The sequence below is a fragment of the Halocatena salina genome (assembly GCF_023115355.1).
GTDB lineage: Archaea > Halobacteriota > Halobacteria > Halobacteriales > Haloarculaceae > Halocatena > Halocatena salina.
Genome location: NZ_CP096019.1, coordinates 1,144,076 through 1,256,321, shown reverse-complemented (window position 1 = coordinate 1,256,321; position 112,246 = coordinate 1,144,076). Strand labels below are relative to the sequence as shown.

At 59.2% G+C, this 112,246-nt stretch carries 115 protein-coding genes, 4 tRNA genes and 1 pseudogene (1 of these 120 only partly in view); 56 read left to right on the top strand and 64 right to left on the bottom strand.

All coding sequences use genetic code 11. The annotated features are described in order from the left end of the window. The first annotated feature begins 181 nt into the window (after nt 1-181). Nucleotides 182-1,150, top strand: a complete 969-nt coding sequence (locus MW046_RS06425) for a glucosamine inositolphosphorylceramide transferase family protein (protein WP_247994727.1) — start codon at nt 182-184, stop codon at nt 1,148-1,150. A 276-nt stretch (nt 1,151-1,426) separates the two neighbouring features. After that, nucleotides 1,427-2,911, top strand: a complete 1,485-nt coding sequence (locus tag MW046_RS06420; protein ID WP_247994726.1) for a polysaccharide deacetylase family protein — start codon at nt 1,427-1,429, stop codon at nt 2,909-2,911. A gap of 441 nt (nt 2,912-3,352) precedes the next feature. Here the strand turns inward: MW046_RS06420 and MW046_RS06415 are convergent. From MW046_RS06415 to MW046_RS06395, 5 genes are all read right to left on the bottom strand, one after another. Continuing rightward, nucleotides 3,353-3,424: transfer RNA gene (locus MW046_RS06415), tRNA-Ala, on the bottom strand. A gap of 97 nt (nt 3,425-3,521) precedes the next feature. Continuing rightward, the gene (gene rpsJ / locus MW046_RS06410) at nt 3,522-3,830 is read right to left on the bottom strand and encodes a 30S ribosomal protein S10 (RefSeq protein WP_124954006.1); all 309 of its coding nucleotides are present in this window, start codon (nt 3,828-3,830) and stop codon (nt 3,522-3,524) included. Nucleotides 3,831-3,835: 5 nt separating this feature from the next. Next, complete coding sequence (gene tuf / locus MW046_RS06405; protein WP_247994725.1) at nt 3,836-5,101, bottom strand: translation elongation factor EF-1 subunit alpha; 1,266 nt, start codon at nt 5,099-5,101, stop codon at nt 3,836-3,838. Between the two features lie 159 nt (nt 5,102-5,260). Beyond that, the gene (locus MW046_RS06400; RefSeq protein ID WP_247994724.1) at nt 5,261-6,202 is read right to left on the bottom strand and encodes a homoserine dehydrogenase; all 942 of its coding nucleotides are present in this window, start codon (nt 6,200-6,202) and stop codon (nt 5,261-5,263) included. Next, a complete protein-coding gene (locus MW046_RS06395; protein ID WP_438268182.1) occupies nt 6,199-6,780 on the bottom strand; it encodes an amino acid-binding protein in 582 nt (193 codons plus the stop codon). Before MW046_RS06395 ends, MW046_RS06400 begins: the two co-directional genes overlap by 4 nt. A gap of 358 nt (nt 6,781-7,138) precedes the next feature. On the opposite strand from MW046_RS06395, the gene MW046_RS19710 reads away from it, so the two are divergent. After that, entirely contained in the window at nt 7,139-7,666 is a 528-nt protein-coding gene (locus MW046_RS19710; protein WP_247994722.1) for an AAA family ATPase, read from the top strand. Here MW046_RS19710 and MW046_RS06385 read toward each other — a convergent pair. The 4 genes from MW046_RS06385 to MW046_RS06370 form a co-directional block, all read right to left on the bottom strand. Then, a complete protein-coding gene (locus MW046_RS06385; RefSeq protein WP_247994721.1) occupies nt 7,635-7,850 on the bottom strand; it encodes a hypothetical protein in 216 nt (71 codons plus the stop codon). The genes MW046_RS19710 and MW046_RS06385 overlap by 32 nt on opposite strands. Nucleotides 7,851-7,939: 89 nt before the next feature. Continuing rightward, entirely contained in the window at nt 7,940-10,132 is a 2,193-nt protein-coding gene (locus tag MW046_RS06380; RefSeq protein ID WP_247994720.1) for an elongation factor EF-2, read from the bottom strand. 109 nt (nt 10,133-10,241) lie between these two features. Beyond that, nucleotides 10,242-11,849 carry a hypothetical protein gene (locus MW046_RS06375; protein WP_247994719.1) on the bottom strand — a complete coding sequence of 536 codons (1,608 nt, stop codon included), beginning with the start codon at nt 11,847-11,849 and terminating at the stop codon, nt 10,242-10,244. Then, nucleotides 11,846-12,616 (bottom strand): ABC transporter ATP-binding protein, encoded by a 771-nt coding sequence (locus MW046_RS06370; RefSeq protein ID WP_247994718.1) that lies wholly within the window; start codon nt 12,614-12,616, stop codon nt 11,846-11,848. Before MW046_RS06370 ends, MW046_RS06375 begins: the two co-directional genes overlap by 4 nt. Nucleotides 12,617-12,782: 166 nt before the next feature. On the opposite strand from MW046_RS06370, the gene MW046_RS06365 reads away from it, so the two are divergent. Further along, nucleotides 12,783-13,691, top strand: a complete 909-nt coding sequence (locus MW046_RS06365) for a DUF5781 family protein (RefSeq protein ID WP_247994717.1) — start codon at nt 12,783-12,785, stop codon at nt 13,689-13,691. 37 nt (nt 13,692-13,728) lie between these two features. Here the strand turns inward: MW046_RS06365 and MW046_RS06360 are convergent, their stop codons facing one another. Both MW046_RS06360 and MW046_RS06355 read right to left on the bottom strand, forming a co-directional pair. Beyond that, complete coding sequence (locus tag MW046_RS06360) at nt 13,729-14,343, bottom strand: 30S ribosomal protein S7 (RefSeq protein ID WP_247994716.1); 615 nt, start codon at nt 14,341-14,343, stop codon at nt 13,729-13,731. A 1-nt stretch (nt 14,344) separates the two neighbouring features. Continuing rightward, a complete protein-coding gene (locus tag MW046_RS06355; RefSeq protein WP_124953917.1) occupies nt 14,345-14,773 on the bottom strand; it encodes a 30S ribosomal protein S12 in 429 nt (142 codons plus the stop codon). A gap of 126 nt (nt 14,774-14,899) precedes the next feature. On the opposite strand from MW046_RS06355, the gene MW046_RS06350 reads away from it, so the two are divergent. Beyond that, nucleotides 14,900-15,169, top strand: coding sequence for a hypothetical protein (locus tag MW046_RS06350; RefSeq protein WP_247994715.1), 270 nt, complete (start codon nt 14,900-14,902; stop codon nt 15,167-15,169). A 27-nt stretch (nt 15,170-15,196) separates the two neighbouring features. On the opposite strand, the gene MW046_RS06345 is transcribed toward MW046_RS06350, so the two are convergent. From MW046_RS06345 to MW046_RS06325, 5 genes are read right to left on the bottom strand one after another with little or no spacing between them, the layout of a single operon-like run. Further along, complete coding sequence (locus MW046_RS06345; RefSeq protein ID WP_247994714.1) at nt 15,197-17,869, bottom strand: DNA-directed RNA polymerase subunit A''; 2,673 nt, start codon at nt 17,867-17,869, stop codon at nt 15,197-15,199. Beyond that, nucleotides 17,869-20,805: a DNA-directed RNA polymerase subunit A' gene (locus MW046_RS06340; protein ID WP_368411389.1), complete on the bottom strand. Its 2,937-nt coding sequence runs from the start codon at nt 20,803-20,805 to the stop codon at nt 17,869-17,871. The genes MW046_RS06345 and MW046_RS06340 overlap by 1 nt, the downstream gene beginning before the upstream one ends. Next, nucleotides 20,805-22,631, bottom strand: a complete 1,827-nt coding sequence (gene rpoB, locus MW046_RS06335) for a DNA-directed RNA polymerase subunit B (protein ID WP_247994713.1) — start codon at nt 22,629-22,631, stop codon at nt 20,805-20,807. The genes MW046_RS06340 and rpoB overlap by 1 nt, the downstream gene beginning before the upstream one ends. Nucleotides 22,632-22,640: 9 nt before the next feature. Further along, nucleotides 22,641-24,203, bottom strand: a complete 1,563-nt coding sequence (locus MW046_RS06330; protein WP_247994712.1) for a DNA-directed RNA polymerase subunit B'' — start codon at nt 24,201-24,203, stop codon at nt 22,641-22,643. Beyond that, nucleotides 24,200-24,430 carry a DNA-directed RNA polymerase subunit H gene (locus MW046_RS06325; RefSeq protein ID WP_247994711.1) on the bottom strand — a complete coding sequence of 77 codons (231 nt, stop codon included), beginning with the start codon at nt 24,428-24,430 and terminating at the stop codon, nt 24,200-24,202. Before MW046_RS06325 ends, MW046_RS06330 begins: the two co-directional genes overlap by 4 nt. Before the next feature lie 191 nt (nt 24,431-24,621). Here MW046_RS06325 and MW046_RS06320 point away from each other — a divergent pair. The 3 genes from MW046_RS06320 to MW046_RS06310 all read left to right on the top strand — a co-directional run bounded on the left by MW046_RS06320 (nt 24,622) and on the right by MW046_RS06310 (nt 27,247). Further along, nucleotides 24,622-24,694, top strand: a tRNA-Asp gene (locus MW046_RS06320). 332 nt (nt 24,695-25,026) lie between these two features. Then, nucleotides 25,027-26,172, top strand: coding sequence for a DsbA family protein (locus MW046_RS06315; RefSeq protein WP_247994710.1), 1,146 nt, complete (start codon nt 25,027-25,029; stop codon nt 26,170-26,172). A gap of 139 nt (nt 26,173-26,311) precedes the next feature. Further along, the gene (locus MW046_RS06310) at nt 26,312-27,247 is read left to right on the top strand and encodes a DUF7544 domain-containing protein (RefSeq protein WP_247994709.1); all 936 of its coding nucleotides are present in this window, start codon (nt 26,312-26,314) and stop codon (nt 27,245-27,247) included. Here the strand turns inward: MW046_RS06310 and MW046_RS06305 are convergent, their stop codons facing one another. The 5 genes from MW046_RS06305 to MW046_RS06285 all read right to left on the bottom strand — a co-directional run bounded on the left by MW046_RS06305 (nt 27,248) and on the right by MW046_RS06285 (nt 30,615). Further along, nucleotides 27,248-27,517 carry a DUF7111 family protein gene (locus MW046_RS06305; RefSeq protein ID WP_247994708.1) on the bottom strand — a complete coding sequence of 90 codons (270 nt, stop codon included), beginning with the start codon at nt 27,515-27,517 and terminating at the stop codon, nt 27,248-27,250. After that, nucleotides 27,505-27,648: a hypothetical protein gene (locus MW046_RS06300; RefSeq protein WP_247994707.1), complete on the bottom strand. Its 144-nt coding sequence runs from the start codon at nt 27,646-27,648 to the stop codon at nt 27,505-27,507. The genes MW046_RS06305 and MW046_RS06300 overlap by 13 nt, the downstream gene beginning before the upstream one ends. A 328-nt stretch (nt 27,649-27,976) precedes the next feature. Next, entirely contained in the window at nt 27,977-29,119 is a 1,143-nt protein-coding gene (locus MW046_RS06295) for an acyl-CoA dehydrogenase (protein WP_247994706.1), read from the bottom strand. Between the two features lie 67 nt (nt 29,120-29,186). Further along, entirely contained in the window at nt 29,187-29,570 is a 384-nt protein-coding gene (locus MW046_RS06290; RefSeq protein ID WP_247994705.1) for a hypothetical protein, read from the bottom strand. Between the two features lie 184 nt (nt 29,571-29,754). Continuing rightward, on the bottom strand, nt 29,755-30,615 hold the full coding sequence (locus MW046_RS06285) for a 3-hydroxyacyl-CoA dehydrogenase family protein (protein ID WP_247994704.1): 861 nt from the start codon (nt 30,613-30,615) through the stop codon (nt 29,755-29,757). Nucleotides 30,616-30,762: 147 nt separating this feature from the next. Between MW046_RS06285 and MW046_RS06280 the strand changes: the two genes are divergently transcribed. The 4 genes from MW046_RS06280 (at nt 30,763) to MW046_RS06265 (ending at nt 35,216) form a co-directional block, all read left to right on the top strand. After that, a complete protein-coding gene (locus tag MW046_RS06280; protein ID WP_247994703.1) occupies nt 30,763-31,551 on the top strand; it encodes a class I fructose-bisphosphate aldolase in 789 nt (262 codons plus the stop codon). After that, nucleotides 31,548-32,393 carry a class 1 fructose-bisphosphatase gene (locus tag MW046_RS06275; RefSeq protein WP_247994702.1) on the top strand — a complete coding sequence of 282 codons (846 nt, stop codon included), beginning with the start codon at nt 31,548-31,550 and terminating at the stop codon, nt 32,391-32,393. Before MW046_RS06280 ends, MW046_RS06275 begins: the two co-directional genes overlap by 4 nt. Nucleotides 32,394-32,463: 70 nt before the next feature. Continuing rightward, nucleotides 32,464-33,438 (top strand): DUF2804 family protein, encoded by a 975-nt coding sequence (locus MW046_RS06270; protein WP_247994701.1) that lies wholly within the window; start codon nt 32,464-32,466, stop codon nt 33,436-33,438. Between the two features lie 71 nt (nt 33,439-33,509). Further along, complete coding sequence (locus tag MW046_RS06265; RefSeq protein WP_247994700.1) at nt 33,510-35,216, top strand: acyl-CoA carboxylase subunit beta; 1,707 nt, start codon at nt 33,510-33,512, stop codon at nt 35,214-35,216. A 7-nt stretch (nt 35,217-35,223) separates the two neighbouring features. Here MW046_RS06265 and MW046_RS06260 read toward each other — a convergent pair whose 3' ends face one another. Both MW046_RS06260 and MW046_RS06255 read right to left on the bottom strand, forming a co-directional pair. Further along, nucleotides 35,224-35,802 carry a PH domain-containing protein gene (locus MW046_RS06260; protein WP_247994699.1) on the bottom strand — a complete coding sequence of 193 codons (579 nt, stop codon included), beginning with the start codon at nt 35,800-35,802 and terminating at the stop codon, nt 35,224-35,226. Continuing rightward, complete coding sequence (locus MW046_RS06255; protein ID WP_247994698.1) at nt 35,799-36,395, bottom strand: PH domain-containing protein; 597 nt, start codon at nt 36,393-36,395, stop codon at nt 35,799-35,801. Before MW046_RS06255 ends, MW046_RS06260 begins: the two co-directional genes overlap by 4 nt. 93 nt (nt 36,396-36,488) lie before the next feature. On the opposite strand from MW046_RS06255, the gene MW046_RS06250 reads away from it, so the two are divergent. After that, a complete protein-coding gene (locus MW046_RS06250; protein ID WP_247994697.1) occupies nt 36,489-36,842 on the top strand; it encodes a M48 family metalloprotease in 354 nt (117 codons plus the stop codon). A 291-nt stretch (nt 36,843-37,133) separates the two neighbouring features. Here the strand turns inward: MW046_RS06250 and MW046_RS06245 are convergent, their stop codons facing one another. After that, nucleotides 37,134-37,592 (bottom strand): MaoC family dehydratase, encoded by a 459-nt coding sequence (locus MW046_RS06245; RefSeq protein ID WP_247994696.1) that lies wholly within the window; start codon nt 37,590-37,592, stop codon nt 37,134-37,136. Nucleotides 37,593-37,903: 311 nt separating this feature from the next. Here MW046_RS06245 and MW046_RS06240 point away from each other — a divergent pair, with 311 nt between their 5' ends. Further along, nucleotides 37,904-38,491 carry a 2Fe-2S iron-sulfur cluster-binding protein gene (locus tag MW046_RS06240; protein ID WP_247994695.1) on the top strand — a complete coding sequence of 196 codons (588 nt, stop codon included), beginning with the start codon at nt 37,904-37,906 and terminating at the stop codon, nt 38,489-38,491. A 62-nt stretch (nt 38,492-38,553) separates the two neighbouring features. Continuing rightward, nucleotides 38,554-38,626: transfer RNA gene (locus MW046_RS06235), tRNA-Arg, on the top strand. A 191-nt stretch (nt 38,627-38,817) separates the two neighbouring features. Here the strand turns inward: MW046_RS06235 and gnd are convergent. Further along, entirely contained in the window at nt 38,818-39,711 is an 894-nt protein-coding gene (gene gnd / locus MW046_RS06230; RefSeq protein ID WP_247994694.1) for a phosphogluconate dehydrogenase (NAD(+)-dependent, decarboxylating), read from the bottom strand. A 387-nt stretch (nt 39,712-40,098) separates the two neighbouring features. Between gnd and MW046_RS06225 the strand changes: the two genes are divergently transcribed. The 3 genes from MW046_RS06225 to MW046_RS06215 all read left to right on the top strand — a co-directional run bounded on the left by MW046_RS06225 (nt 40,099) and on the right by MW046_RS06215 (nt 43,399). After that, on the top strand, nt 40,099-40,326 hold the full coding sequence (locus MW046_RS06225; RefSeq protein ID WP_247994693.1) for a hypothetical protein: 228 nt from the start codon (nt 40,099-40,101) through the stop codon (nt 40,324-40,326). Beyond that, nucleotides 40,284-40,517, top strand: a complete 234-nt coding sequence (locus tag MW046_RS06220; RefSeq protein ID WP_247994692.1) for a PIN domain-containing protein — start codon at nt 40,284-40,286, stop codon at nt 40,515-40,517. The genes MW046_RS06225 and MW046_RS06220 overlap by 43 nt, the downstream gene beginning before the upstream one ends. A gap of 167 nt (nt 40,518-40,684) precedes the next feature. Then, a complete protein-coding gene (locus MW046_RS06215; protein WP_247994691.1) occupies nt 40,685-43,399 on the top strand; it encodes a valine--tRNA ligase in 2,715 nt (904 codons plus the stop codon). A 104-nt stretch (nt 43,400-43,503) separates the two neighbouring features. On the opposite strand, the gene MW046_RS06210 is transcribed toward MW046_RS06215, so the two are convergent. The 6 genes from MW046_RS06210 to MW046_RS06185 all read right to left on the bottom strand — a co-directional run bounded on the left by MW046_RS06210 (nt 43,504) and on the right by MW046_RS06185 (nt 49,900). Beyond that, the gene (locus MW046_RS06210; RefSeq protein WP_247994690.1) at nt 43,504-45,051 is read right to left on the bottom strand and encodes a winged helix-turn-helix transcriptional regulator; all 1,548 of its coding nucleotides are present in this window, start codon (nt 45,049-45,051) and stop codon (nt 43,504-43,506) included. Nucleotides 45,052-45,133: 82 nt separating this feature from the next. Continuing rightward, the gene (locus tag MW046_RS06205) at nt 45,134-45,622 is read right to left on the bottom strand and encodes a deoxyuridine 5'-triphosphate nucleotidohydrolase (protein WP_247994689.1); all 489 of its coding nucleotides are present in this window, start codon (nt 45,620-45,622) and stop codon (nt 45,134-45,136) included. A gap of 837 nt (nt 45,623-46,459) precedes the next feature. Then, nucleotides 46,460-46,894, bottom strand: a complete 435-nt coding sequence (locus MW046_RS06200; protein ID WP_247994688.1) for a hypothetical protein — start codon at nt 46,892-46,894, stop codon at nt 46,460-46,462. Between the two features lie 128 nt (nt 46,895-47,022). Further along, nucleotides 47,023-47,406, bottom strand: a complete 384-nt coding sequence (mce, locus tag MW046_RS06195; protein WP_247994687.1) for a methylmalonyl-CoA epimerase — start codon at nt 47,404-47,406, stop codon at nt 47,023-47,025. Between the two features lie 81 nt (nt 47,407-47,487). Beyond that, nucleotides 47,488-49,170: an acyl-CoA mutase large subunit family protein gene (locus tag MW046_RS06190; protein ID WP_247994686.1), complete on the bottom strand. Its 1,683-nt coding sequence runs from the start codon at nt 49,168-49,170 to the stop codon at nt 47,488-47,490. 118 nt (nt 49,171-49,288) lie between these two features. Continuing rightward, complete coding sequence (locus MW046_RS06185; RefSeq protein WP_247994685.1) at nt 49,289-49,900, bottom strand: GNAT family N-acetyltransferase; 612 nt, start codon at nt 49,898-49,900, stop codon at nt 49,289-49,291. Nucleotides 49,901-50,050: 150 nt separating this feature from the next. On the opposite strand from MW046_RS06185, the gene MW046_RS06180 reads away from it, so the two are divergent. After that, on the top strand, nt 50,051-52,018 hold the full coding sequence (locus MW046_RS06180) for an AMP-binding protein (protein ID WP_247994684.1): 1,968 nt from the start codon (nt 50,051-50,053) through the stop codon (nt 52,016-52,018). Nucleotides 52,019-52,031: 13 nt separating this feature from the next. Here MW046_RS06180 and MW046_RS06175 read toward each other — a convergent pair whose 3' ends face one another. Both MW046_RS06175 and dnaJ read right to left on the bottom strand, forming a co-directional pair. Further along, complete coding sequence (locus MW046_RS06175; RefSeq protein WP_247994683.1) at nt 52,032-52,736, bottom strand: AMP-binding protein; 705 nt, start codon at nt 52,734-52,736, stop codon at nt 52,032-52,034. Nucleotides 52,737-52,791: 55 nt separating this feature from the next. Beyond that, nucleotides 52,792-53,934, bottom strand: a complete 1,143-nt coding sequence (gene dnaJ, locus MW046_RS06170) for a molecular chaperone DnaJ (protein WP_247994682.1) — start codon at nt 53,932-53,934, stop codon at nt 52,792-52,794. Between the two features lie 118 nt (nt 53,935-54,052). Between dnaJ and MW046_RS06160 the strand changes: the two are divergent. The 6 genes and pseudogenes from MW046_RS06160 to MW046_RS06135 all read left to right on the top strand — a co-directional run bounded on the left by MW046_RS06160 (nt 54,053) and on the right by MW046_RS06135 (nt 59,907). Beyond that, a pseudogene (locus MW046_RS06160) lies at nt 54,053-55,798 on the top strand (Rieske (2Fe-2S) protein). A 45-nt stretch (nt 55,799-55,843) separates the two neighbouring features. Then, entirely contained in the window at nt 55,844-56,629 is a 786-nt protein-coding gene (locus MW046_RS06155) for an enoyl-CoA hydratase/isomerase family protein (RefSeq protein ID WP_247994679.1), read from the top strand. A gap of 208 nt (nt 56,630-56,837) precedes the next feature. Further along, a complete protein-coding gene (locus MW046_RS06150; protein ID WP_247994678.1) occupies nt 56,838-57,503 on the top strand; it encodes an HD domain-containing protein in 666 nt (221 codons plus the stop codon). A 342-nt stretch (nt 57,504-57,845) separates the two neighbouring features. Continuing rightward, nucleotides 57,846-58,397, top strand: a complete 552-nt coding sequence (locus MW046_RS06145) for a hypothetical protein (RefSeq protein ID WP_247994677.1) — start codon at nt 57,846-57,848, stop codon at nt 58,395-58,397. Nucleotides 58,398-58,634: 237 nt separating this feature from the next. Then, a complete protein-coding gene (locus MW046_RS06140; RefSeq protein WP_247994676.1) occupies nt 58,635-59,417 on the top strand; it encodes a proteasome assembly chaperone family protein in 783 nt (260 codons plus the stop codon). 256 nt (nt 59,418-59,673) lie between these two features. Further along, nucleotides 59,674-59,907 carry a hypothetical protein gene (locus tag MW046_RS06135; RefSeq protein WP_247994675.1) on the top strand — a complete coding sequence of 78 codons (234 nt, stop codon included), beginning with the start codon at nt 59,674-59,676 and terminating at the stop codon, nt 59,905-59,907. Between the two features lie 82 nt (nt 59,908-59,989). Here the strand turns inward: MW046_RS06135 and MW046_RS06130 are convergent, their stop codons facing one another. From MW046_RS06130 to dcd, 6 genes are all read right to left on the bottom strand, one after another. Further along, nucleotides 59,990-60,664, bottom strand: a complete 675-nt coding sequence (locus tag MW046_RS06130) for a type I 3-dehydroquinate dehydratase (RefSeq protein WP_247994674.1) — start codon at nt 60,662-60,664, stop codon at nt 59,990-59,992. 73 nt (nt 60,665-60,737) lie between these two features. Then, the gene (ilvA, locus tag MW046_RS06125) at nt 60,738-61,949 is read right to left on the bottom strand and encodes a threonine ammonia-lyase (protein ID WP_247994673.1); all 1,212 of its coding nucleotides are present in this window, start codon (nt 61,947-61,949) and stop codon (nt 60,738-60,740) included. Between the two features lie 312 nt (nt 61,950-62,261). Further along, nucleotides 62,262-63,398: a citrate synthase gene (gene citZ, locus MW046_RS06120; protein WP_247994672.1), complete on the bottom strand. Its 1,137-nt coding sequence runs from the start codon at nt 63,396-63,398 to the stop codon at nt 62,262-62,264. A gap of 177 nt (nt 63,399-63,575) precedes the next feature. After that, complete coding sequence (locus tag MW046_RS06115) at nt 63,576-64,265, bottom strand: class I SAM-dependent methyltransferase (RefSeq protein ID WP_247994671.1); 690 nt, start codon at nt 64,263-64,265, stop codon at nt 63,576-63,578. Next, nucleotides 64,262-65,176, bottom strand: coding sequence for a thiamine-phosphate synthase family protein (locus tag MW046_RS06110; RefSeq protein WP_247994734.1), 915 nt, complete (start codon nt 65,174-65,176; stop codon nt 64,262-64,264). Before MW046_RS06110 ends, MW046_RS06115 begins: the two co-directional genes overlap by 4 nt. Before the next feature lies 1 nt (nt 65,177). Next, on the bottom strand, nt 65,178-65,765 hold the full coding sequence (gene dcd / locus MW046_RS06105; protein WP_247994670.1) for a dCTP deaminase: 588 nt from the start codon (nt 65,763-65,765) through the stop codon (nt 65,178-65,180). Nucleotides 65,766-65,886: 121 nt separating this feature from the next. On the opposite strand from dcd, the gene pth2 reads away from it, so the two are divergent. Then, the gene (gene pth2, locus MW046_RS06100) at nt 65,887-66,225 is read left to right on the top strand and encodes a peptidyl-tRNA hydrolase Pth2 (RefSeq protein ID WP_247994669.1); all 339 of its coding nucleotides are present in this window, start codon (nt 65,887-65,889) and stop codon (nt 66,223-66,225) included. 37 nt (nt 66,226-66,262) lie between these two features. Here pth2 and MW046_RS06095 read toward each other — a convergent pair whose 3' ends face one another. Beyond that, entirely contained in the window at nt 66,263-67,276 is a 1,014-nt protein-coding gene (locus MW046_RS06095; RefSeq protein WP_247994668.1) for a DUF7282 domain-containing protein, read from the bottom strand. A 308-nt stretch (nt 67,277-67,584) separates the two neighbouring features. Between MW046_RS06095 and truD the strand changes: the two genes are divergently transcribed. The 3 genes from truD to MW046_RS06080 all read left to right on the top strand — a co-directional run bounded on the left by truD (nt 67,585) and on the right by MW046_RS06080 (nt 69,931). Further along, entirely contained in the window at nt 67,585-68,937 is a 1,353-nt protein-coding gene (gene truD, locus MW046_RS06090) for a tRNA pseudouridine(13) synthase TruD (protein ID WP_247994667.1), read from the top strand. A 41-nt stretch (nt 68,938-68,978) separates the two neighbouring features. Continuing rightward, nucleotides 68,979-69,605 carry a molybdenum cofactor guanylyltransferase gene (mobA, locus tag MW046_RS06085; RefSeq protein ID WP_247994666.1) on the top strand — a complete coding sequence of 209 codons (627 nt, stop codon included), beginning with the start codon at nt 68,979-68,981 and terminating at the stop codon, nt 69,603-69,605. Nucleotides 69,606-69,736: 131 nt separating this feature from the next. Beyond that, nucleotides 69,737-69,931, top strand: coding sequence for a DUF7981 family protein (locus MW046_RS06080; RefSeq protein ID WP_247994665.1), 195 nt, complete (start codon nt 69,737-69,739; stop codon nt 69,929-69,931). Here the strand turns inward: MW046_RS06080 and MW046_RS06075 are convergent. After that, the gene (locus tag MW046_RS06075) at nt 69,917-70,696 is read right to left on the bottom strand and encodes an acetoacetate decarboxylase family protein (protein WP_247994664.1); all 780 of its coding nucleotides are present in this window, start codon (nt 70,694-70,696) and stop codon (nt 69,917-69,919) included. The two genes, MW046_RS06080 and MW046_RS06075, sit on opposite strands and share 15 nt — an antisense overlap. Nucleotides 70,697-70,796: 100 nt before the next feature. Here MW046_RS06075 and MW046_RS06070 point away from each other — a divergent pair, with 100 nt between their 5' ends. Beyond that, nucleotides 70,797-71,558, top strand: a complete 762-nt coding sequence (locus MW046_RS06070; protein WP_247994663.1) for an ABC transporter ATP-binding protein — start codon at nt 70,797-70,799, stop codon at nt 71,556-71,558. Beyond that, entirely contained in the window at nt 71,551-73,302 is a 1,752-nt protein-coding gene (locus MW046_RS06065) for a hypothetical protein (RefSeq protein ID WP_247994662.1), read from the top strand. Before MW046_RS06070 ends, MW046_RS06065 begins: the two co-directional genes overlap by 8 nt. Before the next feature lie 67 nt (nt 73,303-73,369). Here MW046_RS06065 and MW046_RS06060 read toward each other — a convergent pair whose 3' ends face one another. The 5 genes from MW046_RS06060 to MW046_RS06040 all read right to left on the bottom strand — a co-directional run bounded on the left by MW046_RS06060 (nt 73,370) and on the right by MW046_RS06040 (nt 77,147). Further along, nucleotides 73,370-74,110 carry a beta-ketoacyl-ACP reductase gene (locus tag MW046_RS06060; protein WP_247994661.1) on the bottom strand — a complete coding sequence of 247 codons (741 nt, stop codon included), beginning with the start codon at nt 74,108-74,110 and terminating at the stop codon, nt 73,370-73,372. A gap of 112 nt (nt 74,111-74,222) precedes the next feature. After that, on the bottom strand, nt 74,223-75,650 hold the full coding sequence (gene phaC / locus MW046_RS06055) for a class III poly(R)-hydroxyalkanoic acid synthase subunit PhaC (protein WP_282190227.1): 1,428 nt from the start codon (nt 75,648-75,650) through the stop codon (nt 74,223-74,225). 4 nt (nt 75,651-75,654) lie between these two features. After that, nucleotides 75,655-76,134, bottom strand: coding sequence for a poly(R)-hydroxyalkanoic acid synthase subunit PhaE (locus MW046_RS06050; RefSeq protein ID WP_438268184.1), 480 nt, complete (start codon nt 76,132-76,134; stop codon nt 75,655-75,657). An 82-nt stretch (nt 76,135-76,216) separates the two neighbouring features. Continuing rightward, complete coding sequence (locus tag MW046_RS06045; protein WP_247994659.1) at nt 76,217-76,831, bottom strand: hypothetical protein; 615 nt, start codon at nt 76,829-76,831, stop codon at nt 76,217-76,219. Then, nucleotides 76,824-77,147 carry an AbrB/MazE/SpoVT family DNA-binding domain-containing protein gene (locus MW046_RS06040; protein ID WP_247994658.1) on the bottom strand — a complete coding sequence of 108 codons (324 nt, stop codon included), beginning with the start codon at nt 77,145-77,147 and terminating at the stop codon, nt 76,824-76,826. The genes MW046_RS06045 and MW046_RS06040 overlap by 8 nt, the downstream gene beginning before the upstream one ends. Nucleotides 77,148-77,296: 149 nt before the next feature. Between MW046_RS06040 and MW046_RS06035 the strand changes: the two genes are divergently transcribed. Continuing rightward, entirely contained in the window at nt 77,297-77,896 is a 600-nt protein-coding gene (locus tag MW046_RS06035; RefSeq protein WP_247994657.1) for a MaoC family dehydratase, read from the top strand. A gap of 9 nt (nt 77,897-77,905) precedes the next feature. Here the strand turns inward: MW046_RS06035 and cgi121 are convergent, their stop codons facing one another. Continuing rightward, the gene (gene cgi121, locus MW046_RS06030; protein WP_247994656.1) at nt 77,906-78,394 is read right to left on the bottom strand and encodes a KEOPS complex subunit Cgi121; all 489 of its coding nucleotides are present in this window, start codon (nt 78,392-78,394) and stop codon (nt 77,906-77,908) included. Continuing rightward, nucleotides 78,394-80,658 carry an ATP-dependent DNA helicase gene (locus MW046_RS06025; protein WP_247994655.1) on the bottom strand — a complete coding sequence of 755 codons (2,265 nt, stop codon included), beginning with the start codon at nt 80,656-80,658 and terminating at the stop codon, nt 78,394-78,396. Before MW046_RS06025 ends, cgi121 begins: the two co-directional genes overlap by 1 nt. A gap of 143 nt (nt 80,659-80,801) precedes the next feature. Between MW046_RS06025 and MW046_RS06020 the strand changes: the two genes are divergently transcribed. From MW046_RS06020 to MW046_RS05985, 8 genes are all read left to right on the top strand, one after another. Further along, a tRNA-Pro gene (locus MW046_RS06020) sits at nt 80,802-80,874 on the top strand. A gap of 81 nt (nt 80,875-80,955) precedes the next feature. Next, nucleotides 80,956-81,675 carry a DUF2103 domain-containing protein gene (locus tag MW046_RS06015; protein ID WP_247994654.1) on the top strand — a complete coding sequence of 240 codons (720 nt, stop codon included), beginning with the start codon at nt 80,956-80,958 and terminating at the stop codon, nt 81,673-81,675. 164 nt (nt 81,676-81,839) lie between these two features. Continuing rightward, nucleotides 81,840-82,241 (top strand): luciferase domain-containing protein, encoded by a 402-nt coding sequence (locus MW046_RS06010; RefSeq protein WP_247994653.1) that lies wholly within the window; start codon nt 81,840-81,842, stop codon nt 82,239-82,241. 49 nt (nt 82,242-82,290) lie between these two features. Then, nucleotides 82,291-82,557, top strand: coding sequence for an eL43 family ribosomal protein (locus MW046_RS06005; protein ID WP_247994652.1), 267 nt, complete (start codon nt 82,291-82,293; stop codon nt 82,555-82,557). Between the two features lie 30 nt (nt 82,558-82,587). Beyond that, on the top strand, nt 82,588-82,722 hold the full coding sequence (locus tag MW046_RS06000; RefSeq protein ID WP_124954603.1) for a DNA-directed RNA polymerase subunit P: 135 nt from the start codon (nt 82,588-82,590) through the stop codon (nt 82,720-82,722). A 12-nt stretch (nt 82,723-82,734) separates the two neighbouring features. After that, nucleotides 82,735-82,977: a KEOPS complex subunit Pcc1 gene (locus MW046_RS05995; RefSeq protein WP_247994651.1), complete on the top strand. Its 243-nt coding sequence runs from the start codon at nt 82,735-82,737 to the stop codon at nt 82,975-82,977. A 61-nt stretch (nt 82,978-83,038) separates the two neighbouring features. Continuing rightward, nucleotides 83,039-83,452: a prefoldin subunit beta gene (locus tag MW046_RS05990; protein ID WP_247994650.1), complete on the top strand. Its 414-nt coding sequence runs from the start codon at nt 83,039-83,041 to the stop codon at nt 83,450-83,452. Nucleotides 83,453-83,461: 9 nt separating this feature from the next. Beyond that, complete coding sequence (locus tag MW046_RS05985; protein WP_247994649.1) at nt 83,462-83,704, top strand: DUF3194 domain-containing protein; 243 nt, start codon at nt 83,462-83,464, stop codon at nt 83,702-83,704. A 33-nt stretch (nt 83,705-83,737) separates the two neighbouring features. Here MW046_RS05985 and MW046_RS05980 read toward each other — a convergent pair whose 3' ends face one another. The 3 genes from MW046_RS05980 to MW046_RS05970 are packed head-to-tail and all read right to left on the bottom strand — an operon-like array spanning nt 83,738 to nt 86,814. Beyond that, nucleotides 83,738-85,657, bottom strand: a complete 1,920-nt coding sequence (locus MW046_RS05980) for a DUF2070 family protein (RefSeq protein ID WP_247994648.1) — start codon at nt 85,655-85,657, stop codon at nt 83,738-83,740. A gap of 17 nt (nt 85,658-85,674) precedes the next feature. Further along, nucleotides 85,675-86,223, bottom strand: a complete 549-nt coding sequence (locus MW046_RS05975) for a GMP synthase subunit A (protein WP_247994647.1) — start codon at nt 86,221-86,223, stop codon at nt 85,675-85,677. 60 nt (nt 86,224-86,283) lie between these two features. Beyond that, nucleotides 86,284-86,814: a DUF7097 family protein gene (locus MW046_RS05970; RefSeq protein WP_247994646.1), complete on the bottom strand. Its 531-nt coding sequence runs from the start codon at nt 86,812-86,814 to the stop codon at nt 86,284-86,286. A gap of 86 nt (nt 86,815-86,900) precedes the next feature. On the opposite strand from MW046_RS05970, the gene MW046_RS05965 reads away from it, so the two are divergent. The 3 genes from MW046_RS05965 to MW046_RS05955 all read left to right on the top strand — a co-directional run bounded on the left by MW046_RS05965 (nt 86,901) and on the right by MW046_RS05955 (nt 89,361). Next, nucleotides 86,901-87,257: a DUF192 domain-containing protein gene (locus tag MW046_RS05965; protein ID WP_247994645.1), complete on the top strand. Its 357-nt coding sequence runs from the start codon at nt 86,901-86,903 to the stop codon at nt 87,255-87,257. A 218-nt stretch (nt 87,258-87,475) separates the two neighbouring features. Then, nucleotides 87,476-89,005, top strand: coding sequence for a (R)-citramalate synthase (locus tag MW046_RS05960; protein ID WP_247994644.1), 1,530 nt, complete (start codon nt 87,476-87,478; stop codon nt 89,003-89,005). Between the two features lie 68 nt (nt 89,006-89,073). Then, nucleotides 89,074-89,361, top strand: coding sequence for a hypothetical protein (locus MW046_RS05955; RefSeq protein WP_247994643.1), 288 nt, complete (start codon nt 89,074-89,076; stop codon nt 89,359-89,361). Between the two features lie 53 nt (nt 89,362-89,414). Here the strand turns inward: MW046_RS05955 and MW046_RS05950 are convergent, their stop codons facing one another. Further along, a complete protein-coding gene (locus tag MW046_RS05950) occupies nt 89,415-89,849 on the bottom strand; it encodes a GNAT family N-acetyltransferase (protein ID WP_247994642.1) in 435 nt (144 codons plus the stop codon). Between the two features lie 678 nt (nt 89,850-90,527). On the opposite strand from MW046_RS05950, the gene MW046_RS05945 reads away from it, so the two are divergent. Both MW046_RS05945 and MW046_RS05940 read left to right on the top strand, forming a co-directional pair. Next, nucleotides 90,528-91,433 (top strand): RsmB/NOP family class I SAM-dependent RNA methyltransferase, encoded by a 906-nt coding sequence (locus tag MW046_RS05945; protein WP_247994641.1) that lies wholly within the window; start codon nt 90,528-90,530, stop codon nt 91,431-91,433. Further along, nucleotides 91,433-91,939 (top strand): DUF7122 family protein, encoded by a 507-nt coding sequence (locus MW046_RS05940; protein WP_247994640.1) that lies wholly within the window; start codon nt 91,433-91,435, stop codon nt 91,937-91,939. Before MW046_RS05945 ends, MW046_RS05940 begins: the two co-directional genes overlap by 1 nt. On the opposite strand, the gene MW046_RS05935 is transcribed toward MW046_RS05940, so the two are convergent. From MW046_RS05935 to MW046_RS05925, 3 genes are all read right to left on the bottom strand, one after another. Next, complete coding sequence (locus MW046_RS05935; RefSeq protein ID WP_247994639.1) at nt 91,936-93,522, bottom strand: CocE/NonD family hydrolase; 1,587 nt, start codon at nt 93,520-93,522, stop codon at nt 91,936-91,938. The genes MW046_RS05940 and MW046_RS05935 overlap by 4 nt on opposite strands. An 80-nt stretch (nt 93,523-93,602) precedes the next feature. Next, a complete protein-coding gene (locus MW046_RS05930) occupies nt 93,603-95,123 on the bottom strand; it encodes a DUF790 family protein (RefSeq protein ID WP_247994638.1) in 1,521 nt (506 codons plus the stop codon). 3 nt (nt 95,124-95,126) lie between these two features. Further along, nucleotides 95,127-96,455 (bottom strand): DEAD/DEAH box helicase, encoded by a 1,329-nt coding sequence (locus MW046_RS05925; RefSeq protein WP_247994637.1) that lies wholly within the window; start codon nt 96,453-96,455, stop codon nt 95,127-95,129. Nucleotides 96,456-96,566: 111 nt separating this feature from the next. Between MW046_RS05925 and MW046_RS05920 the strand changes: the two genes are divergently transcribed. Beyond that, nucleotides 96,567-97,019 (top strand): DUF5814 domain-containing protein, encoded by a 453-nt coding sequence (locus tag MW046_RS05920; RefSeq protein WP_247994636.1) that lies wholly within the window; start codon nt 96,567-96,569, stop codon nt 97,017-97,019. Nucleotides 97,020-97,088: 69 nt separating this feature from the next. On the opposite strand, the gene MW046_RS19550 is transcribed toward MW046_RS05920, so the two are convergent. From MW046_RS19550 to MW046_RS05905, 4 genes are all read right to left on the bottom strand, one after another. Further along, complete coding sequence (locus MW046_RS19550) at nt 97,089-97,469, bottom strand: winged helix-turn-helix transcriptional regulator (RefSeq protein WP_368411395.1); 381 nt, start codon at nt 97,467-97,469, stop codon at nt 97,089-97,091. A gap of 167 nt (nt 97,470-97,636) precedes the next feature. Continuing rightward, a complete protein-coding gene (locus MW046_RS05915; protein WP_247994635.1) occupies nt 97,637-98,044 on the bottom strand; it encodes a DUF8146 domain-containing protein in 408 nt (135 codons plus the stop codon). 92 nt (nt 98,045-98,136) lie between these two features. After that, a complete protein-coding gene (locus tag MW046_RS05910) occupies nt 98,137-98,868 on the bottom strand; it encodes an RPA family protein (RefSeq protein ID WP_247994634.1) in 732 nt (243 codons plus the stop codon). A 1-nt stretch (nt 98,869) separates the two neighbouring features. Further along, nucleotides 98,870-99,796, bottom strand: coding sequence for a replication factor A (locus MW046_RS05905; RefSeq protein ID WP_247994633.1), 927 nt, complete (start codon nt 99,794-99,796; stop codon nt 98,870-98,872). 211 nt (nt 99,797-100,007) lie between these two features. On the opposite strand from MW046_RS05905, the gene MW046_RS05900 reads away from it, so the two are divergent. Together MW046_RS05900 and MW046_RS05895 are read left to right on the top strand one after the other, a co-directional pair. Beyond that, the gene (locus tag MW046_RS05900) at nt 100,008-100,292 is read left to right on the top strand and encodes a DUF7091 family protein (RefSeq protein ID WP_247994632.1); all 285 of its coding nucleotides are present in this window, start codon (nt 100,008-100,010) and stop codon (nt 100,290-100,292) included. 64 nt (nt 100,293-100,356) lie between these two features. Further along, nucleotides 100,357-101,349, top strand: coding sequence for a mannose-1-phosphate guanylyltransferase (locus MW046_RS05895; RefSeq protein ID WP_247994631.1), 993 nt, complete (start codon nt 100,357-100,359; stop codon nt 101,347-101,349). A gap of 60 nt (nt 101,350-101,409) precedes the next feature. Here the strand turns inward: MW046_RS05895 and MW046_RS05890 are convergent, their stop codons facing one another. Then, nucleotides 101,410-101,841 (bottom strand): TRAM domain-containing protein, encoded by a 432-nt coding sequence (locus MW046_RS05890; protein ID WP_247994630.1) that lies wholly within the window; start codon nt 101,839-101,841, stop codon nt 101,410-101,412. 159 nt (nt 101,842-102,000) lie between these two features. On the opposite strand from MW046_RS05890, the gene MW046_RS05885 reads away from it, so the two are divergent. Both MW046_RS05885 and MW046_RS05880 read left to right on the top strand, forming a co-directional pair. Further along, the gene (locus tag MW046_RS05885; RefSeq protein WP_247994629.1) at nt 102,001-102,915 is read left to right on the top strand and encodes an HhH-GPD family protein; all 915 of its coding nucleotides are present in this window, start codon (nt 102,001-102,003) and stop codon (nt 102,913-102,915) included. Nucleotides 102,916-103,060: 145 nt separating this feature from the next. Further along, entirely contained in the window at nt 103,061-103,822 is a 762-nt protein-coding gene (locus tag MW046_RS05880; protein ID WP_247994628.1) for a bacteriorhodopsin, read from the top strand. 29 nt (nt 103,823-103,851) lie between these two features. Here the strand turns inward: MW046_RS05880 and MW046_RS05875 are convergent, their stop codons facing one another. Continuing rightward, entirely contained in the window at nt 103,852-104,097 is a 246-nt protein-coding gene (locus tag MW046_RS05875; RefSeq protein ID WP_247994627.1) for a ferredoxin, read from the bottom strand. Nucleotides 104,098-104,196: 99 nt separating this feature from the next. On the opposite strand from MW046_RS05875, the gene MW046_RS05870 reads away from it, so the two are divergent. Together MW046_RS05870 and MW046_RS05865 are read left to right on the top strand one after the other, a co-directional pair. Further along, nucleotides 104,197-104,517 (top strand): ribbon-helix-helix protein, encoded by a 321-nt coding sequence (locus MW046_RS05870; RefSeq protein ID WP_247994626.1) that lies wholly within the window; start codon nt 104,197-104,199, stop codon nt 104,515-104,517. A gap of 153 nt (nt 104,518-104,670) precedes the next feature. Next, nucleotides 104,671-104,883, top strand: a complete 213-nt coding sequence (locus MW046_RS05865) for a hypothetical protein (RefSeq protein ID WP_247994625.1) — start codon at nt 104,671-104,673, stop codon at nt 104,881-104,883. Nucleotides 104,884-104,906: 23 nt separating this feature from the next. On the opposite strand, the gene MW046_RS05860 is transcribed toward MW046_RS05865, so the two are convergent. The 3 genes from MW046_RS05860 to MW046_RS05850 form a co-directional block, all read right to left on the bottom strand. Continuing rightward, a complete protein-coding gene (locus tag MW046_RS05860) occupies nt 104,907-106,244 on the bottom strand; it encodes an aminotransferase class III-fold pyridoxal phosphate-dependent enzyme (protein ID WP_247994624.1) in 1,338 nt (445 codons plus the stop codon). A 141-nt stretch (nt 106,245-106,385) separates the two neighbouring features. Beyond that, nucleotides 106,386-107,642 (bottom strand): MgtC/SapB family protein, encoded by a 1,257-nt coding sequence (locus MW046_RS05855; RefSeq protein ID WP_247994623.1) that lies wholly within the window; start codon nt 107,640-107,642, stop codon nt 106,386-106,388. Nucleotides 107,643-107,774: 132 nt separating this feature from the next. Beyond that, the gene (locus MW046_RS05850) at nt 107,775-108,929 is read right to left on the bottom strand and encodes an acyl-CoA dehydrogenase family protein (protein WP_247994622.1); all 1,155 of its coding nucleotides are present in this window, start codon (nt 108,927-108,929) and stop codon (nt 107,775-107,777) included. A 118-nt stretch (nt 108,930-109,047) separates the two neighbouring features. On the opposite strand from MW046_RS05850, the gene MW046_RS05845 reads away from it, so the two are divergent. The 4 genes from MW046_RS05845 to MW046_RS05830 all read left to right on the top strand — a co-directional run. After that, the gene (locus MW046_RS05845; RefSeq protein WP_247994621.1) at nt 109,048-111,018 is read left to right on the top strand and encodes a 3-hydroxyacyl-CoA dehydrogenase/enoyl-CoA hydratase family protein; all 1,971 of its coding nucleotides are present in this window, start codon (nt 109,048-109,050) and stop codon (nt 111,016-111,018) included. Between the two features lie 39 nt (nt 111,019-111,057). Further along, complete coding sequence (locus tag MW046_RS05840; protein ID WP_247994620.1) at nt 111,058-111,513, top strand: acyltransferase; 456 nt, start codon at nt 111,058-111,060, stop codon at nt 111,511-111,513. Between the two features lie 321 nt (nt 111,514-111,834). Further along, nucleotides 111,835-111,981, top strand: coding sequence for a hypothetical protein (locus MW046_RS05835; RefSeq protein WP_247994619.1), 147 nt, complete (start codon nt 111,835-111,837; stop codon nt 111,979-111,981). Then, on the top strand, nt 111,978-112,246 hold the 5' portion of the coding sequence (locus tag MW046_RS05830; RefSeq protein WP_247994618.1) for a hypothetical protein. 283 nt of this gene lie beyond the right edge of the window; the window shows 269 of its 552 coding nt (coding positions 1-269); the start codon lies at nt 111,978-111,980; its stop codon lies off the right edge, out of view. Before MW046_RS05835 ends, MW046_RS05830 begins: the two co-directional genes overlap by 4 nt.

Below are 112,246 nucleotides of genomic sequence, written 5' to 3'. Positions count from 1 at the left end.
CAAAATGAATTGGACTCGACGACGATTTCTCTGTAGCACCGCTCTCATCGCTGGCAGTGCTGGCTGTCAACAGCCAGGGACAGACTCCACTCCGACGCCATCGACCGACACAGTCGCCTCAACGGACGGATCGACACCGGGTAGTACCGATAGATTTGGAACCTCGACACAGACGGGGTCCGTGGTAAAGACAGCCGATTCCGGCACTAAAACCGCAGCCAACGCAGTGTCCCCGTACACGGGTCCGAGGATTCCGGAGTCGCCCCATGCGCCAGCCGATGTGGCCCCCCCGACGGGGAGCCACGTTCAGCCGTCGGCCGCCCAGCCGGTGTTGTCAGGGGACGATGTGACGGATTACGGCGACGTGGAGTACGTTGCCGATCCGTTTTTGTTCGTTGAGGAGGGTGAGTGGCACATGTTTTTCGAGATATTGAACAGCGATCGGGAGCCGGACGCGCCGATCGGCCACGCCACCAGTTCCGATGGGCTGGATTGGACGTACGATCAGGTGGTGTTGGAAAAGCGGTATCACACGTCGTTTCCGCTAGTGTGGAAACACGCCGGGAGCTACTACATGTGTCCGCCGACGGGCCAGAAGGTCGAGTTGTACAAAGCCGATCGGTTTCCGACCGAGTGGACTCACATCGGCAACGCGATCGACGTGGACTACTATCCCCACGATCCGACGTTCGTTCGGTACGACGGCCGGTGGTGGCTGTTCACCGACCGGGGTAACGAGCAGGTGATGGTGTATCACTCTCGAGACCTCGAACGGGAAGGCTGGACGCCCCACGAGCGGAATCCCGTCGTCACCGACCGCCGCGATGCTGCCCGACAGGGCGGGCGGCCGATCATCCACGACGGTCGCCTGTACCTGTATTTCCAAGATCTGGTCGACAACTACGGCGATGCGATCCGGTGTTGTGAGGTGACCCAGTTATCCCCGTCTACATACACGGATCAGGAAGTTTCGGGATCGCCGGTGCTCGAAGAGTTCGGCACCGGATGGGCGAACAACGGCATGCACACGTTCGATCCGTGGTGGCGCGGGCCCGATAAGGGGTGGCGCTGTGCCGTCGACGGCGTCCGCGATCAGGAGTCACTCGACGACCAGTGGACCATCGGAATACTCGATATTCCGCCTGTCTAACATCATCCGTCGCTTACAGCGATCGGTTCACCCGGCAGGAACGTCACATCTGTGGTATACCTTCCGTGCTTGATTGTCGTGGATTACAATATTCTATGCCAATATAGTATTTATTTATTGCTCTATCACGTCGGTTTTATCGCAGTTATGATTCCACCATCCATAAAAATAAGCAAACGAAATTTTTTGGGACTCCTTGCGACAGTCGCAGCAGCTGGAGGGTACTATCAATTAACTAGTGATGACTCTTCTCCACCGTCTGATGATAAACTCACGATGAGTTACAACGCATCTGCGATCTATGACACGATCATTCGTAAACGGACGAAAGATGAGCTACCAACTCCACCCGAGGAAACTCCAGCGTTTGCGATCACTGACGCCGGGGCCTACGAGTGGCCAGCGGAGGAGACCGAGTGGTACAAGCTGCCGCTCGGTACGAAAGCCGAGCCGCTGGCACCGATCCGCACGATTCACGAGCGCATCAAAGAGCGCTCAGTGTTCGGACACGCGCTCGATGATTTCGCTGCGGGACGTGTCTCCGATGCTCGCTGGGCGAGCTGGCCCATGCAGATGCCGAAACATCTCGCGTCGTATCCGGTAAACAAGTCGACGCCTGTTTTGATGTTTCACTCGGAAGGGAGCTATCCGGTAGAGTACACTGAAACGTACCCTCGAATGAAAGACCGGGGGATTCCGTGGATGATGGCAGCCACACCGGATCGGATCGGCACTGGATTGGAACGCTCTCAACTGGTCGAAATGATGATGCACGGATGTGAAGTCGGTCTCTACACGGCCGATGGTGGTCACTTGGATGAGCATGTTGATGATCTGGGTGATTTGGAACGAATTCTGCTCGATCAAAAGCGCGCGCTAGAGCAGATGGGGTTTCCGATCCAGCACATGATGCCGCGCAAGGGATCGGGGATCAACACTAGTCAGATCGACAGCGCGAAATCGTACATGACTCGAACGGCGTTCGCAGCGAGTGGTCACGGGTACGCCGCTCCAGCCTCGGATGGACCGCGTGCGGTCGGTAACGTCGCTCATCACGGTGCGGCGTCGATCAAGATCGAAGACGACGACATGACTGCGTCCGAAGCGAAACAGATCATCGACAGACTCACCAAAACGACCGATCGACTCCGATTTTTCTTTCATACACATAAAATAGAGGACTGGAACCGGATGGAAGAGATTCTCGATCACGCCGCGAAAAAGCGAGCCGCCGGAGCACTTGACTTAGCAACTTCGACAGGAGGCCTGTTGATCCCGTGGGATCTCCCTGATGGGAACATCGTCAACGACTCCGACGCTTCCTTTGCTTCTACGTGGGAGAACGGTGTGTGGGGTTCGTACGGCGCAGCCCCTGCCGTCCGTTCCGACGGCGGAAAAAAGGGAAGCAACTACTGGGCGATGGGATCGAAAATCAGTGGAGAACGGACAAACGGACTGTCCGAGCGCCGCATCACACTCGCCCCGGTATTTCCGGCTGGGATGCTTGACTTCTACGCGAAGGCACCAACAGGACAAATGGCAACCGTCCGAACGCGAGTGGACTCGTTTACGACTGACGATTTGGCCGGCAAGACGTTCGACACCTCCCGGTCAGTCGATGACACGTGGACGCGGATCTATGCTCCCTTTGGCTGTCCACGCGCCGATATCGGTACCGATCACAGTGGCGGCTGGCGATTGGCGATCTGGACTACCTCTAAGGAGGTTCATATCGACGACATCAAAATCTATCCCTGTTGATGGGGGTAAACCGGAGTCCACCCAGTTTGTCTGGGGTTTGAACTGGACGAGACGGTCACTCATTCCGTTTGAGCAGGCGCTCATTAGCTCATGATTCTATCCGAAGGTTTGAGCACAGGATCACGACATGTTTCATTCGCCGTGTATATATTGTACGTATCTACTGCCAGTAGGAGTGCCCTCGGCCGTCTACAGTATTGTACCTTCTCATCGTATACTTCAACACTTCCGATTCTGCTGTGGCTTATTGTAGCCTTCTACGGTAGCTTCAATATACTCTTTCCCTACAACTGGGCTTATCTCTCGACTATTTTCTTTCGTAATCAATCGAAACACGGTCTAACGAAGGTTCAATATAGAGGTGATCAAGCAATCTATATTGAGCCTATAGTCGATAGACTATATTACAAAAAACGCCAAAATACCTCACTTCGTTCGTCATGGACTCGCTGGGATTTGAACCCAGGGCCTCTTCCTTGCGAAGGAAGCGATCTGCCACTGATCTACGAGCCCACAGTACGACCAAGCCACCGATCACTTTTAACCGTTTCCGTTCACGCGCGAAGCCCGAGCGCGTGAGATGCCGGTGTGGACCCGTTTCGGTTCGTACTCAGTCTTCGAGGACGATCTCGATACTGACGTCGTTCGGAACCTGGATCCGCATCAGCTGTCGGAGCGCGCGTTCGTCGGCGTCGATGTCGATGAGCCGTTTGTGAACACGCATCTCCCAGTGCTCCCACGTCGCCGTGCCTTCACCGTCGGGTGATTTTCGACACGGAACACCGAGCGTTTTCGTCGGAAGTGGCACCGGACCCGAGAGACTGACGCCGGTTTTCTCGGCGATCTCCCGGACATCGTCACAGATGGTGTCGAGGTCGTTTGGGCTGGTCCCCGCCAGCCGAACGCGTGCTTGCTGCATCTATGTTAGCGCTCCTCGACGCTCAGGACCTTGCCAGCGGCGATGGTCTGACCCATGTCGCGGATGGCGAAGCTCCCGAGTTCGGGGATCTCCGACGACGGTTCGAGCGACAGCGGCTTCTGGGGACGGACCGTGACGACGGCCGCGTCTCCGCTTTTGATGAAGTCGGGATTTTCTTCCTCGACCTCGCCGCTGGCCGGATCGAGTTTCGTGTCGAGCGATTCGATGGTACACGCGACCTGTGCGGTGTGGGCGTGGAACACCGGTGTGTACCCAGCAGTGATCACGCTGGGGTGTTGCATGACGACGACCTGTGCTTGGAAGGTGTCGGCGACGGATGGAGGATCGTCGGCCGGGCCACAGACGTCGCCGCGTCGGATGTCGTCTTTGCCGATGCCCCGGACGTTGAACCCGACGTTGTCGCCGGGTTCGGCTTTGGGCACTTCCTCGTGGTGCATCTCGACGGTTTTCACCTCACCGCCCGCATCGCTGGGCTGGAACGTGACGTTCTCGCCGGGTTCGATGATGCCGGTTTCGACGCGGCCGACCGGCACTGTTCCGATCCCGTCGATCGTGTACACGTCCTGGATCGGGAGCCGAAGCGGGGCGTCCGTCGGCGGTTCGACCTCCGGCAGATCGTTGAGTGCGTCGAGAATCGTCTGCCCGTCGTACCACGGCGTGTTGTCCGACAGCTCCGCCACGTTGTCACCCTCGAACGCCGAGGTCGGAATGAACGTGGTGTTGTCCGCGTTGAACTGGACCTGTTTGAGGAGCTGTGTGACTTCCTCTTTGACCTGCTCGTAATCGTCCTCGCTGTAGTCGACGAGATCCATTTTGTTAACAGCGATGACGAGTTCGCCGATACCGAGGGTGCGCGAGAGGAAAACGTGTTCTTGGGTTTGTGGCTGGACGCCGTCGTCAGCGGCGACGACGAGCACGGCGTTGTCGGCTTGGCTCGCGCCCGTGATCATGTTCTTCACGAAGTCACGGTGGCCCGGTGTGTCCACGATCGTGAAGTAGTAATCGTCCGTGTCGAACTCCTGGTGGGCGATGTCGATGGTGACACCTCGCTCGCGCTCTTCGGCGAGGTTGTCCATCACGTACGCGAACTCGAAGCCGCCTTTGCCTTTCTCCTCTGCTTCTTCTCGATACTGCTCGATCACGTGCTCAGGAACGCTTCCCGTCTCGAACAGCAGTCGACCGACGAGCGTGCTTTTCCCGTGGTCGACGTGACCGATGATCGCTAAGTTTTGGTGCGGTTTGTCTGCCATTGATATCTCACGCGCAAAGCGCTGTAGGGGTTACTACCGTCTGAGCCTCATAAAACGATTTCGAAAGCATAGCCCGCCTGTTCCCTTCGCGTACAGCGGTTTGACAGGTCATACCACGATCGATCGGTAGCGTCGCCTCGTTCGAGTTTTGCTGTAGACTCACCCCAACCGGCTGATGTCTCCGAGTACGGCAGTTGCCGTCTCGTGTCCACCCGCACCGCGACCACTGATGTTCAATCGGCCTGCGTGTTCGGTGTGGAGCTGGACGATGTTTTGTGTGCCAGAAACGGCGAGCGTTCCGGTTTCTGGTACCAGCCGTGGTTCGACACAGATTTCGTCGTCGACGACTTCCCCGACGAGCCGGATCGTTCTGCCGTCCTCAGCAGCCAGTTGGAGGGCAGTGCCCGGGATGTTTCGAATTCCTGTGGTGGAGGCGTCGGACAGCGTGTATCCGCCGTCGAAGAGAACGTTTGCGAGGATGACGCATTTCAGCGCCGCGTCGGTTCCATCTACATCGAACGTCGGATCGGCTTCCGCCACGCCGAGATCCTGCGCCTCAGCGAGGACGTGCTCGTAATCGAGGGATTCGGCGGCCATCCGCGAAAGGATGAAGTTGGCCGTGCCGTTGAGAACGCCCCGGACGGCGGTGACATTCGATCGACCGATATCGTTGATCGTCGTGAGAACAGGGATCGCACCACCGACAGCAGCGTCGAAGAGCACGCGTCCGTCGCTGTTTCGTTCGCGTGTGCGGACCTCGTCGTAGCGCTCAGCGACCGGTCCCTTGTTCGCCAACACGACATGGCGGTCGCGTTCCAGTGCGCCGACAGTGTGGCTGTAGCCCGGCTCCGCATCACCGAGCGTCGTCGGTGTCGCCTCGACGAGCACGTCGTACGTGCCATCGAGCACGTCGTCGGGATCGTCGTTCCCGACGGCTCCCGACGTTCGTTTGCTCGTGAGTACGGCATCGGTGTCGAGTCCGTCCGGATCGATCGCCGCGCTGTTCGAATCGGCGATCGCCGTCACCTCGTGTCCGTACGTGCTTGCGAGCTCCGCGACCGAAGCACCGACAGCGCCCGCGCCCATGATCGCCAGTTTCATCCTGAATCACCCCTGGTGAGCGGAGAGATCACTGTGAGATCCTTCTCCGAAGCCACCTCACGGATCGCTGCCAGCGCGCGGTCGGTCTCTCCGGCGTGTGCTGCGAGCCGAACGCGGGCGCTGGAAACGTCCTCAGCGTCGTCTGCCACCGTAAGCGACACGTCCGCCACCGATGCGCTCGAACAGCGTTCAAACCGGGTGAGCGTGTCCGAGAGATCGGTCTCGACCAGATGCCCGATGAGAAGCACGGTCAGCTCCTCGCTGTAACGCTCCGCACCAGCTTGAACGACGTTCACCCCTGTTTCGCGCAGCGCGTCGACGATCCGATCGAAGCGTTCGGGCGTTGCTTCGACATCCACCTCGACGGGGATCTGTCCCCGCGGTGTCCGGTTCCCTCGCTCGTGGAAGATCGACAGGAGATTGCCGCCGTGTTCGGCGATCGGACCGAGCGCGTTCAACAGCTCGCCCGGCTCGTCGTTGAGCTCCAGCCGAACCGTGTGCGCTCTCACGTCCGTTCGTTCACTCATCGATCCACCTCCATCACGGCTAGGGCGGTTCGCATTGTGATGTGAAACCACGAGAACGTCTTAACCGACTCGCTCTGCACGCATGCTTGCCGGTGGTTGATCGTCGGGTAACACGACAGGAAGGACGACAGCTGAGTCGTCATCGTAATAATGTTCTACGATCGTGTCGAGGAACTCGAGGTGCTCTGGGCGGAATACGATCAGAACCAGTTCGGTACCACCTTGTTCCCAGGACGCTGCGAGAGTTCAACAGGAAAAGCTCACCGCAACCGACGAATTTCCGTATCTCGTTGCTTCGGACGAGTCGGTGCTTTCGGCGTTTCAGGGGATGGTTGATGATCAGCCAGCCGATTCTACGTCGACACTCATTCTCTGTGGATCGAGTATCAGACTCATAGAATCGGAGGTGATGAGTCACGAAAGCCCCTTATACGGCCATCGAACCACACAGATAGACCTTCAGCCCTTTTCATTCCCCACCACGTTCGAGCTCATCGACCACTCGTTTGCCGACAGCGTTCGGTCGTTCGCGGTGACCGGGGGGATGCCGATGGATCTCACCCTGTTCGATCACGATGTTTCCCTCGAAACGAACATTCTCAACCAGCATCTTTCGAAGACATCGATCCTCTACAATGAACCTGAGTTCCGTCTCCGGACGAAGCTTCGAGATCCGTTACGGTACATGAGCATCCTCGAAGCGATCGCAACGGGTGCTACGACGAACAGGAGATCGACCTCATTGCGCTCGACGACCAAACGCCCTCGGTGCTGTTTGGAGAGTGTAAATGGGCGACGACCCCTGTCGGAACGGGACTTGTCGAAAGCTGGTTTCGAAGACGTGCTTTCTGACCGGCTCGGTGACCGATGGAACCTGTTCGATCTTCCATCGTTGTCGTCAGTGCTCACTCGTCAATATCCGCATACAGCCGAGTGAGCGAACATTCCGGGCAGACGTATGGAACGATGTCGTATTTTTTGTTTGGACCGAGCCGCCCGAGTAGGTCGTCCTGTGGCTCGTCGGTAACGAGTGCTATCTTGCTGTTGTACCCGAGCGCTCGCAGTGTCAACGCCTCCATCTCGACGGAACAATCGGGACAGAGTGTTTCATCGTTGTCCATTAGTCACATTTCGATAGCAACTCATTTACCACTGGTGATAGATGAGGTGGTCGAACGATGGGAACGCGGCAGAACCGAACGCCAACGATTCAGAAGTAATCGACGGTCGCCGGCAGTTCCGTTTTCATACCTTTCCGTTCGCGGATTTCCGTGATGGTCTCCGTTTGGAGGTTGTCGGCCATCACCTGGAAGCCTGCGTTTTCGGTGTTCCACGACGCGCGGCCCTCCGTCGCTGAACGGATGTCGCTTGCAAAGCCGATCATCTCGGCCACCGGAGCAACCCCTTCGACGACCATCAGATCTCCTTCCTGGTACATGTCGTCGACGCGGCCACGACGACCCTGAATCTCACCGGAGGCCGATCCCATATGTTCGTTGGGGACGTCGATCCGAACGTCTTGGATCGGTTCGAGCAGCGAGATCCGTGCGTCGATGAGCGCGTTGTGCGCTGCCTCACGCACCGCAGGGATCACTTGGGCCGGTCCACGGTGGATGGCGTCCTCGTGGAGCCTGGCGTCTTTAAGGCGAATGAGCGCGCCCTGAACCGGCTCGGCAGCGAGCGGGCCGTCTTCGAGCGCCTCCTCGATCCCTTCGATAACGAGCTCCATCGTTTCGTTCAGGTGTTGGATCCCCTTCGTGTCGTCGATGAGGATGTTCGAGCTGTGGATGTGCTCGACGTTTTGGGCGGTGTCTTTGTCCATGCCGGCCTCCATGAGGGCCTCTCGCCGTTCCAGTTCCGGCATGTCGTTGGTCGCCTCGCCACGTTTTAACAGCTCGATGAGGTCTTCCGAAAGCGGCTCGATGCTGATGTAAAACCGGTTGTGACGGTTCGGGGAGATTCCCTCTACGACTTCACTATCTTCGCGGGGTGCTTCCCGGAAGACGACGATCGGCTCACCGGTCGTGACCGGAATGCCTTGCTCGCGCTCGATGCGTTGGGTGGTGACTTCGAGGTGGAGTTCGCCCTGTCCACTGATCAAGTGCTCACCGGTGTCCTCGTTGATCTCGATCTGGATCGTCGGATCCTCTTTGGACACCTGCCGGAGCGTCTCGATCAGCTTTGGCAGATCGTCCATGTGCTGTGCCTCGACGGATTTCGTGATAACCGGCTCGGAGATGTGTTCGATCGACTCGAACGGCGTCATCTCGACGCTGGAAGCGGTCGATCCAGCGATCGCATCGCGCATTCCAGTGACGCTGGCGATGTTCCCGGCGGGAACGCGTTCGACCTCCTCGCGCTCGCCGCCCATGAAGATCCCAACCGACTGAATCCGATTCGTTCCAGCGGTGCCCGACACGTGCAGATCCTGTCCGCGTTCGAGCGTCCCGGAGAACACTCGTCCCGTGGCGATCTCTCCGGCGTGGGGATCCATGCCGATGTCAGTGACCATGAACACGACGTCGCCATCCTTGTCGACTTCCTGCATCATCGTCGCGAGGTCACTCTCGCTGTCGCCCCGCCACACCGTTGGAATGCGCTCGGGCTGGGCTTCCAACGGATCTGGGAAGTGTTCCGCGACCATGTCCAACACGACGTCAGACAGCGGCGACTGCTCTTTGAGTTCGTTGATACCCTCTTCACCGCGTCGGTTGTAATCGATGATGTCACCGAAGTCGATACCGGTTGCCTGCATCGAGGGAAGAGAGACGGCCCAGTTGTACAGCGCCGATCCGAAGGCGACGGTGCCGTCCTCGACGGTGACTCGCCAGTTCTCCTCTTCGTATTTCTCTTCTGCCATCCCACGGATGAGTTCGTTGACGTCGCGGATGACACCCTGAAGGCGCTGTTGCATCTCCTCGGGACCTTCCTGTAGCTCGTTGATGAGCCGGTCGACCTTGTTGATGAACAGCGCCGGTTTAACGCCTTCCCGGAGCGCCTGGCGCAACACGGTTTCGGTCTGGGGCATCGTTCCCTCGACGGCGTCGACGACCACGAGTGCTCCGTCGACCGCGCGCATCGCACGGGTCACGTCACCACCGAAGTCGACGTGGCCCGGCGTGTCGATGAGGTTGATGAGGTGGTTCGTCCCCTCCCATTCGTGAGTCATCGACACGTTCGCCGCGTCGATGGTGATTCCACGCTCCTGTTCGTCTTCCTCGGTGTCCATCGCCAACTGCTCGCCAGCGAGATCCTCCGAGATCATCCCCGCACCTGCCAATAGATTGTCAGTTAGAGTCGTCTTTCCGTGATCGATGTGGGCAGCGATAGCGATGTTCCGGATGTTCTCCGGTCTGTCCATCAGCCGCTCACACTCCTGTACGATCTTCTTACGTCGGCCCATTACCGCGCTATATCAGAAGCGCAGTGAAAAGCATAGTGTTTCCGATGGACGCTACGAATAGATGTACAATGGCTACAAGAGCCTGTGTATTGGCGTTTCGACCGTTCGATCACTGCAAGGTGTACGTTCGGTAGCGCCGGACTGCGTACCGGTATGACCCGTAGGGAACACCGACTGTCATCAGGAGATACACGCCGACGCCGGCGACAACTAAAGGGCTGAACCCTCCCGATCCGGTAAGTACACTCCACGTGAGTAGCAGTCCGATCACCGTCCCTCCACTGACGACCCACAGATACACCATCATTATACCGGTCGATGGGACTACCGTCTCCGTGCCCCAGAACTCCCGCTCCTCGTAGATCGGATATGCCGCTCCGATTCCGACCGCGAACGTCGCTGCAGTGAGACACATCGCACAGCCGACGACCGTAAAGCCGACGGCAGGGAGCACGGGGGTTCCAACGACGATCGAGCCAAGTGGTACGAGCAGGGCGATCGGAACGCCGATCGCAAGCCCGGCGATCACTCGGCTCCACACCAGCGTTCGCGGTCCCACATCGGTGAGCAACAGCAAGGGAAACGCGGGCCGATCGTCGCCAAGGGGATTCAAGCCGAACGTCATGCCGGCGAGTTGGGTAGCGAGCACGATGCCCAGCCCGGCGACGATCGGGCCGATGATACCGGCAGACTGAATGAGCGGCGCAGCCCCCATACCGAGATAGATCAGCACCATCGTGAGATGGGCGAATTCCTGGGGCTGTCGAACGGCACGGACCAGGTGGCCCCACGCAATGGTTCTGGCACTGTTCGAGCCGAACGGTTGGGGTGCGTCAAATCCGCCGGAGGTACGTTCGGTCCGCTGTGGTTGCTCGGGTGTCGGGTCGTCAGTGAACCAGAACACTGCTGCCTGTTTCGTGGCCACAGCAAGTCCGAGCGGAGTGAGTAGTACCAGTCCTCCAAGGACCCCCACCCCACCGATCGATGGGGAGTGGGACAGCTCGGTGCCGATGAACACGAGTTCAGCGTACGATCGTAGCGGCTCGAACGTGAGCGTTTCGAGCAGTCCTTCCATCGAGAACGTTCCGTCGGCGATGGCGGTTCCGATGTACTGTGAACCGAACATGATCAGTAACATCGCGATCACCCAGCCGATCTTCAGAAGCCGCTCGAGTCCGGGCAACCATCGAAACAGCCGCAACATTCCGATCCCGCCCGCATACCCCCACACGGACACCCAACAGAACAACGGGAGGAGGACGAGGCCGGCGGTCACCGGCAACATGGGCGTTCCCATCCCCAGCGCGAACACGACGGCGATCAGCCCGCTCGGAACGCCGAGCCACACCGCCAAGTGAGCGATTTCCGCGCCGATCACCCCGAGCACGACCGCCCGCGGGTGGGCGGTCAGTAGGATGAGCTCCTCGCCTTCGATAGTGCCGATCTGTTGACCGGTTCGGAACATCGAGAGCAGCAGCAAGAGGAGTGGTAACACGGTTGCGATCCCACCCAAGTACGGTATCGAATTCACCGAGTCCACCGTCTGTCCGAGAACGTACACCCCCGGAAGCACAAACAGGAGGCCCCCACCGTAGAACAGTCCCATCATGAGAAGCCCGATCATTTGTCGTCTGTCTCCGGTCGCCTCTCGAAGTTCACGAACGAACTCCGCGCGGGCGATACGGACACCGTGACGGATGTCTTGGCGCGCGTTCATCGGTTGTCGGCTGCTGCCTCCTGACTGGTAACGGCGAGAAACGCGTCTTCGAGCGTTCCGTCCTCGCCGGTTTCGGCGAGCGATTGGACGCCTTCGGGCGTCCCTTCGGTGACCAACCGACCGTCGAACAGTACGCCGATCTCGTCGGCGACCGCTTCGACGACGGGAAGGATGTGCGTCGACAGGAAGACGGTCGTTCCCGCATCGGCAAACTCGGTGATCGATTCCCGGATGCGGCGGGCGGCCCGCGGATCGAGTCCGGAGGTCGGCTCGTCCAACAACAGCACGTCTGGATCGTGTAGTACGCTCTGGATGAAGGCGGTTTTCTGTTTCATCCCCTTGGAGTAGGTGCTGATTCGTTTGTCGGCGTCCTCGGCGAGCTCGAACCGATCGAGATACCGTTCGATCCGCTCCCTGGCAACTCCTGACGGGAGGTCCCGAAGCTCCGCGACGTAGTCGAGCTGTTCGCGGGCGCTGAACGCGTCGTACAAGGGCGGGGACTCCGGGAGATAGCCCACATGGTCGGCCAACTGTCGCCGGTCGTTCACGGGGACGTTACAGACGGTGACCGTTCCGGATGTTGGCCGTGTCAAACCCGTCAACAGCCTCATTGTTGTCGTCTTCCCTGCACCGTTCGGGCCGAGAAATCCATACACGACACCCCTCGGGATCGAAAGCGACACGTCATCGAGGGCTATCTCGGACCCATACGTCTTACGGAGGTTCGTCGCCTCGATGGCGACGACGTCCCTCTCTTCGGAGACCATCGAATTCGAGTATTCCAAGAGGAATTACCTAACAGTTGCGATCAATACGTGACAGGATTGACACCACCGACCGAACACGAAGCTTGAGAATATCTGGGTCGCTTTGCCGTGAGCTGTCGATGCCGACACAAGAGTCATACTCGTTCGAGTTGTGGTATGCATACGCATGGAGGTCCGAGTGCAGGGTGGTGGTCCGACGGCTCCGTTTTTGAGCGCGCGTGATGTATTCGAGACGGAGTACGATCTCGACAAACGGGTGTACGTTCGAGTTCGATCCGACCCGGACGAGCGGACGTGGACGGCCCATTACGACGATCACCACCTCCTCAATATGTCCCACACGACGGCAAGCTCGGCGATGGCGCGTGAACTGGCGTTACACGAGTTCTCACACATGCATCGCAACGAACAGAAACATCCCTCCCACACACAATCAACGGCCGAAGCGATCTACCTCGCGCTCGCCGGACAGTCCGTCGAGCGACGAACACTCACACACTGTTATCAGATCGCAAATCACATGAAGGATATCTACGCCGACGACATCACGCTTGATGTCACGCCGCCGAACAAGCTGGTCACGTTCCTCGAATCCGCACTGGCGAGTGCAGTCGTGGACCAGCCGGCGACTGCTCCGATCGTATGGCCACGGCTCACCCGAAACTCCGAGCACGACATCACCGGGCTTCGCTCGGCCAGCAGCCAGCAGCCAGCAGCTGCTGTCGACAGAGCGGAGCTTTACTCCGCAAGCAGCCGGGCGAAGCCCGGCGACACCGAGGAACGATGTCCCTTGGGCAACCAACAGCTCCGCTCTTCGGATAGCCGGACTGCGTCTAGTGACATCACTGCCGTGAACGCGGCGTTTGCGCTCGCGTTGTGTGAGCGCCACGATCTGGTCGAGACCGACCATCAGCTGTACGATCTCGCACACGCAGCTGCCAACGACGCCCCGAACGTCGATCTCGACGCGTTCAAATCACGGTTTCGGACGCTCACCACCGACCCGGACGAAGCCGAATACCGGAACGCACTCGTGGACGTGACACGGGCGTACACGGCCAGCACGAACGGATGAATCTCCCGACGACTCGGACGAAAACCGGAGCCGACAGTTATCGTGCTGCTGCGGCGACGCGCTCTTTCTCTTCTTTCTGGTTGATGGCGTAGGTTTGCACGTCGTAGTTGGACGACCCGATCAGCTGCTCGGCAAGTGCTTGTTCGACCGAGGTCGTCGATTTAAATGACGCCTCGTGTGCACCTTCGGCGAGGAACTTGAGCGCTTGGTCGACCCGGCGCTGGGGAGCGACGTCGACGGCCTGAGGAACGGAGATCCCGCCGTATTTGAGTCGAACTGTCTCTTCGCGGGGAGCAGCGTTTTCGACCGCCGTCACGAGCACCTGTACTGGGTTTTCCTCCGTGCGATCGTGGACGATGTCGAACGCCTCGCGGACGATCTTCGTCGTCATCCCTTTCTTGCCGGTGTTCTCCTCCGTTCGCATCAGACGGTTGATGAGCCGCTCAACGATGCTGATCTCGCTTTTCTTGAACTGTTTTGAGGCGTGTCGCCCCATCGTATGTGCGACCGGCGTGACCGTGATATAGCGCTCGGTCGAGGGATCAGAGTAGGCGATATCGGAGACGCTCCACCGAGCAAACAGTTGTGCGTTGACATCGACCTCGTCGCTTCCCGCCGGCTGATCGGGATCCGGTGTTTCTGAGCCGCTCATACTATCGCACCGGCTTTTCCGCGTTCCCGCGGACGAGTTCGATCAGGCTGACGCCGTTTACCTTTTCGACCTTGTAGTTCACGCCCGACAGGTCGCCCATCGCGCGACCCTTCGCACCACCGATCCCGGCGATGGTCACTTCGTCGTGTTCATCGATGAAGGAGATCGCGCCGTCGCCGGGACAGAACGCCGTTACCTGCTTTCCGTTTTTGATGAGCTGTACCCGGACACACTTCCGAATGGCCGAGTTGGGCTGTTTTGCCTCGACGCCAACTTTTTCGAGCACGATACCTCGTCCCTGAGGAGCACCCTCTAAGGGATCGGATTTCTCCCCGAGTCCGCGAGCGCGTCGCGCGTACTCCGAGTCGGACCACCGATGGTTCTGGCGGTCCTTCTTGAGTTTCCGCGCGGCGTACTTGCCGTTCGCCATAGTACGCCCCTGTACCCGATCGAGCTACTTAAGGCTCCCTTTTCGCCCTCGTTCGGGGGAAAGCCGTACGAGTTCCGGCCGAACCGATCACCATGCTCATTACGCCTGCTCTATTATTGGTAGGATATGTCCAACGTCTCCCGGACGGATCAGGCCGATTCCGATAGCTCCCTCGGTCACAAACTCAGCGAATTTTTCGCAAGCATTGGCGGAAAAATAACAGCATTCGTCGTTTTCCTGTTCGTGTTCGGTCGCCTGCTCGACTGGGTGGCCATCAACACGGGACTGATCGGTCACTCCACGATGATCAGCGTCCTCGTCGGTATGTCTTATTCGCTCGCAGCCGTCATCGTTCTGGTCGGACTGGTCGTGTTGCTCGTCATGTCCGTTCGGTAGGCCGGAGTTCGACTGGTGGTCGGACGTTTATTCGTCCGTTGCCGTCGATCCCATTCGGAGGGTGACATCTCCAGTACCGAGTTTGATCGGTTTGCCGACGATGACGTTTTCGGTCACACCGTCGAGTTCGTCGGATTCACCGTGAACAGCGGCGTCGAGCAGGTGGTTGACGGTCACCTCGAACGCAGCACGCGCGAGGACGCTCTCTTTGTTTCCGGAAATACCGTGTCGGCCGATCGATTCGATCGTTCCTCGGTTGGTCATGATGTCCGCGACCAACATCAGGTGCCGAATGTTCACGTCACCGAGACCCTGCTCTTCGAGGGTGTCCATCGTCTCCTCGATGATGCGTTCGCGGGCGGCCTCGACACCCAGCACGCGGTACACCTCGTGGATGTTGTTCGTCGTCGTTCGGCTCGCGTCGACGCCCTCGATTTCGAGCACCTTCTTGAAGGCTGCCCCTTCGGTGTACAACACGAACTCCTGACCATCCCTGTCATCGCGGTCCTCTTTCCGGATGACGACCCGGGAGATGTCTCCGATCCCTTTGAACACGATGTCACGAAGCTCTTCGACCAACTGGAGGAGATCGCGGTAGCTCGGTTCGTCCGGGCCGAACTCGATCATCGTTCCTTGATGGTAGGTCTCGACGCCCAGCTCGCTCTCGATCGTGTCGGCGATCTCGGTGACGATGATGTCCAAACTCTCGACCGTCGGCCACCGCTCGTGGAGGGTCTCCTCGTTGAGATCGATCCGCACCAGCATGTCAGCGACGTTGGTCGACACGTCACCCAACGCGAGAATGCGGGTCGCCTCGATCTTCCACACCACTTCGTGGGCCTTCTCGCGGTTGTCGGCGTACTCGTCTTCTAAATGCACCGTCATCGTCGGCGTGTCCGGTGTCTTCCGCGCGTCGACCAACTCGATGAGACGCGGCAACCCTTGAGTCACGTCGATCTCCGCGACCCCCGCGTAGTGGAAGGTGTTCATCGTGTTGTGCGTCACGACTCCTTGACCGGTCGTGAACGTCTCTAACCCTGCAACTGACACATCATAGACGTGTTCGTGTTCGCTTTCGATCCGCTCGATGGACTCGATACGGTCCCAGACGACATCCCCTTCGACAGCCTTCCGGAGTACATCGAGTTCCTCAGGTGTTGAGTCCACTTCATCCTCAATACGTGATACCAAACGCGCGAGACGATTACGACCGATTCGCTGGCGTTTTGTCGCGCTGTTAAACTGCCGTTGAGGAATGTTTCCGGCCTTCGCTACGGATTCTATGACATCACCAAAGTTGGGTATCTGATCCGTGGTATCCGGTCCAGCCGAATCTACCTCCGCTGCAAGCTCGGATAGTTGCTCGCCGCGTTCGCCGATCATTCCGCTTTGCTCGGCAAAGTGCGGTACGAATTTATTCGGAATGCGGAGTGTGTGTGACTTCTCCTGACTAGACCGTGTGGCATAGACACCAACACGTGCGAGCAACAGCGCTATCCCTTCTATGAGCTGTTCGGATGTGGAACTAGCCCGAATTGCTGAGGCGCTTACGTTGCCGTCTCCGCTGAAGTAACCGTTGAGGAGTCCCCCAACGAATTCCTCAGACGCGCCGAAAGCGAAGTCCGGGACGATTTTATTATCGTCCTCGAAACACGCCGACCTAATGAAGTCAGCAAGAACCTTTCCGTTCACCCGGATATCGTATCCGTCGGTGAATCCACTTTTGTTCTTATACTCGTTTACTGAGAGACCGAATCTGTGGGCGAACGACCGAATACGCTCTTGGAACGCTGGATCGACGTTCGAGACAGATACGTAGTAATCTGTGACGTTGCCCTCGGCCAGCAGCGCGCCAACGAAGAAACCCGTCTCTTCGTCGAGAGAGAACCGTTCGGGAAAGCCAACAGTCCCCTGAACGGGATATACGGCACGTTCTTCAATCTCCCCCGCTGTGAGTGCCTTCCGCTTATTACGAATCTGGTCAGGACCGGCTGGCACTGCTGTCTCGGTCCCACCGTCTGTGAGGGATGATGTGTACCAGTACTCATCTGGTGGGAGATATTCCCTGAGGTCTGTACTTTCGGTCCCATCCTCGACTGAGAATTCACCTACGACTGGAAGCCAGTCGCCAGCTTCGAGATCTGACCCGTTCACAGGTACGATCTCGTTGTCTTCTCGCGTCACGAACGAGTGGGCTTTCGTCGCCCGAACCGTTCGCCCAGATTCGAGCGTGAACCGAAGCAGTTCATCCGGCGTCTTGTGGCGACTGACTTCTTCGACGGGCTTCCATTGCACCTGCTCGTCCCGCCCGAGACTCAACACTTCGAGATCATCGGGAGCGAGCGCAACCTCGTGATCGTCGAACGCTCGCGTCTCCCGAGATTCCATGAGTGAGTCGACAAGTGGCCCGATTTCGGTCGCCTCTGTCTCTCCGTCACGGCGGAGAAGGATCCGCTCGTCATGTGGAACCGACATCTGCGTCCCCGGCTCCCCGATGGATTGGGCGCTGACAGTGCCCACGGGATCGAGCGGATCGACGCGCGTGTCGACGTACTCCCGTTCGACCCGACGGGCGATCTGATCGGCGGCCTCGATGTCGGTCACGCCTTTCTCGTTGATAACGCTGTACACCTTATCTTTGAGCCGTCGTGGGAGTTCCGTGTCCTCGACGACGAGTTCGATATCGTCACTTACTGCCATCAGTCATCACCTTGAACCATCGTCGCGTCCATGCGTTCGGAGAGGTTCGTTCGGGTGTCGGTCGCGTCACGCTCCTCGCCAAGGAACACGGCCCCTTCGTCTTCGAACTCGGCTTCGAGCACCGACTCGGTGATGCCCTCGATGTCGATCTCGTGATCTTTATCAGAGGAGACTTTCACCGGACTGGTGCCGTCCTCTCCAAATTCGAACTGAACGATCGTGTCCTTCGTGTTTCGCACCGTTCCGTCGTATTGGGTTTCTAGCTCCGACAGTGCGTTGATGAGCCGGCGCTGGAGATACCCGGATTTCGACGTTCGAACCGCCGTGTCGACCAACCCTTCGCGACCACTCACAGCGTGGAAGAAGAACTCTCGCGGAGAAAGACCGTTACGATACGACGACTCCACGAACCCGTGGGCGTCGGCACCGAGATCGTCCTCTTGATAGTGGCTCAGCGTACGGTTCTCATAGCCCCGATTGATCCGCTCGCCACGCACTGCCTGCTGGCCAACACAGCCAGCCATCTGTGTGAGATTCAGCATCGAACCACGGGCGCCGGATTGAGCCATCACGACCGCAGGGTTATCGCTTCCGAAGTGATCGCCGACGATGTCACCGGCGGTGTCACGCACCTTTCCGAGCGCCTGCATGATCTTCATTTCGAGGGTTTCGTGCACCGTTCGACCGGGTAGCGACTCCAGATCCCCGTTTTCGTACACCTCGATCAGCTCCTCGACGCGGTCGTACGCGTTGTCGATGGTCTCTTCGATCTCCGCTTGCGCGTTCTGTGGGATCGACTCGTCGTCGATCCCGATCGAGAACCCAAAGTGCATGATCGCACGCATCGCAAGCGCGGCCACTTCGTTGACGAACATCCGCGCTCGGGTCGTGCTGTACTGTTTGCAGATCGTGTCGACCACCTCGCCACCGAACGCACCGACTGCGTCCTCGTCGACGGTGCCCTCTGTGAGCTGTCCCTTCTCGACGACGACCGTATCGCCCGTCGAGCTTGTGAATTCGAGATTCAACTCAGCCGGAAGCAGTTCCGAAAAGAGCGTCCGACCGGTCCAGTACTCGGTCTGTCCCTCGACGTGATCGGGTTCGGGAAGCTCGTCAACCCGGGTCGCCCGGAGCAGATCGAGCGCTTGGGTCTCGTTGAAGGTGGGGTTCTCATGGGTGAGCAGATACGTCCCTGAGATGTGGTCCTGGATCGCGCCGATGATGTTCTCACCGAACCGAGGGCTGAGGATCTGCTCTTGGACACGCATGAGCACACGCGCTTCAGCCCGTGCCTCCTCGTTTTGGAGGGCATGCATGTTCATCTCGTCGCCGTCGAAGTCGGCGTTGTACGGCGGGCAGACGGTCGTGTTGAGTCGGAAGGTCTTGTACGGCATCACGACGACCTCGTGGGCCATGATCGACATCCGGTGTAGCGACGGCTGACGATTGAAGATCACGATGTCGCCGTCGACGAGATGTCGGTTCACTTCCCAACCAGCTTGGACCTTCTCTGCCAACTCCTCACAGTTCTTCTCGGTTACCTTCAGCCGCCGTCCATCCGGTCGTTTCACGTAGTTCGCGCCCGGATGACTGTTCGGTCCGTTGCGGACGTACTGGCGCGCTTGTTCGACGTTGCGCTCTGTGACGTTCATCGTCTGGGTCATTTCGCTTGCAACCCGTCTGGGAACGCCAACTTCATTCAGCGACAGCGTCGGATCGGGGCTGATTACCGTCCGGGCCGAGAAGTTCACCCGCTTGCCGGACAGGCTCCCCCGGAACCGACCTTCCTTGCCTTTCAACCGCTGAGACAACGTTTTCAGCGGTCGACCGGAACGGTGCCGGGCCGGTGGCGTTCCGGAGATCTCGTTGTCCATGAACGTCGTCACGTGGTATTGGAGCAACTCCCACAGATCCTCGATGATGAGCTGAGGTGCGCCTGCCTCGCGGTTCTCCATGAACCGCTGGTTGATCCGGATGATGTCCACCAGCTTGTGGGTAAGATCGTCTTCCGAGCGCTGGCCGTTGTCCAACGTGATCGACGGCCGGGCAGTCACCGGCGGCACCGGCAACACGGTGAGGATCATCCATTCCGGACGGGAGTTCTCGGGATCGATTCCCAACACCGAGAGGTCCTCGTCCGGGATGTCCTCGAACCAGTCCCGGATGTCCGAAGCCATCAGCTTGTTCATGTCCTCCTCGGTCAGATCGGCCGACAGCGCCGACTCGATCGATTTGCGATCCTCCGGACGAGGTCGGAACGTCCCCGAGAGGATCTCGTTGATACGCGACAGATCGATCCCCGTCTCGTTCGCGAGTTCGTCGGGTGACTTCGGTTCGCGGGACACCGACTCGGGATCCTCATCGCCGATCGCCTCCCCTTGCATCGCCGCCGCGATCAACTCGGGATACTCGTTCGTGAGAACGTCCTGCACTTCGTAGTACGTCGTCGGCTTCTCGTGTTTGATGTCGAACTGCTTTTCGCCACAGTGGGGACACTGGTCTTTCTTCCGGGCTTGACGGATCGCCGCCTTCATCACGTCGCTTTGATCGTCGCCCAACTCGATCGTCCGTTGGAGTCGATCCCTGAATTCACCCCGCTCTTCTGCGGTCAACAGCAGTTGTGAACACTCCCGACACGTTCCTCGAAGCAGCCGACGAACCCGCTTCGAAAAACCGACGTGGATGACCGGGGCTGCGAGTTCGATGTGACCGAAGTGTCCGGGACAAGAGCCCGATCGCTGCCCACACGTCGGACACTCCAACCCCGGATCGATCACGCCTAACCGCGGATCCATCAACCCCATGTCGATCGGGAACCCGTCGTCGTCGTAGGTGTCCGCCGTTATAACTTTCGTTATTGACATGTCACGATACGTCTCGGGATCCATCAGCCCGAAGTCGATCGAACTGATATCTTTTGGCGTTTGGATTGACATTATACTGCGTCCTCCAGGTTGAGTCGTGGTCGGATGCCGAGCGCCATCATTTCGTCCAGCAGGAGTTTGAACGCGTAGCTGATCTCCACCTCGTGGATGTCGCTTTCGTCACCGGTGAGCGGATCGTACACTCGTCGTTGGTTGACGTCGTTGACGGCGACCATTCCGGTGTCTGCGCTCACGTACACCTGTTCTCGATCGGATTCATCCAACAAGCGTTCTTTGAGCGCCATCGCCGCGCCGTGCCCGATGAGCACGTCGCGTTCCATTTCGCCGACGCGGAGACCACCTTCCCGAGCACGTCCTTCTGTCGGTTGGCGGGTAAGCACCTGCACAGGCCCCCGCGAGCGGGCGTGAATCTTGTTCGAGACCATGTGATAGAGCTTCTGGTAGAAGATGACACCGACGAAGATCTCCGCGTCGATCTTCTCACCGGTCACGCCCGAGTACATGATCTCCTTGCCGCTGGATTTGAAGCCGTGGTCTTCGAGTGCCGAACGCAGCGATTCCTCGCCTTCGCCTTGGAACGGTGTTCCGTCGACCCGTCGGCCTTCGAGCGCGCCGACCTTTCCACCGAGCATCTCTAAGATGTGGCCGACGGTCATCCGTGACGGAAGCGCATGGGGATTGAGAATCAGATCCGGAACGACGCCGTCCTGGGTGAACGGCATGTCTTCTTGGGGGGCGATGTGTCCGATAACGCCTTTTTGGCCGTGCCGGGACGCGAACTTATCGCCAAGTTCGGGAATCCGCTCGTCGCGGACGCTCACTTTCGAGAGCTTCGAACCGTCCTCACCCTCCATGAGCGTGACCGTGTCGACCACACCGTTCTCCCCCGAGCGCATCGTTACGCTTGTTTCGCGGCGTTTCTGTCGTCCCAGCCCGCCCATGTCGTCTGGCTCTTCAAGAAAGCGAGGTGGGCTGGTTTTACCCAACAGCACGTCGTTTTCGTCTACGTCGGTTTCGGGATTGACGAGACCGTCCTCGTCGAGGTGGTTGTACGATTCCTCGCCGCGTGCGCCACGAACCTCGTCGTCGGGGATCTCGAAGTGGTCTTCCTGCCCACCGGGGTACCGGCGTTCTTCTCCCTCGTACGTCCGGAAGAAGTGCGACCGCGCGAGGGCGCGATCGACGCTCCCCTTGTTCAACACGAGCGCGTCCTCGATGTTGAACCCCTCATAGGACATCACGGCGACGACGAAGTTCTGGGCAGCCGGACGATCGTCGTATCCGATCTGTTCTGTGGTCTGGGTAGAGACCATCGATAGCTGAGGGTAATGCAACAGGTGTTGGCGCGTATCCGGCCGAATCCGGTAGTTCGCTGATGGAAGCCCCAGCGACTGTTTGATCATCCCCGATCCCATCGTGATACGCGGTGAGGCGTTGTGTTCGGGGTAGGGGATCATCCCTGCACCGATCCCGAACATGAGTTGTGGATCGATTTCGAGGTGAGTGTGGTCCTCGGTGAGATCCGACTCATCGACCGCGACGTAGATGTCCTCTTCTTCTTCAGCGTCGATGAACTCGACTGCACCGCTGGCGATGAGATCTTCGAATTCGAGATTCCCGTTTCTGATCGCCTCGATGTCCTCGTCGTCTACCCGCGGCTCGCCGTTCTCGACGACGATGAGCGGCCGCCGTGCGCGTCCTGCATCAGCGTTGACGATGACCTCACTGGTGCGTTCTTTGACCGCGACGTTCACCATCTCGCTGACGTCCCCGCGCCGGCGTGCTTCTCGAATGTCGCTCGCAAGCTGCTCGGGTTCGGGATGCGTTCCGACCAAACTACCGTTAACGTAGACTTTCGCGTTTTGTCCCTGACTCATTGTTTGCTGTTAGTCGCCCGCTGTTCGTTCGAGTGTATCGATCCCCGCGATGCCACGCACTCCCATCGTCGATAGCTCTCGCTTTAAGGTCCGTTCGTCTTCGACGTTCTGTGAGAGCTCCATCGCCTGCGCAAAGTTTTTCACGAGTCCGCAGTTCGGTCCCTCCGGCGTTTCGGACGGACAGATACGTCCCCACTGGGTTGCGTGGAGATCCCGCGCCTCGAAATGGGGTTGGCTGCGAGACAGCGGACTCCGGAGCCGACGGAGGTGGGAAAGCACACCCATGTAGTCGGTCCGATCGACGAGTTGGGAGACGCCCGACCGACCGCCGACCCAGTTTCCGGTCGCGATCGGATGTTCGAGCCGCTCAGTCAGCACGTCCGATCGGACGACGGTGCTCACCGACAACTGCCGGTTTCGCATGTTGGCCCGTTCGAGCTGGTATTTCACGTCTCGGGCGAGCTTGTTCAACGCCGTTCGGAAGAGATCCCGCATCAGATCACCGGACACCTTTAGCCGCTTGTTGGCGTAGTGGTCTTTGTCGTCTTCTTCTCGACGGCCCAACGCGAGCTCGAAACACGCCTCGGCCATTCGGCAGAGATAAAACGCCTTGTTCAACCGAACTTCCTCCTCCGGGACCCCGTCCTCGTGGAGATGTGGCAGCAGATATCGGTCGATAACGTAGTTGGCTCGCTTGAGCTGGTAGTTTTTCCCTTGACCCTGAGCGACGCGTTGCCCGAGGGTTTCGATCGCTTCGGTCGTGGATTGGACCTCCGCCGCTTCTAAGTTCTCCAGCATGAACTTCACGACCTCTGGATCGTCGCTCACGCGGTGAACGATCTCCTCGTCCGACTCCAGCCCGAGCGCCCGAACGAGCGTCACGAAGTTGATACTGCCCGAAACGGACGGGAACGATACTTCGAGCAATCCCTCGCGGTTGCGCTCACACAACACGAGCGCGCGATACCCCCGGCGCTGGGAGAACGTCTTTGCGACCTGTATCGTCTCTCCGTATTTCGTATCCTCTTCTGCGAGGATCTTGTTCGGAGCGAGGTCTTCGGAGGTCATCAACACTCGCTCGGAACCGTTGACGATGAAATAACCGCCCGGATCTGCCGGGTCTTCCCCGATTTCGATGAGTTCTTCCTCTGAAAATCCTGTGATATTACATTTCTCCGAGCCGACCATGACGGGCATTCGGCCGACTTTCGTCTCGGCCTGGTCGACGATATGCTCTTCTTCGTCGGCCCCGCCACGGACGATGGTCATCTCCATGAATACCGGAGCTGCGTACGTGATGTTCCGAAGGCGGGCTTCCTGTGGATACTGAAGCTCCTCGCTTCCATCGGCTTCGCGCACACGCGGGGTAGTCACGCGGACGTTGCCCAGCTCCACCCATACCGGCTCTTGTCCTTCTTTATCACCGATGTCGGTGTCGATGGTTTCCTTTTCGTCGACTACCTCCTGCATTCCTCGGTTGAGGAACGCGTTGAACGATCTGAAGTGGTGCGCTGCAAGACGATCTCGTGAGAAATATTCCCGGGAAATGGCGCGTCTGCTTTCTCTGTTCATTCTATTACGAGTCGGTATATCACGGCCCTTTCTGCGGTTCGTGAATCACGAACGATACGAATCACGTCTCCAGCCTCGGCATCGATATCAGCGAGTGCTGGGTCGCGTCTCTTTATCTTTGGAAGGTCTGTTCGGTCAATGTTGTACTCGTCAAGCACTCCTTCAAGCGTCTCTTCGTCAACGAGTGAGTGCTCTGGGACGAGCTCGTGTTCGGTTGCGTCTACCATGTGTGTCTCTGGCCAGTGAGGGAGAAGGCTATCTCGAGATACTACAGATTGATACCGGGGCGACCGGCATAAGAGTTACTACCGACGGCTAGCAGCACGCTCGCCCGTGAATCCATGTTCGATATCCCACATCCAGCCAGCTACTTTAGAAAGGCTTAAATGAAAGACCGCAATACCAATGAATGCAGCGTGCCCGGGTGGTGTAGTGGCCCATCATACGACCCTGTCACGGTCGTGACGCGGGTTCAAATCCCGCCTCGGGCGCTTTTTCCCGTACCTTCGATTCATGAGGACTGCTGTTCACGATTGTACCGCTTGGTTTCCATCACCACTCCAGCAGCGTCTCACACACCCACCATATTTATTCAATATTTTAACAAAAAGTAATAATATCGTGGGGCATGTAGTAGACTCTGTACCGACTGAGACGACCATCTCGTCTCCACCCACCCAAAACCGCTGTTTAGGGGGTTCCAAACCGCCTTCGTACTGCGGTTAAACGATCCCTTGCAACAGTTGCAACAGTCAAAACTGTAGGTAAATGGTCATAAACGACCGCTTGCTTTTTTACCCCTGTTCGATGCAGGGGTAGACGGATGAAGCCATCACGTCGAAAGTTCCTGGCAGTTACAGGTAGCGCTGCGGTTACGAGCGTTGCTGGTGTCGGCTCTGCGAGTGCCGCTACTCCGATCAGTAACGTTCCAGTACCGGACAACACCTCGCAGATGTATCCCGTGATGGGAACGGATGCGGAGAATCCGACCGCGACGGTGTACGGAAACTTCAAATGCCCGTTCACGCAGGACTTCGTGAACAACGTTCTCCCTGACCTCGTCGATAAATACGTCATGAAGGGAAAACTGAACATCTGTTTCCGTACGATTTCCTTCGAGCCTTACGGGCGCGGTAAGACCCACGGCACGCAGTCCAACGCGTTCATCTCCGACAGCGACCCCAAGATCAGTGCGACCCATCTGGGCGTGTGGGAAGAAGATCCCGAGTCGTACTGGAAGTACTTCGAGTCGATGTTTGCGGGCTCGCTCGTCAGCGGGACCGTCACTCCGGAGAAGCTCAAACCCGTCATGGACAAAACGGGCGTCGATAATCCCGAGGAAATCGTCGCGCGAGTGAACAAAGGGAAATACGACAGTCTGGTGAAAGACTCCCACGAGTCCGCGCTCGACCTGAAGATAGAGCATACCCCGACGTTCGAGATCGCCGACTCGACGTTCGTCGGCCCGAAACCGGAAGATCTCAGCGATCTCGTGAGCTTTATCAAAGCCAACCTCTCGAAGGCAGACACTCTCCTGCCAAAGGAAGACTCCAATGATGTGAGCTCCGGAGAGAGTAGCGGTTCTGCAAGCGGCAACGCCACGAACACGATCACGTTCGACGGCAGCTCCGCGAAGGGCTGGGCGAAGTACGAAATCACCGTCTCGGGTGAGTTCAAGCAAGACCGGTCGATGGATTCCTCGATCGAGGATTCGGATGTCATCGACGGCTCGACCGCAAGCGGTGGTGTCGGACCGTGGAAGGACACCTTCGCCTACACCGGTGAGATCACCGATCTCACGCTCACACAGCCGATCGACGTCCTTCGAAACGACGAACCAGTCGATCTCGAAAAACTCGGCGCGAACATCAAGTCAGAGACGGAAAAGCTCAACGTCAAATCCGCCACCGACTCCGAGGAGACGACGCAGGTCAAAAACGCCATCTCCGGCGCGTGTAGCCGTCAGTAAAGCAACTGGCTCTGACTATCGTACCCTTTCGAGATCAGAGTTCAAACCTCGAGTTCGCTGTGTGGGTGTTGTACCCGCTCAGACGATTTTAATCAATATTTATCAATAACATTATTAGTATCTACTTCTTATTATATCTATGTCATGGCATGCAGCTGACGCGATCGACGAAGCAGTCGAGAAGACCCGCTCGTTTCTCTTTCCATTCAGCGTTGGGCGATGGTTCCGGCTTCTCATCATCGTCTTTTTGCTCGAAGGTGCCCCGGCGCGATCCGGGTCGACCGACTTTTCGTTATCCTCTTCAGCAAACGTTACTCCCGAACTGTTGATCGGTGGTGCGGTCTTCATGCTCGTGTTGTTCGTCTTCTTCGGTCTGATCGGTTCGGTCATGAGATTCGTTCTTCTCGAGTCCCTCCGAACCGATTCGATTCATCTCAGACAGTATTTCCGTCAGCAGTTTTGGAACGGCGTGCGGCTGTTTCTGTTCGAGACCGGAGTGATTCTCGTCGTGTTCCTCTTGTCTGTGTCCTTCGGTCTGGTGTTCGGTCCAGATCTGCTGGGCGAGGCGACGTCGATGGCGCTTGTGTTCCTGGGAATAGCGGTGATCGTGTTCTCAATAGGGGTACTGTTGGATTTCACGAGTAGCTTCGTCGCGCCAGTAATGCTACTTGAAGACCGGGGTGTCATCGACGGCTGGCAACAGTTTTGGCCGACGCTCAAAACCGAATGGAAGCAGTACGTGTTGTACGTCCTGTTGAATGGCCTTTTGACCATCATGGCTTCCATCATCGGCGCGGTAGCGATCATGGCTGTCGGATTACTGATCGTCGTCGGAATCGTGGTGATAGCGGCTCTCGGCTTCGTCGTTTCCGATACGATCGGGTTGATCCTGCTCATGGTGGTCGGGCTGTTGGGAGTGTTGCTCATACTAGGAAGCTTGTGTGCCCTTTTGATCCTGATCGGGATCTATTTCCGGTACTATTCGTTGCTGGTCCTGGGGAAGACGAACGTCGAGTTCGATCTCCTATCGGCGGCCGACGATCCGGCATCTGATGGAACTACCGTGATCGAGTAATCACATCCCCATGTCGGCCGCGCGTTCGGGTATCGGCAGCTCGTCCGTTCGAACGCCGAGTCGCTCGGCAGCGTGATCGAGCGCCATATCGAACCCGTAGTATCGTTGTAGCTCTTCGCCTGTCGGTGATGTTCGGACTGATACCATCGCGTAGCCATCGGTGTTCTGTGCGATCGTAGCCGTCTCGCCGGCGTGTTCGAACGAAAGCACGCGCTCGCCTTCGGTCTCATAGTAACGAGCCGTGATGTCGCCTGTCTCTACTTCGTCCATAACGTCGGTTCGACCGGAACCCTGTCGTAGCTGTCGGTCGTCTCTCGTCCCCAACAGCCGATCGGTGCGTAGCGGAGTATCATGTCCGCTTCCGCCGTGCTTGGCGCAGCTACATCGTCTACCGATCGCATCTTGGATCGAGAGGCCCAACACGATGACTCCAAACGTGGTTATCACTGATGACGCGGACTGGATGGAACGTTACACGGAGAGACGTTTGCCGCCGGGACGCAGTCAATGCCCTATCACTACCACACTGCGAACGATGGGTGTCCCTCTACGTGCTCGACGGAACGGGAACGCTCAGGAGCACGTCGGGCGAAACGGAGCTTTCAGAAGGTGATTACGTGGCGTTTTCCGTCGGCGAGGACGCACACCGGTTCACCAGAACAGAACGCCGTTCCGGGCGGACGCGGAGGTCGACTATTGGGACGGTGAAACGTAGCTGTCTGTTTGTACTCACTCCAGAAGCTGCCGGGCGATCGTGTTCCGGAGGATTTCGCTCGTTCCCTCGTAGATTTCGTTGAGTTTTGCGTCCCGATAGAACCGCTCGGCAGGGAAATCCTTCGTGTAGCCGTAGCCGCCGTGGATCTGGATGCCCTCGTTTGCGACCTCTCGGGACACTTCACTTGCGTACAGCTTTGCCTGTGCGGCCTCCTTGATGAACGACTCCCCCCTGATCTTCCGGTCTGCGGCCTTGTGCATCAGCATACGGGCCGCGCTCACTTTCGTGTCCATATCAGCGAGCTTGTGCTGGATGGATTGGAATTCGGAAATCGGCTGGTCGAACTGTTCGCGCTGCTCGGCATATTCTAAGGCGGCGTCCAAGGCGGCCTGTGCGATACCGACCCCTCGCGCGGCGATCGTGATCCGTCCGCCGTTGAGGGTTTTCAGCGCTTGGACGAACCCATCGCCTTCCGCACCGATCCGTCGGTCGGCGGGTATCCGGAGATCGGAAAACCGGAGTTCGGCGGTCGGACAGCCCTTGTCTCCGAGTTTGTGCTCGGTGCCTTCCACGTAGAAGCCGTCGTCTTCCTCCGGGCGGACGACGAACGACGAGATGCCGTCGGTGCCGGCGTCGGGATCGGTTTTGGCGAACAGCGTGACAGTGTCCGCGACCGACCCGTTCGAGATCCACAGCTTCCCCCCCTCAATGATGTATTCGTCGCCGTCTTTCGTTGCGGTCGTTTCCATGGCGGGGACGTCGCTACCGGCTCCCGCTTCCGACAGGGCGAATGCTCCGACATCGGTGCCCTCTGCGAGTGGCGTCAGATACGTCTCCTTTTGGTGTTCGTCACCGAACGCGTACAGCATGTTTCCCGCGAGCGAGGTGTGGGCGGCGACGACGGTTCCGAGTCCGCCGCTCCCGCGGCTAATCTCGGACAGCCCGATGGCGTACGAATGGTAGTCCAGTCCCGCGCCGCCGTACTCCTCGGGAAACGGCATTCCCATCAAGCCAAGCTCGCCCATCTCTTCGATCAGTTCGGATGGGAACTCGTCGGTCGCGTCGATCTCGTCCGCAACGGGTTTTATCTCCTCGTCGACGAACTCCGACACCATCTCTTTGATCTGCTTTTGCTCAGCCGTGAGGCTAAAGTCCATGAACGATCGTGAGTCCCACCGGCTCTTGATTGTTAGCATCCGCTGTCAGATGTACCATTGCGCTGTCTCACTCGGCCTGTGACTCGATCTGGCGTCTGTTGTGCACGAACCGTTGGATGAGAACGCCCAGAGCCGGGATAGTGAAACCGAGCACAAACCCCAGATAGTAGCTGTAAAATCGGACGTTTGTCGTGGGAAATCGCGTGAGAAGCACCACCCCTGGAACCACACTTATTGCCACGATCGCTACGATCCAGAAAATCGCTCGGCCGTACGTGCCGAGTCGGGACCACACGGAAGCGAGCCATCGCCACCGTCCGGAATACACACCGATATCAGGAGCAAACCGAACTAATAGGACACTCCCGGTCGTCAGAGTCCCCCCAACGATGTAGTTCCACGCCACGGAATTAGCTTCCACGAGGGTGTGACTGTATACGAATACGTTCATCACCCCTGTACTACCTGTGAGAAGAAGATTGGTTGTCGATACGCCCGGAAATAGCAGATCAGACTCGTTTCCCATGGGAAATTATTATAATAGAATCATATAACAGCAGGAGCTATTACGTATGTGTATCGTATTTTCTATTCAATATGTCCCATGAATGGGTTGGACTGGTTTCAACTGTCCGTTACTCGTACTCGTAGAACCCAACCCCGGTTTTCTTTCCAAGATCTCCGGCGTGGACCTTCCGCTTGAGTAGGTAGGCGGGTTTGTACCGGTCACCGAGTTCCTCATGGAGCGTCTCGGTCGCGTCGAGACAGATGTCTAGTCCAATGTGGTCGGCGAGTTCGAGCGGTCCCATCGGGACGTTCGTGCCGAGTTTCATGCCACGATCGATGTCTTCCATGGTGGCGACGCCCTCGTCGTAGGCGCGGATACCCTCGTTGATCCACGGCATCAAAATCCGATTGGAGACGAAGCCGGGTTTGTCGTCCGATCTCCACGTCTTTTTACCCAGTTCCTCTGCGAACCCGTCGGCGAGGTCGACGGTGTCTGATGCGGTTTTCTCCCCAACGACGATCTCGACGCCGTCCATCACGGGAACGGGGTTCATGAAGTGGAGTCCGACGACGCGCTCAGGCCGGTCGGTCGCGCTGGCGATGGTCGTGACCGACAGCGTACTCGTGTTCGTCGCCAACACTACGTCCTCATCCAGTGCCTCATCCAGCTCTGCGAAGATCTCTCGCTTGATTTCCATCGACTCTACGGCGGCCTCGATGGTGAGATCACAGTCCGACAACTCCGAAAGCGCCGTGGTTCCGGAGATCCGTTCACGGGCAGCCGTCGCCTCCGACTCCGTGAGCGTCCCGCTGTCCACGAGCCGTGAGAGGCTTTCCTCGATGGACCCGAACCCCGCATCGACGCGGTCCCGGTCGATGTCGCGCATCACCACGTTGTAGCCAGCCATCCCTGCTACTTGGGCGATACCGCTACCCATCGTCCCCGTCCCGACGACGGCGACGCGCTCGATCGCATCTAACTCGCGCATACTACCGGTGGATGGGGGCTGACCCTAAAGCTGCCGAGGTTCGATGACTTTCCTTGTATCACTTGAAATACTGAATTTCGAGACGAGTTAATATTTTGAAAATCGCAGGCCGGTACACTGATTACTCCGCTCTGCAAGATTCCATCTATGATCCCAATCACCGAATCGCCGCTCACACGGGATGGTAACGTACTCATTTTAGCGTACGATCACGGGCTTGAGCACGGTCCAACCGATTTCACGGACGTACCCGAAAGCGCCGATCCATCTCGGACGTTCGAGGCGGCCACCCATCCGGCGGTCACGTCGATCGCCGTACAGAAGGGGATCGCCGAGGCGTACTATCCGTCGTATTCGGACGACGTGGACCTGCTCATGAAACTCAACGGCACGTCCAACCTCTGGATGGGTGAACCCGACAGCGCCGTCAACTGTTCCGTCGAGTACGCCCGCGAGGTCGGGGCGAGTTCCGTCGGCTTCACGCTGTACGGCGGCGCAAACCACGAGATCGAGATGGCAGAAGAGTTCCGAGAGATCCAAGAGAACGCTCGGGCCCACGACATGCCGGTGGTGATGTGGTCGTATCCGCGCGGCCAAGGGCTGAAAAACGATACGAAGTCCAGCGTCATCGCATACGCGTCCCGTCTCGCGCTCGAACTCGGTGCCGACGTGGCGAAAGTGAAGTATCCCGGTTCGAAGGAAGGGATGGAGCAGGCAGTCAGAATGGCCGGAAAGACGAACGTCATCATGAGCGGTGGATCCAAACGATCCGATCGAGCGTTCTTGGAAAGCGTCAAAGCCGTCATGGACGCTGGTGGGAAGGGGCTTGCCGTCGGCCGGAACGTCTGGCAGCGGGAGAACCCCGAACGGATCCTCGATTCGCTCGAACGGATCATCTACGAGGGGGCCTCAGTTGACACCGCACTCGAAACATGACCGTTGAGGCGATCTTCGACGTCGTCGCGTCGAGTGCCGACGATATTCGAGGCAGCTTAACCGGACGGCGGACGTACGCAGAGGAGCAAAATCCAAGCGGCGAGCAACAGCTCGCGGCGGACGTGCACGCCGATCAACTGCTCGAAGAGCGACTCCTCGCGCTCGATTCTGTCGGTGCGTACGCCAGCGAAGAACGTGATGAGGTCATCACCGATGGTGACGGATGGTCCGTCGCCGTCGATCCGCTCGATGGCTCCTCGAACGTGAAGTCTAACAACGCCATGGGAACCGTACTCGGCGTGTACGACGCCGAGCTGCCGGCACCCGGTCGATCCCTCATTGCAGCCGCTTACGTGTTGTACGGTCCGCTGACGACGATGATGACCGCTCACGACGGAACCGTTACCGAGTACGTCGTGGAAGACGGTGAACGCCAACCGGTCCGAGAGAACGTTACGTTGCCCAATGATCCGGTGGTGTACGGCTTTGGTGGCCGCGTCCCGGAGTGGCCGGACGATTTCTCGGGTTTCGTCTCATCTGTCGAACAGGAATTGAAACTCAGATACGGCGGTGCGATGATCGCCGACGTCAATCAGATCATGACCTACGGGGGTGTCTTCGCCTATCCAGCGCTCGAATCGCATCCGGACGGAAAACTCCGGCTACTGTTCGAAGGCGCTCCGATCGGGTACATCGTGGAAACGGCAGGCGGCCGCTCTTCGGACGGCGCACGATCGTTACTCGACGTTACATCAAGTTCGCTTCACCAACGCGTCCCTGTCCACGTGGGCAACCCAGAATACATCACCCGATTGGAGGAAGCGCTGCATGATGACTCGTAGAGCCTTCGAACGGCTGAAAGATACATCATAACCATAACAAATACCTTAATAGGGTATGTGTTAATAACGTATGGATCTTGGGACCGCGCCGTCCGCTCCCGTATCCGACGGTGATATCGCGTTCGGCACGTATCGAGGCTCGTGCTCTTCGACGGCTATCGACCTCGACGTTCGGTTTCGGCTCGGTCGCTTCGTTCGACTGCGCCACGAGAAAAAACTCCAGCAGTTTTGGGCCGTCGACGATGCGCTTGCGTTGTACGGCTCGGTCGTCGACGCCGGGCCGATCGGGATGGCTTCGTTGTGGGTGTTCGACCGTGCCGACGGGACGGTGCTCGCCGACAGCACGTCGATACTCCCACCGCTTGTCGTTCGAATCGACGACGATCCCACGGCTGACCCCGTCGCAGTCGCACGATTTCTAGACCATCGCGTAACTCTCGATAATCGTGGTGATACGACCCGGGGATCGGGCCGGATGGAAACGACGAAGTTCACGGTTGGCTACGACACACCGGCAGCCGAGCCGGTAACTGCCGTCCGTCCGGCTACCGATGGTGAGGATTCTTCCCGACACGTCGTGATCTCCCAGCAGTCGGCTTCGCTTCCGGTGACTGGATGGCTCAACGCCGACGGTCATCGCCACCGGTTTTCCGAGAACGCTGTGGGGATGCTCGATTACACCCACGGGCTCGTACCTGCCACGATGACATGGCATGGAGCGATTGCCAGCGGACACGCGGCCGATGGCACGGCCGTGGGGTTTTCCATCGGGACGGACCCGGAGGGTGTGGGTAACGTCGTCTGGATCGACGGGGTGCCTCGGGGTATCGGCCCGACGACCATCGTTCCCGAGGAGTGGCGGATCGAGACCGAAGACGGCTATCTTTCCGTCTCTCTCGATGTCGAGTACCCCCACCGTCGAACCATCTCCTTCGGCCCGATCTCACACCGCATCGTCCAACCGTTCGGTCGATGGCGGGGAACGCTCGGCGATCGGACGATCGAACTCCCCGGCGTCGGTGAACTCCACGAAGCCAACTGGTGACCGAACGGCCGTCCGCCGAATCCGGCAGATAATTCGCAAAGCCCTATTAGGACCGTTTAGGAATATTATGTATGAAGGTGCGGATCGATACGGACGCGAGTGCGGAGGAAGCAAGCGCTACTGCTGCTGCGCTCGCCCGTCACGCCGTCGAGGAGGTCGAAGTGTACATCGGAGACGCAGCCGAGCCGGCCGTCGTTCACGGCGGCGATCAAGTGGGAGACGCGGTTCCAGACGACGATATCGGGCCGACAGAGCGGGAGATCGCGCTCATCGAGGAGATCGCTCGCATCGAACAGGGTGGGCCGGAGAAGTACAAAGAACGACTAGCAGAACAAGGCAAGCTGTTCGTCAGGGACCGGCTAGATCTCTGGTTTGATGACGTGCTGTTCGAAGACGGAAAATTCGCGGAGTTCGACGCTGACGATCGACTCCCGGCAGATGGTCTTCTCACTGGCGGCGCGGAGTTCGAAGGCCGAACGGTCCATTTCATGGCCAACGACTTCACTGTGAAAGCGGGGAGCATGGCCGAGAAAGGTGTCGAGAAGTTCCTCCGAATGCAACAGCGCGCGCTCGACACAGGCCGTCCGGTGTTGTATCTGATGGACTCCTCGGGCGGACGCATCGACCAGCAGACCGGCTTTTTCGCCAACCGGGAAGGGATCGGAAAGTACTACTACAACCACTCGATGCTCTCGGGACGAGTGCCCCAAATCTGTGTGCTGTACGGGCCCTGTATTGCCGGTGCTGCGTATACCCCCGTGTTCGCTGATTTCACAGTCATGGTTCGGGACGTGTCGGCGATGGCGATTGCTAGCCCGCGGATGGTGGAGATGGTCACTGGCGAGACGATCGACATGCAGGATCTCGGCGGTCCAGAAGTTCACACCACCCAATCCGGCAGTGCCGATCTCATCGCCGAAGACGAAGAACACGCCCGAGAGTTGGTCGCCAAACTGATCTCCTATCTCCCGGACAACTGCGAGGCGTCCCCGACGACGGCAGACACCGTCTCTCCGACCATCCCGCCGTCGACCACCGATCGCGTCATTCCCGACCACCCCAACAAGGGGTACGACATGCACGACCTCATCGACCGTGTCGTCGATGGCGATTCGGTTCTCGAACTTCAACCGTCGTTCGGACCGGAGATCATCACCGCGTTCGCGCGCATCGACGGACGACCGGTCGGCATCGTCGCCAATCAGCCAGCCCAGCGCGCCGGTGCCATCTTCCCCGATGCGGCCGAGAAGGCCGCCCGGTTCATCTGGAAGTGCGACGCGTTCGAGATCCCCCTGCTGTATCTGTGTGACACACCTGGCTTCATGGCTGGGTCCGGCGTCGAGAAAGAGGCAATCCTCGAAAAAGGCAAGAAAATGATCTATGCCACCTCTTCAGCGACGGTTCCCAAACAGTGTGTCGTTGTCCGGAAAGCCTACGGTGCGGGGATCTATGCCATGTCTGGACCGGCCTACGGTCCCGAATCCACGATCGGACTGCCGTCCGGTGAGATCGGAATTATGGGTCCGGAAGCAGCCATTAACGCCGTCTACGCCAACAAACTCGACGCGATCGACGACCCCGATGAACGCAAAGAACGCGAACGACAGCTCCGGGAGGAGTACCGCGAGGACATCGACATCCACCGCATGGCCAGCGAGATGGTCATCGACGAGATCGTTCCCCCGAGTAGCCTGCGCGAAGAGCTCGCAAACCGGTTTGCGTTCTACGAGACCGTCGAGAAGGATCTTCCCGATAAGAAACACGGAACCGTGTTGTAGGTTCCGTTCAGCTCGATTCGACCACAGCCCTGAGCGCCCGTACTTCTTCGAGGACAGCGTTCCACTGTTCGATACTTCCTGGAATCCCCGTTTCACCTGATTCAGAGGCGCGCGCATCGATGCGTTCGCGGACGGCTTCCGGGTTGTCGATGTCGTAAAATCGGATCGCGGCCGAAACGCCGGCCGTGTCGACCGACACCGTTCCGTACCCGAAAATCTTCTCTCGATATCCTTGTGAGAACGAGCTGTTTTGAACGCGGCTGTGTCTGATACGGTCGACGCGCTTGCGGAAGACGCCCTGTTTCACGTACAGCGCTCGGTCGGTAATCACGAACACCGTATTCACGACGACTAGATACGACCACGCCGGGAGTGCGATTCCGGGGAGCACGAGTACCCCCAGCCACGGCGTGATCTCCGCAGACAGAAGCGGCGTTGCGATCTCTGGAACGAGGATTGCCGTGATTCCGACCACCATTAGCATCGTTCCGACCACCGTGTCGGGTATGATGAGCACCAGTCGAGGGTGGTCGGTCCAGTGAACCGTTTCCTCGGCGTCGAGTGAAAGCGCAGAGACAGAACTCATAGCGACTCCTCAGTCCCAGTTCCACTGGCCGCCGGTTCCGCTTTCGAGCGGTCGCTTTCCGCGCTTGATGCCTCAGCAGGCTCATCAATACTTTGACGGATCGCTTGTAGCTCCGTGAGAATCTCATCGAGGACCGCCTCGGCGTCCTCCCCGTTCGTTCCGTTCTCTGTCTCCGCGCTGCGCTCGTTGATCTTCGTTTGTACCTCTCGTGGCGATTCGACGTTTCGAAACCGCATCTCGACCCCACCGGTGCCGGCAGTGGCGATTTCGACCGTTCCGTAGCCGAAATACGATCCCATCATCGACTGCTGGTAAGAGGTGTTTTGCACCTTGTCGAATTCGACCCGTTGGACGCTCCGTGAAAAGATACCCCGCTTTTTGTACACGGCTGTGGTCGTGATCACGTAGTTCGTGTTCGTGTGATGTAGATACGACGAAACGACGAGTGGGATTCCGACGATCACCAAACACAACGGGAGCCCGACGCCGATCGACAACAACAAACTGAGCCGGTGTGGAGTGTCCCCCCACAGCAGTTCCTCGTCCTCATCGAGCGTCAGCCACTCGAATTCATCCGCTGATGGCGTGTCCATGTGTTCGATACTCATATCACGGCTGATAACTGTTGGGTGGTGCTATCCGATCGCTCCTCCTAATTTATAACAGTAAACTACAAAGATGAAACGATGGTTGATCCCCGCACTTTGACAGACGATGAACGCGACCGGTTGGAACCCGTGCTTTCGAAAACGAACATCCCGGTGAGGGTCTCAGCCGAGATGGGATCAAGCGAGGTCCTCCGGCTGAATGGCAAAGCGATCGGTTGGTGGCGCGATACGCGTCGGGCCGTGCTCGCTGACCGGAGTTTCGATCGGTTCGATGATGAGCAACTGCACGCGCTCGTTGCTCATCAGATCGGTCACCACCGAGGTCGGCATCCGCTGTTGCTTGGGATGTACAAACTCGTCGTGTTTCTCTCCGCTGGATTGATCGGATGGATCGGATCGGTACTCGCTGATGTCACGTCCACTGGTCCGTAGGCAGTGTATCCGGTCGTTGTCGCTGTGTTCGTGGTGGGATCGATTTCCGGCGGTTCTGTGCTACTTCGACGGTTGGAGTTCGCAGCCGATCGCCGTGGAGCAACGCTGCTCGGCTCGACAGCGCCGTTTCGTGCGCTCTTTGAATCTGCTGTCGTTGATCGTAACCACTCCTCTGGGATTGCGCGGCTGGTAGATTACTGCTATCCGTGGCCGACCGCTCGACACCGTCTCAGAGCGCTGGATTCGGCACAGTCTAACGGTTCAGAAGCATAATTTCCGTATCCCTTCGCGTTAGCGTTGTTTTTTCAACGAAAGTGCGGTCCGATCGAATTCACAGACGAGCGTTTCCGTTTCGCCGTCGATTGTGAACGCTTCGACGTGCATCGTAACGACGCCGCGTTCCCCATCAGAGGTTTCGCGTTTGTCCGTCACCGTCGATTGTGCGCGGAGCGTGTCCCCGTGGAACACCGGATTGGGGTGCTCGACGTTGTCATAGGAGAGGTTGGCGACGATGGTCCCATCCGTGGTGTCGGGGATGGACAGTCCGACGGCCAGCGACATGGTGTACAGCCCGTTGACCAACTGCCGCCCGAACTGGGTGTCGTCGGCGAACTCCTGATCGAGATGCAAGGGCTGTTGATTCATCGTCATATCACAGAATCGTTGGTTGTCGCTTTCGCTGATCGTTCGTCGTTTTTCGTGTTCGATCGTTTCCCCGATCTCGTACTCCTCGTAGTATCGACCGACCATATCCTGAATTCATTGGCGAACGGGCTAAATAGATGGGGATACCGTGCCACGGACACATCCAAACAGTAGCGGTCGCGGAGACGGTAGCGGTGCGGTGGCGGAAGCGGGTAAGACGTAGTACCGCGAGCGTCAGCGAGCGGCCTTTTTTGGTCTTCTCGCGAGCGAAGCGAAGGGGGATCCCGCGAGTCACAGCGCGAACGGAGTGAGCGGCCGTCTCGCCGGGCGAGCGGTGAGCTCTGCTCGCCCGAGCGGAAAAAAGGTGGATGTGCGGAATCACAACGCTGTTAAACGCTTGCTTCTAACCGAGAGTCATGGTAGACACACTGGGTCTCGGGGTGGGGATCACGCTCACGCTCATCATGATCGTGTTCCATTTCTCCAAAGGGACGGGGTGGCAGCCCCGGGAAGACATCTCGGATGAGGTGCTCGAACACCGTGCTGCCACCGTGCCCGAGACGGCGTTTCCCGAGCCGATGAACCGGTCGATCGGTGGGGGGGCAGCCGGTGTTGGAGCAGCTGTCACTGGTGAAACCGAAGCCGAAGGGGAACTCGAAGAGGGTGAAGAGGCTGTTGGTGGCGACGATCCTTCCGCAATTCCCGACGACGAAGCCGAGGTGTACGAAGTCGAATTCGTCAAACAAGGGAAAACGATCGACGTCAAAGAGAACACCACACTTCTCGAAGCCGGCGAAGGGGAGGGGTGGGATCTCCCCTACGCGTGCCGTGAAGGCCAATGTATCTCCTGTGGTGGTCACATTACGAACGGTCACGCTGAGGAGTACGTCGAGCACCACACCAACCAGATGCTCGGCGAAGCCGAACTCTCCGACGGATACACCCTCACTTGTGTCGCCTATCCGACCGCTGATCTCAGCCTCGAAACCGGCGAGTCACCGTAACCCACTACCTCGAATCGACGACTCAAAACCGTTATATCTACCCACCGAAAACCCTACGATGTGAGCCTGTAGCTCAGTGGACAGAGTTCTTGGTTCCGGACCAAGACGTCGCGGGTTCAAATCCCGTCGGGCTCGTACACCCACTTTTTTGCGCTCAGGTGGCCTTCGGCACCGCTCCAGTGCGTGACCTGTCCTGTCCGCTCCGCCCCGCGACTGCCTCTGCCACCGCGACCGCCCTCCGCTTCCGCTCTGTCACTGCTCGTGTGATCTCGGATGGTGACGGTCACTCATTCGTCTACGGTGGGCTCATCTATCCACGGGGGTAGTCACTCCGTGCGCGCCACTTCGTGCCGTCCGAACCCATACCGGAGTCGGTTGGCCAATCGCCGCGAGAACCGATCCGACCGGCTACCGAACCGTTCGGATAGCGCGGTGTAGATGAGTGGTACTGGTACTTCCTGTGTGAGTGCCTCTTCGACGGTCCACGTCCCCGTCGAGCCACCAGCCACGTGGTCGGCCACGTCCCCGAGGTCGTTCCCTTCCTCCGCGAAGGCCTCCTCACACAGTTCGAGCAGCCACGACCGGATGACGGCCCCGTTGTTCCACGTGTGTGCCACGGCTTCGAGATCGAGATCGTACCGTCCGTTTGCGAGCAACTCGAATCCCTCGCCGTAAGCCTGCATCAGGGCGTATTCGATCCCGTTGTGAACCATCTTCACGTAATGTCCGGCTCCCGACGGTCCCATCCGCGCATGGCCGTTCGGTCCGGTGGCGACCGCATCGAAGACCGGAACGCACGCCTCGTAGGCCCATTCAGGACCACCGACCATCAGCGAAAAGCCCAACTCCGCACCGGCCGGTCCGCCGCTCGTCCCACAGTCGAGATACGCGGCGCTCGTCTCCCCTCCTCGTCGAACTGACGCTTCGAAATGGGAGTTGCCGCCGTCGATCACGACGTCGTCTCCGTCGAGATGCGGTTCGAGATCGGAGAGTGCGGCATCGATCGCATCTCCCGCAGGTACCATGAGCCAGATCCGCTTTTGATCGTCCAATCGCGCAACGAGATCGGCGAGCGAATCCGCTGGCTGTGCGCCCGCATCGGCCGCTTCTGCCACCGCCGTCTCATCCACATCGAACGCCACCACGTCGTGACCAGCAGCCAGAACGCGATCGACGACGATCTGTCCCATCCGTCCGAGACCAACGACTCCGAGTTGCATACACGGCGTTCGACGGTCACGACGGTGTGTGTTGTGGTTCAGTGGAACAGCTTTCGATGGGATTTATCGCATTCTTGACTATATGCTGACTACCATCTTCTCCAATCTTACAAATAATAGAGGCATTATATAATTATATTGGAGTTATGAATACTGAGTGGATCGAAGTCAGATAATGATTCAGAGAAAAAGGTTGTCTCTGCAACCACACACGTGAAACAGAAGAGGGTACGATCGTGGTTGAGCACGTTCGTTTCCCGTGTGAGATGCGAGGTTTCGCAAAAGAACACGGCGAGACGACGACCGACAAACCCGCAACGCAACTCCTCCGAGAGAAGCGCGAGCGGAAAAGCAAGACTGAGAGGAGGTCCATCGTTGGAGAAGTGAATGTCGGTTCCCGATCGCGTCGTTTTTGACACAGAACCGATCGTTGCCCACGCTGACGACGAACCCGGAAGTGAGTCGGTCGAAGAGTATCTGAACGCTATTACCGCAGAGAACGCCAACGGGTATATCAGCCGGGTGATCTCACGGAAATCCGCTACATCATCGCGCGAAAATACGATCGGAACGTGGCTGATGAATATCTCGACTGGCTTTTTGATCTCGGACTGACACCGGTTAATACCGAGGCACTCTGGGATAACGCTGCCGAGTATGTCGTCGAATACAATCCTGCTTTGGGCGATTCGTTTGCGCTGGCGACTGCTGAAGCCGTTGACGGAACGCTTCTCGTGGACGCAGATGACGATTATGATGATATGACGACTGTTTCGATCGAGCGATTCCGTGGCGATCCGGCTTGACATTCCCAACAAACCCACGTCGGAGGAACACGTTTATACGCACAACCACACAACGGACGGGTATGCGTTGGTCGCCGGTAGTACGTGTGTGAGTGTCGCAACCGGAACGCACACATCGAAGTTACAACTCTTTTCAGTTGGTACGACCGTCGACCACTCCGTAAGCTATGACAGAGATAGAGAACGAATACGATCCGGACAGCATCGAGCAGAAGTGGCGCGAGCGGTGGCAGGAGATGGGTGTGTACCAGTACCGTGACGACGAGGAGCGCCCCGATTACGTGATCGACACGCCGCCGCCCTACCCGACCGGGAACTTCCACATCGGGAATTCACTCGGCTGGTGTTATATGGATTTTGCTGCCCGCTATCATCGGTTGTGCGGCGACGACGTGTTGTTTCCTCAGGGATGGGACTGTCACGGCCTTCCGACCGAGGTGAAAGTCGAGGAGAACCACGACATCCACCGGACGGACGTCCCCCGCGAAGAGTTTCGAGAGCTGTGCATCGAACACACCGAGTCCCAGATCGATGCGATGTACGAGACGATGCTTGATCTCGGCTTCTCTCAGGACTGGTCTCACGAGTTCCGGACGATGGATCCCGAATACTGGGGGGAAACACAACGTTCGTTCGTTCGGATGGCCGAGGAGGGCTACGTCTACCGCGACGACCACCCTGTCAACTGGTGTCCGCGCTGTGAAACTGCGATCGCTGACGCCGAAGTCGAAACCGACGATCGAACCGGAACGCTGTATTATCTCACGTTCTCCAGCGCCAGTGAGGAACAACGTTCCTCAGGCAGCCGGACGCAGTCCGGCGACAGCGAGGAACAACATACCTCGGGCAGCCGGACGCAGTCCGGCGACAGCGACGCGATCGAGATCGCAACGACGCGACCCGAACTGCTCGCTGCGTGTGTGGGGATCGCCGTCGATCCCGATGATGAGCGCTACGCCGACCGGATCGGCGAGACGTTCGAGGTGCCGCTGTTCGAGCAGGAGGTTGAGTTGTTCGCCGACGACGAGGTCGACAGCACGTTCGGCACCGGTGCTGTGATGGTCTGTACGTTCGGTGATAAACAGGACGTCACGTGGTGGGCCGAACACGATCTGGATCTCCGACCAGTCATTACCGAGTCCGGACACCTCGCTGAACTCGCAGGTGAGTTCGAAGGACTCGGGGTGAACGAGGCAAAAGAGGAGATCGCTCAGGCCCTTGCGGCGGCGGACGTTTTGAACGACCGCGAGTCCATCGAACAGTCGGTAGGGATCTGCTGGCGGTGTGACACACCGATCGAGATTCTGAGCAAAGATCAGTGGTTCGTCCGGGTGAATCAGGAGGAGATCCTCGAAACGGCCCGTGAGATCGAATGGATTCCTGAGCACATGTACGCCCGTCTTGAAGAGTGGGCCGAAGGGATGGATTGGGACTGGGTCATCTCCCGCCAACGGGTGTTTGCGACACCCATCCCCGCGTGGTTCTGTGAAGAATGTGGTCACATTCACACCGCCGATGAAGACGCTCTTCCGGTTGATCCGACCGAGACCGATCCCGGTCATCCGTGTCCGGAGTGTGAAAGCACCGAGTGGGTGGGCGAGACCGACGTCATGGACACGTGGATGGACTCTTCGATCACGCCTCTGTACGTGACTGGCTGGCCCGAATCGTCGTTTGAATCGGTTCAGTTGCGCGAACAGGGACACGACATCATCCGAACGTGGGCGTTCTACACCATCCTCAGGACGGCTGCGCTCGAAGACGAACGTCCGTGGGATCGCGCGCTGATCAACGGCATGGTGTTCGGAGAGGACGGCCACAAGATGAGCAAATCGAAAGGGAACTTCGTCGAGCCGAAGGAAGTCATCTCGGAACACTCTGCCGACGCCTTCCGGCAGGCGATCGCGCTCGGTGGCCAGCCCGGCACCGACATCCAGTTCCAGTGGAAGGAAGTCACGTCGGCCTCGCGGTTTCTCACGAAGGTGTGGAACATCACCAAATTCGCCTCGAACCATTTCGATGCGGACACCCCATCGATTCAGGATCCGGCCTATCGCGACGCCGATAAATGGATCTTGATCCGCTGTGCGGAGGTTGCCGACCGAGTCCAAGAGCATATGGACGCCCACCGGTTCGACGCAGCGCTGCGCGAACTTCGGGAATTCATCTGGCACGATCTCGCCGACGACTACCTCGAACTGCTCAAAGGACGACTGTATGAGGGACGTCCCGGCGAGCGAAACGCGGCCCGTCATGCTCTGTACACCGCGTTGTCGGCTTCGCTTCGGATGCTCTCCCCGTTCGCCCCGTTCCTTACCGAAGAAGCGTATCAGACGCTTCCCGCCGGAGCTGAAAGCGTTCATACGGAGACGTGGCCGTCACTCCAGACGTTCGATGCGGACGCCGCCCAACGAGGACAGCTCATTGTGGACGTCGCAAGCGCGATCCGTGGCTGGAAGTCAGACGCCGGAATGGCCCTCAACGCGGAATTGGACCGGATCGAGCTGTTCGTGGACCGCGATGGAGAACGGCCAGCGATCGACACCTACGACCTTAGCTCGGCTGTCAACGCTCCCGTTTACATCGAAACCGGTCGGCCAAACATCGAACTCGTTCCCGTCGGTGTGGATCCCGACCACTCGGTGATCGGTCCACAGTTCCGCGACCGAGCCGGTGCTGTCGTCTCTGCTCTCGAAGCCACCGATCCCGCCGAACTGAAAGCACAGATCGAAACGAACGGTGAAATCTCCGTCGACGTTGAGGACGATACGGTCGTGCTTGATCCCGAAGCGGTCGATATCCTCGAAGAACAGCGCGCTGCAAGCGGCGAGGAGGTCGACGTGATCGAACTGGATGAGGGCACGATCCTCATCTACAGCTAATCACGGCGAGTACCTCGGAGTCTCACACATCGCTCCGCGATTTCCGTTGCCCCCGAGACGGTTCACCGCTCACGCAACCACTGACTGCCGAACCGGCGCTCGCATCAATCAGCACTCGATGCGATCGGGAGCCGCTCCGGTCGTTCCGTGAGATACGTCACGACGTCGTCCGAGAGGCGATTCATTACGACACGCCCCGACCGCTGCCGGCGAACGATCTCATCGTCATCGAGCCGTTGTAGGTGGTGTGTTACGGTACTTGGATCCCGATCCAACTCGTCGGCCAGCTCCGACACTGTCGCGGGACCGAGGTGACAGAGCGCTTCGATGACGTTCGCAGTCGCCTCTTCCCCCAACGCAGCCGTGAGTTCGATCCATTCGGTATCGACGGGATAGAACCGTCGCTTTCCGTGTACTTTGACACTCATAATGAGTCCCTCTCGTTCTAGGACTCGGAGATGGTGACGCAGCGTCGAGAGCGAGTACTCCGTGTGATCGCTTATCGCCGAAAGATAGATCCCCGGCGTCTCCTCGATGGCTTCGAACACGATCGCGCGTCCGTCGTGTTCGAGTGGATCCGAATCGTCGTACCGGCTGTACCGTAACAGCACCATTACCCGTGATAGCGAGTCGATGACGGTCGTGTGCCGGATATGAATGGATCCCACGTCGTGTGGTCTCGATATCGTTTCGGACGCGGTGCTACCGTGTGTGAAAAGCATCCGAACCACAGTTGCCCCCAAACCGACAGCAGCCCCCGTTTCCCGTTCCGGTTCGAACGGCAGTCCCTTTCCACTGGGTGGGTTCGAGCCATCATCGCTGTCGTTCGAGGATGATCGGACGGGAACCGATAGGGAAACGGCCGTCAACGTTTCTCGATCGGGCGATCGATCTGCGGTCGTCGGTTCTGGTGTCGTCGTTTCAGTGGTTGTTGAACGTGTCGTCGGTTCTGGTGTCGTCGTCGCTGTTGGGGACGACGTTGTCGGCGGTGCGGTGGGAGTTACTTCTTCGACCGGAGTGGGCGACACGGATCGCTGTCGGGTGTCGGTGCTGGTCGTTCGTTCGATCGGTGGCGGTTCCGTTCGTTCCACCTCGGGTTCACCGGGCGCTTTCTCGTCTGATTCCGTCGGCGTCGGGGGCTGCTCCGTCCCGATCGTCGAACGCACCACGGCGACCGTCCCGTTGACGATCTCCACGACGCTGTGTTCTCCTGTATCAACGACAGTAGTGACCCCACTCCCAGTTCGGTTTAGCGTTCCGAGCGTTGCAGTGGTGATCTGCTCTAGCCGCAGAAGAGTTCCGTCGTCAGTTTCGCGTCCCGTCACATTCTGACATGGGAGTAAAAATTGGAGCGTCTCCTTGATCGTTTCATCACCACTGTCTACGGAGAAACTGCGTTCATCCCGTTCGCTGGCGTTGGACGGTGTGGCAACCGATGTCGTGTCGATGTCTGCTTTCCCGTCCGCTACCACTGCCGATCGGACCGATAACCGACAGTCATCGGAACGGTGATTCTCGCGAACCGATGTATCGTCTTTGGGTGTCGTGTTTCTGTCCACTGGATGAGCAACGGATGTACCCAACACCGGAACGAGTACAGCGATCACGAACACGACTGTGAGTGCTACCCGTTTCGAGTGTTGTGAGACCATCGTTGCTGTTCTATAACACCGTCTGAATCTATCCGTACTATCTCAGTAGCTGATCAGTACACTGACGGCTGTGTCGACCATTCTACTTCGTATCGACGTTTTCACCTTGGTACGTTCCATCGTACGTCTCCTCGTGGTTTGCCCGTGCGAGTACGAGTTGTGCGATTCGTGCGCCCTGTTCGAGTTCGATGTCATGGTGAACCTGTAACAGTCCTTCTCCCTTGCCCTCGTATCCGGCGTCCCAAACGGCTGTATTGAGCATACAGGAGTTGCGCATGAGCGTCGAGCGAGGATACACGAACCCAACGTGACCGTCCGGAATGGTCACCGTTTCACCGTATCGGACGATGTATCCCCCCGGTTCGAGATAGTACGTTGGTGCTTCATTTTCTGTCAGAGATTGCGGAGTGCGGCTCCGACGATCGCCGATCTCCTTGCCATCACGACCTACATGTCCTGCGTCCATCTGTTCGAACACATCGCTCACTGTGAGATCGATTCCATTTGGCTGTAGCTGATCATCCGAAACTGGTGTACACTGTTCACGAACGAACGTACCACGTCGGAACATACCCTGCATCCGAGCGCATCCGAAATGATGTTTTCTATGTACCTATTTCCATAATGAATGAAATGATCCTATTGATGTTATAATAATATTGTACATAACAATATATTGATTAGAGGTGGTGTGTTTCACGGATACCCGGGACGGGCATCGAAGTTTCAAAAGCAGGAAGCTACTGAGGCGGACGAGTCCGTTTGCTCCGTTAGCAGAGATCCACCGAGTATGAATCGAGGTGCTGTTCTCTCACCACCGACGGTGATCGAAAACGCAGTCGTGCTTGGAGATGTGGGCACTCACTTTACGACCCGGTTCGATCACCGATACACCGTCGATAAAAAGATACGTATCATACATGATTGGAAATATGATGTATATTATTCATAAAAACAGTAGCGGATGGGGAATTCATTTACATCCGTTCGTATAACCAGAATGAATAACAAGTATAGTTTATATAATCGTGCGGTGGATATTATCAGGGATCCAATTGCGGAAAAACTGGCGGACAGCGGGAGGTTCTACCGTCTCTCGTTCAGACTATCCTTCAGTGTTACCACATTCAAGACAACGGATGAATTCCCTGTCCTCGGTAATCACGGTATTTTTACTGCCACATTCGTTACACCGAATCAGCATATTCACCCTCCATAGTATCTGCGCGCGAATGTGTTACGAACTCATACAGCTTTAACCTATCGATCGCAGTGAACTCCATACCAGTTGGTATCCGTTTATGAATATGATCGTGGTAAACTTTCTGCACCTGTGGCGAGACGAAATCGAACGACGGTGTGTCAGATCACGATGGACGGATACTACGGAAAACGACTCAAAAACGGTTTATTCCATAAATTCGAGAAATTCGATATCATATGATATGTCCCATCGCAGATCGTGGTGGTGGCTTCCGCCCTTGTCGATGTACTCGACCCACCTGCCGTCTTCGAACCGGTCGACTGAAACACAAACGTGCAATCCGCTTTGTAACTGGTGAATGTGAGCCTCCCGTTTCTCGATGCCGTACAGTTTGATTCGATATTCATGGCCAGCGACCGTGAACGTGGTCGACCCTCCCCCCTCTATGACCGTCTCGAAGTCGATGTCCCATTCGGAGATATCCCTCCCTTTAACGGCCTGAATTCTGAGCTTAGCAGGACGATCGTAAATGACGTAATCATCCCGCTTCTCGATGTTCGCTAAATGCTCTTTCTGTCGTCGAATAAATGCCTCATTGAGTTCCCCCCGTTTAGATGTTTTATCATCTTCTATCTTCATAATTGAATGATCTATCGATACGGTCATTAGTTACTCCATCGCAGCCACATCCGTAAGCGTTTCTATCACTTATTATTTATTGCGTTCGTTGCTGACGTTAGCAGTGTGAATTCGCATCACGATCGGCATTAGTGTTGGACGAATTCGATGAGGACACCGCCCGTCGATTTCGGATGCAGAAACGCGACCTCGTGTCCCCATGCGCCAGGCCGGGGCGTCGTATCGATAAGGTCGATTCCCATATCGCGTGCGCGTTCGAGTGCGCTTTTGATGTCTGCTGTCGTGAGCGCAAGATGGTGGATACCGGGTCCGTTGTGATCGAGATATCGTTGAACCGTTCCCTGTTCGGTCGGTTCGAGCAGTTCGAAGTAGCCGCCGTCGATGTCGAGAAAGCGGACACGAAGATCATCGAGTTTTTCCTCGTGGACGACGCTCGTCTCGAACAGTTCACAGTACTGTTCGGCAAGTGCCTCCGCGTTGTCGGTAGCGATTCCGGCGTGGTCGAAATCCATATGTGATTGGTAACTGCCCCCACGAATAAAGCACCCGGGAACAGGCAGGGAGGGACGGTAGTTCTCCCTGTGATGTATCGTTCACAGTGCGGTACCGGGTTGGTACTCTCCGAACACGTCTCGCATCGCGTTACAGATCTCGCCGGTCGTCGCGTACGCCTTGACGGCATCGATGAGGTACGGCATCAGGTTGTCCTCGCCACGAGCAGCTGTTCGAAGCGCTCCGAGGGCGTCTTCGACCTCACTGTCGTCACGGCGCTTTCGAACGCCTTCCAAGCGTTCAATCTGGCGTCGTTCGTCCTCGGGATTTACCTCTTCGATGTCTTCGGTCGGTTCTTCGTCGACCGTAAACTCGTTGACTCCCACGATGATCCGTTCACCCGCCTCGATCTCGCGTTGGCGTTCGAATGCAGCATCTTGGATCTGGCGTTGTACCCACTGTTCTTCGATTGCGTTGCGCATTCCGTCGCGCTCGTCGATCTCCTCGATGATCTCTCGGGCTTGTTGTTCTAACTCGTCGGTGAGATGTTCCACGTAGTAGCTCCCGCCGAGTGGATCGATCGTGTCGGCCGCTCCCGATTCGTGGGCGAGGATCTGCTGTGTGCGCAGCGCGGTTCGGACGCTTTCCTCTGTCGGAAGTGACAGCGCCTCGTCTTTCCCGTTGGTATGAAGACTCTGTGTTCCCCCGAGAACGGCTGCTAACGCCTGATACGCGACACGGACGACGTTGTTCTCGATCTGTTGTGCGGTGAGCGCCGATCCCGCTGTTTGGGTGTGGAACTTCAACTGCTTCGATTTCGGGTTTTCCGCGCCGTATCGATCTTCCATCAGCGAGTACCACAACCGTCGAGCGGCGCGGAACTTCGCAACCTCCTCTAAGATGTTGTTGTACGCTGCAAAGAAAAACGATAGCTGCGGGGCGAACTCATCGACGTTCAGCCCTGCGTCGAGTGCCGTTTCGACGTACTCCATCCCGTCTGCGAGCGTGAAGGCGATCTCCTGTGCAGCGGTCGAACCCGCTTCTCGAATGTGATATCCCGAGATCGAGATCGTGTTGAACTTGGGTACCTCCGTTGCACAGAACTCGAAGATGTCGGTGATGATCCGCATCGACGGCTCGGGAGGGTAGATATAGGTGTTTCGGGCGATATACTCCTTGAGAACGTCGTTTTGGATCGTCCCCCGAAGCTGTGAGCGATCGACACCCTGCCGATCACCGACGGCGATGTACATCGCCAGCAACACCGAGGCTGGTGCGTTGATCGTCATACTGGTCGACACTTCGTCCAAGGGGATTCCGTCGAACACCGTCTCCATATCGTGTAACGAGTCGATAGCGACCCCGGATTTACCGACTTCCCCCGCTGCCATCTCCGCATCGGAGTCGTATCCCATCTGCGTGGGCAGATCGAACGCCATCGATAGCCCCGTTTGGCCTTCGTCTAGCAGATAGTGATACCGTTCGTTCGTCTTTTCGGCCGTCGAGAACCCGGCGTACTGGCGCATCGTCCACAACCGGCCCCGGTACATCGTCGGATAAACACCGCGCGTATACGGCTCTGCTCCCGGAAATCCGAGGTCATCCTCGTAGTCGAGATCAGCGACATCGTTCGGTGTGTACAGGGGATCAACCTCGTGGCCGCCCGTGTCGGTCGTAAACTGCTCCTTTCGCTCACCGAACCGATCGAGCGTAGGTTGATAGGAGTTTTCCTCCCACTTGTCTCGACCATCTCGAATCGAACGGAGCTCTTCCTCGTCGAACATGCGTGGACCGTGGCGACGGGCAGGCTTAACCCTTGGTGGGTCGTCGCTGAAAAGTTATCGTATTTATATTATTGGGAAGAGCCAGCTCTGTCTGCGACAAGTCCACGACACACAATCATTATATGTCATATTTGTACGTTGCTGATTCGGAATCGATACCGAAATCTTCCGGTGTTTCTTTCGGTTCATCCTCCGAGACCTGTTCGGCGGCGTGTTTGAACCGCTCTCGGAGCCGAGCCGGCATCTCGAACGCGCCGCTGTTGATCGCCATCGGAACCGCTTTTGGTGCGAGCGACTCGCGTTTTTCCGACAGCCGGTTTTGCAGAACCTCGGGAAGCTCATCGGGTTCGATCACCTCGAACCCAAACTGGCCGAGATACTCCGGCTCGTCGGTGAGGGAGTACACCGTCTCGAATCCTTGGTCCATTGCGGTCTCGACGAGGCGCTCGACGACGTGTGCACCGACGCCTTGTCGACGCCAGTCGTCGAGTACACCGATACTCGTGAGTTCACAGATTTCCCCGCCCGTGCCCTGTCCGCTCGGACTTCGTTCGGTCTCTTTGCCCGTTTTATGCAGTCTGATCCGGCCGAATCCTGCTTTTTTGCTCGTCTTCTCGTCGATGGCAATGACGTAATCGCGTGACCGGAACGTGGTTTCATCGAGCCCCATCTCCTCGATGTGGTCGAGCAACCAAACTTCTTCTCGGTTTTTGGCGTCCCGGACGTACATACTCGATGATTAGCTAGCAGCCGACAAAAGCGTTTATCGCCGCTTTCCGTTGCAACGATCGTGCCGTTCACTCGTCTGACCGGGTGGTGATAACACCTACCCCGTCGTGCCCATCCGAAATTACTTGCTGTTTGGGTAACATTCGCCAGTATGAGCGACACCTCGATGATGGACGAGATCGTCTACGATCCAGACCGGACGACCGTCGAATCGACGAACGTCTTCGAGTTCATGGACGAGTACGACATCACGGACCACGATGCGTTGATCGAACGCAGTCAGGACGTAGAGTGGTTCTGGGACGAGCTGGTGGAGTACTTGGGCATCGAATTCTACGAGCCGTACGACCGCGTTCGAGACGATACGGAGGGTCCTCAGTTCACTGATTGGTATCCCGGTGGGACGATCAACATCGCCCACAACACGGTGGATCGGCACGCTCGGCCGGACAGTCCCACCCGAAACTCGGTGGCGACGATCTGGGAGGGCGAGGACGGTACCGTTCGAGAGGTCACCTACCACGAACTGCATCGGGAGTCGAACAAGGTAGCCAACGCGTTGGTGGAGCGAGGGATCGAGACCGGCGATACGGTGGGACTGTACATGCCGATGGTCCCCGAGGTCGTGTCGATCTTGTATGGGTGTTTCAAGGTGGGTGCGATCGCTGTGCCGATCTTTTCGGGCTTTGGCGTCGATGCCACCGCAACCCGGATTGGGGACGCCGAATGTTCGGTGTTGTTCACTGGGGACGGCTTCCGTCGGCGCGGGAGCGACGTCATTCTGAAAGACACCGCCGACGAGGCGATCGACGTGGCAGGCCACGTCGAGCACACGATCGTCTACGACCGACTCGGTGCCGACGTTCCGTGGAACGATTCCCGGGACGAACGGTGGGACGAGGCCGTCGGTGCGTGCTCGGCTGCGTTCGAAACCCGCGAACTCGATGCGAGCGCCGAATCGATGTTGTTGTACTCTTCGGGCACTACCGGAATGCCGAAAGGCATCGTTCACACCCACGCTGGAATCCAGATGCAGTGTGCAAAGGAGATGTACTTCGGTTTCGATCACAAACCCGGTGATCGGTTCTTCTGGGTGTCAGACATCGGTTGGATGATGGGGCCATGGACGCTCATCGGCAACCACACGTTCGGCGGCACGGTGTTCATCTACGAGGGTGCGCCGGATTACCCCCAGCCGGATCGCTTCTGGAAAATGATCGACCGTCACGAGCTGTCGGTGTTCGGCATCTCTCCCACCGCGATCAGGGCGCTTCGCAAACAGGGCAACGGGTGGCTCTCCGATCACGATCTCTCTTCGCTTCGGCTACTCGGATCGACCGGTGAGCCGTGGGACCCCGAGTCATGGCACTGGTTCTTCGAGAACGTAGGTGGTGGCGAGATTCCCATCATCAACATCTCCGGGGGCACCGAGATCTGTGGCTGTTTCCTGATGCCCCTTCCCGGGATGGCGCTCAAACCGTGTACCCTCGGCAAACCCGGACTCGGCATGGCCGTCGACATCGTGGACGCATCGGGCGAGAGTGTTGCTGAAGACAACGAACGCGGATTTCTCGTCGCCCGGGATTCGTGTCCCTCGATGACGAAATCGCTCTGGTCGGGTGATGAGCGGTATCTCACGGAGTACTGGTCGACGTTCGAGGATCCACCGATGTGGGACCACGGTGACTGGGCACAACAGGATGAAGACGGCTTTTGGTTCCTCCACGGCCGCGCCGACGACGCGCTCAACGTTGCCGGACGGAAGGTCGGTCCCGCCGAGGTCGAGGGCGCGCTCATGGACAGTGATCTCGTCAACCAGGCCGCAGCCATCGGTGCGGAGGACGCCACGACCGGAACGGCGGTCGTCGCGTATGTCATCACGGCACCGGGCGTCGAGGCGTCCGATGATCTCCGGACACAACTGCGCGAGCAGGTTGGCGAAACGCTCGGAAAGCCGTTCCGTCCCCGAAACGTGTTGTTCGTCGACGAGTTTCCGAAAACTCAATCCGGAAAGATCGTCCGTCGCGCGATCGAATCGGTGTACAACGACGAGGAACTCGGCGATCTTTCGAGCATCGAGAACCCCGGTGCACTCGAACGACTTGAAGACGCGCGCTAAACGGTCCTATCGGTCACAGCTCAACCGCATCGATCACGCGGCGTTGGGAGTCCGATCCGTTTTCGACGACGATGAGACAGTCGTCCACGCCGTCGTCGGGAAGCAGAATGGTCGCGCCAGCTACCAATGGTGCGATGATCCCGGCCACGATCGTTTCGGGTCGTTCGAGCGGCGCGCGAACGGCGACCGTGCTATCGGCGGTGAGTTTCTGCCGATCGACGACTGACTGGGCCGAGTTGAGCAGCGCCCTGTGGGTGTAGATCGTTTCTCCCGCTTGAAGCACCGGTGCGTCTGGGTCGACAGTAGCCGGTGGCTCCGTGGGGTTCTCGCGCCATACGTCCTGCTCAAAGAAGGTGTCGCCCGGGTCGTCCGGTCGCTCACCGTAGCCGATCCGGTGGGTTCCGGGCGGACAGTTCGGCTCTAAATCGGGGGTCGGAGCGACGATCACCTTCGCTTCGGTGGTTGCTTCGCTCCCGAAACGAACGACACCGCCGAGCATCGCCGTTGCGAGCACCGAGAGTACCGGCTCCGGCTGTCGGTCCCCGGCGATGACGACTGGCGTCCCCGACCGTACGCCGAAGTGATGGAGCAGGTTTCCGACTTTCCACACCGTCGTACAGAACCGTCGATAGTCGTACTGGTGGTCGTTTGCCTCGTCTCGAAGCGCCGTCGAATCAGTTCGCCGATCGCGGGTGAGTAGCTCCTCAAGGCCGGTCACGTCTGATATTCCCCTCGTTCGGGAGCCTCACCAGGAGAGACCAGTGTGTTTCGTCTCACAACGAATGTTTGAGCTTCTCGAAGAATCCTTGGCTCACGTCGATCTCCTCGCCACCAGCTTCGGCGAACGCCCGTAGCGCCTCACGCTGCTCTTCGTTCATGCTCTCGGGCGTGACGACCTGCACGTACACGTAGAGATCGCCCTGCCCCCGGCGTTGCAATCGAGGCATCCCTTTCCCTTGTAGCCGGAACCGTTCGCCGCTTTGCGTTCCAGACGGGATTTCGAAGGATGCGGCCCCGTCAATCGTCGGCACTTCGACCTCATCACCGAACACCACCTGCGGGAACGACACTGCAAGTCGATGGACGAGATCGTTGCCGTCGCGTTCGAAGTCGGGATGCGATTCAACGGCGATCTCGACGAGTAGATCGCCGTTCGGGCCGCCGCTCTCGCTTGGTGCGCCCTCGCGCTCCAATCGGAGCGTCTGTCCGTCGCTGATCCCGGCTGGAACGTCGACCGTGAGCGTCGTTTCATTGACGACCTGTCCGTCGCCATCACACGTCGAACAGCTTGCCGTGTAAACCGTGCCGGTCCCTTCACACTCCCGGCACGTCTGTGTTTGCTGGACTCGTCCGAGCGGCGTTTGCTGAACGGTAGTTCGTTGCCCCCTGCCGTTACACACCGAGCAGGTCCGAGATTCCGCGTCCGGTGGATGTCCCGTCCCGTCACATTCGTCACACTGTTCGGGCCGGTTGACTGTCATCCGTTTTTCGACGCCGTGATAGGCGTCTTCGAGATCGATCCGCAGCCGGGTCTGGAGATCACGACCCGGACGCGCACCGCTGCGACGACCGTTTCCACCGCCAAAAAACTGATCGAAAATGTCTCCGAATGGGCTGTCCCCACCGACACCACCGAACGGATCCCCGCCCGCACCCGCTCCGGGCCCGCCGTCGAACCCACCGCGTTTTTCCGCTTGCTCGAAGCGCTCGTGGCCCATCTGGTCGTACGCTTGGCGGGCCTGATCATCGGTGAGCACCTCCTTGGCCTTCTTGACCTGCTTGAACTTCTCTTCTGCGTTGGGATCGTCGCTCACGTCCGGATGATACTCCGCAGCCTTCTTCCGGTACGCCGATTTGATCTCGTCCTCGCTTGCATCACGAGAGACGCCAAGTACGTCATAAAAATCGTCGCTCATTCGTTAGAGACTATTGGCTGTTGAGATACTTGAAAAGAACGCCTCCAGATCTATCGCATTTCCTTACAAAAATACTGTTCAGGGAACTGTTTTGTGTGTTGGGATACCATGTCACTGTATGAATGATGATGAATCAGCGTTCGTCCGGGTCGCCGATCGGTCGACGCTCGTGGCCGACGGGCAGATGGTCGTCAATCCGGGGCGAGCGATCGCGCTTTTTCATCGCGATGGAACGGCGTACGCGGTCGATAACCGGTGTCCCCACATGGGATTTCCTCTCTCACAGGGTACGATCGACGACGGGATACTGACGTGTCACTGGCACCACGCCCGGTTCGAACTCGCGGAGGGAGATACGTTCGACATCTGAGCGGACGACGTCCAGACGTATCCGGTCGAACTACGCGAGGACGGCGTGTATCTGGACCCGGATCCCGAACGAACCGTTTCCGAATCGATCTACTGGCGTAACCGGCTCGCGGACGGTCTTCAAGAGAACCTTCCGCTCGTCATGGCGAAGGCGGTCATCGGACTCGATGCCGAGAATGAGGGGTTTTACACCCCTATCGAGACTGCGGTGAACTTCGGAACGAACTACCGTGATATGGGGTGGGGGTCAGGATTGACAGTGTTGGCTGCGATGGCGAACGTCTACGACGATCTCTCGGTTGCCGATCGGACCCGCGCGCTGTACACCGGCGTTCGATACGTCGCCGACGACTGTGCGGACGAGCCGCCACGGTTCAGCCAGTATCAGTTTGCGAATCGATCGTTGGGCTACGACCGGTTGAAGTCGTGGTTTCGGGAGACGTGTGAAGTACGCGACACTGACGGGGCCGAACGGTGTTTGCTCACTGCTGTCGAGAACCTCGCTCCGCCGCAGGTCGCGGGGATACTGGCCGCTGCTGCCACCGATCACTTGTACATGAACACGGGTCATACGCTCGATTTCATCAACAAAGCGTTCGAAATGGTCGACCATCTCGGGTGGGAGCACGCCGATTCGATCCTCGCAGCGACGGTCCAGCAGATTACGGACGCGAGTCGGAGTGAGGAACGCTCGGCGTGGCGCCAACCGATCGACGTGGCTCAATTGTGTTTCGACGCCGATGATCGGCTGTCGGAACTGGTCGCCGCGGGCGAGGGTCGAACGTGGGAGCGCCCAGCGGGATTCATCGAAACGCTACTTGGGGACGATCCCCACGCGATCACGGAGGCGCTCACCGACGCCATCCGCACAGGAGCGACGCACGAACAGCTCGCCCACGCGGTTACCACTGCCGCCGCCCGCCGGATCGTGCAGTTTTCGACCAGCAACGAGTTCTCGGACTGGAACACCGTTCATCACACGTTTTCCTACGCGAACGCCGTTCACGGCATGGCCCGACGAACCGACGCGATCGAGGTGTATCGTGGCTGTATCGACGCCGCGATGAGCGTTTATCTCGATCGATTTCTCAACACGCCCCCCGCCCCGATCCCTGAGCCGGTTGCCTCTGACCGAGATCCGGCCGAGATTCGGGAGACACTGCTTGAAACGTTCGACGAACAGGGAGAGGTCGACCGCGCTACACGGCTGGTAAATGAGCATTTCGACGCGGGTGGTGATCCAGCAGCACTCAAACGGACGCTGGGAACGGGGCTGTTGGGCGAAGACGCGAACTTCCACACGCTCCAAAACGTCGAGGCCGCGTTTGCACAGTTCGACCGAGCTGACTGCGACGGTGACCGACGCGTGGCGCTCATGGCGACCGCTCGGTATATGGCCGCCCACTTCCCGACGCGCCGCGAAGCCGAACAGACGTACACGATCGCTGATCGCCTCCACCGTGGTGAGTCGATCCACACATCGACAGCGGAGTGAATTTCACTCCACTTGCTTTATCACAGCTGCAGTTGTACACCGGTCATGACCGATTACAAGACCCTTCACGTCGAGACCGACGAGTCGGTCGCTCGGATCGCGCTCGACAGCCCAGCTGGTTTCAACTCGCTCACGACGACGATGGCTGAGGAACTCTTCACGGTAATCACGGCGCTAAACGACGACGAAACCGTTCGGTGTTTGGTGCTTACGGGCACCGAAGCGTTCTGTTCGGGAGCCGATCTCACGGCACTGGATGGTGACGAGCGGGATGCGCCACGATTGCGACGGCTCGCTTCGACGCTTCACGACAGCGTGATCCAGCTCCATCAGGCGGATACGCCGGTCGTGACCGGGATCAACGGCGTCGCCGCTGGTGCGGGCGTCGGGTTGGCGCTCGGTGGAGATCTCGTCGTGATGGCAGAGGATGCCACGATCCAGTTCGCGTATCCGGAGATCGGACTCACCGGCGACGGTGGTGCGACGTTTCTGTTGCCCCGACTGGTCGGGCTTCGCCGGGCCAAAGAGATCGCTCTGCTCGACGAACCCATCGGGGCCGATCACGCTGTGAGTCTCGGTCTCGTTACCGAGAGCGTTCCCGCCGACTCGTTCGACGAGCGACTCGACGCCGTCGCCCAGCGGCTCGCAGACGGCCCGACCGCCGCGCTCAGCGCGACCAAGCGGCTGCTCACCGAGAGTTTCGACCGGGATCTCGCCCAACAGCTCGCAAAGGAAACCGACGCTATCGCAACTGCCGCCCGAACCGAGGATTATCAACGGGGGTATGCAGCGTTTTTCGAGGACGACGATCCGGAGTTCATCGGTCGGTAGTGCCATCTTTTACAAGCAGGGAATCCCGGCCTTCAGGCCGGGCGGGAATGCGACATGGTGCTGATCAACTGCCGTTAGTCGGCTGAACCGGATTCCTTTCGTTTGTTGTCGATACACTCTCTGAGGAGACTTGAGAGATTGATGTGACTTTTGCCCTCTGGGGATTCCCAGCCACAATCGCTATACTGTCCGGGGGTCGATCCCGCCTATGACGGAGGAATTGAGTTCGCTTGCTCGACGGTTGGCGATGCCCTACTACGAAGATGCGCTTCCGGCGCACGATGAATTCCACGCCAAGCGCGTGCGGAATCTGTCCGTTCGGTTGGCGGATGAGTGTGGTACCGCCGTCGACCGTGCCATCCTGTCTGCAGCGGCGTGGCTCCACGATATCGGCCGTCCACGAGAGCGAGTCGGAGAGATCGATCATCACGACAAGTGGGCGACGACGAAAGCGGCGGCGCTGCTCGACGCCGAAGGCGTAGCGAGTGCCCGAATCGATGCGATCACACACTGCATCCGAGCGCACAGCATTCGGTCGAGTTCTCCAGAACCGGAGACGATCGAAGCGAAACTGCTGTTCGATGCGGACAAGTTGGACGCCGCTGGGGCGCGTGGGATCGTTCGGCTGGCCTGTATCATCGGGGAACGCTCGGGGCGAACCGGAGAGCAGTACGCCGTGATCGACGACGCGACAGCGTCGGATACGATCGGATCGGATCGCCCGGACGTGACGCTTCTTCGGAAGTGGGCACGTGAGCGTCTCGATCGGTTGTACACGCTACCAGCGAAACAGCTCGGAACTGCCCGCTGGGAGTTCATGGAGGCGTTTTTCGACCGGTTCGCTGATGAACTCGGCGTCGACGGGAACCGGTAGGGCCGCGATCCCTGCGCGATCGCGCTGGACGAGTTGTTAGCGTATCATAATATACCCGATACGATCAGTACCTTTATATGTGAAGGGGTAAGGAACGATAAACGAGGACGCCAGCAGCGCCCCAAGGCGTGTGCGTTCATAGTGAACGCGCCGGGTGTCAAGAGCACCCGACGCTGGGTCCTCTGCGGTGCAAGAACCCATGATTGGGAACGCAACAGAGACATGTAACGGTGTCGAATCGTATCAAGAATATGAACAGCGCCAGCGCTGTCGGAACTGTGGTCGGCCGGTTCGGTTGCGGTACGCACATCGGGTTGATTGCCCCCTATTGGAGGGCCGCCGATGACGTTACCAGTGTTTCAGTTCTGGGATCGGCAGGATGAATCGGTAAACCTCTCGACTGTGGCGGATCGAGGGACAATCTCGAAGGCAGAGCTGTACCACGTTGTGGATGTGGGGACAGGGACGTGGTGCCGTCCCTGTCGGAGTTCGGGTTGCGCGCACGCCACGCAGATCGAGGAGATTCTAGCGACGGCCGGGCTTGGTCGGTCACAAGCGGACTACGACGATTTGCCCGGGATTGCGAACATCACGCGCTACGAGGCGGCGAAAGAGCTGGTCGTCGCGGGGTGGTTCGAGAACGGCGGCCGGGTGCGCTATCACGAACAACGTGATGGGACCGTCGTCCAGTCGGTGTACACACCCGAAAACGATCGAGAGCCTGCCGAAGTGACCGAACAACCCGAGGCAGGGAGTGCGCCAGCAGCGTTAGTCACGACGCTGGCGGAGTACTGCCACTATCGCCAGCGCGGCGACCTCGATGGATTGCGCCAACACTATCCCGAGGTCGCACGCGCCGTTAGCGAGCCGCCTATCGTCCACGCCGACGATTGAGAACAACAGAGTCGGCGGAGGCGGAAGCGGTCGCGGAGGCGGGAGACGCAGGTGTAGTCACCGCGAACGAAGCGGAGCGGAGTGAGCGGCTTTTTTTTGGTCTTCCCGCGAGCGAAGCGAGTGGGAGCCTGCAAGAGCGAAGCTCTTGCAATGCAGATTTTTTCCGCTCGGGTGGCTGACGGCCACCCTCGCGTAAAAAAGGTGGGTGTACAAAACGCTGGAGTCCCTACGTGAGGTATGGCGACGATCACCATCGAAAACGAGGTCGATCTTGAGGAACCGACGTGTATCGAGGGGCTACCGGGCGTCGGTCTCGTGGGGAAGATCGCCGCAGACCACATCATAGACACGTTTGACATGACGTACCACGCTGCCGTTCAGTGTTCGGGGCTACCGCCGGTGGCCATCTACCACGACGAAGACTCCGAACTCAAACCGCCCGTGAGGCTGTACGCCGACGCCGAGCGCGACCTGTTGGTGTTGCACAGCGAGGTTCCGATCGCCGCCGAAAGCCGAGAGGCGTTTGCGAACTGCGTCGTCGGGTGGCTCGAATCGAACGACGTAACGCCACTGTTTCTCAGCGGGCTGCCCAAGCAGGGTCAAGGACAGACGGACGACGAGGAGCAGCGCACGAAGATCGGCGGAGAACACAGCCCGGAGTTGTTCGGCGTCGCCACGGGAGACGGAACCGACCACCTCGACGCCGCTGGGATCGTTCCTCCCAAACAGAGCGGTGCCATGAGCGGACCCACAGGGGCGCTGCTCCACGAAGCACTCGACAGGGGACTGACGAGCGTCGGTCTCGTCGTCGAATCGAACCCGCAGTTTCCCGATCCCAATGCCTCGAAAGCCCTGCTCGACCACGGGATCGCGCCCATCACAGGACTCGATATCGACACCTCTCCCCTCACCGAGCAAGCCGAGGAGATCCAAACGGCGCGCCAACGACTGGCCACGCAAATGCAACAAGCCAAAACTGAAGAGAGCTCACAAGCCACACCGCTGCGGGGCTTCCAGTGATCCTAGTCCCGTAGTGGGTTTCTGCCCTGTTGTAACAGGTGGTGAATACTCACGGATAGGTCTCATAAACATTTCTCATTCAGTGAGAGTCCGACCGATCTTCGTGGACCCCCCTGTACACAGATGGTATAAAGGTCCACGTAGATCCGCCCCGATAACGTTCCCTTCGATGACCGTTCCAGCATCGAGCGCAGCTGATGATGCGGACTGATTGCCGTAATTCGATGTACGGACGGCCCCGTTTTGAAACGTTTGCATGCAGCTCTACACCGCAGCGCGAAACCACAGTCATCGAGCGTCTCGCTGCCAACTCCACGACGCAGAGCTGGGGGCGGTCGCCTCCGGATCTACCACCCCGGTGTTCCGGGCCGATCCGCAGATCCGACTCGGTGCCACACCGCGGACACGCTTCCGCCCGCTGTTGACTGCGATCCAAGCTCTCCCATTCGATCTCGTCGCTGACTCTGGAGACGTACTAACAACGTATTGACGCGATCGGAGTGAAGAGATAGGACACCGGGTCAGAATTCTATTCTGGTATAGCTGCTCACTAACTCCACTCGGTCCGTCACTCACTCCGCTTTGAGCTGCTCGATCAGGCGTCTGAGCGTTTCGAGGTCGTACTGGCCGGGAGCGGTCGCGTGATCGGGATCGACCGGTGCATAGCCGATCCGTGAGCCGTACAGCGGGGCGACAGCCCGGGAGTGACGTCCCACGGCTCCCATCGCCATCGTTGCCACCTGCTGGCCGGTCTGCGTACGCGCTCGCGTGACAGCAAGCAACTGTAACACGTCGTCGAGCGTTGAGGCAGTCACCGCCAGCTTTCCCACATCGCCGTACTCACCAGCCCGAGAGAGGAGGCGCTGCATCTCCGGTCCGCTGGGCGTCTCCTCGAAGTCGTGGGTTGACACGATCACCGATACATCACGGTCCCGTGCGTCCTCGATCACCGCCAACCCATCGCCCGCCGCGACGGCCGACAGTTCCACATCGATCGCCTCGACCCGTGGATGTTCCGTTGCTGTTCGGAGGGCTTCGAGCCGATCGGGCGTGTCGCTCGCCTCACCGCCCTCCCACTCGACGCGGTTGGTCGCAATGATCGGCAACCCTCCATCGTATTCCGAAAGCTGCTCGAGCGGCTCGTCTGCGAGATCGATCCGAAACTCCACCGCGTCGGCGTACTCTCCAGTAACGGACTGAGAGAGATCGTCTGTGGCAGCCGCGAGCACGAACGAATCGAATTCCATACGACCTCCTCAGAGACGACACACAAAACATCCCGGGAAGGAGGATCGTTCACACCTGCTCCTGCCGACTTCATCACACGAGCATTTCGATCGGGTAGCCGTTCTCTTCGAGCGAATCGATGAGTTGATCAACGTGGTCGGGACCCCGCGTTTCGAGATCGAGCACGACCTCCGCCGATCCCATCCCGATGTCCCGTGCCGTCCGATCGTGCTGAATGCCATACACGTTCGCGCGGTTGTCGGCGATGATCCGGGTGAGATCCATGAGCGCGCCGGGGCGATCTTTCAGCACGGTCTTGAGTTTGACGTACCGTCCGCTTTGGACCAATCCCCGCATAAGGACAGTCGTGAGTACGTTCGGATCGATGTTTCCGCCGCTCAACAGCGAGACGATCGTTTCATCGGTGTCGTACTCGACCGCGCCGGCAAGCACGGCCGCAAGCGCAGTCGCACCGGCCCCTTCGACGACGATCTTCGAGCGCTCGACCAGCAACGAGATCGCCATGGCGATCTCCGCATCCGAGACGGTCACGACCGAATCAACCCGTTCTCGAATGACTTCGAACGGTTTCTCCCCGATCCGGCGGGTTGCGATGCCATCAGCGATCGTATCGACCGTGTCCAATTCGACGATTTCGTTGTTCTCGAACGATTTTGCGGCGCTTGCGGCTCCGCTCGCTTGTACCCCCACCACGCGCACGTCGGGATCGAGTCCCTTTATGGCGGTTGCGATACCCGCGATCAGTCCTCCCCCACCGATCGGCACGATGACAGTGTCGACCTCCGGACAGTCGTCCATGATCTCCAGTCCGATCGTTCCTTGGCCAGCCATCACGGCCGGATCGTCGAACGCGTGGAGGTAGATGCGATCCTCTTCGCGTTCGATCGCGTGTGCACGGCGTTGTGCCTCGTTGTAATCCTGGCCGTGAAGAACGACGGTGCCACCGTACCCCTCGGTCGCGTCGACTTTCGAGATCGGAGCGTGTTCGGGCATGACGATCGTCGAATCAACGTCCGCCCTGCTTGCGGCTAACGCCACCCCTTGGGCGTGATTGCCAGCACTGGCCGTAACGACACCGGACTCGCGCTCTGACTCGCTCAACGTCTTGATACGGTTCGTCGCCCCCCGGAGCTTGAACGCTCCCGTCCGCTGGAACAGTTCGAGCTTCAGCCGAACGTCCGCTCCCGTACGCTGGGAAAACGTATTCGACCGTTCGAGTGGTGTCTGTCGAACGGTTCCTTCGATCCGGTCGCGGGCAACAAAAACATCGTCGAACGAAAGCATACATGGGATAGCCCCGGCTCAGGGTTACGTTTGACGTCCTCCCGCGACTCAGGCCAACACGCGGCCGTTCATGCCGTTTGACCAGCATGAAGCTCTGACGGCTCTCCGAACCGATGGAATCCGAGCGACACCGTCGGCTACTCCTGAACGGTACACGCTCAAAAATAAGGAATATCAGAGCGTGTGACAGTCACTCCATGAATCCCTTCAGTCATAAACGTCCGCCATCCGGACTGAAAGTGAAACTGAATATGAACTCGATCCGCGCGATGGACCGAACAGCGTTGGAATGATGGCAAACCGAAAATGACGTTATCGATCGTCGATTGGTGTGAATTCGCGCTCCATGTCGCCAGTGTAGCGAGCGCGCGGGCGAATGAGCCGGTTGTCATCGTACTGTTCGAGGACGTGAGCGATCCATCCACCCACGCGTGACAACGCGAAGATGGGTGTGTACGTGTCGATCGGGATCCCCATCTGGTAGTATGTCGACGCCGAATAGAAATCGACGTTCGGTGCCAGCCCTTTTTCCGATTGGATGTACTCCTCGATGGCGGCACTGTATTCATACCACTTCGTGTCTCCGGCAGCACGCCCGAGTTCCTCGGATTTATCGCTCAGGATGCGCGCACGGGGATCTTTGACGTCGTACACGCGGTGACCGAACCCGGGAACGCGACGTCCGTCTTCGAGCGCGTCTTCCACCCACGTGGTCGGATCCTTGGAACTGTCATCGACCTCTTTCAACATCGACATCACGTTCTGGTTTGCGCCACCGTGCAGCGATCCGCTGAGCGTTCCGACGGCGCTGGTGATGGCGCTGTGAAGATCCGCCAGCGTCGACGCCGTAACCGTCGCGGCGAACGTTGAGGCGTTCAGTCCGTGGTCCGTGTGCAACACGAGCGCCATGTCGAACGTTTCGGCGAGCACGTCGTCCGGCTCTTCGTCGTTGAGCATGTAGAGAAAGTTCGCGGCGTGAGAGAGGTCCTCTCGCGGCGCAACCGGCTCATCCCCGTTACGCAGGCGGACGAACGCTGCGAGCGCCGTCGGGATCTTGGCAGTGATACGCCGTCCCTTCTCGAGATTGGTGTCGCGGTCGGTCGGATTGGCGTCGGTGTCGGGATCGGATGCCGACAACGACGACACGACCGTTCGAAGCGCAGCCATCGGGTCCTCATTGGCGGCGGCGAGCGCCTCGATACTGTCGAGTACGTCCCCATCGATGGCTCGTTCACTAGCCATCGCATTGCTAAACGATTGCAGTTCGTCGTGGTTGGGCAATCGACCGTGCCAGAGGAGATACAACACCTCCTCGTAGCTGGCTTCACGGGCCAGATCGTCGATCGAATAACCACGATAGACGAGTTGCCCAGCCTCCCCATCGATATAGCTCAACTTGGACTCGGCAACGAGCACGCCCTCTAGCCCCTTTTTCAGTTCCTCGGACATACTCTTCGATTCCAGAGCTATGCTCAAAAGGATTATCTTTCGTGCAGGATACCCGAACCTCCCTCGAAAACCGTCCATTCGACCGATTTATCGGTCTGCTGGTCCGTGTACGACAGATTCGGTCCGTTTGTGATCGTGGGAACGTTCCGGTTCGGACGATCCGTCGCTCTCCCATCCTCACGAACGTACAGGTGTGCCGCTCATGAGTCCAAGAAACCCCATCGCGAACGTTTCCATCCGGTGATTCGTGGTGTGGTCACGGAGTGCGTTCCGGGAGCGACGGACGGCGTCGTCGAGTCGTTGCCGAGCATCATCGCATGTAATAATCCGACGAACCGTCTCCCGAACCGAGTCAGCAGGGGTTCCGGCGGCGACGAACGCGCCGAACAGGGGGTTGCAGAGCCGTCCGATCGGGTGGGCACTCGAAGCACCGTCAAGCAGCGCGATACGATCTGTGGCAAGGGTACACCACGTTTCGACAGCCGCCGCCGGATCGGAAAGCAGCCCAACGACGAAAGTGCCCAACACCGCGTTCGCATCGCTGATAGGGGGCTGGCCTGCGTCCCCCCGGAGCAGCGTGATGTTGTCCCAGCCGGCGCGTTCGACGCGCCGTCGTGCTCGCTGTAGCATCGCTGGCGTCAGATCGACCCCCACGACGCGACCGCTCGGTCCAACCCGTTTTCGGAGTAGCGGGAAGTTCGCGCCCGTCCCACAGCCCAGTTCCACGACCGTATCGCCCCGCGAGAGTTCGAGTGCGTCGACCGCCCGCGCCCGCCACGCGGTGGGAGCGATGGCCGTTGCGAGAATGTCGTATACACCCACCCAGCGCCCGTAAAACGACTCGATTCGGCTGTTCGGCGTCGTCACGATTCGGTCCTCGATCCGACATCGGTGAGATCCCGGGCGATCGTCGAGACGGTCGGCGCGTCCGTTCCCAGAAGATAAATAGCTGGTTCGATGCCCATTCCTCCGGTCTGGTAGAGGGCATCGATCTGTTCGTCCATCGTCTCGGTGATGGCGGTAGACAACTCCGGTTCGGGATCGAAGGCTGCTGTCGAGTGTCCCGTCGCTTCGAGTCGGTCGATGATCTCCGGAGCGTAGGCGATGTTCAGCGCTCCGCGAGCGTCGACACCAGCCTCACGAGCCACCAGAAGGACCGTTGCGACGTGCCCACTCGCGCCGAACTCGGGCTCTGTGGGAACGGTTGCCCGTCCTTTCACATCGAGGATCCGCCCCGGGACAGCCGCCACGTCATCGACGCCCGTCGCACCCGGGAGACACTCCACGAGGTTCGAGCCGACAGCAGGAATGAGCGTCGCAAACCCACTGGTGCGTTCGAGTATGCGCAGCCCTTGGCGGACCGACGAAAGTGTCTGTTCGGTGGCTCGGAGCGTACTGTCGGCGTCGTGGATGTCGAATCCGCCGTCGTAGGCTGATAGCTCCGGCATCGACTCTTCGTGCATGGTGGCGAGAAGATCCCCGCGCTCGAGTTGGCGTACGAGTACTTCCGTCTCCACGAGCGCCTGCACGCGGCTCATCTCTCCGTCGGCGAGCCCGTTACCGAGACGGGACACGAGATCGATCACGCGCGTGTCGTTCAACACCGCTTCGTGGCGCTCGATCTCTCCGTGGGCGTATTTCGAGACTGCTGACTGGCTGATCCCCAACAGTCCGGCGACCTCGTTTTGGGTGAGTCCTCGATCCCGAAGCTCCTCGGCGAGCATCGAACGGAACGTCGGTAAAAACTCCTCGACGATGACCTCCTCGATGAAGCGCATCTCATTGGTCACCCCCGAACTCCCGATCGCCTTGGATGCGGGAGGCTTCTGGCCCGACCTGATCCTGATATTTCGATCCGCGGTCGGTGCCGTACGGTCGTTCTGCACGGGTCGTCAACTCCGTGAACGTCAGCTGAGAGATCCGCATTCCGGGCGTGAGCGCGACCGGAGCCGTCCCGAGATTCGACAGTTCGAGCGTGATCTTTCCACGGAAGCCGGGATCACAGAGACCGGCAGTAGCATGGACTACGACCGCGAGCCGGCCCAGTGAGGATCGTCCTTCGACGTGTGCGATGAGGTCCGGAGGGATTTCGACTCGCTCGTGTGTCGTTCCGAGCACGAAATCACCCGGATGGAGGATGAAATCACCGTTTTCGTCGACGGTCGTCTCCTCGACGTACTCCTCGACCTCCCGCTCGCTGTTGGGGTGGATACACGAGATGTTCGTCCGCTGAAACTCCAGAAACGCCCGTCCGAGACGGAGATCAACGCTGGCTGGCTGGATCTGAAGATCCACATCGTCGAGCGGCTCGACGACGAGATTTCCCGATTCGAGCCGATCGAGGATGTCCACATCGGAGAGTATCATACATCTACAGCGGCTCCCGCTGGATAAAAGTGAACGGACTCGAATCGGTGTCGTGTCCGACGAACGCAACGCCTTATCCGCAGGTCGGTAGGGCTTTCAGCCCGCCGATCCAGCACACGGTATGAAACAAGCGATCGTCGCCCGGACGGATCTCGGTATGAGTCGGGGCAAACTGGCCGCACAGGTCGCCCACGCGTCGCTGTCAGCCTACGAAGAGACCTCCGAAAAGGATCGGACCGCCTGGAAAGGTGGTGGTCAGAAGAAGGTCGTCCTCAAAGCCGATGGGAAACGGACGCTGTTCGATCTCGCGGACGAGGCTCAGCACAACGGACTGCCACACGCTATCGTCCGGGATGCTGGCCATACGCAGCTCGATCCCAACACGGTCACGACACTCGCCGTCGGTCCTGCCAGCGAAGCGGCGGTCGACGCCGTGACCGGCGATCTTTCGTTGTATTGATTGGCTCGGTCCGAACACGTCCGACGCGGTCGGCAGCTCAATCGAGTCTGAACCATCCACCGTCACCCTCCTCAGAACCGGGTGTTACGGTGGCCGTATCGGAGACGACACTTCCTTGGTTGGTGTACGGCATATCGTTTTCATCCAACTGGCTGTTCCCGTTGGTGTCGTTGTATATGGCCGCCGTGAACGTCTTCTCTTCGTCTATCTTCTGGGGAAGACTCACCGTGACGTCTTTTTTGGTCCCGGAGTCGAGCTTCTGGGACGCTGCGACGCGGGGATTGTCCTCGGTGGAAAGGACGACGAAACCGCCGTTCGGCAGCGAGGCCTCATCGATAGTGACTGTCTGGTCATCCGAGGGTGTCTGATCCGAGAGGGTGACTGCCGGAGTCAGACCGGTGCCGCCGTCGGTGCCGTTGTCAGTGCCGCCGTCGGTGCCGTTGTCGGTCCCGCCGTCGGTACCGTTGTCGGTCCCGCCGTCAGTGCCGCCGTTACACGCTTTCGACGCCGGCTGGTAGCTCGTGCCGCTGTGTTGCCCGTTATCGATGCCCGGGAACTCGACTACGAGCGCGGCCCCATTCGTCGCTGGAATGGAGATTTCGGCCGATCCCCCTCCGCCTTGAACAGCGATGGAATCGCTCGTTCCACCAGCAGTCGAGCTAAAGGAGAGGGTGGCGGTTTCTGCGTTCTTGTTACTGAGTTCGTACCATGCCTCTCCGCTCTTAGAGTCGGTACACATGGGGGTGACCGAGATCTTGTTCGGGTCAACCCCTTCGTTGTCCTTCGGAGGTGGCTCTGTCGACGGCGGTTCGGTCGTCGACGTGGGCGTTTGCTCCGACGTTACTGTCGGTGCCGGTGTGAATCCAGGCGTGTGCGTCTCGGGAGACGTCTGTTCCGTTATGTCCCCGACCGTCGGTGAGAGAGTGCCGTTCCCCTCGGTGTCCGAGGGTTGAGCGACGCTCATGAGACCGACAGCGACCACGATGATGACGATTGCGAGCACGGCAGCCGCGATACCTGCGATGTGGGTTTCGGTTAGATTGTATCTCATTTCCAGGTAGTCTAAAGGATGTCCCGGAAGGATGCGGCGATCAGTCGTCACCAGCTTCGGGATCTGGTTCGTACTTGTACTGAAGCGTTATTATTCACCCGATAACTGATTTCTACACGTTCAGTTGCGGAACCAATCACGAACATCTACCGGAACGACCATTACTGGTATAGATGGGCAGCCACTGTAAAAAAATCCAGCTACAACCAATAATGTTATGTATTCGATTGCATCGGGAGACATGAGTATAACACTGATACTGGTGGTGGCTCTGGTAGAACCATGAACGGACATCGGGTGGAACCGTGATGTATCGGTCACAGCCAGCCGAACGGTCGATCGGAATCGAAACGTACGTGAGCGATGCGGATGGGATCGGTGGCCGTCTCCGGGATCACATATCCGATTTCCGGGTTCGTGAGCGCGAGGCGGTTGATCTCCAGCCAGTGGACGCCGACATCGGCTCGTACCCTGTTCTCGTCTTCCGTGCGACACTCAGAAACCGGGATACGAACGGGTTCGTAGACGACCTCGCCAGTCAACTGGGTATCAGCCGCGAGCGGGTCACGTGGGCGGGAACGAAAGACAAACGCGCGATCACTACACAGCTGTTTTCGATACGCGACTTCGAGCAGAACACCCTACCGTCGGTGTCCGGCGGGGAAATAGAGATCGTTGGTCGCATGGGTCGCCCGGTGTTGTACGGCGATCACCGGGGAAACGACTTCGAGATCGTCGTCCGGGGAGTACACCCGAATGCCGCCACCCGGACCGCCACGATCACGACAGCCCTCCAACAGTTCGGTGGTGAGCGGACGGACAACGGAAGTGAGACAACGGTGGGCGTGCCGAACTTCTTCGGACCACAGCGCTTCGGAACGATACGCCCAGTTACCCACGAGGTCGGGCTTGCCATCGTTCGTGGCAACTGGGAGCAAGCCGTGATGGCGTATCTGGGAAACCCTTCCGAGGACGAACCGGCCGAGACGCGAGCCGCACGTGAGTACGTCGAGCGGACCCACGATTGGGACGGCGCAGTTGAGCGGTTTCCGTCGTATCTCCGCCACGAGCGGGCGATCGCTCACCGGCTCATCGAAACGGACGCGACTGACCCGGATCGCTTCCGAAAGGCACTGACGGCCGTCCCGACGAACCTACAGACCCTGTTCGTTCACGCGGCCCAGTCGTACTTGTTCAACCGAATGCTCTCACAGCGCTTCGAACGTGGCTTGCCGTTCGATCGGCCGATCGCGGGAGACGTGGTCTGTTTCCTTGACGATCAGGACCGTCCCGATCCCGATCGGTGCCAGCGGGTAACCGACTCCCGAACCGAGACGATCGCACGACACTGTGACCGGGGTCGGGCGTTCGTCACTGCCCCACTTGTCGGAAGCGACACGGAACTGAGTGACGGCGAGCAAGGTGAGATCGAACGCGAGGTACTCGATGCGGTGGATCTTACACCCGGTGCGTTCGAGTTGCCCGGTGCGTTCGACTCCACCGGGACCCGACGCCCGATTCTCCTCCGGACGGATCTCTCTATCGACACGGAAGCGACGGACGAGAAGGCAGTTGCGTTCGCGTTTTCCCTCCCAAACGGGGCGTACGCAACGGTGCTCCTCCGCGAGTACATGAAGGTTCCACCGAGCGCGATGGAGTGAGTGTCGGGCAGTTTTTTCGCTTGTCGGTTTGAGTAGTAACTATGACGCGGGGTGAACACACTGGTCTCATCGTTGCGGGTGGACGGTCGCGTCGGTTTGGGAACTGCGACAAAGCGGTGGCCGATCTGGCGGGTGTTCCGATGATCCGCCGGGTTGCAGACGGGATAACCCCGATGATCGACCGTCTTCTCGTCAACTGTCGGGCCGAGCAGGTGTCAGCAATCCGGTCGGCGTTAGCCGGATACGATCATCCAGTCCAGTTCGTCTGTGAGCAAACGCCCGACACGGGTCCCGTGGCTGGCGTTAAAGCGGGCTTGTGCGCTATCGAGGATGACGCATACGCGTTCGTCACCGCGTGCGATATGCCACTTATCGATAGCGACATCGTCGCTCACCTGTTCGATCGGGGACGGGGCCACGATGCAGCAGTCCCGAGAACCGAAGACGGGCGGATACAGCCTCTCCATGCTGTCTACCGGTCGTCAGAGATGGTCGCGGCTTGTAACGCTGCGCTGGCCGACGGACAGCGATCGATCCGCGATCCCGTAGCTGCTCTGGACGCCGCCATCGTCCCCTCGGCAGAGCTTCGAACGTACGGCTCGACTTCCACGTTCGAGAACGTCAACACACCCACGGCGCTTCAGGCCGTCTCCGAACGGATCGAATGACCGAGAACAAATCCATCGAGAGTGGTACGGCTTATGCCTCTGGACCGGAAGGCATAGCCCATGAAACAGGTCCTCTGTCCTCGTGGGTCACAACGATCGAGATCGATCCTGTCGGAACCGAGGTGAGATAGATGAGTACTCGATACAGAGCGTTCCTTTGGGGCGTCATCGCTGCGCTCGCGTTTCTCGTTCTCGCACAGGGGTACAACCTATTTGCGGCCGAACATATTACGTCGTTCGTGATGGTCGGTGTCGCCGTCGTGGTCGGCTGTGTAACTGGCGTCCTCGCGTACATCACAGAAACAGCGTCGTCATCGACTGCGTGAGGACTCTCGCTTTCCATCGATCGGCGTTCCGGGATGGATTTCGAACGTTCCAGTGCCGTGACACCGAACGAGCGCCCGGTTCCCGAGCGACAGCTCTCGGAGGACGTCCGCCCGTGGGTGAGTGCCGAGCGTGTGCGACAGTCGCGTACTGAGTGGCCATATCCCGAACTGTCCCGAAAACGATAGTGGTTCCCTGAGTACGGTTCCGTCCTGAACAGTGTAGCTTTCAGCCCGGACCGACGGCTCGACCGGCAGCGAGGACGGACGATCGATCTCGATGGTGAGGAGGTGCTCCCCGTCGACGCTGACAGTGGTGTGACGATATCCTCCGGTGTCTGTGATCTCGATCTCACCGGTGACCTTCGGATACCCCCATATCTCCTCTCCGAGCGCGCGTGCTGGCTCGGTCGTCACCGGCAAGTACCAGACGTACCCTCCGATTCCACTCGGCAGCCGTCCACGGAATCCACTGTTCGAGGCGTCCCGGAACGCCGGAACGAGCACGCCGAACTCGTTGTACGGCTCGATCGTTCCACCGTCGACGCTGTGGTACTCGACGGAGAGAAACGCCACTGTCGCCGTCGTTGGACCGATGCGGATTGGCGACAGTTCCGTCGGCAACAGTGGTCGAACGCCGTCGAGCGCGGCTGGAACCACGACGCTCGTCATCGTCGCCGTCGTGGACAACGGAAGTGATACCGTCTGTCCGGTCGACAGCGTCACCTGCTCCCTGCTGGCAACATCATCCGTGGTCGGTGTGTCCATACGTCACCGCTCGGATCGTAGTCCGATAGCTGTTCCGTCGATGGATATGATCGAAACAAGTCAAATATTTCAACCGTCACATCGAACGCTCTATTTGATAATGGCCGCGATCGACACGACTGCTCTCACCAAACGATACGGTGAGACCGTCGCGCTCTCTGCTCTCGATCTCTCGATTCCCTCCGGTGTCGTGTACGGATTTCTCGGTCCGAATGGCGCGGGGAAGACAACGACGATGCGGTTGCTTACGGGGCTTACTCCACCGACGCAAGGGTCGGGCACCGTCGCTGGCGCGTCTATCACGGACCGAGACGAGCTTCGCGCCTACGTCGGCTATCTCCCTGAAGAACCGCCGTTGTACGAGGAGGCGACGGGTGAGGAACAACTAGCGTACATCGCCGGGTTGCGCGATATTCCCGAAACGTACGCGCGCGAGCGGATCCATGCGCTGCTCTCGGATTTCGATCTCGCGGCGGATGCTGACACGCGAATCGCGGAGTACTCGAAAGGCATGCGCCAGAAGGTCGCCTACATCCAAGCCATACTCCACGAGCCATCGGTCGTTTTTCTCGACGAACCCACGTCCGGATTGGACCCACGCGCTGCCCGCACGATCCGCGAGAAGATACGGGGGCTGGCCGACGACGGGACGACCGTTTTCCTCTCGACGCACATCCTTCCCGTCGTCGAAGCGGTCGCCGACAGCGTCGGTATCCTCTATGACGGTGAACTCATCGCCGAGGATGATCCCGATGCGCTCACCGACAGCGTCGGAACCGAGGACTCACAGACCCTCGAAGACGTGTTCCTCGAACTGACAGCCGACGATCCCGCCGAAGAGACGGTGGTGACCGATGGCTGAACCGGGGTGGCTGCGCCACGCGTTCCACATCGGTTGGGTCGAATTCCGCCGGTCAGCCCGTGCGATGTGGCGCGAGAAATTCCGACTCGCGTTTTTGATTCCCGGGATACTGTTTCCGACGCTCGTCTGCGTCCTGTTTTTCGTGTTGGGCCACGATACGATCCGTGGTCTCGAAGCGTATCCCGTATCTGACTCGTTTCGGGGACCGATCGCGCTCCTCTGGCTGTTTGCGGTGTTCATCATCGGACAGCGTACTGTCTCACACCGAAAGCAGATCGAGGCTGAGCCATTGCTGTTGACGACTGTCTCGGCCCGAACGGTCGCGGGCGGTCTCCTCGTCGCGGAGTGGCTGCGGGCCATCGCCTACGTCGGACTTCCGCTCTTCGTGGTGACCGGCGGCTTCGTTTTCCTGTTCGGCTCGGTCGTGAGCCTCGTTGCGGTGCCCGTGGCGATGGTGCTGTACGTGGGAACTGCCGTCACCACGGGGCACGCCTGTGGGTATGCGGTCGCATGGCTCGTTGAGAACTCCCGATTCGTCGCCCGCCACAAAACGGTGCTTGGCACGGTCGCCGTGCTGATCGGTATGGGGGGTTACTCCGTCTACATCTCGGCTACTCCGTACATCGGGATCGATCAAGCGGTGTTCGCGTGGCTCCCGACCGGCTGGTTCGTCGATCTTGCGGTTCTGGGCACGCCCATCGTCGGGTCGACACCTCACGCAGTCGGTGGCGTCCTCGGTTGTGTGGTGATCGGCTTGGTCGGCGCTGTTCTCATCGAACGCGAGACGGGTGCGCTGTGGTTCACCGAACCCGTCAGCGTCGATCCGGACGACACCGGCGCGGTAAGCCGTCCGAACGAGTCACGGGATCCCCTCGCTGGTGCCGTGTGGCCCGTCGTCGTTCCCCACGTGGTCGGTCAACCGACGCGCCGCGTTGCCGAATGGGTGCTCCTGCGAACGCGGCGCGATCCGAACCGCTTGACGTTCGTGCTCCTCCCCCTGATTGCGATCGTCGGCCCGCTGGTCGGTCCGGGCGCGCAGCTCGGTTCGATGGCGGCGATTGCCCCGCTCTGTGCAGTGGGACTCCCGTGGCTCGCCGGTTCGCTGTTCGCACTGAATCCACTGGGTGATGAGGGAGCGGTGCTCCCAGTGACACTCACGGCTGTCTCAGGAGTTCAGTACGTGCGTGGGCTGGTGCTCCCCGGACTGCTCGTTGGCCTTCCTGTCGGCGTCGTCGTGACGGCAGTTGTCGGCGTCGTTTCCCCGTACACACTCACCGAGCAGGCCGGTCTCGTCTTGCTGTGTGCGTATCTGACGTGTGTTTCGACGATGATCACGCCGACGATCGGGATGGTGCTGCCGCGTTTCAGCGCCATCAGCGTCGGTCAGAGCCAGGATGTGCTCCCGCCACGGATGGGAGCTGTCGCCGTCCACGCAGCACTGACCGTCCTCCCCGGTGGGTTGTTAGCGGCGCTCGTCGTCAATCCGTCTGCCACACGAACCGTGGTCGCTAGTCTCTTCGGCTTCGTGCCCGCATTCCTGCTCGGGATCCTCCCCGGCTCGGACGCTGGAATCTCCGCGACAGCCGTTGATCGGTTGGCCGGACTCGGGACCGAGATTCAGGCGATCGACCTCGGTCAGTTCCGGATCGGTGCTGGCGTCGTTCTCGTGGTCGGGGGCGTCGTCGCCGCCATCCTGCTGTACCGGAACGCAGTCCACCGGTTTCAGCGATACAGTCCTCGCTGACCGAACAGTACAACGCTGTTCACTTGGTCTTCGTATCGCTGGCACTCTCATCGTCGTTTTCCTTGAATCACCACTCCATCCCGCCGTTGACGCCGATAACCTGCCCGGTCATGTATCTCGATTCTGGACTTGCGAGGAAGCGAACGATACCAGTGACGTCTTCGACCTCGGCGAACCGATCGAGGGGAATCCGTTCTCGAAGATGCGTTTTGACGCGGTCGGGTACCGTTTCGAGCATGTCCGTTTTGACGAACCCCGGTGCGACACAGTTGGCCGTCGAACCGGATTCAGCCATCTCCAAGGCGAGCGTGCGCGTGAATCCGAACAGTCCGCTTTTGGTCGTGGCGTAGTTGGCCTGTCCGTGGTTGCCCTGTTGTCCGACCACCGATGAGACATTGATCAACCGCCCGTCGTCCGCCCGGCGGAGATCCTCGAACAGACAGTGAGTGCAGTTGAACACGCCAGTGAGGTTCACTGCCAATACCGACTTCCATTCTGCTGGCGTCATGTTTTCGAACGTCCGATCGATCGTGATCCCGGCGTTGTTCACTAACACGTCGACCGCTCCGAACGCATCATGGATTCGATCACACATCGACGCCACCGCGTCGTACTTCCCAACGTTCGCCCGACACGCGATCGCGTTCGCTCCTGCGTCCTCGATCGTGTCGACGACCTCGTGTGCGGCCCCTTCCGATGTCCGGTAGTTTACGACGACGTTCGCACCATTGTGTCCCAACTCCTCGGCGATTCCACGTCCGATTCCTCTCGATGCACCGGTAACGACACACGTCTTGTCCGCGAACATACATTGCGTATCAATTCAGAAATATAAAGATTGGTCTACGAATTCTATATATGATATAGCGGTGTCCCGGACGATATCCGGGACATCAGAGGTCTCACCACGGACGGATTCCTCAGTCGATCGAATCGAGCCAGCGCTCGATCCGCGAGGCGCTGACCTGTGCAGCCTCGGCAGCGGTTTCTACGTCCGCAGCTTTGAGATCGTCGATCGTTTCGATCCCGGCCTCCTGAAGGCGTGACGCGTAGGTCCCGCCGATTCCCTCGATCGATTGGACATCGTCGGTTTCGTCGGCGGCTTCGTCATCCTTCTCACTTTCCGCTTCGACGTCGATCGAGATTGCGGCGTCGTCCCGCTCTGGCGTCTCCTCCTCCGGCTTCTTTTTATCCGCCTCGACCGTGGCGTCCTCGGGTTCGGATTCTCGTTCTGATCTGTCATGAAACCACTGGCTCACGTCGGGCCAGACCGCCTCGTGGGCGCTTCCCGAGACGGACAGACCGATGTGGCCAGTTGGTGACTCGATCACGGACACGTCATCGCTGGCGATCACGTCGTTGAACGGCGTCGACGCCGACGCGGGCACGAGGTGATCGTACTCCCCGATGATCTGGAGCACCGGCATATCGATTTCTGCGAGATCGACCTTTTCGTCCCCGATGACGAGTTCGTTTTCGTACAGTTTGTTGTCCTGATAGATGTCTTCTAGAAACTGAACGTACGTCGTGCCCGGGACGTCGATCCCTTCGGATAGCCACCGTTCCATGCGAGCGAAGTTCTCCACGAAGTCCTCGTTTTCGAGGTTATCGTACAGCCGGAGATACTTGCTGACGAAGTTCGAAATGGGATCCATCAGCGCGAACCCGACATCGAGCATCTCCGCGGGAACATTCCCGTACGCCTCGGTGACGTCGCTCGGATCGTAGTACTCCTCGTCGCCCCACTGTTCGAGAACGCCACCGGTGTCGTCGAAGCAAAGCCCGGCCGCCATCAGCCCGAGCGCGTTGACCGAATCGGGATTGATCGCGGTGTACATCGTGGCCATCGTGCCGCCCATGCAGTACCCGAGCACGTTGATCGACTCCTGTCCGGAGCGTTCACGAACCGTATCGACACAGTTTGCGATGTATCGATTGACGTAATCGTCGAGCGTGAGCACCGAATCCAATCGAGATGGCTCGTTCCAGTCGATGAGGTACACGTCGTGGCCCGCCTCTAACAGACGTCGGATAACACTCCGATCGGGCTGTAGATCGAGGATGAACGGTTTGTTGATGAGCGCATACACGATGAGGATCGGAACGTCGTTTTGCTCTTCGGTCAGCGGCTCGTAATGGAGCAGCTCGAGTTTGTTTTCCGTGTACACCACTTCACTCGGCGTCTGTCCCACCTCGACTGATGCCATCTGATCGGCGCGCTCCGGAGCGACCGAAAACTTCGAAAGCGGCTCCGTCGTTGCCGTGAGAAGCTCACGCTGTGCACTGAGTGCGAGCGTAAACGGATCCATCGGCGACGAACTGATCTCCGTGTTCGTGTTCGGTGCCATCGTTTTATTCGAGCTGTTCTATGATCCGGTCGAGCTTCTGTTCGACGCTGTGCTGGCGTCGTTCGAGTTCGACCAGTCGGGTAGCTACTTCGTCGACCTCATCGCGCGTCACGAGTCCGAGCTGGGCCAGCGTTTCCTGACTGATCTCCTCGGTCTGCTGTTGGAGTTCCATCATCGTTTCGACCACGTTCCCCGTTCCGGCCGCGAACGCCGAGGTGCTCATCACCTCTTTGAACGCCTCGTTGGCGGTCCGTAGCCAGATGTCACGGAATTCGCCGGGCGGAACCTCCTCACCCTCGGCGGCGTCGGCGGTTCGGTCGAACATCTCGTCGGCGGCGTCCATCCACGCCTCGTAGGCGCGATTGTACGCTTCGAACCCCTCCGATAACATCTCCTCTTCGGGAATCGACTGCTCCATCGCATCGGCCCACGATTCGACGAACATCGCCTGTGCCTCTATGTTCTGTTCGACGGATTGGGCCATCGTTCCGTTCAGCCGGTCGATCAGCTGGTTCCAGTGCTCCAGTACGTCATCACCTGCATCGCTCGTAGCCATTGCTATTCAACTACGCAGCTCCGGATTCGTTCGATCCCTGTACCGTTTCGAACTGCTCGGCCTGCTCTTCGAAGCGCCGTTGGAACTGCTCGGCCTGCTCTTCGAAGCGCTGTTGGAACTGCTCGGCCTGCTCTTCCATCTCCGATTGCAGCTCTTCCATCTGCTCGCCAACCTGTTCGAACACGTCGGTCGTCTGGAGTTCGATGTCCTCGTGGGCATCGAGTAGAATCTCGATCTGCGACGCGAGCATCTCCAGATACTCCTCGATCACTTCGTCGTACGTTTCTGTACCGTTTTCTAGCTCTTCTTCCGCGGTTTCGAACGATTCTGCGTGAATTTCGAGCAACGCATCGTACTGTTCGTCGACGGTCCGGCGGATCTCTTCGACCGACTTCGTAAGGCCGGGCACGGTTGATTCCACGGTGTCGAGGTACGTATGAAACGACTTGCGCGACAGCTCGACGCCGCGACGCTGGGCGTCCTCCTGTGTGTCGAGGCTCTCGATGAACGCTCGATTCATGTTTCGGTGCAGGTCGATCGATCGCTCGAACAGCTGCTTGCTGTGCTCGAACGTGGTGCGTTGAAGCTTGAACGCCGTGGCTATTGGGGTTGTGTACTCACTCATTGGTCTCACCTGTGTCTCGGTTTCGTTTGATTGGGATGACGATGGTCTGAACGATGTCTCCCTCCTCGATGTCGAGCGCCTCTCGCTCGGCATCCGGAATACTGAGTCGGCCACCGCTTTGCACTCGGGTTTTGAACGTCGCAGTTTGGCTCAACGCGCCCAGCTGGGAGCCGAAATTGATCCTCGACGGATCAGACATTTCGAGCAGTTGACTGAGCAACTTCTGCTGGTTGTCCATCGCTTGCTCGCTGGCCTGCTGCATGCCTCGAGTGAACAGCGCTGGCGGCCACATGGGTCCATCGTTCTCGTCTGTCATCGCCTGATACCATCAAACACCGCCAAAACCTTAAGAACTTCGTTGAAAACCATTTGGTACCACTTGATACCATTCAATGCCATAACATATGTCAATATTGCGTGAGGATCCGATGGTTTTTAACCTCCGACCGCCAAGTACCACCGTTCATGAGTTCCGGGTCATCCCCGTCTATACTCCGTGCGTGGACGCGGTCGTCTTCTCTGTTGTTCAACAGTATGATCGAGGCGAACCGGGCCGCTGTTGCTACGCTCGGGGTTCCGACTGCCCGATCGACGTCCGATGAGGAACGGATCGCGCCCGACAGCGTTCTCGAAGAGTGGGAGGTCGAGCGGTCGTTACAAGAGGCGGGATCCCTTTCAGTCGGTGATTCCGTCCGATTTTCGAAGCCACTTTCGGCGGACGATGTCGATCGGTTCGCGGTTGCCAGCGGTGACACCAATCCGATCCACCTCGACGAAAAACAGGCCGCACAGACGCGATTCGGTGGACGTATCGTTCATGGAGCGTTGCTGTCGGGATTGATCAGCGCGGCTCTCGCTCACCTCCCCGGCGATATAATTTATTTATCACAGGAAACGGAGTTTCTACGGCCGGTTTCCGTGGGCGACCGTGCTACTGCCGCCGTGGAACTCCTCGAAGCGTTCGATGACGATCGCTACCGGCTTCGAACGCAGTTGCTCGATGCGAACGGTGAGATCGCCATCGACGGCGAGGCGACGATACTAGTCGATGATTCGAACGATTGAGGGGCTTTTCTACTTCTCGACGGCGAGTAGCACCGTTCGCTCGCGGACGAGTTCGGGGATCGTTGCGTCGGTCGCCGCCAGTTCTCGATCCGTGATGTCGAAGTACGACCGAACACGGGCCTCGTCGTAGTTGCCGAGGGTTGGTTCAGGGTCGAGTAGTTCACGAACCGCGTCCGCGGCCGCGTGTTCCTTGCCGCCGTCGACGAGCACGACGGTCGGTGTCGCTCCCGTTCCGACGCCGATTTCGAGCGCTTGATCGATCTGCCGGCGGCCCGCCGCGTACAACAGCGTTTCGACCGATCGCTGCCGGGCGACGTTCTCCTCGCGTTCGATGGCGCGGTCTGCGAGCGAGAGCGCCCGTCGGAGGTGGGTTCGGTCGACCACGTATCTGGCATCGAACGCTTGGACGGTGGTTTCGTATTCCGTCTCGATCGCGTTCAGGTGCGTGACGAACTCCTCAACCGTCTCGATGTGGGCTATCCCTTCGACCAGTTCCATCAGAAATCACCGAGCTGGGATTGGTCGGCGTCCGCCGCCTGTGCGTTCGTGGCATCGGTTGTTTCCACGTCGGAACGGCTGCGCTCGCTTGCAGTCACGTTCGTCATATCGGGATCGGTGTGCCCGACCTGTTCGAGGATGCGTTCTGCTGTTTTCTGCCTCCCCCGGAGCGCGCCGAGTACGACGCTCTTATCGGCATTTCGAAGGTCTGCCCGCGTTTCGATGCCCGCTTCGAACAGCCGCCGGGCACGCTTTCGTCCGACGTGACGCACATCGGTGAGATCGATGAGGTCCTCGCTCACCCCGTGTTCGACACGCTTTCTGGCGGTGTGGATCGCCGGTGCGATCTCCAACTCTAACTCGCCGGCGAGCCGTTCGGTCGCGCCGAGCAACCATTCGGCGGTGTCGACCTTTCCACGGATGTCACCCGGTCCGACGCCGTAGCGGTCGGTGATCTCGTCTTCATCGAATTCTCGCGCCCAATCTTCGAGCAGGCGCGCCGTTTTCAACGCCGACAGCCACTCCTCGAAGCGGGCTTGCTCGAACTCGCTCGGCATCGCCCCCAAAAACTCCGTCTCGCGTTCGTAGGCCGTCGTCGTGTACGTTTCTTCCTCGCCCGATCGGAGATACAGTTCGTACATGTCCGGCGTCCGGCAGACGAGCTGATACAGGCCGAGGGGCGTTACGTCGCTCGCCCCACGAAGTCCATCGATGATTTCGGCTGCGCTCATCGGATCGAGATACAGCCGTGATACGGTGTGTCCGAGGCTCGTCGCGTCGAGCGACTGGGTTCCGTCCTCCCGGTCGGATTCGAGGAACTCGTTCACGAGTAGGTAGTCGATGCAGTCGTCGGTTACCCGCTGTAACTCATCGCTGTCGCTCGTTTGGGTGGCGTACAGGGTTTGGTCAAGGAAGGTGAGCAACCCCTCACGGGAGTTTGCAACCCCCGAGGCGACGGTTGCGAGGATGTGCGTGCGTAACGCGGGTTCGGCGGCGAGCTTCGAGCGAACCGGCTCGGGATCGGCCCACACGTATTTTTCGAACAGTTCGTCCAGCTCGTCGTGACTGTTCGCCAACAGCAGCGCCTCGCCGTACGGATCGCGTCCGGGTCGTCCCGCGCGTCCGAACATCTGGTGAACTTCGAGCACCGATAACGGGACCATTCCACCAGCGGAGCCGTCGTACCGCCGCCAGTCCCGGACGACCACGCGCCGTGATGGGGTGTTGACGCCGGCAGCGAGCGTCGGCGTTGCCGCTACGACCTTGATGAGGCGGTCACGGAACGCGTCTTCGATGAGCGTTCGGCTTTTCCGGGACAATCCGGCGTGATGAAACGCCGCACCGCGTTCGACGGCGCGGGCCAGTTCCGCGTTCGTCTCCGTATCGCTTGCGTCCCGGATCTCTGCAGCGACCGCGGCTAGTTGGTCGCGTTCTTCCGCAGTGAGTCGTTCGTCGGTGACGCTCCCGAGGCGTTTGGCGGCTCCCGAGGCGTTCCGTCGGGAGTTGACGAACACGAGCGTCGAACCGCCTTCCGTGAGCGTGTCCCGCACGATTGCAGCCGTCGGTTTCTCTCCCGAACCGACCGGTAGCTCCGTTTGTGAGCCATCATCGAACTGCAGCGCTTGCCCGTAGTGGACGCCGGTCTGCAGGTCGATCGGTCGCCACTGAGAATCGACAAGCGCCGCATCGAGCCACTCGGCGACCTCCTCGGCGTTGCCGACGGTCGCAGAGAGCGCCACCGTCTGGACGTTCGGATTGCGTCGTCGCAGTTTCGCCAGCGTCACTTCGAGCGTCGGTCCTCGGTTCGGATCGTCGACGAGATGCACCTCATCAGCGACGACACACGACAGCTCCGAGATCCACGGCGCGCCGTTGCGAACGAGCGAATCGACCTTCTCGCTCGTGGCCACGACGATGTCCGAGGACGCCAGCCACTCACCGCTGGATTCGTAGTTCCCCGTCGAGACGCCCACCGACACGCCGTACTCTTCGTACTGCTCGAACTCTCGGTGTTTCTCGCTGGCGAGCGCGCGCAACGGAACGATGTACAGCGCTTTTCCACCTCGCTCGACGCTCGAAAGCATCGCCAGCTCCGAGATGAGCGTTTTCCCGCTCGCGGTCGGCACGCTCGCAACCACGCTCTCTCCCTCCGTCACGCCCGCTTCGACGGCGTCGGCCTGTGGCGGATACAGCTTCTCGATACCACCATCACGGAGATGCCCAGGTAGCCACGACGGCACCCCCGGCACCGATTCGACATCCATTATCCCCTGGTAGCTCTGTTTTCCGGTTTAACCCTGCGGTGCAGGCCGCCGTGTCGTTCGACAGGAACGACGGACACGATCACAGCGGACAGCTCGATCAAAAAACGAAACTGTTACGTCGGTAGTCCGCAAAGAACCTCCACGGGGCTGTGGGTTAGCCTGGTATACTTGCGGCCTTGGGTGCCGTTGACCTCGGTTCAAATCCGAGCAGCCCCATTCCGTTTTCTCGGTCCGTATGAGACAGTGGTGGTTGTGGACGATCGCCTCGTTTATCCGTCGGCCACAGGTACGATCGATATGGTGTGTCGGCAGTGTGCGTCGTCGCTCGATCGACCGGGCGATTACTGTCTGGTGTGTCACACGCCGAACGCTGACACCGTCGTGCTCGAACTCGCTCGGGAACGCGCCCGCGTGACGGCGTTGTTGGCCGAGGAGGTCGTGGCCGCTCGTGAAATCACGACGACGCCGGAGTCGGGGGAAGATGAGACGGTCGAACTGCGCAACTTCGCCGGATTGATCGCCGACGACGTGCGCCGAAAGCGCCCCGAAGAGGTGTACGCGACCGGTGATCGATCGGTGTTGACTGCTGTCAGAGCACAGCTTCACTACTCGTTGTACCGAATACGGGGCGAGGGCGCCGTCGAAGCGGTCATCGAGCGTCGTGGAAAACCAGCGCTTGAGGTGGTCACCGCACCGCTCTCCGAGAAACTCGGCGGATCCCACACGACACTCATCGGCGGTCGCTCCGGACGGGAGGCGGTCGAGACGGTTGCCGGACATCCCCACGTGAAAAAGCTCGTTCCCGGGCCGATCGACGCGAGCGGCGGGGGATCACGTTCGGGCGTGCGCGCGAAGGCAACGCGGGCCGACGATAACGGTAACGTCCGATTGCTCGTCCGAGACGGATCTAGCGTGCAAGAAAACCGGATCGTCACGACCGCCTACGACCGCGACACTGGCGAGCGGGTGCGCGAAGATCTGAACGAGGCGCTTCAGGAGGCGACTCTTAAGGAGTGAGACTGCCGAGGGTGAATCGAGTCCTCGAGAGCAAACCGAGTGAACATATTCACGCGAAGTATCACGGTCGAGTCGCGCCTCCGTTCATACGTCGTGTTCCCAGAACGAATCGAAGTCACGGACCGATGTAGTCCCTCGAATCGCACCGTTTTGGAGGCTCGCCTATGAACGCTGTCGAATCCACGGTCAGCGAGTGGTCCGGCGTCGAAATTGGACCGCATGACCGTGGTGGTACCGAATTCACGCTCGATGGCCGGGAATTCGGTCATGTTCATGGAGAACGGCTCGTCGACATCCCGTTCACAAAGCGCATTCGGGACGTTCTCATCGATGAAGAACGGGCCGAGAAACACCACGTCGTTCCGGATTCTGGATGGGTCTCCTCTCACGTCCGTTCGGAAGAAGACGTGGCTGGAGCGATCTGGCTCCTGCGGCTTTCGTATTTGTATCACCTAACTGTGCTCCGAACGCAAGGACGACGCCCAGTGTCGGACACGGTCGATATCGACGCGGAACTTTCCGAACTGGATGTGAGTGAGCCGATCCACGAGGCGTTCACCGACTGAATCGAGCCGAACTCAACGGATTTATACCTGTGATCGGATTAGAGACCGTATGGCCGACAATCAGGGACAAATCGGGAGCGCAGGCCGATTCGGCGCGCGCTATGGTCGTGTTGCTCGCCGCCGCGTCAACGAGATCGAATCCGAAATGGAAAACGCAACCGTCGACGGCGATTCAGTCACTCGGATCGAAACCGGGATCTGGGTGAACGAAGAAACCGGAGAGAAGTTCGCTGGTGGTGCCTACCGGCCCGAGACGCCCGGCGGAAAGACCGTCCAGCGATCGATCCGTGCCGCGCTCTCTGAAGACGACGAATAGCATATACGTCGCTATCTACTGGATCAACGTATGAGTTACAAGTGCTCTCGGTGTAAACGAGACGTCGAACTCGACGAATACGGGGGCGTCCGCTGTCCGTACTGCGGGCATCGCGTCCTTCTCAAAGAGCGCAGCCGCGATGTGAAAGAGATCAACGTCGAGTAGTTCCCGACACACGTGCTTCCATCGACCGTACAGCTCGCGTTCGAGTACACTGATGTGGAACGGGCGGCGCTCATCGAGCGCAGCGTCCGCCAAGAGGTCGGTGAAATCGATGGAGGTCGGAGCCGTACGACGATCGAACGGGACAACGCAACCGTCGAACTGTTCATCGAAGCCGATGACCTCGTCGCTCTCCGGGCCGGACTGAACACGTGGTGTACCCTTCTCGACGTTGCCGAACGGTGTTCGAAGCGCTGATCGGGCCGATCGAACGGAACAGAACACGTGCCTTTTTGCGTTGCGGTCCGACAGGGTACGTATGCAGGGAAATCTTCCACCAGAAGCAGAAGAGAAGATCGAGGAGCTACAGGACCTCCAAGAGACTGCCCAGCAGGTTGCCGTTCAGAAACAGCAAGCCGAAAACACGCTGAACGAGACGGAAACGGCGCTTGACCAGCTCGAAGAGATCGACGAGGATACCGACATGTATCAGGAGGTCGGTGAACTGCTCGTCGAAACGGAGTACGACGAGGCCGAGACGGAACTCGAAGAGAAAAAAGACAGCCTCGAAATCCGCGTCGAAACGCTCGAAAAACAGGAGAGCCGCGTCGAGGAGAAATTCGAGGAGCTTCAACAGGAGCTTCAACAACTGCTGAGCGGCACGGGCGTCGGCGGTCCTCAAGGACCACAGGGTCCCGGTGGTCCCGGAATGGGCGGTCCGGGCGGCGACTGATTCGTTCGTATGCCAACTGATACGGAGGTCGTGCAGACGGCCGCTGACGCAGCAGAGGGCGTAATCTACGCCGAGTACAAACAGTCACGGGTAAAAGACGTCGACGTGACCGTCTCGTTCGAAGACGGGATCCTTGATCTCGACATCTATTTGAACCCACCTGACGATCCTGACGCCGATCCTGAACGGGTTACCGACGACGCTGTGGCTGCTGCCCATGCTGCCGTCGACGAGCTGTTTGCGTCCGAGTAGCCGCGAGCAGTTCACTGGAACACCGCTCGTACGTCACGCAAAGAAGAAGATCAAGGCACTCACAGCGATCACAGCGAGAATGAACGTGCCAGCGAGCGCACTACCCATAGAGGTCATGGCGTTCGCGTGGCTGGCGAGCGTTTCGGTGCGGTCGTTGCCGAACACGGTGACCGTCGCGTGTTCGGTGTTCATCCCGGCCTCAACGGGTTCGAGATCGTCGACAGCCGCTTCGGTCAGCCGAACGATGAGATTCACGAGCGCGTCGTGGGGGATCTCCGATCCGACCTGATTCTCGGCTTTGACAGTGTTGACGACGTGTGTATCGGTGGTCATCACTTCTGCCGTATCGATCGCTGCGTCGATTGATCGGCCGTCGCCACCGTCGGCAGCGAACGCGACGCGTTGGGTCTGTCCGGTGATCGTCCCCACGATGCGATCACGAAGCCCGGGATCCATGTTGTTGCCATCGATGAGGACGTACGCCGTTCGCTGCTCGGCAACCTCGACGACGGCAACCCGGACGCCGAGCGGACCGATCCCGTCTTGCGGTCGCCACTCGGTGCGATCCCACGCGACGCCGAGCCACAGCGAATGGGTTCTAGCATCCACGAGCTTCGCTCCGGCCGTGTTCGCTGCGTCGATCAGCGAAAGCGACCGACGGCTTCCCGGCGTGACGTGACCGGGATCGAGACCTGACAGACCGTTGTTACAGTTGTGGGCGTCGACGAGCATGATCGAATCGAGGCTGTCGCGCTGGGCGTGTGCGGCCGCGGACAGACCGACTGCGTACGCAATGTCGTCTACGAACGCTGGCGAATAGCTCCCGACCAGCAACGCTCCACCGCTGAACGACTGTCCGATGATCGATGCTTCACCCGCCGTCGCCTGTACGCTCGGTGATGCATTCGAATCGTATTCGATCGATTCGTAGGCCCGGTCCGCGGCGTCGATGACCGTGTCGACCTCCCGCTCGGTGACGAGGTTGAAGTCGTGGCCAGCGGTCGCATGGGGTGGGAATCCGAGGCCGTCCGTGTTTTGAGCGACGCGTTTGGGAAGGTTTCCCCCACCGATCTCTCCCATCGGTCCGGGATGGATCATCGGCAGCACGAACCGAGCCTTTTCGGTGTGATCTCGCTTCCGTCGGAACGAAAGGACCGTAACGGGAACGATCGCCTGCTCTCCCAACTGTTCGAAGAAGTCCTCAAGTTCGCGGGTCCCTTCGGCGATGTGCCCAACGAAGCCCCGAATGAAATCGAGCACGCTCACACCGAGACTGTTCTGCCACGGACGATCGATTACGAGGAGAAACAGCCACACAGCGACAGCATACACGACGCAGATCCCGGCCAATAAGACGAAATCGCTCGGCGCGATCTCCGAAAACCCTTCGGGGGCGTGATCTGACCGGGCGAAAAACGAGCTAACGATCGGTCCACCGATTTCGAGGTACGTGAGCGTTCCGCTGTACACGAACAGCAACACCCCTCCAGCGACGGTCTGGATGCTTGCAGGGATGGCAGCAATGAGCAGCGATTTACGCGAGATCGCCATCACGACGAGCAGCCGGATCGCGAACACGCTTGCGAGCGAAGCGATGAGCGTGTCGAAGATGAACCGTTGATCGAACGTGGTGAGCGCTGATAGCGCACCCGCCGACGTCAGGATGACGACCACGACGAGTTCACAAAACAGAGCGAGCAACGATGCACGGTTGGGGGTGAGCTGCCCACCAACGCGTTGGTCCACGTACGGCGTGAGAACACTCGCAAGCACAGTCGGCACCCCTACAAAGAAGATCCCTTGCCACGCATCGCCGAGGAGATACTGGGTGTCGAACGCCGCGATTCCCATGAGCGCGGCGATAACTAGCGAGAACGCGACGCTTGCATACCAACTCGGTGCACGGAAGATAAACCGCGAGAGTTCGGCGAGATCACCCTGCGTTCTCGTCATACATGGGCCACCACGGACTACTCACAACGACGTCGGAAATTCTCGAACAGCTCCGTTCCTGCCTCGGTGTGTGCGACCTCCGGATGCCATTGCACGCCGTACAGATCGCGCTTCGGATCGCTCATCGCCTCGATGGCACACACGTCGCTCCGTCCAGCGAGCGAGAAGCCGGGGGGCAACTCGGTTACCTCATCAGCGTGGCTGGCCCACACGCGGGTTTCAGGTGCGAGCGAACCGAGGATCGGATCGTCCTCATCTACCACCTCGACGGTGACATCCGCGTAGCCGCCGTACTCGCCCGTCCCGACCGTTCCGCCGAGCGATTTCGCTATCAGTTGCATCCCGAGGCAGATCCCGAGCACGGGGATATCGAGATCGAGATACGCCGCACAGTTTCCGGTGTCGTCCATGTCAGGGCCGCCGGAAAGCACGAGTCCATCGGCCTCGATCTCCGCCGGTGGTGTCGTGTTCTCCAGAAGAGTAGTGTTCACACCGAGATCACGGAGCGCACGATGCTCCAAATGGGTGAACTGTCCGTGGTTGTCGACCACGTCGATACGAACCATTAGGCGCGGTAGTTCATCGATGCGTATATACTCCCTGAAACGTCGCGCCGAGCAGACCGGTTATTCCCGCCGACGCTCCGCCGCTGATCGGAATTCGAATTCCGCTCGTTCGCGCGTTCGGCGGGCTTCGCGGGCCGCGATCGCCGCTTTGGGGGGTGATGCGTCGTCGTCGATGCGCGCCCACGAATCGTGAACGCGGGCGTGACACCAGCGACAGAGGGTAACTGTGATCTCGTGGGCAGGCGGCTGAGCGTCTTCTTCCGTCTCACGGTTGGCATACGAGAGGTGATGCGTCTCGAGCAGTGGGCGCTCCGCTGAGTGAGCCATTCGGGCCGCTTCGAGACCACACCGGACGCACGCCCGATGGGTGTTACAGGCGCGAAAGTGCGGACAGTCACACCACTCCCAGTCCTCGGAACCGACAGGACAACGAAACGCGTCGGTTTCACGCTCGCGGGCGAATGCGGGATCACGTTCCCGGTGTTCGACCGCGAAGTGACACCGGCCGTCGTCGGTGAGGTGATCACACCGCTCGACGTGCTCGTAGGGATCGTCAACCCCGACGGAGGTGCCAGACGGCGTCGTTTCCATACTGGACACTGGTCCTCCGGGACAGTGAATGGTTCGACGAGTGACGGGCACCGAACATCTATCACGGTCCCCATCGAGGAACCCGCATGCGAATCGTCCACGAGTCGGGTCAGGTGCTTGCAAGGGACGTTGAGGTCGCCGATCGAACATCGATCTTCGGACAGCACCCATCAGTGATGGGTCGGCGCTCGATTCCTGAAGCGTACGCGCTTGCGGTTCGGTTCGACGACCAACAGCCACGGACCGTTCGTACGCCCCTGGTCTTCATGTCGCTCGATGTTTGTTGGGTCTGTGATGGGATCGTCGAGGCGATGACCACGCTTCGACCGTTAGTCGGTCACGGGAGTGCTGTTGCCGATACGGTGCTCGAATTCCCCGCGGGAACGCTCGATGACAACGGCGTCACCACAGACGATCGGATCGAGCTGCGGACCCCTGTCTGAGTCGGCGGATAATTCGTGTGAGCGGTACAGCGGTCGCGGTGCGGTGGCGGAGCGGACAGGACGCAGCACCGCGAGCTTTGCTCGCGGCTTTTTTCCCTCTTTTTGCGTTCGGGTGAGCAGGGCTCACCCTCACGGAAAAAAGGTGGGTGTGCAATATCTGTCGGACTCACCCGAACTATATACGTCCCCCTCACACCCATAGATGGCTAGTATGACCGGTGACCGATTTATTCGGGGGACACCCCGAAACAACCACTCTCTCAGACTCTGAAGTACAGTTTCTAGACACGACGTTGCGGGACGGCGAACAAGCCCCCGGCGTGTCACTCACGCCGACGGAGAAAGCAGAGATCGCCACGAAACTCGATAGCGCTGGCGTGGGTGTCATCGAGGCTGGTAGCGCTTGCACCGGTGCGGGCGAGCGTGAAACCATCGATAGGGTGACGAGCCTCGGTCTCGACGCGACGGTGACGAGCTTCGCTCGTGGCGTCAAACGCGACATCGATCTCGCGCTCGACTGCGATGTCGACGGTGTCAACCTCGTGGTACCGGCGAGCGATCGCCACATCGAGGATAAAGTCGAGACGACCCGCGAGTCGGTAATCGAGACGGCAGTCGAACTCACGGAGTACGCGACCGATCACGGTCTCTGGGTCGAGGTGCTCGGCGAGGACGGCTCGCGGGCGGATCTGGACTTTCTCGAGCGGCTGATGCGACGCGCGTTCGAGGCCGGGGCTGATCGCAGCTGTTACTGTGACACGGTCGGGCACGCGACTCCTGACCGAACACTGTCGGTCGTTTCCCGGCTGACAGCGCTCGGGCCGACGAGCACGCACACCCACGACGATCTCGGATTGGCGGTGACGAACGCGCTGGTGAGCGTCGCCGCGGGTGCGGATCTCGTCCACGCCACCATCAACGGGATCGGTGAGCGGGCTGGTAACGTCGCGTTAGAGGAGGTCGCTATCGCGCTCGAACACGGCTACGATGTCGAGACGATCGACACGGCCGCGCTGTACGATCTCGCACAGACGGTAGCGGGATCGACGGACGTGCCGCTCGCGCCGAACAAAGCCGTGGTGGGTGAGAACGCCTTCACCCACGAGTCGGGCATCCACACCGACGGTACCCTCAAAGACGAGGCGATGTACGAGCCGTATCCCCCGGCGTTGGTGGGACGCGAGCGCAGGCTCGTCCTCGGAAAGCACGCCGGGCGTGCTGGCGTCCGAGCGGGACTCGACGAGCACGGCATCGACGTGACCGACGAGGAACTGAGCACGATCGTCGATCGGGTAAAAACGATCGGTGACCGGGGCAGACGGGTCACTGACGCGGATCTGCTCACCATCGCCGAGGAGGTCCAAGGACGCGACCGCGACCGACGCGTCGAGTTGCTCGACCTCACCGCAGCCAGCGGCGGCCCGACACCCACCGCGAGCGCACGCCTCGCTGTCGACGGTGAGGAACGCGTCGCAAGCGGCGTCGGCAGCGGTCCCGTCGACGCTGCGGTGAGCGCGGTGCGAGAGGCGCTCGCCATCGACGCCACGCTCGAATCCTACCGCGTGGACGCGATCACCGGTGGCACCGATGCGCTCGTCACCGTCGAGGTCGAGGTGTCTCACAACGACCGGTCGGTGACGGTCACGGCGAGCGACGCCGACATCACCCGTGCCAGCGTTGTCGCTATGGTCGACGCGTTCGATCGACTGCTCTCGGCCACCACGCCTGTTCCCCTCGCAAACGACTGAACGGGATCGCCCCGTAGCGTGATTTCTGCGTCGTAATCGTTTTCACGAAAGTACGAATATGTGATATAATGGGTCCGATAGCCCTTTCTAGCTCTCCCCTGCTCGCAGTCGTCAGCGGCATCGCGTGGGCAGTGATCGTCGGCGTCAGCCACGCTCTCGGTCAGGCTGAATCACTCCAACAGTACCACGCTGGTCGGCTCATGACGGTGATCATAGGATCGATACCGACGTATCTCATCGATCGCGCCGGGCTATCACTGTGGATAAGCTTGATCGGACTTTTGGGTGCGGTGGTGGTTTGGATACTGTGCAAACGCCAACTCTCACCCGAAACGAATTCTCTCACCGTTCCCTGATCGCGTGTTACTGTTTTCTGCATTCCTACAGTGATAGTATGTAGGATTGTCAGTCACGTGTCAATTTCGCGTTCGAAGACGTATCCCCACCGGTTCATCCCGTTCGATTCGTAGAACTGATGCGCCGCCTCGTTGTCGAGGATGCCGGCCAGCGCCACGTACGCACAGTCGTGTTCTCGTGCCCACTGTTCCACGAACGAAAGCAATCGCGTTCCGTATCCCGCCGATCGGTGGGCGTTATCGACCACGAGATCGTGGATCCACGCGTGTCGCCGGTGGTGGAGCACGCGCTGGATCGAACAGCCGGCCACGGCGAGGAGCGTCTCGTCTTCGTACAATCCGAACAGCCGATAGTCCTCTTCGTCGGCCCAGCCTCGGATGACGTCATCCTCGGTGTCGGTCCACAACTGCCGAAGGAGTTCGACCGCCTGCGTGTACTCTGCTTCGGTCCGGAGTTCCCTGATCGCCATCGATGCTGGATCGAACACGCGGATGGCTCGTGAACGTTGTGACTGTGTGTCGGGAGTTCACATATTTCTGTGGCGTATGCGGCTCACAACGACGATTTGCTCGTGTTCGTGCTCGAAACGAAGGGATTGCCGTAGTTGATGGATTTCTATAGGAACGTTTTTGATACATCAAACGTTATAGTGTCATTCAAACATGCCTGGATCGGATGATAATGAACCAGAGACAGAGAAATCGCTCACAGATATCGACTTTGTGAAAGGCGATGACGGGAGAACGTATCTCCACATCGACGCGCCCAAGATGACGACTTTAGTGGAAGTAAATGAAAATGATATCGATAATATTCGGAAAACGATCTTGGAGGGACCGAAACGAGTTAGAACAGGAACAGATAAGCGAAAGTGACCATGGACAGATGCGAAGAATGTGGTAGCACGAACACGAAACGCGGGAAAGGAAACATCATCTTGTGCCTGGATTGTGGCCACGCAACGGAGCCATGACCTCCGTTCCCGTCTGAATTTCCTCAGTCACCCAGTAAGCGGAGCGGTCGCGGAAGCGGACAGGTCACGCACCGCGAGCAGTAGCGAGCGGCTTTTTTCACCCGCGTTTTCTTGCGTGAGGGTAGCAGAGCCACCTTCACGCAAGAAAGGTGGGTGGTAAGACTCAAAACCCCCCGCGGGCAAACCCGTGGTATGGTTCTTGAGCGTTATCGGCCGCTCATCGAGGAGTTCGAGGCGTTTCTCGCGGCGTGTGAGCGGCCGCTTCCGTCGGTGGTTCGGGTGAACACCCTCAAGGCGAGCGTCGACCAGGTCCGGGAGGCGCTCGACGCCGATGGATACGCCTACGAATCCTGTGAATGGCATCCCGAACTCCTCCGACTGGAAACCGATCATCCCGGCAACTCCTGGCCGTACGTTCACGGGTGGATCTACGGTCAGGAGGAGGTGTCGGCGCTGCCAGCGCTCGTGCTTGATCCACAACCAGACGATCGTGTGTTCGACGCGTGTGCCGCTCCGGGAAGTAAAACCACGCAGCTGGCAGCGCTGATGGCTGACACAGGAACGCTCGTAGCAAACGACGTCAACCTCGGTCGGCTGTCCGCGCTGCGGTCGAACGCAGAGCGCTGTGGTGTGACCAACTGCGTCGTCACCTCGAAGGATGCCCAGACGTTCTCGTTGGGCCCCTTCGACGACGAACCGTTCGATCGCGCTCTCGTCGATGTACCCTGTTCGTGTGAAGGGACGATCCGAAAAAATCCCACGGCGCTCGATGAGTGGAGTCTTGATCGTGTCACGGGGATTTCCGGCGTCCAGCGCGGAATCTTAGAACGAGCCGTCCAGATGACCCGAGCTGGGGGAACGGTCGTTTATTCGACGTGTACGTTCGCCCCCGAGGAGAACGAGGCCGTGCTCGATCACGTGCTCGGAACCGAATCGTGTCGACTCATCGAATTCGACACACCGCTCACCACCCGTCCCGGCATCACCGAGTGGAACGGCGAACAGTACGACCCCAGTGTCGGGCGCGCGAAACGGATCTATCCCCATCTAAACGATACGGGCGGGTTTTTCTGTGCGAAGCTAGAGGTGGGATCTTGATGACAGACAACGTCAGCCACCGGTTCGATCGGCTTCCGCCGACGTCAGCGGACTGCGTCGTTTCCGGCCGACCGAGCCGGCAGGACGTCCTCGAATGGTGGGACGAGCGATTTGGCATCGACCCGGCAGTGTTCGACGGCTACAGCTTCTGGGAGAAAGGCGCGGGAAAGCTCTGGGCGTTCGCCGGTGACGTGCCCGACCCGATCACGGTCGAAGCACTGGGTCTTACCGCGCTCCGCGTTCGTCAGGAACACTGGAAACCCACGACGGACGCTGTCCAGCGCTTTGGACACCACGCCACGAGAAACGTCATCGAACTCGCCGATCCGGAAGCTCGCACCTTCATCGCTGGTGAAGACCAACAGCTGGCGTGGGACGGCGACTGGGGTTATCTGATCGTCACCCGCTCCACCGTGGACGACACCGAACCCCTCGGCGTCGGGCTGTATCTGCACGGAGAACTCAGATCACAGATCCCCAAAGGTCGACGCCGGGATATCGACTAATCGATCACTGGAACGTCGAGCGTTGAGGGATACCGCTCGGAGTGGTGGATCGTCGCTCCGACCGAGATACGGGAGGATTGAAAGGCTGCGTCGGTCGTCGAAACGGTGAGTCGGAGAGTGTCACCCGGTTCGAGCCGTCGCTGGAACGGCACCATCTCGATCTCCGTCGTCGTGATCCCCGCCTCTTCGACGAGCAACGGCGTCACTTGGTTGTCGATGAGCTGTTCGTCCTCATCGATGTGATACAGTTTGGCGAACAGCCGCGTTTCCGGACCAGCAGGTTCAACCGCCAGCTGGAGGGTCGGCGCCCCCATGAGTTCGACCGATTCGGTGATCGAAAAATCGAAAGCAGCCGACGTTCCCGGCGCATCCGTATTCGCCGGAACGAGCTGACTCGTTGACGTCGGTAGAACGCTGTTCGTCACCCACGTCGTTTTCTCGTCCGTGGCAGCCGTCACCGACAGGGTTCGTATGGCTGCGTGTGATGGTGGCACGCCGTCGGCTGTTTGCCACGTTCCGCTCTGTCGTTCGTAGAACGTCACTGGTGGGAGATCGCTCTGTCCGTCTCCACGGAGGTGGGTGTCGATCCACTCACGGGCCATCGCGTTCAGAAACCGCTCTTGATCGGCTTCAGTTACCGCTTCGAGAGAGTGACCACCGTCGGTCAGAACGAGCCGATGGTTCGTCTCTAGCCCGTCTGCGTTCCGGACCAGTTCCGTCGGCGTGAAGAGGGTGTCGTGCCACCCGTGGATGAACAGCGTGGGGGCGGTGATCGTCCCGAGATCGCCGCTCGGAGATCTGGCGTCGAAGTACGCTGTTGCGTCGGCTGATAGCTCGTTTTCGACCAATCCCTCGATGAGGATCTCGTACAGTTTCGGGGACTGGCCTTCGATGAAATCAAGCGCATCGTTGCCGGTGAGATGCGAGCCACCAGCGCCCGCGAGGGTCAACAACAGCGCCCAGTTGCGCTTGATCACCCCGTTTGGTGCCAACGAATGGGTGAGATCGTGCCACGCCCATCGGGGAACGAGCGCGTCGAGTCGATCGTCGCTTTCGGCAACGCCATCGCCCAGTGCTTCCGCCACAGCGGTGTTCAACTGAATCCCGCCTCCATACGACGTTCCGTCTATCCCGATCCGTGGATCGTCCGGCCCGTCTGTGCGGACGTTCTTCCGGTTTGCCAGCCACGTGATGAGCGTTTGGGCGTCTTTGACCTCCTTCGGTCCGTTCACGCCGACCCAACCACCTGACTCACCGAATCCACGCGAGTCGTAGGCCAGCGTCACATAGCCGTTTCGGGCGTACATCTCCGCCCGTGATCGAACTGTCTCCCGATTCCCTCCGTAGCCGTGCGTCAGCAACATCGCGGGATGGTCGTTCGAGCCGTCCCCCGGTTCGTACAGCGTCGATGCGATCTCTGTCCCATCGAACGAATCAATCGTGATATCGGTTGTCGTAAAATCGTCACCGCCGGCCGCGGCCGTGCCGCCAGCAGCCGCCAACGCCGTCCCCCCTACCACCGTGAGAAACGTCCGTCGCGTCCACGCCCTGTGTGGGACATCATAACTGTTGCCGTGGGACATGAGAACGTATTAGCTGGTCGCACTGTATTTTCTTTCCCAATCATATTCGGTGTATTATGTACTACAACGACGACGGACAATCATTTAGTGGTAATCGTGCCTCCGCTCAGTCCCTCCCACACCACTCGGTAGCCGAGATGTGAGAGGACGGCGCTGGCGTCGTCGATTCCGTACGTTTCGAGCACGGATTCGACGGTAGCGAGCGATTGGCCGGGGTCGATCCGCTCGTCGATCCGTTCGAGAACCGCGGGCCGGACGAACGTTCGCCCGACACGGTCGTGGGAAGGGAGCGATTTGTTTTCGATAACTGCTTCGCTGACGCCGTGGTGTGCAGCGAGCTCGGCGATCGTTACTACGTCTGCTTGTGGCGTGAGTTGTTCCGGGAGGGCACCAGCGCTCTGCTTCAGGAGGTCGGATTCGTAGCGTCTAAGCGCGTCTCGGACGTCTTTCACGCGAACGGAGCCGGTGTAGGGAATCACGCGATGGTCGAACGATTCGATCTGTTCACCGACACCCAGCGATTCGTCGACGGCGACCAGCAACTCCACGTCTTCGAGGACGGCGAGTCGGGAGAGCTTTTTCTCGACGTACTCGGGCGTCCAAAAGCCCATGATCTCGAAGAACACGCGACAGTCGACGCTGTCGGGGTGCCAGTCGAACGCGAAATCAGGAATCACGACGTGTTCGTCCGCTGCCAGTGGCTCCGGTTCTCGAACGAGCGTCCAATCCAGCTCCAACCCTCGAAATCGAGTGGCGAATTCGGCTTCGACGCCGCTGTCGAAGGTCATTTCAGTGATGGGTTCGGTTCCGGGAACTGCGATGTCCTCGTGAGTGAGTTTGAGGGTGCGCTCGGTGCCGTCGTCGTCGATCGTCGCTTCGAGGTGCCACTCGGTCGTGCTTGCTACCGTTCGCAGGAGTCGCGCAAAGCGCGTTCCGTACCGGCGCGAACGGCGAAACAGCGCGTCGGGTCCGGTGATGTCGACGGTTCGACCCGCTGGCGTGGTCCGGATCTCATAGAGGAGTCCCAAGCGTTTGACAGTCGACACGAGAGTTTTCGGATCAGAACACCGGATGCTGACCGCAATGGCATCGAACAACGCCGTTTGGGCGAGCGACAGGTCATACTGTGTGAGCAGTTCCTCGGGAGTCCACCGGGAGTCGAACTCGGTCATAATCTGTCGCGATTCGAGATCGTTGTACAGGGTGGCCTGAAGTCGATCAAACGAGACCGAAAGGTGGTCTGCGGCCCGTTCGAGCGCGGTGGTGCGTTCGGTTTCGGTGACGACGCCGATCGACTCGGCAGCCTCGAACACCGTCCGACGGGCCCGTTGTGGTTCGATAGGCGCCTCGGTTTCGAACGTCGCGTCTCGTTCGAGCAGTTTCGCCAGTCCCCGAACCAGCTTGAAATCAAACTCCGATTCGCGTTCGGTGGTGGTTAACGCCTCCGTGAGCCGTTCTCTGGGCTCGTCGATATGTCCCTGATAGGTGCCGATGAGGCGGGCTGCAAGCGAACGATACCCCTCCGTATCCGTCGTTTGGAGGAATTGGGGGTAATATCCGCCGCCAGCCCGGGACACCCGCAGGAGGTCTTTCGTGAGCATGGCTTATCGACGCCGCTGGGCGATGTTCGTTTCTGTGGTGTTCTCGGTCACGACCTCGTACAACAGCGCTCGCTCGCTTTCACCGGGTCTGAGGAGCCGACCGAGCCGTTGGGTGAACTCCCGTTCGCTCCCGCTTCCGGCAAGCACGACGCCGACAGTTGCGTCGGGAACGTCGACACCTTCATCGAGTACGTTCGCGGTGACGATCCGTGAGTAGCGCCCGTCTCGGAACCGGTCTAAGATATCGCGGCGCTCGCCCACAGGGGTGTGGTGAGTGATCGCCGGGATGAGAAACCGCTCGGACAGCCGGTAGACGAAATCGGTCGCCACTGCGAACACGATGATGCGATCGTCACGGTGCCGATCGAGCAGGCGTTCGAGCGTCGTGACCTTTTGGTCGGCGTGCAGCATGATGTCCCGTGCGCGTTGTTTGGCGAGCAGTGCTTCCCGTGCCTGTGGGTCGGTGCCCGAACGCATCACCAACTTCTGGTAATCGCTTCCGTCCCGGAGGGTGAGGTTCGAACGCCGGAGGTAGTCGGTGAACGTTCCCTGTGCCTCCTCATACCGGTCTCGTTCGTCGGGCGTGAGCGAGACACGCAACCGCTTGATATCATACGACGCGAGGTGTTCACCCGCGAGATCGTCCGCGTCGAGCCGGTAGACACACTCACCGATCAGCGCTGCGACCGTCTCGTGTTCCCCATCGGGACGCTCGAACGTGGCCGTGAGACCGAGCCGTGCTGGCGCGGCGAGCAACCTGGCGATGTCCCGGTATCCCTCTCCCCCGAGATGGTGAACCTCATCGAACACCACCAGCCCGAACCGGTCGCCGAGTTCGTCCGCTCTGAGATACGCCGAATCGTACGTCGAAACGGTGAGCTGTTCGATCTCTTGGGTTCCACCACCGAGTCGTCCCACCGGCGTCGGAAACTCCGTTCGGAGCTCCCGGTGCCACTGTTCGAGGAGATCGATCGTAGGGACGACGACGAGCGCGGGCGACGAACACGTCTCGATCGCTTTGATCCCGATGACCGTCTTGCCGCTCCCGGTCGGTAGCTCGATCACGCCCTGCTCGTCGTTGTCGCGCCACGCTTCGAGCGCGTTCTGTTGGTAGGACCGGAGCTCGTACGCCGAGTCGAACTCCAACGCTGGTACGTCGAGCACCCGATCTTCGTAGTCGATATCGCGCTCCGAAAGCGTCTCGCGGAGCTGTCGGTATCGATACGCCGGCACCCGGTGGGTCCGAGACCGGGGATCGTATTCGACGCCTGAAAGCTCCGAATCCATCCCCTCGATCCGGATCGTTCCGTCCTCGAACGAAAGCACCGCCACAGCCGGCCGTGGGTGCTCGCCAGCTAAAACTCCTCCCTTCGGCGTGTCCGAGTGGACCGTCGAACCCACTCGAGCCAGTTCATTTATCATTCTTGGTGGCCTCAACAGGGTGTGGCTATCACGGACAAGATCTATCTGAAAAACCATCGCCAGATCGTCTCCCAGCTCGACACCTCCATCCCGAAAAGCGCGTTCGCGGGCGCAACGATGGACGTGCTCTACTCCGGGGAGGGACTGTCGAACCTCGATACGGCGACCCAAGACCGCCTCCTCGATTTCGCCAACGACTTCCTCGACTGTGAAACCGAGGCCGAACTGTACACCGGCTACCCAGAACGGCAGTTCATCCGGTATCTCCTCTCGTTGCGCGAGCAAGGTCTCGGTCCCGACGCGATCGTCGACGTGATGGGCGATGACTACATGGTGTACGCCTATCCCGGAGACGTGCTTTCGTTTCTCGACGACTCCGTTCGGACTCTCGAAGCGGTCGAGGATCTCGCACGCGTCGAAGGCAACGACGCCCACGCAACCCGCGTCAGCGACCGGATCGACGAACTCACGTGAGCGTCTCTTGTAACCGCACGATCGGAAGAATACGGCGCGTGTCCAACGTACGCTACTGTCCGGATTCTGCTAGTCCGTGTCGGGTAACCTCGTATGATCGCTCGACGAACTGACCTCACTCACAGCTGCCTTTCCGCTTTTCTGCTCGTTCGTGTCTTTGGTCTTTGAGGCAGCTGGCTGATTTTTCGATCTCATCGACCAGAGAGTGAGATACTGGAGCACTGCCTGGAGTTCGATCGCTTTCGGCGTCGCAGTATACACAACGTGCGGTGGTACCGTTTCCCGTGTCTCCCGGGTGAGCAACTCGAATGCTTCGAATTCTTTCAGTCGCCAGGTCAGCGTATTCGGTGGAATGCTGAGTCGTGTTTCCAGTTCGTTGAACCGCCACGGGCCAGCGTCGTCTGCAAACTGGGCGACTCGACCGGCTCGACCTCGGCAGCCAGAGGACAGTGTCCGGTAGGGGTGGGTTTAGTAATCGCATTTCGACGGCGCATCATCGCTACGACTGGTGATCGAGCGAGCGATCGTTTTCCCACCGCGTTGGGTATACGAAAGTGATAGAGATAGATAGTGTATGGGATGTGCGAACGAACGAGACGTTCAGACGGTGTCACTCGTCATCCAAGCCGGTATGTGTCGTCGCCGTCGGAATCGTCGAGATCATCGAGAACGATGATATCCTCGTCGTTGTACTCATCGAGCTGTTGCGTCAGTTCGGTCACGTACCGTTTGTACTCATCGAGTTGCTCGCGGAGATGTTCGGCTTCGAGTTCGAGCCGCTCGTGCTCGCGGACGAAGCTTTTCGGGACCTCTACTTTCGGCGGGAACGTCTCCTGTTCGGGCGTGTCGTCGTTGATCTCGTGTTCGGGGACGATCCGAACCTGTCCGTCGTGGGCAACGAGCTGGTCCACGTAATCTCGGAACACAGCTGATAAGGAAATGTCTCGTTCCTCGGCGATGTCGCGTAACACCTCGAAGACGTCTTCATTGACACGGAACGAGATCGTCTTGTTCTTGTTGCCCATCGTTGGCCGCATACTCTCTCCATCCACTTAACCGTTCGTCAGACACCACAATGAAATAGTACGTCTATGTGAGTAAAAAGGTTCGAGCGCCGTTACGGTGTCGGGTCGGCTGTCTGGGTTTCCGTGTCGGCGTCGAGTTCTTCGAGAACGCCGATCGCGTCCTGCTTGTACTGTTCGGGCGATCGTTCGTATCGTTCGGCAGCCATCTGATCGTACTCGGTCGGGTCCGTCTCGGTATCAGCCGCCCGCTCGACGGTTCGGAGCGCAGTTTCGACGACCCAGCGGTCACGGGTCTCGGCGTCGGTAATCGAGATCGATTCGGGCCGGAGGGAGACGTTCACAGCGCCGTCGTCCGTCTCGTACGTTCGGGGTTTCCCGACGATCGAGACGTACACCGGTGGCTCGGCCTCGCGCAGTACGGTGGCTGCCTCGGGCTGGTACTGTCCGGCGTACACGAAGAACGTTCCCGACGGATCGACGACCCGGCCTTGCCAGTATTCGCTTTCCGAGCCGACATCCTGGGTTTCGGTGAGCGTTCCGGCGATGAACACGCGGTTTGCACGCTCACCCGTCGGAAGGAGCGCATAGACGGGCGCGCGATCCTCGTTGGATTCTTTGAACGTGTACGTCGCGTCGTTGAACTCGCTTGCGAACACCCGACGGGCGACCTGTCGCCGTTGTCCACCGGTGTCGCTGTTGTCGGTGTTCGTCGTGTCAGGACTGCCCTGTCGGGCGTTGGACTCGGTCTCGTCGGTTCCGGTGCTGTCGGAGTCAGCGTTGCTTCCCGAATAGTCGATATCGTCGTTGGATCGTTCGTCACTCATTTCAGATCGACCTCACTTTGGTGAGAGCTTCGTTCGTATCTACCGACCCGAGCCGTTCGAACTCGTTGACGAGCAGATATCGGCCGAGCATCGGACCGCGAACCCGGTAGTACTGACCGAGCGTCGCCGCTTTCATTTCGTCGGTCACGACGCTCGTATCAAGCGCGTCCATCGCCATCTCCTTGGCCCGGTCCAGCGTGATGTCGGTCAGCTCCTCGGTCGCTTCTCGATCGAACACGAGCTCTTGGACCGTCGAACCGTCGTCAAGCACGCCTTTGATGCGGAGATCGAACTCGCCTTCGACCTCCCCGTGCTCCGAACAGCGACCGTTCTGTAACACCCGCGTACAGTCCTCCTGTGGACACCGTTTGATGAGACCGCTCCCGCGTTGGATGTCCACGAGCGCGCCCTTGATTTCGGTCGTGTCGTCACCGACCTCGATATCCGTATCGAGCTGTTGGATGCTCGTCGTCCGGTTGAGCTTCACCGAGAATCGTCCGTCGTACTCGTCTGTGACGACGTTACTGAGCTGGTAGACCGTATCTTCTTCGAGTAGCGGTAGGTCGCTTGTCGTAAAGGAGACGAACTTGATTCGTCCGGACTCATCGCCCAGTAGTCCTACTTGGGAGATCGCGTCGTTGCGAGGCTCCCACAGTTCGAGGACTTTCGCTTGAACGTCGATCCACTCCTCGTCGGTATCGATTTCAGACAGTGGTGTCAGATCCGTGGTGCCGTCTGACAGCTGTTCTCGGTCCATCTCCGTCTCCGAGAGGTAATTGTTCACGAGACTCCGGCGGGCTTCCTCTGGTGGCACCTTGTACTCCGAGACGAGCGTTTCGAGACGTTCTTCGATCTCGTCGACATCCACGTCGAGGTGGTCGGAAAACTGCGCGTGTACCGATTCCGCTAACTGGCGTAGTTCCGTCATAGTGCTCCGTCTCCGCGTGTTTTCGATGGGAGACGTATGTTGGTTGGTTCTCGATACCATAAAAACTGTCGTGAGTGGGGTGAAAGTGAAAAATTGTGCTTGAGCGAACGGGACGGTCTTCTCGGCTGAGAGCCAGTGAGGGTGTGCAGAGTATACTCTCACGCAAAAAGTGGTGGGACGGTTTTTATGATCTCCGTACCAACGCCCACCCATGTCCTCTCGTCGGCGACTCGAACTGCTGTTGCGCTCGACGTTTCGATCGGCTGGTTCTCAGTGGGCGAAAGCGAGACAGGCGTACAACTCCTCCAAAAACGCGGCGTCGTTTGACGTTCCAACTGACGATGACGGAAACGCACACATCGTCTGTCGACGCCACGTCGAGCGGCGGGCGGTCCCGCTCGACGAGGAGGGTCGCCCACCGTGTTTCGATCCCGACCATCAGGACTGCCGTGGCTGTGTCGAGGATATCGAAGACGGACTGATCGAGACGTGGTGACCGAACAGGTGTTCCATTGTGATGGTTCCGAGGTGATTTGTTTGCTCCCCTAAAACTGCCAGCCATGCAGATCGCAGTCGTACTGGCTGGAGGTGTTGGAACACGCTTGTATCCCGCCAGTTCGGACGCTCATCCGAAACAGTTCCTTTCGTTCGACGAGAACGGGTCGTCGTTGCTGTCTCGGACGGTTCAGCGCGTCGAGAGAGTTGTCGACGCGGTGTACGTGCTCACTCGTCCCGAATACGCCGACCGGATACCCGAGCACGCACCCGACGCGACGGTCATAACTGAACCGCAGGGAAAAGACACCGGCCCGGCGCTCGTGTACGCCGCTCACCGCTTGCGCGATGTAGCGAGCGATCCGGTGTTGTTGTGCGTTCCCAGCGACCACTACGTCGGTCGCTCGTTCGCATCGGCCGCACAGCACGCGATGACCGTCGCTCATGAGACGAACCAGCTTGTAACTCTCGGCATCGAACCGACGCGAGCGGCCACGGAGTACGGCTACATCAATCCCGGTGAGAACCGTGGCGACCACTTCATCGTCGACGGCTTTTACGAAAAGCCCGATCCGGGAGCCGCGTCTCGGTACATCTACAACGATTTCTACTGGAATGCGGGCGTGTTCGCTTGGACGCCCGAGGCACTCCTCACCGCTGCCCGAAACACCGAACTTGGACCTCTCGTCGAGGCGCTACAGGCTGGGAACGAACAGGCTGGGTTCGACGCGGTCGCTCCGGTGAGTATCGACCACGCCGTGTTGGAATCGACCGACGGACTCAGGATGGTGCCAACGGACATGGCGTGGGATGATCTCGGATCGTGGGACGCCCTCAGACGGGTGCTGGACACCGACGAAAACGGAACTGTCACGCTCGGAGACGTGCTCACGATCGACGCCGAGGACTGTGTCATCGCTGCCGGCGACGGAAATCACATCAGCGCTGTCGGTGTTTCGGATCTCACTATCGCGGCCTACGACGGACGCGTGCTCGTCGTGCCGACTGCCCACGCACAACGCGTCCGAGACGTCGTCGACGAACGCGACGAACGGTGAGCGGAGTGTCCACTGTAGTCCCAATCCCGACCGATCGGGTGCACGACACGGGCGAGTGGACTACGATCCCCAGAAGTTGTCCCGGCTACCGAGGCGTTGGCGGTTGAGAGGCCGCTCGTCGTCGGACTCCGTTTCGGTTTCGGTCTCTTCTTCGTCCGGTATCGAGAGCCGTTCGAGTTCCTCCGCGCGGGCGTGATTCGATCGGACGGTAGTAATACGCACCCGTGCCCGCGCTTCGGGTAGCACGCCATCGACGAGAACGATGAACCCCTCTTCGGTTCGACCCACACCAGCTCCGCTTTCGTGAATGTCCGTCACATCTACGACAATTTCCTCGCCGGGTTTGACTGGTTGGGACTTGAGTTCACGGATGGGCTGTTCGTAGTGGGTACACCACTCCGCCCCCCCGCGCTCGCTGTAGTGTTGGCACCCCATACCCTCGATCCGCTCGGTGTAGTGGGGACACTCGTCCGCGAGTGGACAATCCGACATACAGATACCAACGGGGCTAGCGTATAAATCGTTACGACACACACCGCGTTCGCTCTTCTTTCGGGGTACCTGCCCGAAAAGCGGGAGACAGCAGTGTTGGAGTGACCGGTCCAGTCGGTGTCGAGATCGTTTACGGGCTGGAGTTTCTACGTGGGGTCAATGACCGAAGCAGCCTCCCTTCCCGAGGACACTGGCGACGTTCGCGCGGTGCTCATCGAATGGTACGAGTCCGACCATCGTGATTTCCCGTGGCGACGGACCACCGATCCGTATGCGATCCTTGTGTCGGAAGTGATGAGCCAACAGACACAGCTGGAACGGGTCGAAAAAGCGTGGACGGCGTTTCTCGATCGATGGCCTACGGTGGCCGATCTCGCCGCTGCGGAGCGAGGTGCCGTAGTGTCGTTCTGGTCCGACCACCGACTGGGCTACAACAACCGAGCGAAATATCTTCACACCGCAGCACAGCAGGTACTTGACGAGCACGACGGCGAGTTCCCCACCTCGCCCACGGCGTTACGATCGCTTCAGGGCGTCGGTCCCTACACGGCCAACGCGGTCGCCAGTTTCGCGTTCAACGAGGGCAATGCCGTCGTCGACACCAACGTCAAACGCGTACTGTACCGGGCGTTCGACGTTCCGGATTCAGACGCGGCGTTCGAGGACACCGCTGCGGAGTTGATGCCCGAGGGGGCGTCCCGGGTGTGGAACAACGCCATCATGGAACTCGGCGGCGTTGCGTGTCAGAAGACGCCTCGGTGTGACGCCGCCGGCTGTCCGTGGCGCGAGTGGTGTCACGCCTACCAGACGGGCGATTTCACCGCGCCGGACGTCCCGACCCAGCCCGAATTCGAGGGCAGCCGGCGACAGATGCGAGGCCGCGTGATCTCGGTCCTCAAAGAGTACGACGAACTCCCACTAGACACTCTCGGACCGCGCGTCCGGGTCGATTATAGCCCCGACGGCGAATACGGCCGGGCGTGGCTCCGAGAGCTGCTTTCCGATCTCGAAGCCGACGGTCTCGTCGAAACGGACGAGCACGACGGTGAGACCACTGCCCAGCTCCGCCAATGACGAGCGCCGCAACTACACGCGCTGTGAATCCGATTCGCAGCAGCTGCCATCCTACAGCCGTGTGATGTATTCACGGGATGCACACATTACTGGTGGCTGCGTCGAAAAGTCAAATATAAGTCAGACACTCTCGATAGCCAGTTCGATGGCAGTGTTGCTACAGGCTGAGGCCATCGATAGCGGTCGGATCTGGTTACTCCTTGGAACGATCGCATTGGTGCTCGCAACCGGCTACTTCCTCAAGACCGGATGGGGGGAAACGGACCCGACGAAACGCAAACTGTCGGTACTCACCGTCGCGGTCGCCGCTATCGGTGGTCTCACGTACCTACTGTTGACGCTCGGTTACGGCACGATGACAGTACGGTACGGCAGCGAACTACACACAGTGTATTGGCTCCATTTCGTGGACTGGCTCCTCACTACACCACTGATACTACTCGCGCTCGTACTACTCGCGGCCGGGACGCGCCGGACAGCAGCCGCACTCGTCGGCTTCGACGCGTCGATGATGGTGCTCGGTCTCGCAACGGTGCTCACCAACCGGGGAATGGGGGGACTAGACGCGGAAACGTTTCGGCTCGCGCTGTTAGGAGCGAGTGTTCTCGCTTATCTCAGCGTCTTCGTACTGTTGGTCCGTCCGCTCTCGCGTGCTGCTGCCGAACGGTCGACGGAAGTAGCAATGCTGTTCAGCATGGTCCGGAACCTCGTTATCGTACTCTTCGGACTGTATCCAGTCGTGTGGCTGCTCGGTCACGTTCTCGATGTCCTCCCGACGACCGGTTTGTTGCTCGCGTATCTCCTCCTCGATCTCCTCGTAAAAGTCGGGATCGGAATCGCTCTCCTCCAAGCGGACGGTCCGATCGACGAACCGACGAACACGAAACCCCGGACGCTCGGGGGATGACGTGATCGCTCGGACCACCAGCCGCTACGTCAGGGAACGAGCTGTTCGCCGTCGTCGTCGTACACGGTGATGGCGTCGACAGGGCAAACGCGGGCAGCGAACTTCGCGTCGAGTTCGGCGTCTGCGGGCACTGTCTGGACGAACGTGTCAGGTTGCTCCTCTTCGCCATCCACGAGAACGGCCTTCCCCGCCGTTTCGTCCTTCTCGAATCCGTCCCACTCCGCGACACACTGAAACATTCCGATGCAGGTGTCTCGATCGTATTCGATCTTCATGTGTCACGGTTGGAGAACGGCAGGCAAAGGATTGTCGGGTGCTTTTGGGACTAGCGTCTCGTAAGCCGTATCCCGAACGGCGCCATGAATTCCGATCGTATGACCCTCGACGAACTTTCGGAGGACATCGAATCCGCCTATTCCGATTTCGATTCGGAACTCTCGGTTTCTCTCGACCGAGAAACGCGCAACGAACTCGCCGTCTTACAAACCGTGCTCGATCCAGACGACTCCGATGAACTCGTCCGACGGGCGATCCACATGCTGTTTCAGACCACCGTTGACACCGGATCGATGGACTTCCACCTCCGGCGTGGTTACGACGTCACTTACGACGAGTATCTCTCGGGAATGACGTTCGAAGAGATGACCGGCGCGCCACAACCACCCGACAACGACGGGCGACGATACCAGTTTTGACGACGAGGACGTTCCGCATCTGATCCTGATTGTGATTGCCCATCGTTCACCCATCCCCAAAAGACATATTACAGACAAATGTGAAGTTAGTGTATGGAATTTATAGTAATATGGTTCGGAATAATTATTTGTTTTATATTATTAAGCATGCTAGTGGATCGGTTCAGATCGAAGCGTCGGTCGACGAAGCGTCGATCGAAATCTCGAGGGACGAACACGGCCTATGGAGGGGACGATGGCGACAGTGGTGGCGATGGTGGTGGAGATAGTGGTGGTGGGTTCTTCGGCGGTGATGGTGGCGGTGGATTCGGTGGCGGCGGATTCGGCGGCGGTGGTGACGGTGGTGGCGGTGGCGGTGGAGAGTGAACGCTGTATCGTTCCGTGAGAAGTTATGTACTCCCGCTCGCGGCGTCGACGAGGAGATCACACGCGAGATCGATCTCCCGTTCGGTGACGTCGAGTGGGGGGAGCAATCGGAGCGTTTTGTGACCACAACCAAGGGTGAGTAGTCCGCGTTTGAGTGCTTCCTCGATGACCTTCTCGCGACGTTGTTTCGTCTCGAACTCCACGGCGAGCATCAGCCCGATTCCGCGAACGTCCACGACACCGTCGATGTCGGCGTCTCTAAGTCGTTCTTTCGCTTGTCTTCCGCGTTCTGTCGCGTTCGTGAGCAGATTTCGCTCCTCGATCGCTTCGAGCGTAAACACGCCCTGCGCAGCCGAGAGGATGTCGCCCGCACCCCACGTTGAGGAGATACGGGCTTGCTCGTCGGGGAACACCTCCGATCGGGAGATCGTCGCCCCGACCCGGAGCGCCTTCGCGCTTGCAATGACGTCCGGTTCGATGGGGAAGTGATCCGAACCCCACATCTCGCCGGTACGACCGATCCCGGCCTGAATCTCGTCGGCAACCAGTAGGAGATCGTGCTCCGCACAAACCGCTGCGATCTCCGACATGAACGCCTCGCCCGGGATTCGATACCCTCCCTCGCCCTGAACGGGTTCCACGATGAGGTAGGCCACCTCCTCGGCAGGGACATGTCCCTGCTCGGGATCAAGGAGCGCCCGGAGCTTCGACCCGTCCTCGGTGAAAAAGCCACAGTTACACCCACTTTCGCCGTCGACATCGGTATCCGTACAGAACGGCAGGTCGTGAATCCCCGAAATCTCCGGATAGTGTCGTCGGTGGACGGCCTTCGAGCGGTTGAGCGACAGCGCCCCGAGCGTTCGGCCGTGGAATGCCCCTTCGAACGTGATTCCATACTCACCCCGCGTGTGGTCGTACGAGATCTTGATCGCATTCTCTACCGCCTCTGCCCCCGAATTCGAGAGAAACACCGTATCCAGCCCGTAGTGGGAAGTGTGTTCTGTCAGATGCTCCATCAGCTCGGTTGGGCCGGGAAGCCCCCTGCCGACGTTCTCACCACTGATGTAGAAGTCCTGTCCAGCAATTGTTAATGGATCAACAAGATCGAACTCTCGTAGCCGCTCGACGATCTCGGGATTGTTGTATCCCAGCGGTGCCGCACCGACGTGACTCGTGAAATCCATGAGTACGTTGCCGTCGATGTCGGTGCAAAACGGACCGACTGCCTCCGCCTCGGGATCCCACACGAAATCGTACACGTACGTGCTCGGTGCCGCGTGGACGTGGTGGCGCTGTGCCCACTCGCGTGCGCGTTCTCCCGGCATCGATCGAACCGTCGGGGTCGCCGTCTCTCGGTTCATGCTCGGCGTTGGTTTCCCACGGGTAAATAATGGATTGGGTTTCAAGCAGTATTTGCGACAGCGTGTCTTGGCAGTGATGCTCTCTCACAGCGAGGATGTTCTGCTGTTCGGTTTCGCTTGGTTATCAGACGATCGAGACGACTACCTGACGAACAGGAGACCGATCCCGACGCCGAGCACCGCGAGCGCGGCGCTCCACGCCGCCACCCGATAGCCGAACGTCCGAGTAGGACCGACGAGCGCAAGCGCGGCTTTCACGAGGATGCTCACGAGGGTGGCCCCCAATACGGCGAGAATCGCCGTGTTCGCCCCGATCACAGTGCCGTTGTACAGCACGACCGCGGATGTGGTGGCTCCAGCACTCGATACGAGACTTCCGAGCAGGGCCGCGATCAGGAACCCAGCATCACCGAACAGCGCTTTGGCGATCGCACTGCCAACCAACACCACCGCGAACAGCGCACCGAATCCCAGCGCGTTTCGGAGTGAAAACGGGCTGTCGAGGTCGAGATCGATCCGCTGGGTCCAATCTGCCGTGAGCCCGGCGACAGCGATACTACCGAGAATAACGATCCCCAGCGGGATCACAAGACCGAACACCGGTGACCGATCGTCAGCGAACACCATCACGATCGCCAGATTTCGCAGCGCCATCGCCGCGTTCGCCAGTAGAATCGCCGCGACGGCGTAGGAAACGGCGTGTCGGTGTTGGCGGACGTGATCGATCATCGCCCCGACGACCGCGGTTGAAGAGACCAATCCGCCGAAAAAGCCGGTGACGACGATTCCCCGTCCGCCATAGGATCTGACGATGGCGTAGTTAGCGATGCCGATCGCCGCGACGCTCACGACGAGCAGCCACACCACGCGCGGTTCGACCTGAATCGCTAACCCGGCGAGATCCACTGTCATTTCCCCTGCTGGCAGGACCGGATAGATGACGAACGCCAACACGCCGAACTCCACCGCCGAGCGCAGCTCCGCTTTGGTGAGTCCCCACGCGAAATCGTGCAGCTCCCGTTTTAACACGAGTACCAGCGACGATAGGATCGCAACAGTCACGCCCGCCAACAACATCCCCGAACCGACGAGCACACCGACGCCGTAGGCCACCAACATCGATACCGCCGTCGTGAGCGAGAACCCATCTTCCGTACTGAGTAACCCTTGTACGGCGAGCACGCTGCCCTGCACGACGATCAAGACGCCACCGAGCACTAGCAACCACGATCGATCGAGCACCGTAAACACCGCGCCTAACAGGGAAATGAGCGAAAACGTCCGGATACCTGCCGATCGATGGGACCATTCCCGTTCGAGTCCGAGAAACAGCCCGAGTGCACCCGCTAACACCAGTCGGACGAGTTCCGGATCCGGGATCGCTATATTGGGTGCCATACAATACCATACATAGTGTTATATATTAAGAACCGCGGTGTCGAGAGGTTCATGATCGCTCGCTACGTCGGGAGAACGGTTCGCCGCTGGCGGGTGGAAGTCGGAGGAGAAATGTAGTACTGATCGAGCGCTTTAAAAGCCCTTGTCCATCAGCTCACGCGCGATGATGTTCTTCTGGATCTCGGAGGTTCCTTCGTAGATCTGGGTGATCTTGGCGTCGCGGTAGAGGCGTTCGACGTCGAAGTCATTGACGTAGCCGGAGCCACCGTGGATCTGGACGGCTTCGTTCGCAGCGTCGACGGCGACGCGAGAGGCGAACTCCTTGGCCATCGAGGCGAGCGTCGTGAGCTGTTCGTCGGAGTTCTCGACGCTCCACGCGGACTTGTACGTGAGCTGGCGGGCGGCTTCAGTGCGGGTGTGCATGTCTGCGAGTTTGTGCTGGATCGCTTGGAAATCCCCGATCTCACGCCCGAACTGTTCGCGTTCCTGTGCGTAATCGAGCGCCCGTTCGCAGGCTCCTTTTGCGATGCCGATGGCTTGGGCGGCGACCATCGTTCGGGTGATGTCGAAAAACTGCATGAGCTGGAGAAAGCCCATCCCGCGCGTTCCGACGAGGTTCTCCTCGGGAACGCGTACGTCGTCGAAGATGAGTTCGGCCGTGTCGCTCGCACGGATCCCGAGCTTACCGGTGATCTTCTCGCTCGTAAAGCCGTCACGATCGGATTCGACGACGATCTGGGAGAAGCCATTGTACCGCCCCTCCGCCTCCGGATCGGTTTCACACATGACGACGAAGAAATCGCCCACCGAACCGTTGGTGATCCACATCTTGTTGCCGTTGATCACCCATTCGTCGCCGTCCTTTTCGGCCTGTGTCGACACCGAAGAGACGTCCGATCCGGTGTCGGGTTCGGAGATTGCAGCACCCATGATAGCCTCTCCGGTGGCGATCGGTTCGAGGAACCGCTCTTTTTGGTCTTCGGTTCCGTATTCGATGAGTGCGTCACTGCCGAAGGTTGTAGCCGTGATAGACAGGGCGATCCCGGGATCGGCGGCGAACAGCTCCTCGATGATGATCGCCGTATCGAGTGCGCTGTAGCCAGCACCACCGTACTCCACTGGGATGTTCGCACCGTTGAGGCCCATCTCCGTGGCCGCTTCGAGAACGTCGAAGGGGAACTTCTCCTCTACGTCGTACTCTTGGGCGACGGGTTTGACCTCGTTTTCAGCGAACCGACTGACCTCCTCTCTGATCTGCTCTTGTTCGTCGGATAACTCGAAGTCCATGCCCCCACCTCGCAGTGGTTAAAACATAACAATTTTGCGCAGGCGATAAACCCATAAACGGTTGTTACAAGGCCAATGGGAAACGTTGAACACCTCAGCCATGGACTCACTAACCGTCATGGACGTAGATGATATCGAGACGGTCGCAGTGCTCGGTGCCGGGAACATGGGCCACGGTATCGCCGAAGTCGCCGCACTTTCGGGGTATACGGTAGCGCTTCGGGATATCAAAGAGGAGTTCGTCCAGAACGGCTACGAGCAGATCGAATGGAGTCTGGGTAAACTCGCCGAAAACGACCGAATCAGCGAGGAGGAATCGGACGCCGCGCTCGACCGGATCACGCCGTTGGTCGACGTCGAGGAAGCCGTCGCCGACGCGGACGTCGTCATCGAGGCGGTGCCCGAGCAGATGGAGATCAAACAGGACGTGTACGGGGAAGTCGAGGAGTACGCCCCCGAAGAAGCGATCTTTGCGACCAACACTTCCTCGCTTTCGATCACTGATCTCTCGGAGGTAACCGAGCGTCCCGAGCAGTTCTGTGGGATGCACTTTTTCAACCCGCCGGTACGGATGCAACTCGTAGAAGTCATCTCCGGCGAGCACACCGACACCGAGACGCTGTCGGTCGTCGAGGAACTCGCAGAATCGTTCGACAAAACGCCCGTCCGCGTGCGAAAGGACACGCCCGGGTTCATCGTCAACCGCATTCTCGTACCGTTGATGAACGAGGCGTGTTGGATGGTGTCCGAAGACGTCGCAACCAAAGCCGAAATCGACAGCACGGTGAAATTCGACATCGGGCTGCCGATGGGTGCGTTCGAACTCGGCGATCAGGTCGGCAACGACGTAACCTACCACGTCCTCGAATACATGCACGACGTGCTCGGGGACGCCTACGAACCAGCCCCGCTGCTGGAGACGGTCGTCGAGGAGGAGCGTTACGGCAAAAAGAGCGGCGTTGGATTTTATGAGTACGAAGACGGTGATGGGGCCCAGATCCCGACCGACGCCGGACGCGAGGCGATCGAACACCGCTTGCTCGCCGTGATGGCCAACGAAGTCGGCAACCTCGTCGGCGACGACGTGGCTCCCGCCGAGGACATCGACGAGGCCGTGATGCTCGGTGCCGGCTACCCCGAAGGTCCCGCGAAGCTCGCCGACGACGCCGGACTCGACACGCTCGTTGACACGCTCGACGAGTTGCACGAGGAAACTGGCGCCGACCGGTACGGTGTCTCCGATGGCCTGCGAACCCACGCCGATGAGGGCGGCTTTTACGATCAAGAGGAGGACGACGACGCCGTGAGCTACGAGATGATCCGCGTCGAGTATCCCGGCGAGATGGTCGGTCACGTCGTGCTCGACCGCCCACACCGGATGAACACCGTCAACATCGAGCTGTTGGAGGAGCTCGAGCAGGCGGTCGAAACGTTCGAAGCCGACGACGACGTGCGCGCGATCCTCATCACTGGCGAGGGCGACAAGGCCTTTTCCGCCGGTGCGGACGTCCAGTCGATGGCTGCGAGCGCCGAACCGCTCCAAGCGATCGAGCTTTCACGCACGGGCCAACAGGCGTTCGGAAAACTCCAATCCAGCTCGCTGCCGGTCGTCGCCGGCATCGACGGCTACTGTCTCGGTGGTGGGATGGAGATGTCGATGTGCGCCGACATGCGTGTCGCCTCCGAGCGGTCCGAATTCGGTCAGCCCGAACTCGATCTCGGGCTGTTGCCGGGGTGGGGTGGCACTCAGCGCCTCCAGCACATCGTCGGTGAGGGCCGAGCCAAAGAGATCATCCTCACTGCCGAGCAGTACGAAGCCGAAACGATGGAAGGGTACGGCTTCGTGAACGAGGTCGTCCCGAACGAGGACCTCGAAGACCGGGCGTTCGAACTCGCCGCCGATCTCGCCGCTGGCCCACCAGTTGCGACACGGTTCACCAAAAAGGCGATGCTGCGTGGCTGGGAGGACACCGACGCCGGTCTCGAGATCGAAGCCCAAGCGTTCGGTCATCTCATCGGCACTGACGATCTCATGGAGGGCATCACGGCGTTCATGGGCGACGGTGAACCCGAGTTCGAAGGCAAGTAATCGGATAAGGTTACCTCCCCCGTCCTGTGACAGTGGTGTATGGGCATTCACGAAACGGCCGAACTCGAAAACATCACACTCGCCCACGGATCTTCGTCTCCCGCTGTCGAGATCCGCGAGTACGTTACCGTTCACGATTCGTCCATCGGCTCGGATTCACGCATCTACGAGCGCGTTTCGATCAAGAAGTCCGATATCGGTGAGTCCGTGGACATCAACGCCAACACGTACGTCGAGAACGCTCAAGTCGGCGATCGCGTTCAGATCGGTCCCAACGCCTCGGTCGTCGGCGTCACCCACGATCTCACAGAGGAGGACATGGAACACCGTAACGACGTGTTCGAGGAGATCGTAATCGAACCCGGCGCGTTCGTCGGTGCCAGCGCAGTCGTGTTGCCTGATATACATATCGGAGAGAACGCCGTGATTGGCGCGAACGTCACTGTCACCGAGGACGTACCGGCCGGAACGGTCGTACGCGGTACTCGGGAGTAGTGATATAGAAGTTGTTTTGCTGACATAACATTTTCATTCCATCAGTACCTTTATGTGTGATGGGATAACGAAGAGTAAATGAGAACGCTTGCGTGCGCCATGGGGCGTGTGCGTTCGTGTTGAACGCGCCGGGTGGTAAGAGCACCCGACGCAGGGTTCTCAACCGGACGAGAAACCCATGATTGGGAACGAAGCAGAGACATGTAACGGTGTCGAATCGTATCAGAAACACGACCAGAGACAGCGCTGTCGGAAATGTGGCCGTCCGATTCGGACACGGCTCGATCATCGGATCGGCTGCCCGTTAGGGCGGTGGTGGCGATGACCCTCCACCTTTTTTGCGTTCGGGTGCGCGGAGCGCACCCTCACGCAAAAAACGTGGGCGAAAAAAGGCCGCTCGCTACGCTCGCGGGAACTGCGCTCGCGGGAACTGCGCTCGCGGGAACTGCGTTCGTGGGGGGAAGATGACGTTACCAGTGTTTCAGTTCTGGGATCGGTTGGGCGAGTCGGTGAACCTTTCGACCCTCGATGATCGATCGACAATCTCGAAAGCGGAGCTGTACCACATCGTGGACGTGGGGACAGGGACGTGGTGTCGGCCCTGTCGAAGTACGGGCTGTGCGCACGCCACCCAGATCGAGGAGATACTGGCGACGGCCGGGCTTGGTCGGTCACAAATGGAGTACGATGATTTACCCGGGATTGCGAACATCACGCGCTACAACGCGGCAAA

What these genes read in the sequence shown, in the direction of transcription:
- MW046_RS06420 (WP_247994726.1), top strand. Translation starts at nt 1,427, where the DNA reads ATGAGTTACAACGCATCTGCGATCTATGACACGATCATTCGTAAACGG.
- rpsJ (WP_124954006.1), bottom strand. Translation starts at nt 3,830, where the DNA reads ATGCAGCAAGCACGCGTTCGGCTGGCGGGGACCAGCCCAAACGACCTC.
- tuf (WP_247994725.1), bottom strand. Translation starts at nt 5,101, where the DNA reads ATGGCAGACAAACCGCACCAAAACTTAGCGATCATCGGTCACGTCGAC.
- MW046_RS06400 (WP_247994724.1), bottom strand. Translation starts at nt 6,202, where the DNA reads ATGAAACTGGCGATCATGGGCGCGGGCGCTGTCGGTGCTTCGGTCGCG.
- MW046_RS19710 (WP_247994722.1), top strand. Translation starts at nt 7,139, where the DNA reads ATGAGTCACGAAAGCCCCTTATACGGCCATCGAACCACACAGATAGAC.
- MW046_RS06385 (WP_247994721.1), bottom strand. Translation starts at nt 7,850, where the DNA reads ATGGACAACGATGAAACACTCTGTCCCGATTGTTCCGTCGAGATGGAG.
- MW046_RS06380 (WP_247994720.1), bottom strand. Translation starts at nt 10,132, where the DNA reads ATGGGCCGACGTAAGAAGATCGTACAGGAGTGTGAGCGGCTGATGGAC.
- MW046_RS06375 (WP_247994719.1), bottom strand. Translation starts at nt 11,849, where the DNA reads ATGAACGCGCGCCAAGACATCCGTCACGGTGTCCGTATCGCCCGCGCG.
- MW046_RS06370 (WP_247994718.1), bottom strand. Translation starts at nt 12,616, where the DNA reads ATGGTCTCCGAAGAGAGGGACGTCGTCGCCATCGAGGCGACGAACCTC.
- MW046_RS06365 (WP_247994717.1), top strand. Translation starts at nt 12,783, where the DNA reads ATGGAGGTCCGAGTGCAGGGTGGTGGTCCGACGGCTCCGTTTTTGAGC.
- MW046_RS06360 (WP_247994716.1), bottom strand. Translation starts at nt 14,343, where the DNA reads ATGAGCGGCTCAGAAACACCGGATCCCGATCAGCCGGCGGGAAGCGAC.
- MW046_RS06355 (WP_124953917.1), bottom strand. Translation starts at nt 14,773, where the DNA reads ATGGCGAACGGCAAGTACGCCGCGCGGAAACTCAAGAAGGACCGCCAG.
- MW046_RS06350 (WP_247994715.1), top strand. Translation starts at nt 14,900, where the DNA reads ATGTCCAACGTCTCCCGGACGGATCAGGCCGATTCCGATAGCTCCCTC.
- MW046_RS06345 (WP_247994714.1), bottom strand. Translation starts at nt 17,869, where the DNA reads ATGGCAGTAAGTGACGATATCGAACTCGTCGTCGAGGACACGGAACTC.
- MW046_RS06340 (WP_368411389.1), bottom strand. Translation starts at nt 20,805, where the DNA reads ATGTCAATCCAAACGCCAAAAGATATCAGTTCGATCGACTTCGGGCTG.
- rpoB (WP_247994713.1), bottom strand. Translation starts at nt 22,631, where the DNA reads ATGAGTCAGGGACAAAACGCGAAAGTCTACGTTAACGGTAGTTTGGTC.
- MW046_RS06330 (WP_247994712.1), bottom strand. Translation starts at nt 24,203, where the DNA reads ATGAACAGAGAAAGCAGACGCGCCATTTCCCGGGAATATTTCTCACGA.
- MW046_RS06325 (WP_247994711.1), bottom strand. Translation starts at nt 24,430, where the DNA reads ATGGTAGACGCAACCGAACACGAGCTCGTCCCAGAGCACTCACTCGTT.
- MW046_RS06315 (WP_247994710.1), top strand. Translation starts at nt 25,027, where the DNA reads ATGAAGCCATCACGTCGAAAGTTCCTGGCAGTTACAGGTAGCGCTGCG.
- MW046_RS06310 (WP_247994709.1), top strand. Translation starts at nt 26,312, where the DNA reads ATGTCATGGCATGCAGCTGACGCGATCGACGAAGCAGTCGAGAAGACC.
- MW046_RS06305 (WP_247994708.1), bottom strand. Translation starts at nt 27,517, where the DNA reads ATGGACGAAGTAGAGACAGGCGACATCACGGCTCGTTACTATGAGACC.
- MW046_RS06300 (WP_247994707.1), bottom strand. Translation starts at nt 27,648, where the DNA reads ATGCGATCGGTAGACGATGTAGCTGCGCCAAGCACGGCGGAAGCGGAC.
- MW046_RS06295 (WP_247994706.1), bottom strand. Translation starts at nt 29,119, where the DNA reads ATGGACTTTAGCCTCACGGCTGAGCAAAAGCAGATCAAAGAGATGGTG.
- MW046_RS06290 (WP_247994705.1), bottom strand. Translation starts at nt 29,570, where the DNA reads ATGAACGTATTCGTATACAGTCACACCCTCGTGGAAGCTAATTCCGTG.
- MW046_RS06285 (WP_247994704.1), bottom strand. Translation starts at nt 30,615, where the DNA reads ATGCGCGAGTTAGATGCGATCGAGCGCGTCGCCGTCGTCGGGACGGGG.
- MW046_RS06280 (WP_247994703.1), top strand. Translation starts at nt 30,763, where the DNA reads ATGATCCCAATCACCGAATCGCCGCTCACACGGGATGGTAACGTACTC.
- MW046_RS06275 (WP_247994702.1), top strand. Translation starts at nt 31,548, where the DNA reads ATGACCGTTGAGGCGATCTTCGACGTCGTCGCGTCGAGTGCCGACGAT.
- MW046_RS06270 (WP_247994701.1), top strand. Translation starts at nt 32,464, where the DNA reads ATGGATCTTGGGACCGCGCCGTCCGCTCCCGTATCCGACGGTGATATC.
- MW046_RS06265 (WP_247994700.1), top strand. Translation starts at nt 33,510, where the DNA reads ATGAAGGTGCGGATCGATACGGACGCGAGTGCGGAGGAAGCAAGCGCT.
- MW046_RS06260 (WP_247994699.1), bottom strand. Translation starts at nt 35,802, where the DNA reads ATGAGTTCTGTCTCTGCGCTTTCACTCGACGCCGAGGAAACGGTTCAC.
- MW046_RS06255 (WP_247994698.1), bottom strand. Translation starts at nt 36,395, where the DNA reads ATGGACACGCCATCAGCGGATGAATTCGAGTGGCTGACGCTCGATGAG.
- MW046_RS06250 (WP_247994697.1), top strand. Translation starts at nt 36,489, where the DNA reads ATGGTTGATCCCCGCACTTTGACAGACGATGAACGCGACCGGTTGGAA.
- MW046_RS06245 (WP_247994696.1), bottom strand. Translation starts at nt 37,592, where the DNA reads ATGGTCGGTCGATACTACGAGGAGTACGAGATCGGGGAAACGATCGAA.
- MW046_RS06240 (WP_247994695.1), top strand. Translation starts at nt 37,904, where the DNA reads ATGGTAGACACACTGGGTCTCGGGGTGGGGATCACGCTCACGCTCATC.
- gnd (WP_247994694.1), bottom strand. Translation starts at nt 39,711, where the DNA reads ATGCAACTCGGAGTCGTTGGTCTCGGACGGATGGGACAGATCGTCGTC.
- MW046_RS06225 (WP_247994693.1), top strand. Translation starts at nt 40,099, where the DNA reads ATGTCGGTTCCCGATCGCGTCGTTTTTGACACAGAACCGATCGTTGCC.
- MW046_RS06215 (WP_247994691.1), top strand. Translation starts at nt 40,685, where the DNA reads ATGACAGAGATAGAGAACGAATACGATCCGGACAGCATCGAGCAGAAG.
- MW046_RS06210 (WP_247994690.1), bottom strand. Translation starts at nt 45,051, where the DNA reads ATGGTCTCACAACACTCGAAACGGGTAGCACTCACAGTCGTGTTCGTG.
- MW046_RS06205 (WP_247994689.1), bottom strand. Translation starts at nt 45,622, where the DNA reads ATGTTCCGACGTGGTACGTTCGTTCGTGAACAGTGTACACCAGTTTCG.
- MW046_RS06200 (WP_247994688.1), bottom strand. Translation starts at nt 46,894, where the DNA reads ATGAAGATAGAAGATGATAAAACATCTAAACGGGGGGAACTCAATGAG.
- mce (WP_247994687.1), bottom strand. Translation starts at nt 47,406, where the DNA reads ATGGATTTCGACCACGCCGGAATCGCTACCGACAACGCGGAGGCACTT.
- MW046_RS06190 (WP_247994686.1), bottom strand. Translation starts at nt 49,170, where the DNA reads ATGTTCGACGAGGAAGAGCTCCGTTCGATTCGAGATGGTCGAGACAAG.
- MW046_RS06185 (WP_247994685.1), bottom strand. Translation starts at nt 49,900, where the DNA reads ATGTACGTCCGGGACGCCAAAAACCGAGAAGAAGTTTGGTTGCTCGAC.
- MW046_RS06180 (WP_247994684.1), top strand. Translation starts at nt 50,051, where the DNA reads ATGAGCGACACCTCGATGATGGACGAGATCGTCTACGATCCAGACCGG.
- dnaJ (WP_247994682.1), bottom strand. Translation starts at nt 53,934, where the DNA reads ATGAGCGACGATTTTTATGACGTACTTGGCGTCTCTCGTGATGCAAGC.
- MW046_RS06155 (WP_247994679.1), top strand. Translation starts at nt 55,844, where the DNA reads ATGACCGATTACAAGACCCTTCACGTCGAGACCGACGAGTCGGTCGCT.
- MW046_RS06150 (WP_247994678.1), top strand. Translation starts at nt 56,838, where the DNA reads ATGACGGAGGAATTGAGTTCGCTTGCTCGACGGTTGGCGATGCCCTAC.
- MW046_RS06145 (WP_247994677.1), top strand. Translation starts at nt 57,846, where the DNA reads ATGACGTTACCAGTGTTTCAGTTCTGGGATCGGCAGGATGAATCGGTA.
- MW046_RS06140 (WP_247994676.1), top strand. Translation starts at nt 58,635, where the DNA reads ATGGCGACGATCACCATCGAAAACGAGGTCGATCTTGAGGAACCGACG.
- MW046_RS06135 (WP_247994675.1), top strand. Translation starts at nt 59,674, where the DNA reads ATGCAGCTCTACACCGCAGCGCGAAACCACAGTCATCGAGCGTCTCGC.
- MW046_RS06130 (WP_247994674.1), bottom strand. Translation starts at nt 60,664, where the DNA reads ATGGAATTCGATTCGTTCGTGCTCGCGGCTGCCACAGACGATCTCTCT.
- ilvA (WP_247994673.1), bottom strand. Translation starts at nt 61,949, where the DNA reads ATGCTTTCGTTCGACGATGTTTTTGTTGCCCGCGACCGGATCGAAGGA.
- citZ (WP_247994672.1), bottom strand. Translation starts at nt 63,398, where the DNA reads ATGTCCGAGGAACTGAAAAAGGGGCTAGAGGGCGTGCTCGTTGCCGAG.
- MW046_RS06110 (WP_247994734.1), bottom strand. Translation starts at nt 65,176, where the DNA reads ATGCGCTTCATCGAGGAGGTCATCGTCGAGGAGTTTTTACCGACGTTC.
- dcd (WP_247994670.1), bottom strand. Translation starts at nt 65,765, where the DNA reads ATGATACTCTCCGATGTGGACATCCTCGATCGGCTCGAATCGGGAAAT.
- pth2 (WP_247994669.1), top strand. Translation starts at nt 65,887, where the DNA reads ATGAAACAAGCGATCGTCGCCCGGACGGATCTCGGTATGAGTCGGGGC.
- MW046_RS06095 (WP_247994668.1), bottom strand. Translation starts at nt 67,276, where the DNA reads ATGAGATACAATCTAACCGAAACCCACATCGCAGGTATCGCGGCTGCC.
- truD (WP_247994667.1), top strand. Translation starts at nt 67,585, where the DNA reads ATGTATCGGTCACAGCCAGCCGAACGGTCGATCGGAATCGAAACGTAC.
- mobA (WP_247994666.1), top strand. Translation starts at nt 68,979, where the DNA reads ATGACGCGGGGTGAACACACTGGTCTCATCGTTGCGGGTGGACGGTCG.
- MW046_RS06080 (WP_247994665.1), top strand. Translation starts at nt 69,737, where the DNA reads ATGAGTACTCGATACAGAGCGTTCCTTTGGGGCGTCATCGCTGCGCTC.
- MW046_RS06075 (WP_247994664.1), bottom strand. Translation starts at nt 70,696, where the DNA reads ATGGACACACCGACCACGGATGATGTTGCCAGCAGGGAGCAGGTGACG.
- MW046_RS06070 (WP_247994663.1), top strand. Translation starts at nt 70,797, where the DNA reads ATGGCCGCGATCGACACGACTGCTCTCACCAAACGATACGGTGAGACC.
- MW046_RS06065 (WP_247994662.1), top strand. Translation starts at nt 71,551, where the DNA reads ATGGCTGAACCGGGGTGGCTGCGCCACGCGTTCCACATCGGTTGGGTC.
- MW046_RS06060 (WP_247994661.1), bottom strand. Translation starts at nt 74,110, where the DNA reads ATGTTCGCGGACAAGACGTGTGTCGTTACCGGTGCATCGAGAGGAATC.
- phaC (WP_282190227.1), bottom strand. Translation starts at nt 75,650, where the DNA reads ATGGCACCGAACACGAACACGGAGATCAGTTCGTCGCCGATGGATCCG.
- MW046_RS06050 (WP_438268184.1), bottom strand. Translation starts at nt 76,134, where the DNA reads ATGGCCCAATCCGTCGAACAGAACATAGAGGCACAGGCGATGTTCGTC.
- MW046_RS06045 (WP_247994659.1), bottom strand. Translation starts at nt 76,831, where the DNA reads ATGAGTGAGTACACAACCCCAATAGCCACGGCGTTCAAGCTTCAACGC.
- MW046_RS06040 (WP_247994658.1), bottom strand. Translation starts at nt 77,147, where the DNA reads ATGACAGACGAGAACGATGGACCCATGTGGCCGCCAGCGCTGTTCACT.
- MW046_RS06035 (WP_247994657.1), top strand. Translation starts at nt 77,297, where the DNA reads ATGAGTTCCGGGTCATCCCCGTCTATACTCCGTGCGTGGACGCGGTCG.
- cgi121 (WP_247994656.1), bottom strand. Translation starts at nt 78,394, where the DNA reads ATGGAACTGGTCGAAGGGATAGCCCACATCGAGACGGTTGAGGAGTTC.
- MW046_RS06025 (WP_247994655.1), bottom strand. Translation starts at nt 80,658, where the DNA reads ATGGATGTCGAATCGGTGCCGGGGGTGCCGTCGTGGCTACCTGGGCAT.
- MW046_RS06015 (WP_247994654.1), top strand. Translation starts at nt 80,956, where the DNA reads ATGGTGTGTCGGCAGTGTGCGTCGTCGCTCGATCGACCGGGCGATTAC.
- MW046_RS06010 (WP_247994653.1), top strand. Translation starts at nt 81,840, where the DNA reads ATGAACGCTGTCGAATCCACGGTCAGCGAGTGGTCCGGCGTCGAAATT.
- MW046_RS06005 (WP_247994652.1), top strand. Translation starts at nt 82,291, where the DNA reads ATGGCCGACAATCAGGGACAAATCGGGAGCGCAGGCCGATTCGGCGCG.
- MW046_RS06000 (WP_124954603.1), top strand. Translation starts at nt 82,588, where the DNA reads ATGAGTTACAAGTGCTCTCGGTGTAAACGAGACGTCGAACTCGACGAA.
- MW046_RS05990 (WP_247994650.1), top strand. Translation starts at nt 83,039, where the DNA reads ATGCAGGGAAATCTTCCACCAGAAGCAGAAGAGAAGATCGAGGAGCTA.
- MW046_RS05985 (WP_247994649.1), top strand. Translation starts at nt 83,462, where the DNA reads ATGCCAACTGATACGGAGGTCGTGCAGACGGCCGCTGACGCAGCAGAG.
- MW046_RS05980 (WP_247994648.1), bottom strand. Translation starts at nt 85,657, where the DNA reads ATGACGAGAACGCAGGGTGATCTCGCCGAACTCTCGCGGTTTATCTTC.
- MW046_RS05975 (WP_247994647.1), bottom strand. Translation starts at nt 86,223, where the DNA reads ATGGTTCGTATCGACGTGGTCGACAACCACGGACAGTTCACCCATTTG.
- MW046_RS05970 (WP_247994646.1), bottom strand. Translation starts at nt 86,814, where the DNA reads ATGGAAACGACGCCGTCTGGCACCTCCGTCGGGGTTGACGATCCCTAC.
- MW046_RS05965 (WP_247994645.1), top strand. Translation starts at nt 86,901, where the DNA reads ATGCGAATCGTCCACGAGTCGGGTCAGGTGCTTGCAAGGGACGTTGAG.
- MW046_RS05955 (WP_247994643.1), top strand. Translation starts at nt 89,074, where the DNA reads ATGGGTCCGATAGCCCTTTCTAGCTCTCCCCTGCTCGCAGTCGTCAGC.
- MW046_RS05945 (WP_247994641.1), top strand. Translation starts at nt 90,528, where the DNA reads ATGGTTCTTGAGCGTTATCGGCCGCTCATCGAGGAGTTCGAGGCGTTT.
- MW046_RS05940 (WP_247994640.1), top strand. Translation starts at nt 91,433, where the DNA reads ATGACAGACAACGTCAGCCACCGGTTCGATCGGCTTCCGCCGACGTCA.
- MW046_RS05935 (WP_247994639.1), bottom strand. Translation starts at nt 93,522, where the DNA reads ATGTCCCACGGCAACAGTTATGATGTCCCACACAGGGCGTGGACGCGA.
- MW046_RS05930 (WP_247994638.1), bottom strand. Translation starts at nt 95,123, where the DNA reads ATGCTCACGAAAGACCTCCTGCGGGTGTCCCGGGCTGGCGGCGGATAT.
- MW046_RS05915 (WP_247994635.1), bottom strand. Translation starts at nt 98,044, where the DNA reads ATGGGCAACAAGAACAAGACGATCTCGTTCCGTGTCAATGAAGACGTC.
- MW046_RS05910 (WP_247994634.1), bottom strand. Translation starts at nt 98,868, where the DNA reads ATGAGTGACGAACGATCCAACGACGATATCGACTATTCGGGAAGCAAC.
- MW046_RS05905 (WP_247994633.1), bottom strand. Translation starts at nt 99,796, where the DNA reads ATGACGGAACTACGCCAGTTAGCGGAATCGGTACACGCGCAGTTTTCC.
- MW046_RS05900 (WP_247994632.1), top strand. Translation starts at nt 100,008, where the DNA reads ATGTCCTCTCGTCGGCGACTCGAACTGCTGTTGCGCTCGACGTTTCGA.
- MW046_RS05895 (WP_247994631.1), top strand. Translation starts at nt 100,357, where the DNA reads ATGCAGATCGCAGTCGTACTGGCTGGAGGTGTTGGAACACGCTTGTAT.
- MW046_RS05890 (WP_247994630.1), bottom strand. Translation starts at nt 101,841, where the DNA reads ATGTCGGATTGTCCACTCGCGGACGAGTGTCCCCACTACACCGAGCGG.
- MW046_RS05885 (WP_247994629.1), top strand. Translation starts at nt 102,001, where the DNA reads ATGACCGAAGCAGCCTCCCTTCCCGAGGACACTGGCGACGTTCGCGCG.
- MW046_RS05880 (WP_247994628.1), top strand. Translation starts at nt 103,061, where the DNA reads ATGGCAGTGTTGCTACAGGCTGAGGCCATCGATAGCGGTCGGATCTGG.
- MW046_RS05875 (WP_247994627.1), bottom strand. Translation starts at nt 104,097, where the DNA reads ATGAAGATCGAATACGATCGAGACACCTGCATCGGAATGTTTCAGTGT.
- MW046_RS05870 (WP_247994626.1), top strand. Translation starts at nt 104,197, where the DNA reads ATGACCCTCGACGAACTTTCGGAGGACATCGAATCCGCCTATTCCGAT.
- MW046_RS05860 (WP_247994624.1), bottom strand. Translation starts at nt 106,244, where the DNA reads ATGAACCGAGAGACGGCGACCCCGACGGTTCGATCGATGCCGGGAGAA.
- MW046_RS05855 (WP_247994623.1), bottom strand. Translation starts at nt 107,642, where the DNA reads ATGGCACCCAATATAGCGATCCCGGATCCGGAACTCGTCCGACTGGTG.
- MW046_RS05850 (WP_247994622.1), bottom strand. Translation starts at nt 108,929, where the DNA reads ATGGACTTCGAGTTATCCGACGAACAAGAGCAGATCAGAGAGGAGGTC.
- MW046_RS05845 (WP_247994621.1), top strand. Translation starts at nt 109,048, where the DNA reads ATGGACGTAGATGATATCGAGACGGTCGCAGTGCTCGGTGCCGGGAAC.
- MW046_RS05840 (WP_247994620.1), top strand. Translation starts at nt 111,058, where the DNA reads ATGGGCATTCACGAAACGGCCGAACTCGAAAACATCACACTCGCCCAC.
- MW046_RS05835 (WP_247994619.1), top strand. Translation starts at nt 111,835, where the DNA reads ATGACCCTCCACCTTTTTTGCGTTCGGGTGCGCGGAGCGCACCCTCAC.